Source organism: Corallococcus exiguus, from assembly GCF_009909105.1.
GTDB classification, from domain to species: domain Bacteria; phylum Myxococcota; class Myxococcia; order Myxococcales; family Myxococcaceae; genus Corallococcus; species Corallococcus exiguus.
Window position 1 is genome coordinate 1,031,031 of sequence record NZ_JAAAPK010000002.1, and the last position, 113,390, is coordinate 1,144,420.

Below are 113,390 nucleotides of genomic sequence, written 5' to 3' on the forward strand. Positions count from 1 at the left end.
CAGAAGGAGCTGATCATCTCCGGTCAGGCCGGCATCGGGATTCGAGGCCAGGAGGAGACGCTCGCCATCGCCCGGCGCCAGGCGGCCACCACGCTGCGCCGCGCGCTGCCGCCCAGCTACCGCATCGCGCTGGACCTGGTGGAACCCCACGAGGCCTGGCGCTTCCCCGTGGACGGGCGGGGTGAGTCGCTGGGCTCGCTGCTGCGGCGCCTACGCCTTCCGGCCGGCAAGCGGACGGAATCGCGCGTGCTGGAGACCTTCGCGGACCTCTTCGACCTGCAAGCCCGGCTCGCGCCCGACGTGGCGCGCTGCTACCGCGAAGCCCTCCGCAATGACGACGCGGAGGCCCGCGAAACCGAAGCGCGCCCGGACGAGCCGCTCCTCCACCACGTGGGGCGACTCGCGCTCACGCTGCCCGCGCGCACCCTTCAGGACCTGTGGCACGCCGTCCGGCGCGAGGTCATGTGCTCCGCCGCGCCCACCACCGGGGCCGCGCCGGAGCAGGGTGAGTCCGTGGTCCGCATCGCCTCGGAGATGCTCCGCAACGCCATCGACGAGAGCGACCTGCCGGCCTGGGCCAGCGAGCAGCTGCACCACCACATCCTCCGTCAGGACGACCAGGGCCGCGTCTGCCTGGACCTGACGGGCAAGCCCATCCGCCGCTCCAAGCGCACCAGCCTCCACGGCGTCCTGCAGGCGCCGCCGCGCGACCCCGGTGGAAACGGGACGGGCGCGCACGCCCGGGTGCTGGGCACGGAGGTGCACCTGCGCCGCTTCCATGAGGTGGTGCTGATGCTGGAGGACCTGGAGGAACCCGGCCGGGAGGCGTCGCTGCCCGCGAACGTCGCCGGCTGGTTCATGGTCCTGCATGACGTGCTGATGCTCTTCGAGCGGCCCCGCGTGCTGAGCGCGGACGTGACGGCGCTCGAGATGAGCCCGGAGATGGTCGCCACCGTGCACGAGTTCTGGTCGGGCCGCGCGCGCGGCGAGCCGTTCGTCCAGGCCGCGTTCTGGTGGACGCCGCCCTCGTGGAACACCTTCATCGAGTTCGCCATCCTCACCGCGCAGTGGCGCGCGTTCCTCGTGCGACTCTCCCGGGGGTTCCTCACCGCCGGGGACGGCGAGGACGCCACCCTGCGCGCCCGCTACATCCAGGCCGCGTGGGTGGAGAACATCTGCTCCATTTCCGGAATGGCGATGGGCCAGTGGAACTGGGGGGATGAACGCCAGGGCGCCATGTCCGTGCTGAAGGCCTCGCGGCTGACCCTCTCGCTGGAACGCTATGAACAGTGGGTGCGCGACGCGGTGGCGGAGCTCGTCACGCGGATCCGTGAGCACAGCGCCGGGTATGATCGGCTCTGGACGGCGCAGGTCTGGCTTCGCGACATGCTGCCGCTCCAGGTGCTGCCGGAGTTCGCGCTCGCCTTCGATGCGCGGAGCCTGCTGCGCCAACCGTCCGGTGTCTCCAGTCCGAATGAAGGCTGGGACCTCCTGGTGAAGGACTGGCGCACCCAGGCGCCCCGGCTGGCGGCCTTCCGGCACCAGCGGGTGCGCGACGCCGTGAATCGCTCCAGCGCGGCGGAGTCGCTCCGTCAGGCGCTCGGCGCGGGCGGCGGGCGCGCGTCGGAGACGTACTACGGCTGGCTCGACACCCTGGTGGACGCCTGGTTCGCGGTGGTGGACCACGACGGGGATCCGCTGGCGGGGGTGGTGCTGGGCCTGACGCCCCACCTGAACCCGCCGTCCCCGGATGAGCATCCGTGAGCAGCGAGGGCGCACGCCCACCGCCGGGAAACCTGGCACCTCGCCGCGTCCCGGAGGCCTTCGTCCGAGCGGAGGTCGCCAGCTTCCCGCTGACGAGCCTCGGGGCCTTCCGATCCGCGGTGACGGAGCTGGTGCCGTCGCTGGATGCGGAGGCCGGCGGCCCCACGCGAGCGCTCTGGCGCGAGTGCGAGAAGAGCCTGTCGGAGCACGCCAGCGGCTGGTCGTTGGACCGGATCATCGCCGTGCGCGACGCGTTCTGGTTTCCCTCGCGAGGCCACGTCAGCCACCGGCAGGCTCCGCGCAAGGGCGTGTCGATGTTCCACTACCTGCGGCACCTGGCGGACACGCACCTGGAGCGCAGGCCCGGCGTCACCGTCATCTTCCAGGGCACGGGCGCGGAGGCGGTGGAGGCGCTGACGCACTACCGCTGGCTCACCTTCGCGATGCCGGAGGACCTGCTGCTGGCGGCCGTGCCGGTGGAGCCGCCTCCCACGCGCGTGGACATCGAACCGCCGCTGCTGGTGCGCCACCTGTTGGATCGTGGCGTGGCGGAGGTGCACCACCACGTCGGCGCGGGCATGGACTTCCCGCTCCTGTGGGCGTCGCTGCTGTCCTCCGTGGGAGACGCGGGCCTGGATCCGCGCACCCTGGCGGGTCCGGGCCTGCCCTTCGACGAAAGCGAGGTGATGCTGCGCTGGCTGCTGGCGACCGCGGTGACCCGCTGTGTCCTCGCGGAGGTCCTGCTGCGCCGCGAGACGCCTTCGCTCCTGGACTTCGTCCGTGGCCTCTCGGAATCCCAGGCATGGCTGCCGCAGCGGCGACGCGTGCTCTCACGCACGCTGGAGGCGCTCTCGCGGGGCCGGCGGGAGATCCTCCCGGAGCTGGATGAACTGCGCGGCCTCTACGAGGACCTCCACCCGCTGGCGGCCCGCAATGTGACCGACCCGCCCGCCACGCTCGATGAAGTATGGCGGCGGTGTGATCCGGTGGCCTTGCGGCTGCGCCTGAGCAGCCCTAACGGAGGGGAGCGCTGGCTGGTGCGCGCGGGCCTGAATCACCTGGGGCGCATGGAGCGCGCGGGTGAGCATGACGTGCACTTCGACCGGCTCTTCTGGCAGGTCCAGCGCGTGCGGTGCCTCAGCTACCGCGCCTATGTGCAGCGGCCGCTGACCGCGGGCCTCCAGTGGTTCATCCGTTTCTATGGCCGGCCAGCCGCGATGAAGCGCCCCCTGCGCGCAGTACGCGCGGAGGTGTCCTACGCGGTAGCGGGCGGTGACCAACCCATCGCCGCGCTGGAGGTCCGCACGAGCCTCGCGAACGACCCCATCCGCATCGCGGAGGAGCTGGCCTCCCTCACGCAGTCATGGCGGGGCGTGCTGGGCCGCACGGGAGAGCGCGCCGTCGGAGGGCGCCCGCCGGAGTTCGGCGTGGTGATGCACCTCATCAAGGCCCGGGACCCCGGCCGGAACTGGACGCAGGGGCAGCCGCCCGCGCACGGCATGGGCACGTACGCGGAGCCGGTGCCCGAGGGCCGCGTGCGGCTGGGCGGACGGTTCTCCGACTACTTCGCCTCGCAGTCGGTGCAGGTGGAGGCGCTGGTGGATCTGCTGAAGGCGGTGCCGCTGTCGCTCTGGCTGGTGCGAGGCCTGGACGTGGCGTCGGATGAGCTGAGTGTGCCCACGTGGGTGCTGGCGCCGCTGTACCGCTACGTGCGGTGGGGCGCCGCGCGCGCCGCGACGAAGCGAGAGGCCCGGGGCGCTCCACCGCTCCGGCTGACGTCGCACGTGGGCGAGGACTACCGGCACCTCATGGAGGGCCTGCGCCGCATCTATGAGAGCCTTCACTACCTGCTGGACCGCACGGGAGGACGGTTGGGCCACGCCACCGCGCTGGGCGTCGAGCCCGGGATGTGGGCGGAGTCCGTGGGCGCGGTGATGATGCCGGCCGAGGACCGGCTGTGGGACCTGGTCTTCGAGTGGCGCCTCTACGGCGACTACCGGCTGCCACCGGCGCTGGCCGCGGAGGCACCTCCCGGACGCCCGCAGCGCGTGGAGAACATGCTGCGCGAGCTGTCCGAGTCCGTCTTCGGAGACTGTATCGCGTCGCATGTGCTGGCCGAGGCGCACCACGTACTGCACACCCTTTGGTGCCCACCGCTGGCGCGGGAGGAGGGCGGCGTGGGCCTGGATGCCTTCAGCCGCGCCTTCCGCCGGCTGGACTGGAGCCGGGTGCTCAACGCGGAGCAGGTCCGAAGCCTCCTCATCGCCTACCGGGAGGACGAGCGCGTGTTCCAGCGCGGGCAGCAGTTGGTGGACATCCCGTTGGACGCGTCGGAGGTGGACGCGCTCCGGACGGTGCAGGACGCGATGCGCCGGCACGTGGGCGCGCGGGGGACCGTCGTGGAGGTGAACCCGTCCAGCAACCTGCTCATCGGCAACCTGATGGACTTGCGCAACCACCCCATCCTGCGGCTCAACCCCCCGCGCGCGGATGACAGCGCACCCCCGCCGGTGCCCATCGCGTTGGGCGCGGACGACCCCGTCACGTTCTCCACCTTCCTGCTGCGCGAATACTCCCTGCTGCACGAGGCGGCGCGCAGCGCGGGCTATTCCGAGCGGGTGGTGCACGAGTGGCTGTCCACCATCCGCCAGACGAGCATGGACGCGCGCTTCACCGCGCCCTGGCGCCCCAATGCCCTGCACATGGCGGACGAGCTGCTGGCCGCGCTGGCCCGCTTCGCCCGGAGGGCCGTGCCACGCCACGAAGCCCCCGCGCCCGTTTGAGCCTCACCGCGCCGCTGGCGCCGGCGTGCGAGGCGGCGGCGTGCTGGCGAGGTTGGACGGAGGCAGCACCTTCTCCGACTGGCCGAGGAGCCGGCCCAGCACCTTGTCCATGATGGAGCTCAGGAGCTTGTCCGCGGACCAACCCGCGACGACCGCCAGCGCCATCAGCGTGAAGAACACGGCCTGGTTGTCGCTCACCACGATGTGGAAGAGGGCAGGGCTGGGGTCCACCCCGGTGCTTCCCGTCCGCGTGTCCACGGACAGCAGCATGCGGGACTGCTCCAGGAAGAGGAGCATCAGCGCCGCGAACGCGCCGATGACGGGCTTCACCATCAGGTGGTAGGCGAAGAAGCGTCCCGTCGCCCCCGTGGCGACGACGAAGCGCTCCTTCGACAGCATGTTGGAGATGATGGCCCCGGAGGCTCCCGCGAAGCCCACCAGGAGCAGGCCCCGGGGAATCAGCTCCCCCGGCCAGGTCTGGATCAACTCCCGCGTCAGCAGCACGAAGGAGATGACGAAGACCGCCAGCAGCAGGAGCGTGCTGAAGACCTGCAACGAGACGTTGATGGAGAGCTGCCAGAACGTCTTGTCCACCTGCTGGTTGACGGAGTCGAGCGCTCCTCGAAGCACGCTGCGGCAATAGCGGGACTCCTCCGCGTCGAGGGGTGGGGGCGCAACGTTTCCGGGCCCGTCCACGCGGGTGAGCTGGCGCACGCTCCGGGGCAGGGGACCGCTCGTCCTGTCCGCGCCGAGCCAGAGGTGGGCCCGCGAGTCCGTCACCCGGCGCTCGAACTGCTGTTGGATCTCCAGCGCCCGGGGCACCAGCATGGACGCGGGCATCACCAGCAGGAGCAGCCCGTCCACTTCGTGGATGAGCTCCCAGTAGGAGAACGACCAGCGCCCCGTGGGCTTGTCCAGGCACCACCGCGCGGCATCCAGCTTCTCCTGACATTGCCGCAGGATGGCCGTTTCCTCGGCGGTGAGATCCTGGCGGATCCGGCACAGCTCGAGGAGCGAGGCGTTGCTCTCCACCCTGTTCCAGAGCAGCTGGGTGGCCGAGCCGAACCCCCACCGACGCCGCCGGAAGCCCACGCGCTTCAGCAGCTCCGGTAGCGCAGAGTCGGGGCGCGTGTCGGTGGCCTCCATGACGCACACATGGCCACGTCTCGGGCATGTGACAACCCTCCCGCGTGGCGCGCCGCGTCAATGCAAGGCTTCACCGCGCTTAGGCCGCAAGCATTGATTAGCTGGAACCGGGGCTGATACTCCCAGTGTGCCCCACCCCCCAGAAAGGTGCATGCATGTCGCGTCGCTCCCGAATTGTCTCAAGGTATTTGTTCTCACCGCTGCTCGCGGCCACGTCGCTCGCGCTGGCTTGCGGGCCCGTCACGGACGAGCCGGCCGCCCCCGTGGAGGCGCCCGTGGAGGCGGCCCAGCCGCTCGCGGTGACCGGCTTCGCGGAGATGCACCACCACATGTTCGCCGAGGAGGCGTTCGGCGGTGGGTGGTTCCACGGAAGTCACACCGGCACGCTGGCGAGCTGTGACGGCGGCATGCCGGAGAGCGACCACGCGCGTGTCCGCATGGACCTGAGCAACATGCTCAACCTCTGTCCCAACTCGGGCAACGTGAACCTGAGCGGCATCCCCGTCCTGTCCGACGTCTTCGGCGTGGGCGGCGCGGTGGCGTCGGAGATCATCGGCCAGGTCGAAGGCACCCAGGGCGACACCGGTCTTCACCTGGGCCGCATGGACACGCCCACCCAGTGGCCGCGCTGGGACACCATCGCGCATCAGCAGGCGTGGGAGGGCTGGCTGAACAAGGCCCGCCAGGGCGGCATGTCCCTGGTCATGGTGTCGCTCGTCAGCAACGAGTTCCTCTGCAAGGCGCTGCCGTACCAGAACCTCAAGCGCCCTTGTGACGAGATGATGGACGTGGATGTCCAGCTCCAGATGGCCCGCGACTTCGACGCGCGCACGGACTGGGCGGAGATCGCCCTTTCGCCCGCGCATGCCCGGCAGATCATCGCGCAGGGCAAGCTCGCCATGGTGCTCTCCATCGAGTCCAGCAAGCTCTTCGGCACCAAGGACTGGCGCGCGGAGTTGAACCGCGTCTATTCGCTGGGCGTGCGCTCGCTGCAGCCCGTGCACCAGCTGGACAACCGCTTTGGCGGCGCGGCCCCGCACAACGCCATCTTCCAGGTGGCCCAGTTCCTGGAGAACTGTCACATCGACACGGACTGCGGCCTCACGGGCAACGGCTTCACGCTCGGCTTCGACGTGGACGCCAACTGCAAGAACACCAAGGGCCTCACCGCGGACGGCAAGCTGCTGGTCCAGGAGATGATGAACAAGGGAATGCTCATCGACATGGCCCACATGTCCGAGAAGAGCGTCCAGGACGCCTATGCCCTGTCCCAGGGCCAGACGTACTACCCGCTGTTCATCTCCCACGGCCACTTCCGCGAGGTGATGAACCCGGACCTGGCCTCCAACGAGAAGACGACGCCGTCGTGGGTGGTCCGCTACGTGCGTCAGACGGGCGGCATGTTCGGCCTGCGCACCGCGCACGACGAGACGCGCAACTACAACCGCACGCCGGTGGCCAACAACTGCCAGGGCTCCACGCGCTCGCTCGCGCAGGCGTACGAGTTCGGCCGCCAGGGCCTCAAGGTCAACATGGGCTTCGGCGCGGACCTGAACGGCTTCATCCAGCAGACGCGCCCGCGCTTCGGTGACTTCGGCGCGTGCTCCGCGGGCTTCCACGCGGAGGCGGACGCGCAGGAGGAGCAGCAGCGTGTCTCTGGCCCGCCGCCGCTGGGCACCGACTTCGACGTGTACGGCCTGGCCCACGTGGGCCTCCTGCCGGACGTGGTGAAGGACCTGAAGCAGTTGGGCGTCAACACCACGGGCCTGGAGGGCTCCTCGGAGAACTTCATCCGGATGTGGGAGCGCGCCAACGGCACCCGCACCGGCATGGCGGACGCGGCCAACGACATCGACACCGGTGGCGTCGACCCCTACGTCGCCAAGGCCACCCGTGAGGCGGCGTTCCCGAAGATCTGCGGCAAGGCCTACGCCCCCAGCACCAAGCTGGTGTCGGAGACGTGCCGCTTCGACCAGGAGTGCAAGTCCAGCCTGTGCAGCGCCCTGGACAACTGCGGCGACATCCCGGGTGTCTGCACCTGCTCCGCCGACTCGCACTGCGCCTCGAACCAGTTCTGCGGCTGGGGCACGAACGACGGCAAGTGTGTGAACAAGCGCGCCAAGGGTTCGCTGTGTTCCGCGGGCCGCGAGTGTCAGTCCGGCAAGTGCTCGTGGCTGATGTGCACCTGAGTTCCCCGCAATGAAACGGCCCCCGGGATTCGAAAATCCCGGGGGCCGGATGTTTCAGGAACGACTAGCGCAGCTGCAGGAAGGAGAACGACAGGCCCTGGTGCGTCGCCACCAAGTTGCCGGTCAGGTCCGACAGCTCGCGGTAGTTCGTGGTGCCGCTGTTGTTGGTGAACTCGCTGAACACCGTGCGGCCGTTCATCTCGTACAGGAACGAGCTGCCCGTGCTGGCCGGCAGCGTGTCCACGAGCGTCGCGTTGGTGCCGGCGGCCGGGTCGATCTTCCACCACTTCCAGGCCACGGCGCTCGCGAGGACGCGCGCGTTCGTGTCCACCGCGACCGGGTAGACGGTCTCATCCAGCACGCGCAGGTAGCCCGTGCCGTTGGGGCCCGCGAGCAGCGAACCGGTGGCGCCGCCGTTCGTCAGCGTGCCCAGGTCCTTGAAGTAGGTCGCGTCGTAGGTGTTCGTCGCCGGGTCGAACTTCAGCATGCAGGGGGTGGGCACGCTGGAGTTGGTGCCGGACACGCGCTTCTCCGCGGCGCCGTACGCCTCCGTCGCCAGGTAGACCTTGTTGTCCGTGCCCACGATGCCGTCGCGCACGTAGCCGCAGCGATCATCCTTCACCAGCACCGCGCTGTCGTTCGCCGTGTCCACCACGATGATGCCCGCCTGCTTGGTGACGGCGGCGCCCGCGCGCCAGCCCACCGGCATCAGCACCTTGGTGCCCACGCGGATCGGGTTGGAGGCGAAGGTCGTCGAGCTACCGGCGATGGTCAGCTCTGGCAGGGAGATGCTGTTCGTCAGCGTCATGTCCTTCGGGTTCCAGATGATGACCTGCGAGTTGCGGCCGTCGAAGTAGTAGGCCTTGGTCTCGGAGGCGAACTGGAACTGGTTCTGGTACTCGCCGATGGTGGTGACGCCCTTGCCCGCGAAGGTGACCTCACCGGCCTTCTCCAGCGTGTTGCTGGCCGTCAGGTTGTAGCGGGTGACGGTGGCGCCGGCGCTGCTGGAGACGAAGATGGCGCCCGACTTCGTGATGCCGGAGCCCAGCGCGCGGCCGTTGATCTGCGTGGCATTGGCGGTGGACAGCGGCGTGGCCGGATCCAACGTCTCCGTCAGGATGACGTAGCTCTGGGGGTTGCCCTCGACGCTGACCTGCGCGACGAACGCGTACATCGGCGGAGTCGTCGTGCCCGCATCGGTGCCCGCGTCGGTGCCGGCGTCGGTGTTGGTGCCCGAGTCCGGCGTGTTGTCGTCGTCGTCGTTGCAGGCGGCCGCCGTGAAGGCGAGGGAGAGCGCCAGCAGCAGGCGCGCGGAGGTGCGGAGGAAGGGTGAAGGCGTCAAAGGACTTCCCTTTCAAGTGGGGTGGAGGTGCGGCGAAAAACAGGAACGCGATGGTTCAGCGCTCCAGCGTGAACTTGGCGGCGATGAGCCGCCCGGGGCGCTGGACCCCGTAGAAGTCGTAGGTCTGGGCGTTGGTGATGTTCTGGAAGTCCAACGTCCAGCTCAGCCGGGTCGACATGTCGCGGATGACGTAGGTGAGCGCCAGCCCGTGCGTGAGCTGTGAATCGATGCCCAGCTTGTCGGCGTTGCCCAGCGCCTCCCAGGAGAGGAGGAAGTCGTCCACGTAGCGCGTGCGCCACGTGACGAGCAGCTCGTCCTGGAACTTGAGCAGGCCGGACACGCGGACCTGCGCGCTGCCGTTGGCCGTCAGGTAGGGACGGTTGGGGATGCGCTGGTCCTTGAACTCGGCGTAGTTGCCCTCGCCGGAGGTGTTGCGCAGATCCTGGTACGTGGCGTTGCCGTCCAGGCTCAGGTAGCGGCCCGGAGACGTCCACCCCAGGGAGCCCATCGCGCCCAGCGCTCGGGAACCGTAGACGTTCTGGTAGGTGAAGTAGCTGCCCTGGCCAATCAGGATGATGAGCTGATCCGTCAGCCGGGCAAAGCCGTTCACGTTGGCGCGGAAGCTGCCGGCGCGGCCTTCCTGGGACGCGTAGCCCAGACCCAGGTTGAAGTTGTGACTGGTCTCCGGCCGGAGCTCCAGGTTGTCGACGATGAGGTTCCCGTCGCCGAAGATTTCATCCGGGCGCGGCAGCCGCGTGGCCCACTCGTAGGAGGCCTTGGCGCCAAGCTCGGGGGTGATGCGGAAGCGCAGGCTGTCACCCAGGCCGAACTCGTGCGCGGTGCGGCCCAGGTCCATGAACTCCGCGCTGGCCAGCAGCTTCTGCGCGCGCACGTCCTGGAGGTAGTCCTTCACGAAGGCGATGTTCTGCAGCCGCCCGTCAATGGCATCGAGCTGGTACTCCAGGCCCGACACCAGGGACGTGGCGCCGCGGGGCGCTGTGAGTGGATCCGGCTGGTTGTTCGCCTGGAGCCGGCGGTCCTCGCCGGAGCGCGCCACGAAGGTAGGCGACACCGCGAGCCGCAGCGTGTGCGCGCCACCGGGCACGGGTGTCCAGGCGGCGTTGAGCCGCGCGAACGCGGTGTGCTGGTTGACGTAGCGCTCCGTGCCGCCTTCGCTGATCTCCCCCGGCTGGGGCAGGGTGAGGAAGCAGCGGCCATACCAGTCGTAGGCGCACGAGCCGATGTCCAGGAACCGGTTGCGGCGGAACGTGTACCCGCCCACCGCGTCCACGCTCACGCCCGGGTCGTGGTTCTGCGCGTAGCGCAGCGTGGCGCCCGCGGAGCCGTCCGCGGTGGTCACCTCGCCGTAGGCGGCCTCCATGTTGACGTCGTTCTGGATGTCGCGGCCGGCGGCGTTGATGAAGCCGCGCATGAGCAGGCGCCGCGCCCAGGGCTTGTCCACGAAGCCCGCCTCGACGCTGGCCCCGCCCGCGCGGTAGCCGTCGTGGAAGCGCCGCACCTCCACGGGCACGGGCTTGCCCAGGTCGTTGGGCACCTCCACGCTGACGGGGTAGTCGTTGCGCGCGTCGTCGTAGAAGCCGTGCGCGCGCACCAGCAGGCCGGTGGACTCCTGGTAGTGACGGCCGCTCGCGGTGAAGCGGTGGATGTTGAAGGAGGCCAGCTCGTAGGAACCCGCCACGGCGGAGCCGCGCACGTCCTGGTCGGTGACGAGCTCCACGGCGCCGCCCAGCACGTCCGCGCCGAAGCGGATGGGCACCACGCCCGTGTAGACCTCCATCTGCTGCACCAGGTTCACCGGCACGTTCGCCAGGCCCGGGCCGTAGCCCGCGAACTCCAGCGGGACGCCGTCGATGAAGAAGCGCACCTGATCATCCGACAGGCCCGCGATGGAGATGCGCGCGGTGCTGCCCAGGCCGCCGGTGCGGCGCACGTCCACGCCCTCCGTGCGCGCCAGCGCGGTGCCCAGGTCGGCGGACTCCATGCTGGCCTGCTCCAACTCGATGACCTGCACGGCCTCCGCGGACTTGCGGCGGCGCTCGGCGCGCGTCTCGCCCACGGCGGTGACCTCGACGTCCTCCTCGTACTCTGCCGGGGCTTCGTCCTGGGACGCCGCGGTCTTCGGGGCGCTGGACAGGGCGGGCGGGGGCGTGGCGGCCACGGCCTTGGAGCGGCCGGGCAGCTGGAAGACGTAGGTGTACGTGACGCGCGCGGGGGCAGGGACGCCGTTGCGCTTCGCGGGCGTGAAGCGGAACTGGAGCGCGGCGGTGCGCGCGGCTTCATCGAAGCCGTGGCCCACGGGCTCCATCACCTCCGCCTGCGTCACCACGCCCTGCGTGTCCACGCGCAGCCGCAGGCGGACGTTCGCTTCCAGCTGCGCGCGCTCCGCCTCCGCAGGGTAGGGCGCCTCCACGGTGTGGAGCAGCTTCGGCAGCTCGATGACCTGCTCCGCTGGAGCGGCCGCGGGAGCTGCTTCGGATGCCGTGGGCGCGGCCGCCGGATCCTCCGCCTGCGTCGTGCCCGCGTGAGCCAGGCCACCGAAACAAATAGAAGACAGCAGTGCCGCGCCCAACTGGGACCGCCACCTGCGCTTCGCCTCGATCGCGATTATGAAAATGGTTATCATTTTCAATGGCGCGACGTTTAGCCGCACGAAGTCTGAGCTGTCAAGGCTGCATGGCAATTCACGCAGCGCGGTCTTGAGGGGTGAGCACCGTGGTGTGAAGGCCGTCCGCGACGCGGAACGCGAGCTGGAGCGACTGGTCCGCGTTGAGCCGCGGATCGCAGTGCGTGTGGTAGCGGTCGGAGAGGTCGTCCTCGGACACGTCCAGCGGGCCGCCCAGGCACTCGGTGACGTCCTGGCCGGTCATCTCCAGGTGGATGCCTCCGGGGTGCACGCCCTCGGCGGCGGCGACCTGGAGGAAGCCCATCACCTCCGCGAGGATCCGCTCCAGCGAGCGCGTCTTGTAGCCGTTGCTGGCCTTGTGCGTGTTGCCGTGCATCGGGTCGATGGACCAGACCACGGGGCTGCCATGGCGGCGGGTGGCGGCCATCAGCCGGGGCAGGCGCGCGGCGACCTGATCCGAGCCGAAGCGGCCAATGAGCGTGAGCTTGCCCGGGATGCCCTGGGGGTTGAGCGTGTCGATGATGCGGACCAGGTCGTCCGGCTCAAGCGTGGGGCCGCACTTGATCCCGATGGGGTTCTGGATGCCGCGCATGAACTCCACGTGGCCGCCGTCCAGCTGGCGGGTGCGCTCGCCAATCCAGAGCATGTGCGCGGACGTGTCGTACCAGCCGCCCGTGGCCTCATCGACGCGCGTCATGGCCTGCTCGACGTTGAGGAGCAGGGCCTCGTGGCTGGTGAAGAAGTCCACCGGGCGCACGGCGCCTTCGGACTCCGGCCGGTGACCCAGAAGGCGGGTCAGGTCCGTGTAGCCTTCGCGCGCGAAGGCCCGCACCAACTGCATCGTCTCCGCGGACTGGTGGTACGCGCGCAGCAGGCGCTGGGGATCCGGCGTCCGCTCGCGGGCGTCGAAGTCCATGCCGTTGATGATGTCGCCGCGGTAGCTGGGCAGCGTGACGCCGTTGAGGGTCTCCGTGGCGCTGGAGCGCGGCTTGGCGAACTGGCCCGCGATGCGGCCCACCTTCACCACCGGGCAGCCGCCCGCGAAGGTGAGCACGCCCGCCATCTGGAGCAGGAGCTGGAAGGTGCTGCGCACGTTCTCCGCGGAGAACTCCTTGAAGCTCTCCGCGCAGTCGCCGCCCTGAAGCAGGAAGGCCTTGCCCTCGGCCACCTGGCCCAGGGCTTCGCACAGGCGGCGGGTCTCTTCGGCGTGCACCAGCGGCGGCAGGCGCGCCAGCTCCGCCTCCACGCGCGCGAGCATGGAGAGGTCGGGGTAGTCGTCGGGGATGTAGCGGACCGGCTTCGCCCGCCAGGAGGAGGGGGACCAGGAGGTATTCGTCACGGGAGCGCCGTCACTTTCGGGGGCAGGATTCCCTGCGCGACGCAGGAGTCGAGGTAGCGATAGAGGAGGTCGCGGTCGGTGGGAGGGCAGCGGACGTCGGTTCCCTCCAGCGCGGCCAGCAGCCGTTCACAGCGGATGGGGCCCAGGCCAAAGGCCGGGGTGGAGTCCCCGCTGCGCAAATCAAAGAATGCGAGTGTGGCGTCGTGGCCGCCGGAGCCCTTCGCGACGCGGTCGCGCCACTCCGGCACGTGACACAAGTCCAGCGGGTAGCCGTAGTCGCGCACCCAGCCGAAGAGCTCGGACAGGCGCACCTCCTCGGCGGGCGTGACGTTGAACACCGCGCCCGGATGCGACGCACGCGAGAGTTGGACGATGGCGCTGGCCACGAAGTCCACCGGCGTCCAGACCTCGCCCACGTCCAACAGCGGCAGGGCGCGGACGGGCAGGCCGGCGAGCACGATGCGCCACACCAGGTCCTGCGTGTTGACGAGCGCGGTGTCCGGAGCGCCCACCACGCGGCCCAGGCGGTACACCGTCGCGGGCAGGCCGCGCTCGGACGCCTGTTGCACCAGCCGCTCCGCGATCCACTTGCTTTGCTGGTAGCCGTCGCGAAGCCCGGGGTGCGATGGGACGAAGGCCTCCGGCACGTCCGGGGACAGGTTCGCCTGGGGCGCCACCGCCAGCGTGGACACGTAGTGGAAGGGCTTGGGGCGGACGGCGGCGGCCAGCTTGAGCAGCTCGCGCGTGCCGCGCACGTTGACGCCCTGGAGGCTGCCGTACTCGCGCACCACGCTGACGACGGCGGCGTTGTGGATGACGGCGTCGCACTCGGCGGCGAGTCCGTGGAAGCGCGTGGCGTCCAGGCCCATCAGCGGCAGCGAGAGGTCCGCCGGCAGCGCGAGCACCCGCGTCTCCAGTCCAGCAACAGGCAGCTTCTGGCCGGTCAGCGCCGAGCGCAGCCGGTCCATGGCCTGCGCCTCGTCCTTGGCGCGCACGGGGCAGATGATCCGCGCGTCCGTCCGGGCCAGGAGTTGGTGGAGCAGGTGCGCGCCGACGAAGCCGGTGGCGCCCGTGAGGAGGACCTGACGGAAGCCCTGGCCCCGGCGCGGCAGCTCGCGCGCCCAGGCCTCTCCCGTCGAGGAAGGGACGACGTCCTCTCCCAGCTCCGCGTCCGCGAGCATCGCGGGCGTGAGACCGCCAGCTTCGGCACCGCCCGTGCTTCCGCCCTGGAGCGCTTGCGCGAGGCCGGACACGGTAGGGTGCTTGAAGACGGTGGCCACGGGCACGTCGCGGCCCACCGCGATGCCCAGGCGGTTGGCCACCTGGATGCTCTGGAGGGACTGGCCGCCCAGTTCGAAGAAGTCATCCTGGAGCGACGTGGCGGCGCGGCCCAGCACCTGCTCCCAGACCTCCAGCACCGTGCGCTCCATGGGCGTCGCGGAGGCGAGCAGCGCGGCGCTCTCATCCGCGGGCATCGCGTTCTGGAGTGCCTTGCGGTCGATCTTCCCGGTGCTGGTTCGGGGCAGCCGCTCCGCGAAGGCGAAGGCGCCGGGCACCATGGGGGCGGGCAGCGCCGTGAGCAGGTGCTTGCGCAGCTCCGCGGGCGAGGGCTCCGGCGAGGCCACTAGGTGCGCGCACAGCCGGCGGGACCCGCCCGGCAGCATCTGTCCGACGACGGCGGCCTCCCGGATGCCGGGGTACTTCAGCAACACGGTTTCGACTTCGCCCGGGTCGATGCGGTGGCCGCTGATCTTGAACTCGTCGTCCACGCGGCCCACGAACACCAGCTGGCCGTCCTCGCGCACACGCACCTTGTCGCCGGTGCGGTAGGCACGGGGCGTTCCCTCCACCGCGTCCAGGCGGGTGAAGCGGGCGGCGTCCAGCTCCGGGCGGCCCAGGTAGCCGCGAGCGAGCGCGCCGCCCATCAGGCACAGCTCGCCCTCCTTGCCGGGGGCGGCCAGACGTCCCTGTGGGGTGACGACCGCCGCGACGACGCCGGGCAGCGGGCGGCCGATGGGGACCTCGTCACCGGAAGGCAGTGCGTCCGGCCCCGCGAGTTCGGCGACGGTGGCGACGACGGTGGCCTCGGTGGGGCCGTAGGTGTTGAGCAGGTGAACGCGGTCGCCCGCGACGTCCTTCCAGCGGGCGATGCGCTCCGGCAGCGCCGCCTCACCGCCGATGATGACGGTGCGAAGCGCGTCGGGCAGCCGGGCGGCGCCAGTAGACAGGCTGTAGGCCAGCTCGTGCCAGAAGGCGGTGGGCAGGTCGAGCAGGGTGATGCCGGCTTCGGCGCAGGCCTCCATGAGGCGCGGCACCGACTGGAGCATCTCGTCCGTGCGCAGCACCAGCCGTCCGCCCGCGCACAGCGTGACGAAGATCTCCTCCACGCTGGCGTCGAAGTGGAGCGGGGCGAACTGGAGGACGCGGTCCTCGGGGCCGACGCTGTAGCGCTGCGTCGCGCCCGCGACGAAGTGGGCCAGGGCCCCGTGCGTGATCTGCACGCCGTTGGGCTGGCCCGTGGAGCCGGACGTGTAGATGACGTAAGCGAGCTGCGCCTCAGCGCTCGACGCGGGCTCCGCATCGCGTGCGTCCGGCTGCTGGGCAGCGGGCACTCCTCGCGGGATGGCGTGCGCCGTCGAATCCAGCGCCGAGGTGTCGGCCTGCTCCAGCCGCTTCACGACGAGCACACCCGGCGCGGTCGGATCCGTGTCGGGCGAGGGGCGCTCGGACACCACCATCACGGCGGGTCGCGCGTCCTGGAGGATGGCCGCGTTGCGAGTGGCCGGGCCGGTCGGATCAATGGGCAGGTAGCCCGCGCCCGCGAACAAGATGCCCAGGCTGGAGACGATGGCGTCGATGCCCCGGGGCACCTTTACCGCCACCGCCGTGTCGGGCCGCACGCCCGCTTCGGTCAGGCGCGAGGCCAGGGCCTGCGACGCCGTCACCAGCTCGCGGTAGGTCATCCGCCAGCGGCCGTGCTCCAGCGCGACCGCGTCCGGACGGACATCAGCTTGGGCCTTCAGCAGCTCCAGCACCGGGCGCACCGGAGGCACCGGGCCGCCATCCAGCACGGAGCCGACCCCGCCCGACGCGGAACGCCGCACCGGCTGCTCAGGCTGCGCGAGCAACGACTCCAGCAGCAGGAGGAACCCGCGCTGGTGCTCCTCGAGCGAGGCCTCCGTGTAGCAGGCGGGGTTCGCGTCCAGGTCCACACGCAGGGCCGTTCCACCCGACCGCGCATGGAAGCCGAAGGACAGGTCCTCCACCGGACCCGCGGAGATGTTGTGCGCCGTCCCCGGCACGCCGGCGAAGTCCAGGGCGTAGTCGAACGGCATGATGTTGACGACGGGACCGAACAGCTTGCGCTGGCCACCCACGAGGCGCAGGTCGCGCCGCAGTTGTTCGTAGCGGTAGCGCAGGTGCGGACGCGAAGCCTTCATCTCCGCGGCCACGTCGCGGGCCAGCGCGTACAGCCCCGCGTCCGGCCGCACGGCGATGCGCAGCGGGACGATGTTCATGGCCATGCACGGCACGCGCAGAGACGCCGAACCCAGGCGGCCCATCACCGGCAGGCCCAGCACGGCCTCCGGCGCGCCCGTGCGCTGGTGCAGGTAGATGGCCGTCACGGCCAACACCACGTCGGACCAGCTCACGCCCGCCTGCTTCGCGCCCGCCTGCAGCGCCGTCATCAGCTCCGGCCGCAGGAATTCCGAGCGCCGCAGGAAGCGCGACGACATGGGCGCCGCCTCCGCGAGCAACGGGGGCACCGGCGCGTCCTCGAAGCGCTTCACCCAGAAGTCGCGGTCCTTCTGGAGCTGGGCGCCGCTCCGGTACGCGACGTCCTCATCCAGCACGGGGCCCAGCCGGCTGAACCCCGCCGGCACGGCCTTGCCCGTCACTTCCGCCGTGTAGAGCTCCGCCACCCGCCGGGCGAGCAGCGAAAAGCCATAGCCATCCATGGCGATGTGGTGGATGCGCTGGAACCAGAAGGAGCGCTCCGGCCCCACGGTGAGCAGCGCCTGCGCGAACAGCGGACCCGTGCCCAGGTCCACCGTGCGGCCCAGGTCCTTCCACATCCACTCCTGCGCGGCGGCCCAGGGATCGGCCTCGCCGCTCAGGTCCACGTGCTGGAGCGTCCAGTCCGTCCCCGCGTCGATGCGCTGGGCCGGGCCTTCCGCACCCGCGACGAAGCGCGAGTGCAGCGCGTCCGCGTCCGCCACCGCCTTGCGCAGGGCGGACTCGAAGCGCACGGGATCCACTGCGCCACGGAATTCAATGCACTCCCCCGCGTTGTAGACGGGGCTCTTCAGGTCGAGCTGTTGCCCCACCCAGATGCCGTGCTGGGCCGCGGTCAGCGGGCGGTTGTCCTGGGATGGGGGAAGCATGACGGGGAACTCCGAGGGGGAAGGGTGCCGCCCCGAGGGCGGGTTATGAGGCGCGAGCGCCGGAGGCCATCGCGACAGGCTGCTTCGCGGCGAGCAGCGCGTACCAGTCGGTGAGCGTGGGCTTCTCCGCGAGCTCCACGAAGGACACCTCCGTGCCGCCCTGCCGCCAGCGCTCCACCAGGCTCATCAGGCGGATGGAATCCATGCCGCGCTCGAGCAGGTTTTCGTCCTCGCCAATCGCGGACGCGGACTCCATCAGCAGCTCCGCCACGTCCGCGCGAAGCTGCTCGCGGTCCACCGCCGCGCCAGCGGCCTGCACCGGCATCGCGTCCATGAGCTGCTGCGTGGTGGTGACGAACGCCACCAGCTTCGAGGCGTACTCCAGCGCCATCTGGTGCTTCTCCAGCGAGAAGTCCGCCACCGCGTCCGCGACGAGGAAGGGACGGATTTCGCTCATGGAGCCGTCGCTGGCCGTCTGCAGGCAGCCGATGTGCGCGTAGATGCCGCAGATGATGAGCTGATCGCGCCCCTGCTCGCGCATCAGGTCCATCAGGCGCGTGTTGCGGAACGCGCTGTAGCGCCACTTGGTGAGGACGGTGTCGTCCTGCGCCGGGGTGAGCTCGTCGATGATCTGCTGCTTCGGGCCGGCGCGGACGCCGGGGCCCCAGAACTCCAGCTGGAGGCCGCGCTGCTCCGCCGTCTGGTCTCCCGGCTGCGCGGAGTAGACGATGGGGATGCCCAGCTTCACCGCGTGCTCACGCAGGCGCTGGATGTTGGCCACCAGCTCCGTCACCGGGGACTGCCCCTGCGTGAAGGCGTCCACGAAGTAGCGCTGCATGTCGTGGATGAGCAGGACGCAGCGCTTGGGCTCGGGCGTCCAGGCAAGCTTGTTCTGGGGCAGCTCCGTCGCGCCGGGCATGGAATAGGGGGCAATGGCAGGCAGTGCCATGAAGGGCTCCTGTTTCAGGGAGAAGGAGTGGAGAGGGACTGGCGCAGGCTGTCGCGAAGCGCCTTCTTGCTGACCTTGCCGACGCCCGTCTGCGGGAAGGCCGCGACGAACTCGATGCGGTCGGGGATCTTGAACGACGCCAGGCCACGCTGGCGCAGGAAGGCGTTGAGCGCGGAGGGGGCGGGGGCCTCGCCGCGGGGGATGACGACGGCGCAGGTGCGCTCGCCCAGGAACTTGTCCGGGATGGCCACCACCGCCACGTCGCTGACGGAAGGGTGCGCGAGCAGGTGGTTCTCCACCTCCTCCGCCGCGACCTTGTCGCCGCCCCGATTGATCTGATCCTTCGCGCGGCCCTCCACCACCAGGTAACCCTCCGGCGTCAGGCGCACCAGGTCGCCCGTGCGGTAGAAGCCGTCCGTGGTGAAGGCCTTGGTGTTGTGCGCTTCCGCCTTGTAGTAGCCGCGGATGGTGTACGGCCCGCGCGTGAGCAGGTGCCCCGTCTCACCGGGCGCCACCGGCACGTCGTCGTCGTCCACCACGCGCAGCTCGTCCGCTTCCGACATGGGGCGGCCCTGCGTGGTGACGATGAGCGTCTCCGGGTCGTCCAGCCGCGTGTAGTTCACCAGTCCCTCGGCCATGCCGAAGACCTGCTGGAGCCCGCAGCCCAGCGTGGGGCGCACGCGCGCGGCGGCCTCGTCGCTCAGCCGGGCGCCGCCCACCTGGAGGACCTTCAGGCTGGACAGGTCGTGCTTCTTCGCCAGCGTCGAGTCCAGCCACACCATGGTCAGCGGAGGCACCAGCGCGGTGACGGTGACGCGCTCACGCTCGATGAGCGGGAAGGCCACGTCCGGGCTGGGGTTGAGCGCCATCACCGCCGTGCCGCCCACCTGGAACGTGCCCAGCACGCCGGGCGAGGACATGGGGAAGTTGTGCGCCGCGGGCAGCGCGCACAGGTACACCGTCTCAGAGGTGAACTGGCACACGTCCACGCTGGCGCGCAGGCTGTAGATGTAGTCGTCGTGCGTGCGCGGGATGAGCTTGGGCACGCCGGTGCTGCCGCCGGACAGCTGGAAGAACGCCACGTCGGACGGCGACGGGCCCTCCATCGTCACGGGCTCCGAGGGCACGGAGCCGAGCGCCGTATGCGCACCCGCGTCACCCAGCACCAGCACGTGCTTCAACGTGGGCGTGGCGGCCTTCACCTGCTCCGCGAGCCCCCGGTAGTCGAAGCCACCGAAGCGCTCCGGGATGACGTACGCGACAGCTTCCGTGAAGGCGCAGAAGTAGCCGATCTCCGAAGCGCGGTGCGCCGGCAGCGCGAACACCGGCAGCGCGCCCATGCGGAACAGCGCGAAGATGACCTCGTAGAACTCCGGCACGTTCGGCAGCTGCACCACCACGCGGTCGCGCGCACGGATGCCCAGGGCGTGGAAGCCCGAGGCCATGCGGTCCACGCGCCCGTCCAGCTCCGCGTACGTCCAGCGGTGCGTGCCGCCCACCAGCGCCACGCGCGACCCGAAGTCCCGGGCGCGGTCGCGCAGGAGCTGACCGAAGGTCTCCCCACGCCAGTAACCGGCCTCGCGGTAGCGCTGGGCGAAGTCCTCCGGCCACGTGGGGCAGCCGGGCAGGTGTTCCCGCGCGGTGCTCACGGCTGCACCTCGAGGCCCAGGCCCATGGCCTGGAGCATGGTGCGGAACTTGGCCTCGGTCTCCGCGAGCTCCGCCTCCGGCGTGGAGCCCACGACGATGCCCGCGCCCGCGAACAGCCGCAGGGTGCGCTCGTCGGCCTCCGCGCAGCGGATGGTGACGGCCCACTGACCGTCGCCGTTCGCGTCGCACCAGCCGACGGTGCCCGTGAAGTAGCCGCGGTGGAACGGTTCGATGTTGCCAATGGCTTCGTGCGCCAGCGCCGTCGGGTGGCCGCACACCGCCGGGGTGGGGTGCATGGCCAGCGCCAGCGTCAGCGAGGTGATGGACGGATCCTTCAGCTCACCGGTGATGCGGCTGGACAGGTGCCACATCGTCTGGGTGCTCACGAGTGACGGGCCCTTGGGCACGTCCAGCGTCTTGCAGAAGGGCCGCAGCGCCTCCGCCACCGCGTCGATGACGACCGCGTGCTCGTGGAGGTCCTTGGGCGACGCCATCAGCCGTGTGGCCCGCGCCGTGTCCTCCACCGGATCCGGGCTGCGCGCGGCGGAGCCCGCCAGCGGATTGGCCAGGACCTGGAGGCCGGAGCGCGCCACCAGCAGCTCCGGGCTCGCGCCGATGAGCGTGCGCCGTCCCGCGCCAGGGGCCGCGTCCGCGTGCTGCGGCAGGTCCACCGCGAAGGTGTACCCATGCGGGTTGCGCCGGGCCAGGTTGTGCAAGAGCTGCCGCAGGTCCACCGGCGCCGCCGTGTCCACGTGCAGGGAGCGCGACAGCACCACCTTGCGCAGCGGGCCCTCCTGCATGAGCTTCAGCGCCGCCGCCACGCCGTCCTTGTACGCGGAGGGCTCCGGCACGGGCCGCAGCGTGTACTGACCGGCCAGGGGAGACCGGGCCGCAGCGGCCGCGTCGAACACCATGGGCCCCGCGCGCTGGAGGGTCATGGGCACCACCAGGTGCGCGGCCACCTTGCCGTCGAAGGGCACCGCGCCCACCGCCACCGGGATGTCATGCGCCGCGTCCCGCGAGGCGTTGAGCACCGAGGCCACGCGCTCCGGCAGGCCGTCCAGCGAGTTCGCCCCGCCCGCGTCCGGCACCGTGGCGAACACGCCGCGCGCCAGCATGGTGCGCTTGGGGGACGCGAAGAAGAACCCGCCCGCGTCGTAGTCGCGCAGCAGCCGAGCCGCCAGCGCCTCCTGCTCCGGCTCCCGCGCCACGGCCGGCGCGCCCACCACGCCGTCCACCGTCCGCGCGTCCGTCTGCCGTTCAACGATTTTGGTATCAGGAATCATTCTCAACTCGGGGCGATTTGGGGGGACGGACCTGCGTCCATCCCGGGAGGAAAAGTCAGGGGGGAGGAGGCGAACGTCGCGGGCGCGCTACACGCCCAGCGTGGCGCCGCCGTCGATACACAAATCGTGCATCGTGATGTGTCGGGCCTGGTCGGACGCGAGGAACACCACGGCGTCCGCGATGTCGTCCGGCGTGGCGATGCGGCGCAGCGGGATGCCCGTGCGGTAGGTGTCCAGCGAGCCCTGGATGACGCGCGCGGGGCCGGACTCGTCCGTCCACATGCCCCGCTGCATGGCGGTGTCAGTGGAGCCGGGGGAGACGACGTTGCAGCGGATGCCGTGCTCAGCCAGCTCCAACCCCAGGCACTTGGTGAACATGGTGGAGGCGGCCTTGGACGCCGCGTAGGCCGCCATCTGCATGCGCGGCACGCCCGCGGCGTTGGAGCCCACCGTCACGATGGCGCCGGAGCGGCGGGGCACCATGTGCCGGGCCACCGCGCGCGAGACATGGAACACGCCGTGGGTGTTGACGGCGAAGGTGGTCATCCAGTCCGCGTCGCTCTGCGTGAGCACGGACCCCATGCGCAGGATGCCCGCCACGTTGGCCAGCACCTGGATGGGGCCCAGCTTGGAGTCGATGGACGCGATGGCATCCTCGATGCCGTCCTTGTCGCGCACGTCCACCGGGAACGCGGTGGCCTTCAGTCCCTGCTGGCGCAGCTCGGCCACCAGCAGCTCCAATCCCGCGGCGTTCTGGTCGAACACCGCGACGGGCATCGTGCGCGCCAGCTTGCGCGCCACCGCCGCGCCAATGCCTTGCGCCGCGCCCGTCACCACCGCGTGTCCCGTCGTCGAAGCCATCCGCCGCTCGCCTGGATTTTTTGAATGAAAATAAGAACCATTCTCATCTTCAGGGCCGGGAAGTGCCATGGCCACGAATTCCTGTCAAGGTGGCTGAGGCAGGGAACCGCCCGACGTCTGGCTTCACGGGCGGTGGTTGAGCGATTGTTTCAGTCTCAGGCGGCGCTGGCCCTGGCGGCGGCCGTCTCGCGGAGCACCTCTCCGGCGGCGGCGATGGTGTGTTCAATCTGCTCCGCGGTATGCACGGCGCTGATGAAGTTCAGGTCGCGGCGGAGGATGACGCCCCGGCGAGCCATGCCGGCCTGGAAGGGGATCATCTTCTCGATGTGCTCGGGGATGACCTTGCTGAAGCGGAAGAATGGCACGGCGTAGTAGCCGATGACTTCCAGACTGGAGCCCGTCTCACGCGCGTGGGCGTTGACGCCGTCACGCAGGCGGCGGCCCAGGTTGGCGATGTGCTCCACGTAGTTCGTGGTGCGGTATTCCTTGATGACCGCCTCACACACGGCCAGTGAGAGCATCTCACCGCCGAAGGTGGTGGACACCTGGAGCTCACTCAGGCGCGACAGATACTTCTCCGGGCCCGCGATGGCGGACAGGGGCATGCCCGCGGCGATGCCCTTGGACAGCGTGACGAAGTCCGCCTGGATGTTGAAATACTGCTGCGCGCCGCCCAAAGCCAGACGGAAGCCGGTGACGACCTCGTCCAGGACGAACAGCACGCCGTGCTTCGCGCAGGTCTCCTTCACCTGGAGGAGGAACTCGCGGGTGACGGTGCGGTTGTACGGGATGGCCAGCAGCACGCAGGCCAGCTGGGCGCCGTGCTTCTCGATGTGCTCGATGAGCGCGGGCTCGTCCGGGGGCGTGAAGAGGGGCAGGCGGGTGGTGAGCTTCGCGACCGTCGGGGGCACGCCCGGGGTGTCATACATGAAGTGGTCGTGCCAGCCGTTGTAGCCCACGGTGACGATGTGCTCGCGGCCGGTGAGGTGGCGCGACAGGCGCACGGCGGCGGAGGTGGCGTCCGCGCCCGTCTTGAAGAAGCGGGCCATCTCCGCGCCGGGAATCACTTCCACCAGCGCCTTCACGGAGGAGACCTCCACCGGCGTGGGCAGCGAGTGGATGATGCCTTCCGCCAGGTGCTTGCGGATCGTCTCCGCGACGGCCGGGTGGTTGTGGCCCAGCATGTTGGCGCCCAGCGCCTGGATGAAGTCGATGTACTCCTGGCCGTCCGCGTCCTCCACCAGGGCGCCGTTGCCCTTGGCGAGGAACACGGGGAAGGCGCCGGGGGCGAAGTGATCCGGCTTCTTCATCATCGTCTGCGTGACGCCGGGGACCCACTTGCGGGCCTCGGCGAGCAGCTGGTTGGAGCGCTCCAGCTTGAGCTCACCCACGATGGGGCGAGGCAGGGATGGGTGACGGGGTGCTGTCTGGGACATGGAAGGGTCCTGGTGAGGGGTGAAGAGGGATTCAGGGCGCGGGCGTCGCGTCCAGCCGCACGGCGCGGCCCACGAAGGTCCACAGCAGCCCGAGCGCGAGCGCGGAGATGGCCACGGCCAGCCAGCCCAGCTGCGCGAAGCCGATGAGCGTGCCGTCCGGCGAGGTGGTGAGCAGCAGTCCGCCCATCCACGCGGCGAGCCCGGAGGCCCCGTCGCTGGCGGCGATGTTGACCGCGAGGTAGCGGCCCCGGATGGACGGCGGCACCTGCGACGCGACCAGCGCCATGGTGGGGATGGCGCGGCCGGAGGTGAGCGTCATGAAGAGCACGAACACGACGGCCACCACCGGCAGCGGAGACGGAGGCAGGTGGGTGAAGAGCAGGTGCGGCGCCATGGTGGCGACCAGCAGCAACCCCAGCGCGCGAGCAGGGCCCATGCGGTCCGCCAACCGGCCAATCCAGCGCGAGCTCACGAAGGTGGCCGCTCCGCCCGCCAGGTACACCCAGGGCAGGTCCGTGAGGGACAGGCCCACGTTGCCCACCATGAAGGCGCCCAGATAGGGGATCAGCAGGAAGCTGGCGAACACCACGGTGAAGGTGAGGCCCCAGCCCATGGCCAGCCGGGGCGTGAAGCCCGCGGTGGCGGAGGCGCCGGACGCCTGGGACAGGTGTCCGTCCACGCGAGGCAGGAAGCGAAGGAGCAGCAGCCACACGAAGCCCGCGACCGCCGCGAGGACGATGAACGGCGCGCGCCAACCCCCGAGGTTCGCGAGGCCCAGGCCCAGCGGCACGCCCGCGACGGCGGACAGCGCGTAGGCCGTCATCACGGTGCCAATGGCCTGGCCCCGGCGCTCCGCGGGCACGGTGTCGCTGACGATGGCGATGACGACGGCGCCCATCAGCCCCGCGCAGCCTCCGGCGACGGTGCGAGCGATGAGCAGGCCCGTGGCCCCGGTGGCCGCGCCGCACAGGAGCGTGGCGATGATGAAGCCCGCGTAGAGCATCAGCAGCGTGCGCTTGCGCTCCTGGCGATCCAGCCAGAACACGCCGAGCACGCCCATGGCCGCGGACGCGAGTGTGTACGCGGACACCAGCGCTCCGAACCGCGTCGCCGACAGCGAGAGCCGCTGCATCAGCAACGGGCCCAGCGGCATCAGCATCATGAAGTCGACGACGTGGGTGAACTGCACCGCCGCGAGCAGCCACAGCAGCGTGCGCTCACGCGGGGCGGGGGATGGAGCACTCAAGACAATCACCTGAATCCAGACACACGTCGGCCATGGCCCGTCCCGGCAATGCCAGGCGAAGCTCGGCCGGGTCCGGGCGCGCTTCTCGCCGGACCGCCGTGTTTTTGTTACAGCTCAGCGAATGATAATGAGAATCATCCTCAGAAATCTTCCGGAGTCAATGGGAAAGCGGGTTCTGTGACGCAAACGTCTCTCCACGGCCTTGCGGTGTACGTCCGGCTTGACGGGCTGCAATGGGGGCGGAAGGGTCGGTATTGGAGCGCAGTCCATCCCCGTTCGTTCCGACCCAGGAGTCGATGGTGAAGAAGCTCGTCAATGCGCCGCGCGCGGTGGTCCAGGAGATGTTGGAGGGGTTCGTGGCGCTGGCGCCGGGCCAGGCGTTGCTGGAGGGGGAGACGGTGGTGGTGCGCGCGGACGTGCCGGCGGCGCTGGGGGCGAGGAAGGTGGCGGTGTTGTCGGGTGGGGGCAGCGGCCACGAGCCGGCGCACGCGGGCTACGTGGGGACGGGGATGCTGCACGCGGCGGTGGCGGGAGATGTGTTCACGTCGCCCAGCACGGACGCGGTACTGGCGGCGATCCGAGCAGTGGCGGGGACGGCGGGGGCGCTGCTCATCGTGAAGAACTACACGGGGGATCGGCTCAACTTCGGGCTCGCGGCGGAGCTGGCGCGAGCGGAGGGGATTCCGACGGAAGTGGTGGTGGTGGCGGACGACGTGGCGCTGCGGGACACGGTGGAGCCCGAGCGGCGCCGGGGCATTGCTGGCGTGGTGCTGGTGCACAAGGTGGCGGGGGCCGCGGCGGCGGCGGGAGCGTCGCTGGCGGAGGTGGCGCGCGAGGCCTCCGAAGCGGCTGCGGCGCTGGGCAGCATGGGCGTGGCGCTGGGGCCGTGCACGGTGCCAGCGGCGGGCCGGCCGGGCTTCACGTTGGGGGAGGGCGAGGTGGAGTTGGGGCTGGGCATCCACGGCGAGCAGGGCGTGCGTCGCGTGGCGTTGCAGCCCGCGGACGTGCTGGCGGACACGTTGTTGTCGACCATCGTGGAGGACCGGAAGGTGGCCCGGGGCGACCGGGTGGCGTTGATGGTGAATGGGCTGGGAGGGACGCCGCCCATGGAGCTGGCCATCGTGACGCGCCGGGCGCTGGCGTTCCTGGCGGAGCGAGGCGTGACGGTGGAGCGCGCGTGGCAGGGCACGTTCCTGTCGGCGTTGGAGATGCCGGGGTGTTCGCTGACGTTGCTGAAGGTGGATGACTCGCGGCTCGCGCGGTTGGACGCGCCGACGGAGGCGCCAGCGTGGCCGGGTCGGGGGCAGGTGGTGACGCGGCGCCAGGTGGTGCCCACGCGCGCCGCGCTGCCAACGGTGAAGGGGCATCCGAAGCCGCAGCCAGAGATGCCACAGGTGCGGGCGGCGGCGTTGGCGGTGGCGGACGCCTGGGACGCGGCCGAGGCTCGGCTGACGGAGCTGGACAGCAAGGCGGGGGATGGGGACCTGGGCTTGAGCCTGGCGCGTGGCGCGGCGGCGATCCGCGCGTTGCCGGAGGGGGCGTGGGCCACGCCGTCGGGTGCGTTGACGGAGCTGGGACAGGCGTTGCGCCGGGCCATTGGTGGCAGCTCCGGGCCGTTCTACGCGACGGCGCTGCTGCGTGCGGCGCGCTTCCTGGCGAGCAAGCCGTCGGACGCAGCGGCCTGGGCGAAGGCGTTCGAAGTGGGTGTGGAAGCGGTATCGGAGCTGGGCGGGGCGAAGCCGGGAGACCGGACGATGGTGGATGCGCTGCACCCGGCGGCGGTGTCGCTCGTGCGCGCGGTCCGGGAGGGGAAGATGCTGGGGGAGGCGTGGGCGGAGGCGACGCACGCGGCGGAGCAGGGCGCGGAGGCGACCGCGAGCATGTCGCCGCGACTGGGCCGGGCCAGCTACCTGGGTGAGCGCGCGAAGGGGGTTCCGGACGCGGGGGCGGTGGCGGTCGTGATCTGGATGAAGGCGCTGGGTGTGCGCGCGGGGTGACGCGGATCAGGCTTCGTGGTCGGGCAGGAGCGTGAGGAGGAGTGCGTCGTCGGGGTCGAGTGGGCGCCAGCCGGGTGGCGGCGGGTGCGCGCGTAGCGCCGCCATGAGCTGATCCGCACGCTGCTGGTGGGACTCTGGCGTGTAACCGCTCCAACGGCCGAGCGCCTTGGCGACCGCGAACCGTGACGCATCATCCGTCACGGCTGGCCAGCCTTGGGGAAGGCTTTGCGAAAGCATGCGCACGAGTATGCCGCGTACAAACCGAGTGACATGGTTGCGCTGCTCTGCCTCGGCGAACAGCCCGCTCAGGATCTGGGCACCTGCGATGTCGCCCTTTCCCAAATCCTCTGCCAGTTCCACCAGCGAAGCAGTGGGGCGCGCATCGGCGAAGGCAGTGAGCGAATCGTAACCGCGCTCGCGAACCTGCTCGCAGAGACGTGCCTTCCAGTCGCCACGCCAGGAGCGTCCGTCGGTCATCGTTGCCCTCCGACAAGAAGCGAAGCTGGAGTTGCTCCGCGAAGATCACGCCTCATCGTCTGGAAGAATCATGAGGAGCAATTCGTCATCTGGACCGAGCGGGTGCCAGCCGGGCGGAGGAGGTGACGCGAGAAGTGAGTCACCTGCCCGGGTGACGCGCGCCTCGTGGGTCTCTGGCGTGAAGGCGCCCAAGCGGGCAATCAGCTTGATCACCTGGAACCGGGTCGCCTCATCCGTGATGACGGGCCAGCCCTCGGGAAAATCCCCTGCCAACTCGCGCGCGAAGACATCGCGCAGAAGGCGAGTCACCTGCCGACGGTGCGCCGCCTCGGAGAGCAGACCGTGGAAGACCTGAATCACGGCAACATCGTCCTTGCCGAGTTCCGATGCGAGCTTCTGCAAGGGAACGGTGGGACGCGAGTTGGCGAAGTCCGAGAGCGAGGTGTGACCGCGTTCGCGGACTCGCTCATAGAGTCGAACCTTCCAGTTTCCCTGCCACGAGCGTCCGTCGGTCATCGCCGTCTCGAGGGAACGAAGCGCACCGGAATGTCGTAGATGTTCATGTACTGCGCCACGATGTCCAGGACCTCGTTTCGCGTCAACGTCTGGCCAAAACGGGTTTCCGCTTTGCGGAGTTCACTCATGATCAATTGGTTCCACTCCCTGGGCCACAGGCGTCCCAGCCTCCAGTCGCCGCCGCCGTGAATCGCTTCGTGGTGTGACTGCTCCAGCCGGACGCAGAACTGGTCGATGCTCATCTCGCCCGTGAACCCGCGCTTCTCGAACCACTCGCGATGCTCCTGCGGCAGGACGTGGTGCTTCGGTGCGCTGGACATCCCGGCTCCGGCCCTGCCGGTCTCGTGCATGGCGCGGACTTCTGGACTGTCTCCCAGCGCCTCGCGCACTCCCTTGGGCAGGTCCTGCTTTGCCTGCGCCATCAGCACCTGACCCGCGTGGATCCGGACCGCCGCGCCGACGACGGGCGCGGAGATGACGCCCGCCTGCACCAGCCTGCGCATCCGCTCGACCCACTCGGCGGTGACGACGATGCGCGAACCGAGCATCACGCCTCCCGAGCCCATCACGAACCCCACACCGAGCGTGACGGGCGCAGCGGGGGGCGGCCTGGGCAGCGTCGCCTTCAGGGCTGATACCAGCGTGACCATTTCGAGGAACTGGGCCGCCGCGACGACCCGCCCGCCGCGCTCCATTGCTACGCGTGCGTCTTCCTGGATGGTCTGAAACTCTCGGCTGAGTTGCCCCATCAGTTCGGGCATCGCGGTCGCCGTAGCCTGCACCTTGTCGGAGTCCATCGACGCGAGCGACGTCATGGCGGGCTCGATCCGTTTCCGCACACGGTCCAGGTCCACGAACAGCCGCTCGACTCCGTAAAAGGGGCACTCCTGCTGAATGACCTCCGCGAGCCGCAGGAAGTCGAGCCACGTGGCCAGAAGCATCGCTCCTGACATGACAGCCTCGATGCGCGGACCTGTCAGGCGGAGGATTCCTGCTCGCATGTCCTCGTCCTCGATCGTCTCCGATGCGTCCGCGAGCGAGGTGACTCTCGCCGTCGCGCCCCGCAGCCATGGCACCTGGATGGAGCCGTAGTCGGTGTAACGGGTGAAGATACCGTCGGAACCTCCCAGGCCCTTCGTGTTCGCAGCGAGCCTGGGGAGCGTCCGGGCGACGCCATCCACGGTGTCCTTCACCTCCCCAAGGACTTCGATGACGGCCTGATGGGTGAGGGGCGCGGACGGTTGACCGCCTCTCCGGAGCCGCGTGTCAGGGGCGCGCCGACGCTCCGGCGAGTCCGTTGGTGCGAAGGCCGCCCTCTGGCGAAGCACATGCGAACCACTATGGCGCTCGGGCGCCTCCACGCTCGCGCATCCTGAAACAATCAAGACCGCGCACAGCGCCAAGACCCCTTCGCGCATGAGTTCCTCTCCAGGGGGCGCAAACCCTTGCGACGCATTGGCAGACCCACCACGTTAGCGGAGGACGCCAGGTCTGGAGGCCGGATGAAAGACTCACGCAAGGATGGGATGAAGAACCCGACACCCCGCTCTCCACAACAAGGGGGAATGGGGAGGGCCGACACCCAGGCAATGGGCGGCAAGGCTGCCACCAGTCAGGGGAGCTCGATGCCAGGCGCCATGGGTGGAAGCTCGGCAGGTGCCATGGGCGGTGGCATGGCCACGGGAGCCGCGCCAGGAATGCGGGCGATGAGCCCCTCCACCGGCAATGGCGCTGGCAAGGGTGGGCATGGCGGTATGGGTCCCCGGGACGGCCCGCCGAGGCCCCTGCGCAAGTGCGGCACCATGGATGTTCATCGCCGCCTCCTCAGCACCCTTCCCGATTACGTCAAGGCACGAGACCGCATCGAGAACCTGGTGCTGGCCTTTCAGCGCGGACAACGAAAACAGGAGCGCCAGGGCGTCGTCCAGATTCCTGTCGTGGTCCATGTCGTCTGGAATACCGCGCAGCAGAATATCTCTGACGCGCAGATCCAGAGCCAGATGGACGTGCTCAACCTGGACTTCCGGGAGAAAAACCCAGACATCTCACAGGTCCCCGCGGCATTTCAGGGCCTGATCGCTGACGCGAGGGTGGAGTTCTTCCTGGCCTCGCGCGCACCGGATGGTGGTCCCACCCAGGGAATCACGCGGACCCAGACGAACACCGCGTCCTTCCAGAGTGACGACCGGGTCAAGTCACAGGCAACGGGCGGAGCCGACCCATGGCCTGCCGACAGGTACCTCAACCTCTGGGTCTGCAATCTCGCGGGCGGACTCCTGGGATATGCCCAGTTTCCTGGAGGGCCAGCCGCCACCGACGGCGTTGTCATCACCTACACCGCCTTCGGTACGACAGGGACGGCGGCGGCTCCCTTCAATCTCGGGCGCACGACGACGCATGAGATTGGCCACTGGTTCAATATGTATCATATCTGGGGAGATGACGGGACCGGCTGCAAAGGGTCGGATGAGGTCCTCGACACTCCGAACCAGGCGGGGCCGAACACGGGCGTCCCGAACTTCCCGTGCATCAGCTGCAACAATGGACCGAATGGCGACATGTTCATGAACTACATGGACTATGTCGACGACCTCAGCATGGTGATGTTCTCGCTGGGGCAGGTTGAACGGTTGGATGCCTGCCTTGATGGACCCCGACAGTCGTTCGTCACCGCGTCGGTTCCGCGGATCACTCCCGCCGGGCCCATCGTGTCGTGGGGCACCGACCGGCTCGACATCTTCGTGCAGGGAATGGATTCGGCGCTGTACCACAAGGCCTGGGACGGCACGGCCTGGAGCCCTTCCTTGACGGATTACGAGTCCCTGGGCGGCAGATGCAAGAGCCTCGCGGAGGTCGCATCGTGGGGCCCGGACCGGCTCGACGTCTTCGTGCTGGGAATGGACTCGGCGCTGTATCACAAGGCCTGGGACGGCACGGCCTGGTGGCCGACGCCCACCGACTGGGAGGGATTGGGCGGCCTGTGCGGGAGTCCTCCAAGGGCCTGCTCCTGGGGACCGGACCGGCTGGATGTCTTCGTGCTGGGAGCGGACTCGGCGCTGTACCACAAGGCCTGGGATGGGACTGCCTGGAGGCCATCGCCCACCGACTGGGAGGGATTGGGCGGCGTGTGCGGGAGTCCTCCGGCGGCGGTTTGCTGGGGCCCGGACCGGATCGACATCTTCGTGCTGGGAATGGACTCGGCGCTGTACCACAAGGCCTGGGACGGGACTGCCTGGAGGCCGTCGCTCACCGACTGGGAGGGGCTGGGCGGCCTGTGCGCGAGTCCTCCGACAGCGGTCTCCTGGGGCCCGGACCGGCTGGACGTCTTCGTGCTGGGAACGGACTCGGTGCTGTACCACAAGGCCTGGGACGGGACTGCCTGGTTGCCGTCACCCACCGACTGGGAGTCGTTGGGCGGCCTGTGCGCGAGCGCCCCGTCGGTGGTCTCCTGGGGCTCGGGCCGGCTCGATGTCTTCATGCTGGGAACGGACTCGGCCGTGTATCACAAGGCCTGGGATGGCAATGCCTGGTGGCCGTCACCCACTGACTGGGAGTCGCTGGGCGGTCTGTGCGCGAGTCCTCCCAAGGCGGTTTCCTGGGGGCCGGACCGGCTGGACATCTTCGTGTTGGGAACGGACTCGGCGCTGTACCACAAGGCCTGGGATGGCAATGCCTGGTGGCCGTCACTCACCGGCTGGGAGTCGCTGGGCGGCACCCTCACGACCTTGCGTGAAGGCGTCATGGCGGCACCCCTGCCGTTGCCGCAGGCGGCGCGTGACATCCGTCCCACGAGCGCGGGCATTCACGGGCGCGCATGAGCTCGCTGCCAACATCTCTCTTCCGCCGCTGGGGGCACTCCTTCGAGGAGGATGCCCCCGGGGCGGCGGTGTACAGGCCGACGGACTACGCGTTTCCGCGGGCACGTGGCCGCGGCGGCATCGAGTTCAGGCCCGATGGATCATTCATCGAGTGGGCCATCGGCCGGGGGGACGCCGCGCAGCCCATCCGGGGCAGCTGGACAGAAGAGGGGAATGGTCGCCTTCGGATCCACTTCGACGGAGACGTCCAGCCAGCCCAGACGTTGGACGTCCTGGAGGTCAATGACTCCATCCTGCGGTTGAAGCAACGGGGGGCGTAGGCCTATCCGGGAAGCCGTGCAGGCGAAATGCGACGCGCGGGACGCCGGGCAGGAAGCACGTCGATGAGCGACTGGGCCTCTTGCCAGCCCACGCTGGGCAGGACGACGTGGGAGCCCGCCACGTCGATGCGCACGTGTCCAATACCGTAGCCTCGCTCCAGTGGCCCCTGTATCGCGCGGGCAGACTGGATGCGGGAGCGCTGCACCACTGTCGTGCGCCTGCGCCAGAAGCCCTGTCGCACCACCACCAGGGCTTCCGTGATGAGCCATCCCTGGAAGCGCCAGTCGAACCAGGCGCCCAGCAACTGCGCGGGCAGCAGCAGCCATGCCACCGCGCCCCATGCTCCCCAGAACCAGGTCGCTGGCGCCGCCACCAACACGCTCAGGCCCACCGCGCGGACGCGTGCCCGCAGGAGTGCCTTGGGATGCGCTCGCTGGAATGGCATCGCATCAGGCAGCTCAGGCACGAACTCCCGCAGCAACTCCGGCATGCGCGCCGTGGGCACCACCGGCACCAACAGCTCCGCGCGGTCCGAGGCCTCCTTGCCCGTGCGGACGCCCGCCGTCTCCACCTCCACCGAACCGAAGCCCAGCGTGCGGCGCAGGAGCGGTTCATCCAGCACCACCTGCTGGATGCGCGCCCGCCGCACCGTCACCTGCCGGCGGGTGATCAGCCCTCCCACCGCTCGCAGGTGCGTGCCCGTGTCCACCAGACGGAAGCCGTGGAACTGCAACACGGCTCGCGCGCCACTCACCAGCCACAGGCCGAACAACCCCGCGAGCGCCGCCACCGTCGCGGCCAGCCAGCCCATGCCCGGCGCCGCCACTGCGTCCCAGTGCGCCTCCATCCACGGCAGCAGCAGCTTGTGGAAGGTCTCGGTGATTTCATGCAACGCGCCCATCACCACCGCGATGACGCCCAACCCCAGCGCGGTCGCGCCGTAGAGCAGCAGGCCTCCCAGGTGGGCTTCGGAGAGCACGCGTTCCTCCTGCCCGGCTTCGCCGGGCAGGAGCACCGTCGCCGTGCCTCCGCCTCGCACGGTCTGGAGTGCGTGGATCAACGCCTGTGCCTCCTCCGGCGTCAGTCCTCGCAGATGGCCGTCCGCCTTGCCTCCGGAGGCTGTCTCCACCTTCACCTCCACCAGCCCGAGCAGCTTCGACACGAAGGGCTGCAAGACCTCCGTGTTCTGCACCCGCGCGGCTTCGATGAAACGTGAGGTGCGCGTGAAGACGCCGGACCGGATCTCCAGCTGGGCATCCACCACGCGGTAGCTCGTCGTGGCCACTTCATAGAGCATGGCCGCGAGCAGCAGCACGGCCATGCTCAGCACGATCACCCAGAGGACCACCGGCAAGCCGCGCTCACCCGCGAAGTACGTGGGCAACAGCGCGCCGAGGAGCATGCGGCCAATCGTCCCCGACAGGGGCACCAACGCCGCGAGCGGCGCCTTCGCGCTCAGCCGCTTCCAGGACACCTCCTCCGGTGCGGCTAGCGCCACCGGCTCAAACGACATCGTCGGCCTCGCGGCGCACCAATCGCTCACGCAGGGCGTCCGCGGTCTCCCGCGTCAATCCGGGAATCTCACCGTCCGCGCCACTGCCCGCGGCCGTGTAGATCTGCAGGCGCGCGAGCCCCAGTGACCGCTCGATGGGGCCTTGGTGCACGTCCACGTGCTGGATGCGCCCGGCGGGGATGGACACCACTTCGTGCAGGAGCACGCCGTGGGAGATGACCAGGTCGTGCTCGCGCAGCGCCCAGCCCCAGCGCTCATGCGCGCGTTGCGGATACCACGACGTCAACACGCTCAATCCCAGCACCACCGCGCACGGCAACAGGAACGGCCAGTGCTCGTTGCCAGCGAAGCTCAACCCCAGCGCCACGGCGAACGCGATTCCACCGTAGATGCCCATGCGCAGGAGCGCCCGGATGCGGAACAACGTGAGCGCTCCACGAGGAAGGCGTTCCAGCGTCGGCAGAGGGGCGGTCATGGGGAGCCTCCGAGGGGACCGCGAATGTACTCCATCAAGCCTGTAAAGCTGAACAGGGCTTCAAGTTCTTCCGGGTTGATGTGTCAGCGCACTCGCTACGGCGCCTGACGCAGGCCGAACGCGGCGCGGTGCGGATCCTCACACGGGGCGACGCGTGTTCCATCGGGCATGACGTGCGTGCCGTTGGCCACGAGCCCTCCACCTTCGACGACCGCCGCGAGCGCCCGGTCCAGGTCGTCGACAGCGAAGTAGAAGAGCCAGTGCGGATGGATGTGCGGGAGGCGCGCGGTGCTGCAGGCCGCCCCCACGCTGCGCCCGTCGTCCCGCCACGTGAACTGCTGATACGTCCCGACCTCAGGAGACAATTGGAGTGCTTCCGTGGGACGCCAGCCGAACAGGTCGCGGTAATGGGCGAAGGCGCGGGCCTGGTCGGCCGTGTGCAACTCGTGCCACGCCAGCTCCGCGTGTGTGTCTCGTCCGGTCCGTGAGGTCAGGGCGACGACCGCGCCCAGTGGATCCCGCAGCACGGTGGAAGCGACACCCTCCGCGGACCTCCGGGGCGGCCCGAGCCGCTCCGCGCCGAGCGCGACGAAGCGCTCCACGGAGGACTCCAGGTCGGGAACGTGGATGTGTCCCAGCCAGTGACCTGGTGCACCACGGGCGGCGGCGGCTTCGGGCAGCAAGGAGACTTCCCACGCGACGTCCGTCCCCAACACGGTCGAGTAGAAGCGCCGCGCCTCGTCGGGCCTGGGGGAGCGCAACTCGTACCAGCAGAAGCCGTTCTTCATCGGGCTTCTCGTAGTGGACGGGCCCGGAGGAGTAAAGCCGTGCTCAGCTGGGGGCGCTGGCGGTGTCCTGGGAGAGCACCTCACGGAGTTCATCGATGCTGACGGAGAGGAGCACGGTGTCACTCACCGAATGCACCAGTCGCGTCGGCACGTAGATGCGCCCCGCGTGGAAGTAGTTCCAGTAGACGCCGAACTGCTCGGAAGCTTCCGAAGTCAACTTCACCTGGATGGAGTCGATCTTCCAGGTCTCGCTGTCGATGGACAGGGTCTCCACGTTCCCGAGCACCTGTCCTCCGGCCGCGACGACCACGCGGCCCTGGACGACGCTTTCCGCGAATTGCATGAGGGCTGTTCCTCCGTTCACTCACAAAGATGGGGATGCCGCGAGCGAAGTGCCGTCATCCATCCGCAAGGGTGACGGACAGGGCTCCGTATGCCTGCCCAGCGAAGCAGGCGTGAGCCGGATGAGCTTCATCCGGGCGAGCAGCCGCATCACCTGCCACGTGGGATCCAGCTCGAAGCGCCTGGCGGCGAAGTCCGGGCTCGCTGGCCGGGTGTGGTGATGGTTCTGGAACAGCTCGCTCATGCTGGAAGAGGCTCTGGAAGAGGACGCTCAGGGACCAATGGGATGCGAAGAAGAAGGGGACCATGGAGGGGGAACCTCCTTCATGTCGGCCTCCTGTCAGGGGTGGCCCGAATCCCGTCCGGCGCGCTCCGACCCGTTCGGGTCCGCCTGGAACGGGCGGGCGTCCCAAGGCAGCATCAGGCGGAAGGTCGTTCCGGTGTCGGCGTCGCTCGTCAGCTCGACCCTTCCACCGTGCGCCTGGGCGCACCCCCACACCAGCGCCAGTCCCAGTCCCCAGCCCTTCGACGGCCCCGTCTTCGCGGAGCGGGTCCGGATGAAGGGCTTGAAGATGGCCGCCTGGTCGGCACGCGCGATCGTCGGCCCCTGGTTGTGCACGGAGGCTTGCGCTTGCTCGCCGGTCGCCGTGACAGTGAAGGTGATGCGGCTGTCGGCCGCTCCGTACTTGAGGGCGTTGGTGCCCAGGTTCCACAAGGCGCGGCGCAGCTCCTCGGCGCTCCAGATGCCCCGGACGTGCTCCTCCGCCTCGAGCACGAAGCGCTCTCCGTGGAGCATCGTCAGCTCCTCGACGACATCGTGGGCGATTCTTCCCAGGTCACACGTGTCTAGCCGGAGCGGCAGCCGTTGGCCCGCATGGATGCGATTGGCGTCGAGCAGGTCCCGTACCATCTGGTCCGCCCGTTCGATGTTCTGGTCGATCCGCAGCGCCAGGTCGCGTCGCGCCTCCAGCTTCTCCGGAGCCCGGAGGAGCGCGTGCGCCGCCATCTTCGCCGTCGACAAGGGGCCACGGAGATCATGGGCCAGGATGGTGACGAACTGCTCGCGGAGGCCGCGCTCGGTCTCGAGCGCTTCGACCTTCTCCTGGAGGTTCGTGTACAGCCGGGCGTTCTCCAGGTGGACGCTCAGGTGCTGGCCCAGCGTCTGGAGCCGCTGCTTCTCCCGGCCGGTGAACTCACGGGTGTCGGTCAGCCCGACGTAGAGCACGCCCGTCAGGGCCCGGTAGGCGGGCAGCCGGACCCCGAGCAGGGAGTGGAGCCCTCCCTGGCGGAGCGACTCGCTCACCTCGATCTTCGTGGTCGTGGCGTCCCGGAGGGAGCAGGTCTCCTCGCCCGCCTCCACGATGCTCCCGGGAAAGGACTTGGGGTCCAGGGAGGTCGCGTAGTGTTCCAGTTGCTCGTTGCCGGCTCCCGCGGAGGCCGCGGTGACCAGGCGCTCGTCCTCTGGCGCGTACAGCAACAAGGCGCAGCTCTGGGCGCCCATGGCCTCCAGGATGATTTCGAGCAGCTCCTTCAATTGGTTCCGGCTGCCCGGTTCGTCCAGCCTGAGGGCCTCGCCGGCCACTTTCTGGAGGAGCCGCAGGTAGCGCTTCTCCGTCTGTTCTTCTTCCAGCAGGTGCTTGCCGAAGAGGTCCGCGACGGACTCCATTGCGACGTTCAGCTCGGTGTAGAGCCGCTCGACGTCGTGTCCGTCGGGCCGCTCGCCGGGAGGCGTCGTGGCCCAGGTCTGGGTGATGCACCGTCCCAGGATGGCGAACTCCTCGACGACCTCCGCCACATGGAAGCCCTGGCGAAGCCGTGCGGACACATGACTTTCGACGTGCTGCCGCTGCTGGTTGTCGCCATCACCGCCCGATGCCCGCGCTTCCACGAGGGAAGCGAGATAGATGGGGATGACGTTCCTGAACTCGGGCTGGTCCAGGCCGCGGGCTGATGCGGCCCGGGTCGCCTCGTCCATCCAACACTGGATGATCTCCGAGTGATGGCTCCGGATGGCCTCCGCGATGCTCGCCATGGTCCTTCCCCTGTCATCAGAATCCCTTGGGGCCACACAATCCCTGGCGGATTCCAGACACGAGCAGCGCGGACGCCAGCGGGCATTGCCAGGCAGTTGATATCAAGGTGGCCGCCGCGGGCCCCTGATGCAACAGAAGGACCGATTGAGGATGTGCCTCAACCCCCGGGCGGCAGTCAGGCGTGAGGGCGGTCTGGCTGCCTAGACGTCGATGCCGTCCCGGCGCAGCTCGTCCGCCTGGGCGAGCTGCGCCAGCGTCCCCGGCGGCGGCGTGTACCAGCCGGGATCGCCATCTCCCTCCAGCCGGTCGCGCACCTTGAGGATCGTGAACATGCCTCCCATGGTGATCTCGTCGTAGGGGCCCTTGCCTCCGACCATGGCGATGGAGTTCGCGGGCATGGGCATGTGGTGCATGCCCGCCATGTCCCCCATGCCCGTCTGTCCCATGGTCATGTAGCCGGGCAGCAGTGGGCGCACCTTCGCGTCCAGGCCTCCGGGCTTCACTCCGATCATGTTCGGCAGTTCGTGACCCATCTGGTTCATCACGTGATGGGTCATGTGACAGTGCATGGCCCAGTCACCGGTTTCGTCCGCCACGAACTCGATGGTGCGCGTGCTCCCCGTGGGCACCAGCACCGTCGTCTCCGGCCACTGCGCGCTCTCCGGGATGCGGCCTCCGTCCGTGTCCGTGATGCGGAACTGGTAGCCGTGCAGGTGGATGGGGTGGTGGTCCATCGCGCTCAGGTTGCCGAAGCGGATCCGCACCCGCTCGCCCTTGCGCACCACCAGCGGATCCGTGCCCGGGAACGCCTTCGCGTTCATCGTCAGGATGTTGAAGTCCGTCATCTCGTTGGGATCCGGACGCCGCGTGCCCGGGTCGATGCGCCACTCGTGCAGCATGATGGCGAAGTCTCGGTCCACTCTTGGCCCCACCGGCTTGCGTGGGTGGATGATGAACAGGCCCACCATGCCCAGCGCCATCTGCGTCATCTCGTCGTGGTGCGAGTGATACATGCACGTCCCCGACTGACGCACCGTGAACTCGTACCGGTACGTCTCTCCCGGCGCGATGGCCTTCTGGTTCAGCCCACCCACGCCATCCATGCCGCTGGGGGTGAGGACGCCGTGCCAGTGTACCGTGGTGGACGCGGGCAGCCGGTTCGTGACGTAGAAGCGCACGCGGTCGCCCTCCACCACCTCGATGGTGGGCCCGTGCACGTGGCCGTTGTAGCCCCAGCACGTGGCCTTGAGGCCGGGCGCGAACTCGTGCTCCACCTCCTGGGCCACCAGGTGGAACACCTTCACGCCTCCAACGTACTTCCACGGCAGCTTCGCGCCGTTGGGCACGACGACGGGGCGGTAGCCACGGCTCGCATTGCCGCCCGTGTCCGCCGGGGCCTTCGCCACGGGCACACTCGATTGCGCCTGGGCGGCGCGGCCGTGCATCAGCAGGGCGCCCGTCGCCAACGTCGCGCCGGTGCGCGCGAGCAGCCCTCGGCGGGTGAGCGAGGGAGATTCGGACCGCGTGTCCTCGGCGGGGCCCTGGGGTTCGTCAGTGGGCTTCATGGTTCTCATGGGTGGGCTCGGGAGAAGAAGTGGGAGCAGGGACGGGCGCGGCGGTGGACGGCAGGCGTCCTCCCACGAGGCGCTCCAGGTCGGCTCGCGCCATCCAGTAGTCGCGGACCGTCTCCAGGTACGCCCTCCAGGCCTCCACCTGATCGCGTCTCGCGAGGAGGAGGGCGGGAAGGCCGATCTGCATGGCGTTGTACTGGCGTTGTGACTCCTCGACGATGGTGGTGCGCAGCGGGAGCACGACCTTCTGGTAGCGCTCCGCCATGTTCCGCAGCGTCACCAGCTTCGCCCTCGCCGCGCGCACCTCCGAGCGGGCGTTGACCGCCAGCTCCGTCAGCCGGTTCTCTCCCTGGCGGTGCTGCGCCTCCAGCTTCGCGATGAGCGCCTGACGTTGATCGAAGATGGGCAGCTCCAGCGACAGCGTGGGGCCCAGCAGGCGCGGTCCGTTCGCGTCGCGGTGCGTGTGCACGCCCACCTCCACGCGGCCGAAGAAGCGCGTGCTGCGCGCCAGCTCCAGCGCGTTCCACAACAGCGACGTCTGCTTGCGGGCCGCGTCGATGTCCAGCCGCTGCTCGATGGCCAGCGTCTCCAGGCGCTCCAGCGAGGACTCGGCGGCGGGGACCTCCGGCAGCTTCTGCGCCAGCGTCCACTGGACCCTCGCGCCGTACAGCCCCATCAGGCGGGTGAGGTGTTCGCGCGCTTCGACCAGCGCCAGCTCATCCTGGGCCAGCTCCAACCGCGCCTGCTCCAGCGAGGCCTGTTCGGTGGCCAGGGCCAGCACCGTGATGTTGCCCGCGGCGCGCTGCCGGTTGGACAGGTCCGCCGCCGCGTCAGCTGCCTGGAACACCTCTCTGCGCAGCGCGACCAGCTGCTGCCGGGCCTGCACCTCCGTGAACGCCTGTCGGACCTCCGCCGTGGTGGCCAGCGCCTCGTGCGCGACGCGCAGCGTGTCCGCCTGGAACTGCTCCTTCGCCACGCGCTTGCGCAAGGGCAGCGTGAAGAGGTCCACGAAGCTCTGGACGATGGAGAACTCGGTCTCGGTGATGCCGTCCGAGGACAGCGGGAAGCCGATGCTCCCGTCGAAGGACGGGTTGGTGAGCAGCCCGGCCTGCACCATGTCCGCCTGGGACACGCCCAGGTCCTCGTACGTCGCCTGGAGCGCGGGGTTGTTGAGCAGCGCCACCTCCACCGCACGGTCCGACGTGAGGTCGCCGGCCAGCAGGGCATCCAGGTGTTGCTGCACCTGCGCGTCCTCCGGCGTCCCTTGATTCCAGCGCGTCTTCAAGCCCGTTCGCTCCTCCACGAGTGTCGCCACTTCCATGTGGCCGCGCTCCTTCTGGATGGAAGCGCAGCCACCGAGCAGCAGAACCACGAAGAGCCAGGGGGATTTCCAATGCACACGAGACCTCGAAAAAGGATGTGCCCTGTTGAGCAAGGGTCGGGCCATCGCGTCAGGTAGCGCAACCCCACGGAATGACGGCGTCCGAAGGAACACGCTCGCATGGGCACTTCGTGCGAGGTGTGACCGCCAACGTCACACTGTGATGCGCGGCGCGGCGTCCAGGCCGGGGGCTTCGAGCCGCCCCACACCGGGGATGAAGCGGCCCACGCGCGCCGCGTAGCGCTGATAGGTGTCGCCGTGCAGGCGCAGCAGGTGCTCCTCCTCCAGCCGCACCTGGAGCGACACCAGCAGCACGTAGTCGAGCCAGCCCATCACGGTCCACGCGCTCGGGGTCGCGAGCGCCATGCCCGTCACCACGACGAGCATCCCGCTGAAGATGGGGTTGCGCACGACGCCGAAGAGGCCTCCCGTCACCAGCTCCGTCCGGTCCGAGTCGATGCCGATGCGCCACGACGCGCCCATCTCCACCTGGGCCCGCACGGTGAAGATGAACCCCACGGCCACCAGGGCCCAGCCAGTCCACCGGAGCGCGCCAGGGACCTGCCAAACGCCCAACGCCTGCTCACCGATGGCCAGGTGCGCCGCGCTCCAGAGCACGATGGCCCCCATGAACAGCGCCATGCCCACGCCGATGACCCGCTGGAGCGGCGGGCCGGAGCGGTGTAGCACCAGCGCCGGGCGGCCCGTGCGGCGGCGCAGGCGCACAGACGGCAACACCATGGCGAAGAGGAGGAAGGCGAGGGTGGCGGCGGGCAGGGCCGGCCGGGTGAAGGTGGCGACGTCCATGGGAGACCTCCAGCTGCGTTCCCCCAGGCTGACGCCCGGCCCCGCGCGCTCTTACACCTGATTTTTCACGCGGGCGCGCAGTCGCAGTCCACGCAGCCCTGCGCGCAGCAATGGCCGCACAGCTCCACCAACTGCTCGCCCAGGGCCTTCCGGGCGCGGTGCAGGCGCACGGCGGCGTTGTTGGCGGAGATGCCCGCCTCCTGCGCGTACGTGGCCACGGTGAGGCCCTCCAGGTCCACCCGGCGCACGGCCTCCGCGTACTCGGGCTTGAGCGTCCCCGCGAGCCCCGCCACGCAGCCGCACACCGTCGCCTCCAGGCCGTTGGCGTCCTCGGTGGACAGCGGCTGCTCGTGGGCCAGGGACTCCAGCGTGGTGACCTCCCGCTGGCCCCGGCGGTGGCGGTCCACCAGCGCGTTGCGCAGGAGCCGGTAGAACCAGGCCACCGCGCTCTGCTCCTCGCGCAGCGAGCCTCCCTGTTCCATGCCCTTCACGAACGCGGCCTGCAACACCTCGCGCGCCGCCTCCTGGCTCCCCACGCGCGGCGTGAGGAACGCGAGGAACGCGTGGTGATGGCGCAGCAGCGCGTCCATCGCTTCCGGTGACAGGCTCATGCCGGAAGCTTTCTAGCGGCCCTGCGCGCCTTGAACCGCTCCTGGAACCCGTGCACCAGCGCGTAGAACGTGGGCAGGGCCAGCAGCGTGAAGAGGGTGGACGTGACGAGCCCGCCGACCATCACCACCGCCAGCGGACGTTCAATCTCCGTCCCGTGCAGCGGCAGCACCAGCAGCGGCAGCAACCCGAGGATGGCCGTGCCCGCGGTCATCAGCTTGGGCCTCACGCGGCCGATGCTCGCCTCGCGCACGGCCTCCGCGAAGGGCTTGCCCCGGCCCATCAGGTCCTTCGTCTGCGCCACGAGCACCAGGCCGTTCTGCACCGCGATGCCGAACAGGCCGATGAGGCCCACCAGGCTGGACACGTTCCACGTCTCGCCCGCGATGAGCAGCGCGAGGATGCCGCCCACGAACGCGTCCGGCAGCGTGGCCAGGATGACCAGCGCCTCCGCTACCGAGTCCAGCGCGAGGTAGAGCAGGACGAACACCGCCATCAGCGCCAGGGCGATGGCCACCGTCAGCGCCTGCGCCGCGCGCTCCTGGCTCTCCACCTTGCCGCCCACGTCCACGAAGTAGCCCGTGGGCAGCTTCAGCTGCGTGGCCAGCACCTCCCGCACCTCCGCCGCCGTGCTGCCCAGGTCTCGGCCGGACACGCCCGCCTCCACCGCGATGCGCCGGCTGCCGGCTTCGCGGCGCACGCTCCCCGCGCCGGAGGTCTCCTCGATGGTGGCCAGCTGACTCAGCGGGATGCGCGTGCCGTCGTGCCCGTCCACCAGCAGGTTGCGGATGGCGTTCACGTCGCCCCGGCGGTGATCCGCCAGCCGGAGCACCAGGTCGTAGCGCCGCTGGCCTCGCCAGATCTGCGCGGACTCCTCACCCACGAGCCCCACGCGGACGGCCCGGATGACGTCGCCGGGCGTCAGTCCCACGCGCGCCACCGCCGCGCGGTTCACCGCGATGCGCAGCTGCGGCAGGCCGCTCAGCCGCTCCACCCGCAGATCCTCCACGCCGTCTACTTTCGACATCAACGCGCGCGTGCGCTCCGCGAGCTCCGAAAGCGTGTCCAGGTCCGGCCCGAAGACGCGCACGGAGAGGTCCGCGGGGCTGCCTCCCAGCCCCTCGTCGATGCGCATCCCCAGCGGCGTGGTGAAGAGCACCGACACGCCGGGCACCTTCCCCACCGCCTCGCGCATCCGCGACTCCAGCGTCTCGCGGCCTCCGAGGGTGTCCTTCTTGAGGACCACCAGCACGTCGGACAGGGTGTGGGGCATCGGGTCCTCGGTGCGCTCGGCGCGGCCGGTGCGGCGCACCACGTCCTCCACCTCCGGGAACTCGCGCAGCACGTCCTCCACGCGGTGGTTGAGGCGATCCACCTCGTCCAGTGACGCCTCCGCCGGCAGCACCGTCTGGAGCAGGAACGCGCCCTCGTCCAGCCGGGGCATGAAGTCGCTGCCCACCATGAAGGCCAGGCCCAGCGCAGGCACGGTGATGGCCAGCGCCACCACGCGCACCAGGCCTGCGTGGCGCATGCACTTGTCCAGGATCGGCGCGTACGCGGCCTTCACCTTGCGGATGATCCACACATCCTCCGGCGAGTCCTCGCGCGGCGCGCGCAAGAGGAGTCCCGACACCACCGGCACCAGCGTGAGCGCCAGCGCGAGCGACGCGGCCAGGCACGCCACCACTGCCGCCGCGAGCGGCTGGTACATGCGGCCCTCGATGCCCGACATCGCGAAGAGCGGGATGAACACCGAGACGACGATGAGCGTGGCGTAGGCGATGGGGCGGCCCACTTCCATCGCCGCCGCCAGCGCCTCGTCGCGCACCGAGCGGCGGCCCTTGCCCTCGCGCAGGTCGTGGATGACGTTCTCCACGACGATGATGGCCGCGTCCACCAACAGGCCCACCGCGATGGCGAGGCCTCCCAGCGTCATCGTGTTCAACCCGATGCCCGCCGCCTTGAGCAGCAGTCCCGCAAGCGCCAGCGACAGGGGTAGGGTGAGCGTAACGATGAGCGCCGCGCGCCAGTCCCCGAGCAGCAGGAAGAGCACGCCCACCACCAGGAACGCGCCCAGCAGGATGGCCCGGCCCACGCCTCCCAGCGCGGATCCCACCAGCTCCGATTGGTCATAGACGACGCGCAGATGCACGCCCGGTGGCAGCGAGCGTCGCAGCTCGTCGATGGCCGCGCGCACGCCCTCGGCGACGAGCACGGTGTCGGCGCCGAACTGCTTGCTCACGCGGCAGCTCACCACCTCGCCGTCCAGCCGGTGCGCCATGCCCCGGCGCGGCGCGGGGGCTTCGCGCACGTCCGCCACGTCTCCCAGCAGCACGGGCGTCCCATCCCGCAGCGCGACCACGGTGTTGTTCAGGTCCTCCACCGTCTCCGCCCGGCCTACCGCGCGCACGGCCCACTCCATGGGGCCCTGCGTGATGAAGCCTCCGGAGGCGTTGACGCTGGCGCCCTCCAGGCCGTGCTGCACCTCGTCCAGCGTGATGCCTCGCGCCACCAGTTGATCCGGATCCAGCAGCACCTGGAACTGGCGCAGGTAGCCGCCCAGCCGCTCCACGCCCGCGACGCCGGGCACCGCGAGCAGCCGGTTCTTGATGTCGAACTCCGCCAGGTCGCGCAGCGCCATCAGGTCCGCGCTGCCGGGCTCCGCCTCCAGCGTGAACTCGAAGACCTCATTGAGCCGGCCGGTGAGGCTGGACACGAGCGGCGTGTCGGTGCCGGGTGGCAGCTCGCTCGCGGCCTGCGCCACGCGCTCCGCGACGTACTGGCGGCTGCGGAAGTAGTCCGCGTCCGGTTCGAACTCGACCGTCACCTGCGTGACGCCCAGCTGCGAGGTGGAGCGGATGCGGCGCACCTCCGGCAGGCCCGCCAGCGCCACCTCCATGGGGATGGCCACCGCCGTCTCCAGCTCCTCGGCGCCCATGGCCGCGTTCTGCACGATGACGTTGAAGATGGGCGCGGACAGATCCGGGAACACGTCCTGGCGCAGGTTGCGGAGCGCCATCGCGCCAAAGGCCGCCAGCGCCAGGACGACGAGCACCGTCAGCCCGGGCCGAGAAAAGGACGCGCGGAGGATGCGCCCCGGCAGCGTCGTGCGCGGATCAGTGTCCATGCTCATCGCCTCCGCCCTGGGACTTCTCCACCTCGGCCTTGAGCAGGAACGCGCCCTCCACCACCACCTCGTCGCCCACGGCGAGCCCCTTCAGGACCTCCACCTGCGTGCCCAGGCTGCGGCCCCGGCCCACCTCGCGCTGCTCGAAGACGCCTGCCTCCGGCGTGGGCAGGAACGCCACCCAGCCATTCTCCAGCCGCTGGAGCGCCGCCGCGGGCACGGCCGTGAGCGTGGCGCCCGGCTCTCCCAGCGGGATGGACGCGGACGCGGACATGCCCGGCCGCAGGAACCCCTTGCCGTTGTCCAACTCCAGGCGCACGGGGATGGTGCGGCTGTGGGGATCCACGCGCTGCCCCACGTGGCCCACCTTCGCGGTGAACTCCTGGCCCGGGAACGCGGCGAAGGTGACGCGCGCGTCCGCGCCGGGCTTCAGGCGCACGGCGTCCCGTTCGAACGCGTGGACGATGAGCCACAGCGACGACAGGTCGCCCACGCGGAAGAGCGGTTGAGACGGGTCGGCCATCTGCCCCAGCCGTGCGGTGCGCTCCACGACGGTGCCGTCGATGGGCGCCTTGAGGACGAAGCCGGACGTGCCCTCACCGCTGGCGCTGCCCGCGCCCAACGCCGTGAGCGCGGCCTTCGCGGCGGCGACCTCCGCCTCCGCGGCTGCCGCGTCCGCTTCAGCGGCCTGCGCGTCCTTGCGCGCGACGATGCGTTCCTCGGCCAGCGTGCGCTTTCGGTCCGCGGCCTGCCGTGCGGCGGTGGCGCGGGCCTGGGTGGCCTGGAGGTCCGCGCGGGCTCGGCCCAGCTCCGGACTCTGGAGCTCCGCCAGCCGCTGGCCCTGCTTCACGGCCTGGCCCGTCGTCACGGCGACGGAGGCCACGCGCGCGGAGACCGGCGAGGACACCTCCGCGTAGGCGTCCTCACTGAAGGTCAATTCGCCCAGCGCGGTGACACTCTCTCCGCCCGGACGGGCCTCCACCTTCGCGGTGGTGACGCGCAGGTCCCGGAGCATCTCCTGGGGGACGTGCACGTGGATGACGTCACCGGACTCGACGTGGAGCTTCTCCTTGGCTTCCTCGTCGTGGCCGTGTTCGTGCGCGTCGTCGTGTTCCGCCTTGGAGGACTTGCAGGCGGTGAGGCCCACGAGGACGGACAGCAGCAGCAGCGTGGGCTTCATGGCAGGACTCCCGTTTCCACTTCCAACTGCACACGAGCAAGGGCCAATCGCAGCAGGCCGTCGAGCCACGCGGCCCGCGCCTCCAGCGTGTCGCGACGGACGAGGAGGAAGGCCGCGAGGTCCATCTCCCCGGCGTCATAGGAGCGCTGCGCCAGCGCCTCGTTGTCATCCAGGAGCGGCAGCACCTGCTCCAGGGTCCCGAGGGCGCCGAGGCTCGCGCGGTAGCGATACTTCGCGGCCTGGACCTGGGCGGGCACGACGGTGCGCGCGGCGGTCAGCTCCTGCTCGGCGCGGCTTGCATCCGCTTCCCCCACGAGGCGCGCTTCCTGGCCGCGAGCGAAGACGGGCAGGGGGACGCTGAGCGTTCCCAGGAACACCGTCTCGTCCGCCTCCTTCTGGTAGCGCGCGCCCACCGTCACGTCCGGCAGCACCTGGCGCCGGCCCAGCGTCGCGGCGGCCTTCGCCTGGACCTGCTCCTGTTCCAGGGCCACCAGGTCCGCGCGCGCTCCAGCGCCGTCCGTCACCTCGCGGACGGGCGCCCGCGCGAGTGAGCGCAGATCATCGTCGTAGGTCACCATGGGCCTCGCGCGGTAGCCCACGCGGACCTCCAGCTCTTCTCGCAGCGCGAAGATCTCGCCATCCGCGACCTGGAGCTCCGCGCGCGCCCGGGCGTGCGCCACCTTCGCCACGTTCACGTCCACGGCCGGAACGTCACCGGCCGCGTAGCGCTGCTCCGTGGCCTTGACGGTGCGCACCGCCGCTTCCGCCGCGGCCTCCACCAGCTTCTTCCGCTCCCCGGCTTGCAGGAGACGCAGGTAGGCGGCGGCCACGTCTCCCAGGAGGAGCCGCTCCGCGTCGCGCAGCCGGGCCTCCTCCATGGACAGGCCCGCGCGCGCCGCATCACGCCGCAGGCCCTGCTTGCCGCCCAGCTCGAAGGGCTGCGACAGGCCCAACGCGAGGTCCAGGCCGTAGACGCCATTGGGGAGCCGGCGCGGGCCTACCTGAACGTCGAGCTGGGGGTTCTCGCGCAGGAGCGGCGCGGCGCTCGCCAGGGGTCCCTGGGCTGCGCGGACGCGGGCCCGGGCCTCGACCAGCGCCGGGGCGTGCTCGCGCGCCAGGGCGAAGACGTCCTGGAGGGTGATGCGGGATGGATCCGCGCCACCAGGGCGCGGCCAGAGCAGGACGGCGGCCAGCCCGAGGGCGGCCGTCGCGGAACGGATGGGCACGGAAGAGGACCTCTGCGGAAGGCGGGCCGCGCGCACCCATGCACCCGGGCAGGAGGCCGGGCACACCGGTGGCGGGGCGCGTGCGAACGACGATGGACGCGGGCCTTAAGCGAGAGGAACTATGGGGACGTGCAGGATGTCATCCGCGTCGGCGGAGGACGGCTCCGAGGCTTCGGGAGTGATGGGAGCCTCCCGGAACAGGGAGCCTGCGAGGCCCGGCAGCGGCACTGCGACGGCCAGGGGCTTCGCGTGCGTGCAGCAGGCGCAGTCCACGCAGGTGGGAGCGCACTGGCCCTGCGCGTCGTCATCCGCGCAGCCCGTGAGGCACGTCTCCGCCTGCTGCGCCGGCCCGAAGGCATGCGCGAGCCCGCCCCCGATGGGAGCGAGCAGCATCAGGCAGATGAAGAGCCAGAGTCGGAGCACTGGAGCGGTCTTCTAGCACGCTCCGGTGGAAGTGCGCACGTCGTGAGGGCAGGGCGGGCGGCGCGAGGAGCGCTGCTCAGCCGCCAATGCCCTTGCGCAGCCGGGACCAGTCGAAGTTGGCCGCCGGATCGTCCTTGCGGCCCTTGGGCACGGCCACGTCCTTGTGCCCGACGATGTTCTTCGCCGGCACGTCGTACTCCTGCTTCAGGTAGCCCACGAGCTTCGTCAGCGACTTGTACTGCGCCTCCGTGAAGGCCGTCTTGCCGCTGCCGTCGTTGACGATCTCGATGCCGATGGAGCGCGCGTTCACGTCCGTGGGCACGCCGTGCAGCTCCCCCTTGCCCGCGTGCCACGCGCGCTTGGTGTCGCCGACCAGCTGGTAGATCTTCCCGTCGCGGTCCAGCATGTAGTGCGCGGACACCTTGCTGTCCGGGTTGCGCATCCACGACAGGTCCCCGGAGCCGTTGTTGGTGCCGGTGTGGTGCAGCACGATGGTGTCGATGTCCGCGCCGTTGCGCGAGTCGCTGTTGGGCGAGGGCGCGCTGATGACCGCGGGCTTGGTGAACTTCCCGGGCTCGGTGGGCGGAGGTGTCGTCGTCTTGAGCGCCTTCGTCAGCGCCGCCGCCGTCTGCGCCCCGTAGTAGCCGGTGGCGGAGATCTTGTTGGCCGTCTGGAACTTCTTCACCGCCGCCTCGGTCTGCGGCCCGAAGGAGCCGGCGCCCGAGTTCATCTGCGCCTGCGTCATGTAGCCCAGCTTCACCAGCCCCTGCTGAAGCTGCTTCACCTTCGCCCCGGAGTCGCCCTTGCCCAGGCCGGCCGGCGGCGCCGTGAGGGCCGTGGACGCGGCCGCGGCGCGCGCGGGAGCGGCGGTGCGGGGGGCCGTGGCGGCGGTGCTCGCGGGCGCGTTGGCGGTGGCGCGGGGGGTCGGGGCGCGGACGGTCATGGTGTACGATTCCAGGAATAGTGGATAGCTGTTGCTTTCGCGATTATCGGCGGCGTGTGCAGGAAGTTGTGTGCCGGGAGTGAAACGAAGCCGCCCCGACATCCGGCGTGGGGGCCGGGCATCGGGGCAGCGTCTTCGTCCGGGGCTACTCGAAGAAGGCGGGTGTCCCCCGCTGGAATGGCTGTCGTCCGGGCGGGCGGGTCGCCCTCTGGAGAACGTCAGCTGCCGGTGGCGCGGCGCGGCGACTCGGCGCGTCCGGCCACGTCACCCCGCACCAGCGAGTACGGGTCCAACGGGTCTCCACCCAGCGCCTCCAACGACACCAGGGTGCCCAAGTCCATGCGCCGCGCGTGCTCCAGCAGCAGGCGCGTCACCACGTGGTCCTCCAGCGCGTGGCCGGTGGAGTCGAACACGGTGTTGCGCTCGCGCCAGCCCTCGAACTCCTCCGGCTGCTGCACCACGGTGGCCAGGTCCGGGCCAATCTGGTCCGGGTGGAGCTGCTGACACTCGCCCTCCTGGCGCGCCTGGGCGGGAAAGTCCGGCACGACGAGGCTGCGGCGCAAGAGCGCCAGGGGCAGCTCCGCCTTGCCCGGCTGGTCCGAGCCCACCGCGTTGACGTGCGCGTGCGGCTGGAGCGCGTGGCCGGAGATGACGGCCCCCGCGCCCGGGGCAACGGTGGTCGCGGTGCAGAGGATGTCCGAGCGCATCTCCAGGTCCGGCAGCAGCGTGGGCCGCACATCCAGCCCCAGGAACGCCACGCGCCGCACGAAGGAGCGCGCCGCGTCTGGATCGATGTCGTGCACCAGCACCTGCTCCAACCGGAACACGCGGCTGAGCGCATGCAACTGAGACACGGCCTGCGCACCGCAGCCCACCAGCCCCAGCACCCGGCTGTCCGGAGACGCCAGGTAGCGGCTGGCCACCGCCGACGCCGCGCCGGTGCGCAGCGCCGTGGCGAACACCCCGTCCATCACCGCCGCCAGGTGGCCCGTCTTCACGTCATAGACGCTGTGGGATGCGACGAGCGTCGGCATTCCTGAGTCACCCCGGTTGCCGGGGAGGGAGGCGGACACCCTCACGGTCAAGCTGTCCCCGCGCCGCAGGGCGGGCATCCAGCCCATCGTCCCGGAAGGCCGCGAGTCGCTCACCACCTGGAAGCCCTCCCGCTTGGGGACCTGCAGGACGGACTCGTCGAACTCCCTCAATGCCACGGTGAGTGCGTGGATGAGCTCGTCCATCAGGACGTCCAGGCCCACGCCTTCCACGAGCGCGCGTAAGTCAGTGGGGCCGAGCAGCAGGGTGCGAGGAGCCGGGAGCGTCATGTACGCGGAGTCTACGCCCCTGACAGGAATTGCAACGGGTCAGTTTTGATTGCGAATTCCTGTCTTGCTGTGGCTTTTGAATACAGGTGCAGGGAACAAGGCGGAGAAGGGGCTGTGTTGGAAGCGGGCGCCCGACATCCGGCGGACACCTACGGGGCCCCGGCCTCGTGTCCGCCCGCTGAGCCGCTCCACCCCCAACGCCCGAGTGAACGCCTCCTTGAAGCCCCCTGTTCCCAGGACGCCCGTACTCACCCCCGTCACCGACCTGTCTCACCGCCGCGCCGATGAGGCGCCCGGTGCGCCACTCGCGCGCATCCTCCTGGTGGACGACACGCCGGCGAACCTGCTCGCCCTGGAGGCCATCCTGGAGCCGCTCGGTCAGCAGGTGGTGTCGGTGCGCTCCGGCGACGAGGCGCTGAAGGCGCTGCTGTTGGACGAGTACGCGTGCGTGCTGATGGACGTGCAGATGCCGGGGCTGGACGGCCTGGAGACGGCGCGTCTGGTGCGCACCCGCGAGCGCACGAAGCACCTGCCCATCCTCTTCATCACCGCGCTCAGCCGCGAGGCGGCCTACGTCACCCGGGGCTACGAGTACGGCGCGGTGGACTACCTGCTCAAGCCGGTGGATCCGAACATCCTGCGCGCCAAGGTGTCCGTGTTCGTGGAGCTGTACCTGCGCGGTGAGAAGCTGCGGCAGCAGGCGCTGGAGCTGGCGGAGCGCCGGCGCGTGGAGGAGGAGCTGCAACGCGCGACGGAGCTCGAGCAGCAGCTGGTGGGAATCGTGGGGCACGACATCCGCACACCGCTCGCGGCCATCCTCACCACGGCCAACGTCCAGCTGTCCCGTGAGGTGCTGCCGGACGCCCAGCGCAAGGCCTTCGAGCGGGTGGCTCGGGGCGGCGAGCGCATCCAGGGCATCGTGGATCAGCTGTTGGACTTCACCCGTGCGCGCGTGGGCGGCGGCATCCCGGTGGTGCCGGGCGCGGGCGACCTCAACGAGCTATGCCGCAAGCTCGTGGACGAGCTGCGCGCGGCGAAACCGGAGCGCTCCATCCTGTGCGACTTCGCCCGCGACAGCCTCCCGGGCGTGTGGGACCTGGACCGGCTGGCGCAGGTGGTGGCCAACCTGCTGGACAACGCGCTCAAGTACAGCCCGCGAGACACGCCCGTGCGCCTGCGCACCTTCGAGCAGGGCGTGGACACCGTCTATCTGGAGGTCCAGAACGCCGGGGCCCCCATCCCCGCGCACCTCCTGCCCACGCTCTTCCAGCCCTTCCGCCGCGGCGACGGCCCGGGCCAGCGCGAGAGCCTGGGCCTGGGGCTCTACATCGCGCGCAGCATCGTGGAGGCCCACCGCGGCACCCTCCGGGTGGAATCGACCCCGGACGTTGGTACGATCTTCTCCCTGTGTCTTCCGCGTCAGGCTTTGGTTGAGACACGCGCGCACTCCGCGTGCGCGGGCGTCTCCACGCCGATGACGGCGTGAGACACAAGGCCGTTCGCGTCACCGACAGTGCATTGCAGTGGTGGCTGATTACTCCACATAAAAGGCATACAACAATCCATCCACATCAAAACCTCTCATAAGATGAGGCAAGCATGTGGAGGGTTTGCTACAATGCCAGACGCCCGGGAGGCAGTCCGTCCGGGCGTGAAATGTGTCCGCTTTGGGGAGGGTGCGCGACAAATGAACGACAACTCGACGTGGATTCCCGTGGAAGGAAGCGACCCGATTCGTGCGTGGGTGCGACGCCCCGCCTCTGGAACGGGTCCGGCCCTGCTGCTGCTGATGGTGGAGGCGTTCGAGGGAAACGCCCACCTGAAGCTGATGGCCGAGCGCTTCAGTGAAGAGGGCTACGTGGTGGTGGTGCCCGACCTCGCCTCACGAGGAGAACCGGAAGAGGTGGACCTGAAGCCGGTGGTGGCCTGGGCGCGCTCGCTACCGGAGGTGGTGGGACTGCGGGGCAAGAAGCAGGTCGGCGCGCTGGGCTACGGGCTGGGTGGGACGCTGGCCGCGCAGCTGGCGGCGCACGCGCACGTGGACTGCGCGGTGGCCTACTGCGCGCCCGGCATGGAGGACGTGCTCGCGCAGGGCGGTGAGAACGCGGCCCCCATGGTGGTCCACTACGCGGAGTGGGACGGCTTCGTGCCCCCGGCCGCGGTGGCGCGGGTGAAGCAGCACGTCAGCGTCGACGTGGAGCTGTACGTGTACCAGGGCGTGCGCCACGGCTTCTTCCGCGAGGGCTCGCCGGCCTGGAACCGGCCCTCGATGATGACGGCGCACACGCGCACCCTCGCGCTGCTCAAGCGCGTGATGGGGCCGCGCTACGACCTGGCCGCGCTGTGGGACAAACACACGGAGCTGGAGTTCGCCGCCCGCGACGCGGACGCGACCATGAAGACCATGGTGTCGCACCCGTACGTCAACAGCGTGCCGGTGATGACGGGTGGCGTGGGCGCGGAGTACCTGCACCGCTTCTACGAAAACCACTTCGTGCACGCCAACCCCAAGGACACGAAGATGACCCTGCTGTCGCGCACCGTGGGCGCCGACCGTGTGGTGGACGAGTTCATCTTCAGCTTCACCCACGACATCGAGATGGACTGGATGCTCCCCGGCATCCCGCCCACCGGGAAGTACGTGGAGGCGGCCTTCGTGGCGGTGGTGAACTTCCGCGGCGACAAGCTCTACCACGAGCACATCTACTGGGATCAGGCCGCCGTCCTGGTGCAGCTGGGCCTGATTGACCGCAAGGGCCTGCCCGTCACCGGCGCCGAGGCCGCGCGCAAGCTGCTGGATGAGACCCTCCCGTCCAACACCCTGATGGAGAAGTGGGACGAGAGCGCGCCGTCCAACAACCGCAAGGCCGGCTGACTCAAGCCGGGATGACGCCCGCGCCCCGGGTTCGTCGCTACCCAGGGCGCGGTGTCTGACTTTCACGGGCTGGGATGCGCGGAGCCATTGCGCCGGCTCCTCTGGGATGTCCACAATGCAGCACCTCACTGGATGGTCCAGAGGGGCTACGTTTCCCAGACTTCCTCTGGATTTGGCGCCGCTCCCGGATGCGACTCTCCCTTTCGCAGAAGCTCACGCTGGCGCCGCTGTTGGTGGCGCTGTTCTTCACTGTCCTCTTCTTCGGCTACCTCATCCCGCGTGTCAGCTCCGCCTTCGAGGCGCAGGGCCGGGACGTGGGAGGCGCGTTGCCCGCGGCGCTGGCGGCCACGCTGCCCGCGGCGATGCCCGGGGGCCAGACGGAGGCGCTCCAGGCGGTGCTGGATCAGGCGGTCCGCCACCACCAGGTGGCCTACGTGGCCGTCTTCGACGGGACCGGGCAGCTGCGCGCGGTGGCGGGCGAGTACGCCACCGCGATGCGGGAGCTGCGCGACCGGCTGGCCCGCGCGCAGGGTGAGGCGACGTTCTACGTGCGGGACGCGGAGCTGTTGGACGTGAGCTCGCGCTTCGCGAACGGCGCGGGCACCGTGCACGTGGGCTTCAACCGCACGTCGGCGCGCGCGCAGGTGCGGGCCATCACCACCGGGGTGAGCGTGGTGATGGTGCTGGCGCTCGCGCTCTTCGTCGTCGTGGGCATCGTGCTGGCGCGCCGGGTGGCGGCGCCGCTGGTGCAGCTGACGGCGGCCGCCCAGCGCATCGCGGAGCACGGCGACCTGCGCGAGACGGTGCGCGTGGAGGGCTCGGACGAGGTGGCCCAGCTGTCCAAGGCCTTCTCCCTGATGGTGTCCAAGGTGAAGGACCTCTTGCAGCAGTTGCAGGGCTCGTCGGACCTGCTGCGCGGCTCGGTGGACCACCTGAACGACTCCGCGGGCCGGCAGAACGAGATGGTGTCCCGCCACGCCGCCGCGCTGCAGGAGACGCAGGTGACGGCGCAGGAGATCCGCCAGACGTCGGTGGTGGCGTCGCGTGCGGCGGAGACGGTCATCGACGTGGCGGAGCGCGCGGAGGTGCTGGGCAAGACGGGCGAGATCGCCATCACCGAGAGCATCGAGGGGATGGTGGCGCTGCGCGCGCAGGTGGAGCAGATCGCCGAGCGCATCATGGCCCTGGGCGAGCGCACCGAGCAGATCTCCGGCATCACGGAGACGGTGAAGGACCTGGCGGACCAGTCCCACCTGCTCGCGGTGAACGCGGCCATCGAGGCGGCGCGCTCCGGGGAGCACGGCAAGGGCTTCGCGGTGGTGGCCCGGGAGATTCGCGGCCTGGCGGACCAGTCCATCCGCGCGACGAACCAGGTGCGCGGCATCCTGGCGGACATCAGCACCGCCATCTTCGCCACGGTGGAGATCACGGCCGCGGGTACGCAGCGCATGGAGACGGGCCTGGCCCAGGTGCGCACGTCCGGGGACACGCTGCGCCAGCTGTCCTCCATCGTGCGGGACAGCGTGGTGTCCGCCCGTCAGATTTCGCAGACGGTGAACCAGCAGGCCACCGGCATCGAGCAGATCTTCACCGCCGTCAACGAGCTCAACACGGTGATGGGCGACACGGTGAAGCGCATCGCCACCACCAGCGAGTCCGCCGTGTCGCTCAAGCTCCTGTCGGAGCGCGTGGCGGCGATGGTGCGCGACTACCGGCTGTAACCGGGCGGAGGCGGGGCGCGAACCGCTCCACCACCTGGGCCAGGGTGCGCGTAGTGGCGGCGCCGGGTTCGTTCACCCGGGCCGCGAGGAAGGCGGCCCCCAGCCGGGCCACCGACGACACGACGAAGAGCACGTGCAGGTTCACCCAGAGGTGGCCGCCCAGCATGAACTGCTGGGGCACGCGCGCCGCCAGCGCCCCGCCCAGGGCCGCCGCCGCCGCGTAGGCCAGCCCGCCCGCGGTGGCGAACGCCGCCAGGTAGAAGGGCCGGCCGCGGCGCGGCGCCACCGTCAGGGGCAGCGCGAAGATGGCCAGGCCGTGGCCGCTCCACAGCGCGCCCGCCAGGAGCACGTCGAACAGCAGCGGCCAGAGCGTCCCCGCGGAGGGCAGCAGCCACAGCATGGGGATGGCGCTGATGCCCAGCGAGCAGAGCATCAGCACCGGCTGTGCGCCCAGCTTGTCGATGGCGCGGCCCCAGAGGGGCGCCGTCAGCACGCGCACGCCCGCCACCGCCGCCGCGTGCAGGGCCATGATGACGAAGGTCATCTTGAGGTTCTGCAGGCTGTGCAGCGCGAAGAAGGGCGCGGACACGCCCACCGCCGCGTTCCACGCCACCTGGTACAGCAGCACCCGCCGGGCCCCGTCGTCCTTCCAGGGCAGGAGCGCCGCCTTGAGCTCCAGCTTCGGCGAGCTGCCCGGGGGCGCCGGATCATGCTGCGCGGCCATCATCAGCGTGGTGACGACGCCCATGACGCACGCGGCGAGCGCCAGCAGCGGCAGCGCCATGCCCACCCCATCCAGCCCCTTCAACCGGTCCATCAGCAGGCCCGCGGTGAGCGACGCGCCCGTGCCCATCAGCGTGGTGAGCGCGGTGCGCTTGCCGAAGAAGCGGCCCCGCACGGCGCCCGGGACGAGCTCCCCCATCCACGCCACCCATGCGTTGTTGCCCACCACCGCCAGCAGCGCGGACGCCCCGGCCACGGCGAGCAGCAGGTGCTGCTGCCCCTCCAGGGACAGGCCCAGCCACGGCAACAGCGCCATGGGCAAGAGGGCCAGCCGGGACAGGCACACCGCCGTCAGCGCCACCCGCCGGTGGCCGAAGCAGAGGGTGAGCCACGCGGCGGGGAACTGCACGAACTGCGCGAAGAACGGCAGCGCCGTCATCACGCCCACCAGGAAGGGGCCCAGCTTCAGCGCGATGGCCCACGCGGTGAGCACGGTAGGACCCGCGCACGCGGTGAACACCTCCGCGAACATCCCCTCCACGATGGAGACCTTCAGCGACGCACGGAGGCGCCGGTGCAGGGGCGGGCCGCGGTGGCCGTCCAGGGGCGGAGGGGCCCCCAGGAGGGGCGCGGACGCGCCGGGCAGCGAGGCGCCAGGGCGGAAGAGCGGGACGCCGGTGGCGAGGGAAGCGAAGCTCTGGACGAGGCGGCGACGGAAGGCGGCGGACACTGCGATTCGTTTCCCACGGCCTCGCATTCCCTCTCAATCGGACCTCCAAGGACTCCCCCGCGCCCGGCCGGACACCAACCGGGCTTATTCGTCGCTTTCCGCTGACTGTCCGCTCGCTTGGAGGGCAGAAGGGATTTCGGTGCAGTTCACGCGGTCTTGAACTATATGAACGGCCCGGAAGGAGACCGCGCACATGGATGTCGCTCACGAGCTGACGGAGTTTCTGGGGCAGGTGGAGCAGCGTCTGACCGAATTGCTCGCGGATGGCGACGTCGGTCCGGACGTGAAGGGTGACACGCTGATGGATGCGGCGCGCCACCTGTGCCTGGGGGCCGGGGGCAAGCGGGCCCGCCCCATGCTCGTCCGCCTGTTCGGTGGCGTGGTGGGTGTGCCGGCCGCACGGCTGGTGGATGTGGGTGTGGCGGCGGAGATGATCCACTCGGCCAGCCTGCTGCATGACGACGTGGTGGACGCGGGCATGTTCCGCCGGGGCCGCCCGACGGTGAACGCGCGCTGGGGCAACATCGTCGCGGTGATGAGCGGCGACCTCATCCTGTCCACTGCGCTGTCGCGGCTGTCCCTGCTGGACGCGCGCTTGGTGCAGAGCGGCCTGGCCATCGTCACGGAGATGACCCGCGCGGCCATCGCGGAGGTGGAGGCGCGCGGCGACATGAACCTGCCGCTCACCCGGCTGCGCTACATCGCCGAGGGCAAGACGGGATCGCTGTTCGGCTGGTGCGGCAAGGCCGCGGCGACGCTGGCGGACAAGCCGGATGCGCAGGCGCGCTTCGACGCGTTCGGCCGGCACCTGGGCGTGGCGTTCCAGATCGCCGACGACATCCGCGACATCCTGGGCACGGACGTGGGCAAGCCCCGGTACGCGGACGTGCACTCGCGCACGCCGTCGCTGCCCATCCTGCTGGCGGTGTCGCGGGACGAGTCCCTGCGCCGCAAGCTCAAGGACGCGTGGGCGTTCTCCGTCATCACCCCGGAGCGCACCCGGGAGATTGGCGCCGCCATCGAGGCCGCCGGCGCGGTGGAGGCGTCCATGGAGATGATGAACGTCGAAATCGAAGCGGCGCTCGACAAGCTGGGGCCCTTCGCGAACGACGCCGCTGGCGCGGAGCTGATGAGCTGGGCGCACCGGCTGTCGGAGGGCATCGCGGAGCAGGTGAAGGGACGCGCTGCATGAAGGGCTACCTGTGGACGGGGGGGGATCCCGGGAGCCAGAAGACCGTCGCGCCGCCGGAGAACGGACGGCTGGCGCCATGGGAGGCCATCGCCGTGGAGGCGGTGGGCAACGTCATCGAGTTCTGGGGCTTCAAGCGCAACCAGGGCCGCGTGTGGGGCCTGCTCTACCTGCGCGGCGAGCCGCTGACAGCCGGTGAGATTGAACGCGAGCTCGACCTGTCCAAGGGCGGCGTGTCCATGCTGCTGCGCGACCTGGAGCAGTGGGGCGTCATCCAGCGGGTGCGCGTGCCGCGGGACACGGTGTGGCGCTACGCGGCGGAGACGGACCTGGTGCGGATGGTGACGCACGTGGTGGAGGAGCGCGAGGCGGCCTTCGTCACCCGCATCCGCGCGGACCTGTCCGAAGCGCGCCGGCTGGCGGAGGGTGCTGGCGGCTTGCAGGCGGAGAAGCTGCGGCGGCTGGAGCGCATGGCCGTGCTGGCCGACCACGTGGAGCGCGCGCTGCGGCTGTTCATCAAGACGTCCCGCCTGGACGTGGGCGGGGTGCTGGGCGCGTTCCGCGACGGCGCCCTGTCGCGCGGCAAAGGCGAGCGGTAGAGGCGGGAGGACACACAATGGATTCGCACTACGACCAGGTGATGAAGGCGCGCGAGCAGGCGGACGCGAACGCGCCCCGGCGCTACTTCGCGTACTCGACCATCCTGGACCGGGCCGCCTTCGAGGAGTGGAGGCAGCAGCACAGCTACGGCTTCTTCGACCTGCCGGAGGGCCAGCTCGCCGAGGCGCTGGACGTGGACCTTGTCTACGACTTCCCGTCGCGCTGGTGGGGCGGCCGGGTGGCGGGCCTGACGGACGCGCCGGGCGCGCGCGTGTACGGGCGGCTCTTCGAGATCCCCGGCAAGGACTGGCCCATCGTCCAGCACAAGGAGGGCTTCGTCACCAGCATGTGCGTGGAGCGCACGGTGCGCGTGCGCGTGGATGGCCAGGAGGTGGAGGCCACCGCGTTCGTGACCAACCCGCGCCGTGCGTCGTCGGACGGGCCGGTGAGCCCGCGCTTCGTGGAGGCGCTGGTGCGCGGCGCGAAGAGCGCCGGGCTGCCCGCGGACTACGTGGAGAAGCTGGCGCGCGGCGAGTCGCGCTGAGTCGCTCGCCGCCGGGCTACGGCCGGGCGGTGGGGGCGATGCGATAGAGAGCACCGGCGGCGTCGTCGCTGACGATGAAGCCGCCGCCCGGGGCCAGGGCCACGTCCACCGGCCGGCCCCACACGCTCAGGTCCGGGTTCTTGAAGCCCGTGACGAGGTCCACCTCCTGCATGGGCTGGTGTGTGGCCAGGTCCCACGGGAAGACGGTGACCTTGTAGCCGGTCCGCTCCGTGCGGTTCCACGAGCCGTGGTAGGCGACCAGCGCGCCGCGCTTCCACTCCGGATTGAGCTCCCCATGGTCGAAGAACGTCAGGCCCAGGGGCGCCGAGTGCGCCTGGATGCCCTGGTCCGTCTTGTCCAACGCGGCGCAGTCCGCCTTGGCGCCGTCCCGGTTGAGGTTGTAGTCGCGGTCCAGGGGCATGTGCTTCAGGCCGCTGGGGGAGTCCGGGTTGGAGTTGCAGAAGGGCCAGCCGTAGTGGCCGCCCTGCCGCACGGAGGTGAGTGCCTCTGGCGGGTGGTTGTCCACGTACTCCGGAATGACCTTGCCGTACTGCCCGGTGCCGTCGTCGAACGGGTAGGGCGTGTTGTCGCGGTTGTTGACCGCCACCCACAGCGTGTCGGTGCCCGGCTCCCACGCAAGGCCCTCCGCGTTGCGCAGGCCCCGGGCGAACAGCTCGCGTGAGCCGCCGCTCCAGTCCCACCGGTAGATGGCGCCGCGCAGCGGGTCGCTGGTGGTGTCGCCCAGGCACACGTTGCAGGTGGACGCGATGGCCACGTACACGCGGTGCTGTGAGTCCACCGCCAGGTTCTTGAGCTCGTGGCCGTAGGCGCCGTGCAGCTCCGGGAGGGATGCGTCCGGCAGTCCCGTGACGACCGTCTCCACCGTGCCGCGCGCCGTCTCACCGGGCGTCCAGCGCGAGCGCGTGACGCGGTCCTTCTCCGACAGGAAGACCCACACCTGCCCGTCGCGCTCGTGGAAGACGAGGTCGTGGGGCCGGCCCAGGCCGCCTGCCCACTGTGTCACCTCCGGCGCCTGGCCCTCGCGGGGGCGCACCTGCATCACCTTGTTCTGGCCGGGAACGGAGACGAGCAGCGTGCCCTCCGGCGAGAATGCGATGAAACGCGCGCCCGGCACCCGCGCCCAGACCGCTACGGACATGCCTGATGGGATGTTCAGGGAGTGCGGCACATCGAACGGAGCGCCCCTCATGCCCTCCGGAACCTGGATCTGGGCCGCCTGGAGGTTCCAGGAGACAGGTTGCTGACCCGCGTCCACCACGCCTGAGTCCCGGAGCGAAAGGGAGGGCTCCGGGGCGTTCGTCGAGTTGGACTTGCAGCCGGCCTGGAGGCACGCCAGGCCCAGGAAGGTCGTCAGCACGAGGGGTCGCCGCATGGTCGTCTTTTCCTAACCGCGTTCTCCGACTGAACGCGACCTGAACAAACCTTCAGCCACTTTTTTTCGTCGTCCCGAGCACCCCTGAACGGGCCTGAACAAACCTTCAGGGAGTTTCGCCGCGTCGGAAAGGGTCGTGCCTACATGAACAAAAAGGCAGCCAGCGGCACTGGTGTGAGACATGAAACAAATAAATGCAGACATATGTAATTGACCGCGATGTTTGTATTTGTCTGGTGTTTTAATGTCTGTCTTTGGGGTGTTGACCACCGGTCTCCGGAACAGAACGGGGTGGACCGGGCTTGACGGCGGAAGGGCGTTGTGGCTTCATGATTTTGATTTCGATAATCAAAATCATCTGGAGAACGCGATGCTCGGTCAGGGATGCTGCAGGGCGGTGCTGGCGCGAGGCCCGTGCGCTGAAGTGACGCGGTGCAGCTGTGGGCACATCCACCTGGCGGTGGGTCCGGTGACGCTGCGCCTGGAGGAGGACGTCCTGCGCGCGCTGGGCCACACCCTGGTGGAGGCCATCCACCAGTTGGAGATGCCGCACGCGCCCGCGCACGAGGCGAAAGCGCAGGAGCCGGCTCCCGCCGCCGCCCACGGGGCGCCCACCGGCGGGTGGAAGCAGTGAGCACCGTCCGGGGGACGATCCGCTGGGGCGGCTTCGAGCGCTCCGCGAGGGACAAGCGCCTGTCCTCCGCGTCCACGGCCCTCGGGGGCCTCCCGTCCACGCAGCGGCTGTCGCTGCGGCTGGAGGAGGGGACGGGGATCGCCCGGCGCCAGGCGGAGCAGTCCACCTTCCTGGAAGCGCTCTTCAACGGCGCGTGGAACGGCGGCGTCTATGGCCAGTTCGTGCGGGCGCGCCATTACGCGAACCACCTGCGCCAGCTGCACGTCGTCTACGAAGCGCTGGAGTCCGTGCTGCCGGCGCTGAAGGACGGCCCGCTCACGCGCGTGCTGCGGCTGCCGGAGCTGCGGCGGGCCTCCGCGTTGCTGGCGGACCTGGACTGGTTCTGCGGCGACACGCGCACGAAGCCCTTCGCCTGCACGGAGACGCGGCTGCACGCCGAGCGGATCCGCGAAGTGGCGGCCGAGGCCCCGCACCTGCTCATCGCCCATGCCTGGGCCCGCTGCGTCCAGGACCTCTACACCGCCCCCCAGCGCTCGGAGCTCATCGCGCAGGCGTTCGAGCTGGAGAACGGCCGGGGCACGGCCTTCTACAACGCGGTGTCCGCCGCGGAGCTGCTCGCCTTCCAGAGCCGGCTGGTGGCCCGGCTGGACGAGGTTCCGCTGACGGAGGGCGAGGCCCAGGAGCTGGTCCAGGAGGCGCGGCTGGCCTTCCGCATCCAATCGCTCATCTGCGACGAGCTGGCTCGGGACGCACCGGAGCTGGAGGGGCTGGGCGGTACTCCTGGGTAGGGTTGCCACGAACCCACGGAGGAGGTGGTCCGACCCACCGGCACGCCTTCTCGCCTGGGAGGGCGATGTGCCGTTTCGTGACAGGCACGTTAGGATGGCGGAACGTGACACTCCAGATGACCTCTCACATCGATCGCCGCGCCTTCCCCCGCATCCACGCGCCCCTCTATTCGCGCCCCGCGCGCATGAAGGTGGGCGAAAAGAAGCAGGTGCTCGACGTCAGCCTCGGGGGCGCGCGCATCTACTCGGATGATCCGCAGGACGTGGGCTCGCGGCTGGATCTGGAGCTGTTCCTTCCGGACGGCAGCTCGCTGGAATGTACGGCGCGCATCGTCTGGGCCATCAAGTTACCCAAGGACGCCGTGGCCCGCTTCGAGGTGGGCCTGTCCTTCACCGAAGTGCCAGAGCCCGTCCTGGCACGTCTGAAGACCGTCCTCGTCACGGACGAGGGCTAGACGGCGCTACTTCGAAGACGCGCTGTCCAGCTCGCGCAGGTCGTCCGCTTCCAGCTTCAGGGAGAAGGCCCCGAGCAGCTCCTTCACCTGCGGCACGGACGTGGCGCTGGCGATGGGCGCCACCACGGTAGGCCGCGTCTCGAGCCACGCGAGCGCCACCTGTGACGGCGTGGCACCCCGGCGCTCCGCCACCTTCTTCAGCGCGGCGACGACGCCCCAGCCCTGCGCGTTACCGTACTTCTTGAGCACGTTGCCCGCGCGCGGTGACGCCGGAGCCGGCTGCCCCTCCTGGTACTTGCCGGTGAGGAAGCCCGCGGCGAGCCCGAAGTAGGGCGCCACGGCCAGGCCTTCCTTCTCACTCACCTGCTGGAGCGCGCCCTCGAACTTCGGACGCTCGACCAGGTTGTACTCCGGTTGGATGACCTGGTAGCGCGCGAGCCCCAGCCTCTTCTGTGTGTCCAGGGCCTCCTGCGCGCGCTCCGCGGTGTGGTTGCTCAGGCCCAGCGCCTTCACCTTGCCCGCCTTCACCAGCGCGTCGAAGGCGCGGAGCGTCTCCTCGAAGGGCGTGTTCGGGTCGTCGTAGTGCGCGTAGTACAGGTCGATGCGCTCCACGCCCAGGCGGCGCAGGGACGCGTCCACGCTCTTCTCGATGTGCTCGCGCGTGAGGCCCTTGCCCAGCGCCGTCTCCGCGCCGACCTTCGTGGCCACCACCAGGCGGTCCTTCGCCTTGCGCGAGGCGATCCACTTGCCCAGCACTGCCTCCGACTCGCCGCCCACGTGGCCGGGGATCCACCGCGAGTACACGTCCGCGGTGTCCACGAAGTTGCCGCCGCCCTCCACGAACGCGTCGAGCACGGCGAACGAGGTCGCCTCGTCCGCCGTCCAGCCGAAGACGTTCCCGCCCAGACACAGCGGGAACACCTCCAGGCCCGACGTTCCCAGCTTCCGCTTCGCCGCTGCTCCTGCCGCCATGCCCCAAATCCTTCCGGTGAGGCCGGGGCGTGCTACCCCGGCGTGAACCACACCACCGACAGCGGGGGCAGGGTGAGCGTCGCGGACGCGGGCTGGCCGTCCCAACCCGTGGGCTCCGTGTGCACCTGGCCCCGGTTGCCCATGCCGCTGCCGCCGTACTCCCCGGCGTCGGTGTTGACCAGTTCCACATAACGGCCGTGGAGCGGGAAGCCCACGCGATAATCCTCGCGAGGCACCGGCGACATGTTGGCCACGCACACCACGTGACGGCCGGGCGTGCGCGAGCGGCGCACGAAGGCCAGCACGTTCGCCGCGGACGCGTCCGGCTGAAGCCACTGGAAGCCAATGGGCTCGCTGTCCGAGTCGTACAGCGCGGGCAGGTCGCGGTAGATGCGATTCAGGTCGCCCACCAGGTTCTGGATGCCCTTGTGGCCCGGGTCATTGAGCAGGTGCCAGTCCAGGCTCTTGTCGTGGTTCCACTCCGCCGGCTGGCCGAACTCGCCGCCCATGAAGAGCAGCTTCTTGCCCGGGTGGGCCCACATCCACGCGAACAGCGCGCGCAGGTTCGCGCGCTTCTGCCACGCGTCGCCCGGCATGCGCCCGTAGAGGCTGCCCTTGCCGTGGACCACCTCGTCGTGGCTCAGCGGCAGCATGAAGTGCTCGCTGAACGCGTACAGCAGGCCGAAGGTGAGCTGGTTGTGGTGGAACTGCCGGTAGACGGCGTCCTTGGAGAAGTACGACAGCGTGTCGTGCATCCAGCCCATGTTCCACTTGAAGTGGAAGCCCAGGCCGCCCTCGCTGACGGGCTGGGACACCTTGGGCCACGCGGTGGACTCCTCCGCGATGACGACCACGCCCGGGTGCTTGCGGCGGATGGTGTCGTTGAGTTCGCGCAGGAACTGGATGGCTTCTTCGTTCTCGCGGCCGCCCCAGCGGTTGGGGACCCACTCGCCGTGCTTCCGGCTGTAGTCCAGGTAGAGCATGGAGGCCACCGCGTCCACGCGCAGCCCGTCGATGTGGTACTCCTCCAGCCAGAACAGCGCGTTGGCGATGAGGAAGTTGCGCACCTCGTTGCGGCCGAAGTTGAAGACGAGCGTGCCCCAGTCCGGCTGCGAACCCTGGCGTGGATCCGAGTGCTCGTAGAGGGACGTGCCGTCGAACTGGCCCAGCGCATGACTGTCGCGCGGGAAGTGGCCCGGCACCCAGTCCACGATGACGCCGATGCCCTCCTGGTGCAGGTAGTCCACCAGGTAGCGGAAGTCGTCCGGGTGGCCGAAGCGCGAGGTGGGCGCGTAGTAGCCACCGACCTGGTAGCCCCAGGAGCCGCCGTAGGGGTGCTCGGACACGGGCAGCAGCTCCACGTGCGTGAAGCCCAGCTCCTTCGCGTAGCGAGACAGCTCCGGCGCCAGCTCGCGGTACGTCATGGGCCGGTCGCCGTCCTCCACCACGCGGCGCCAGCTGCCCAGGTGGACCTCGTACACGCTCCACGGGTGCTTGGCCGCGTCCACGTGCTTCTCGCGCGTCTCCAGCCACGCGCTGTCGCCCCAGGCGTAGCGCTGCAGGTCGTGCACCACGGACGCGGTGGCGGGCGGAGTTTCCGTGCGGAAGGCGAAGGGGTCCGCCTTGAGCAGCGGGCCGCCGCCGTGGCCGGGCCGGATTTCGAACTTGTAGCGGGTGCCCTCGCCGACCTCCGGGACGAACAGCTCCCAGATGCCGGAGGACCCCATGCGCCGCATGGCGTGCAGGCGGCCGTCCCAGCCGTTGAAGTCACCCACCACGGACACGCCCCGGGCGGTGGGGGCCCAGACGGCGAACGACGTGCCCTTCACGCCGTTGTGGTGGATGAGGTGCGCGCCCATGCGCTCCCAGAGCCGCTCGTGGCGGCCCTCGCCGGCGAAGTACAGGTCCATCTCCCCGATGGTGGGCAGGAAGCTGTAGGGGTCGCGCAGCGTGAAGACCTTCTTGCCCGGGTACTCCACCTCCAGCAGGTACCCGAAGGGCTCCGTGCGGCCGTTGATGCGCGCCTCGAAGACGCCGCCGGTGCGGTGCTGCATGGGCACCTTGCCCCCGAACTCCGGCAGGACGTGGACGGCCACGGCCTCCGGGCGGTAGGCGCGCACCACGACCGCGTCGCCGTCCGGGTGGACGCCCAACATGGAGTGGGGCTCCGGGTGGCGCAGCTCCACCACGCGTTGCAGCTCCGCGTCCACCTGTGCTCTGTCCGCAGGCTTCCTCACTGGGCATCCTCCATCCGCAACAGGGCCTCGACGGGGATGCGCACCCAGTCCGGCCGGTTGGCGAGTTCGTAGCGCACTTCGTACAACAGCTTCTCCAGTTCGAAGGCGCGCAACATCACGTTGAAGGCTTCATCGTTGTCGGGCAGGAAGGTGGCGCCGCGCGTCGCCTGGCGGTAGCCCTCCAGGAACGCGTCGCGGGTGGGGCCCACGCGCCCGCGCGGCTGGCCGCCCTCCAGCGACACGGTGGCCTCCGCGTAGTCGAACGAGCGGAGCATCCCCGCCACGTCGCGCAGCGCGCTGTACTTCTCACGGCGCGCGGTGAAGGAGCGGGACGGCTCACCCTCGAAGTCGAAGAACAGCCACTGGCCATCCGAGCGCAGCACCTGGCCCAGGTGCAGGTCGCCGTGGATGCGGATCTTCTGGCCAGAGGGCGCCACCTGCGCCAGCCGCTTCGCGTACGCGATGAGGCCCTCGCGCCGGCCCTCCAGGTCCGCGTGCAGCCGCCCGGCGTCCGCCAGCGTCACGCCCAGCTCGCCCACGATGGACGCGCTCCAGCGCTGCAGGTCCTCCTGGAGCAGCGGCTCCGGGGAGAACGACAGGTCGTCCGGCCCCGCGGAGGCGAAGGCCTTGTGCAGCTCTCCCAACCGCGCGCCCAGGTCGCGCATGTCCCCGAGGAAGCCGTCGCCCAGCGCCTTCTCCTGGCGCAGCCGCTCCAGCGTGTACTTCCAGCCGTCCACGGCGTCCGGCACGAAGCGGTGCGCCAGCGCGAGCGTCGCGCCCGCGGGGCCCTCCAGGTTCAGCGCGCCCACCAGCTGCGGCGTCGCGCGGAAGGACGTCTTCGTCGCGAGGAAGCGGCCCACCTCGTATTCGGGGTTCACGCCGGCCTCCAGCTTGCGGATGACCTTGACGATGACCCGCTCGCCCAGCACCAGCGACGTGTTGCTCTGCTCCACGTTGAGCCGGCGCACGGTGAGCGGATCCGGCAGCGCCACGCCGCTGTCCGTGGAGGCGATCCATTCACCCACCACGCGGCCGGAGCCGGACACCACCTGCCGGCCCTCGCGCGCGAGGCTGAAGAGGGCGCGCACGCATTCGTCGTCCTCCAGCGCGCTCACCAGTCCGTCGGCCGTGTGCCGGACCTGGAGCTGGTAGCGCTCCGGATTTCCCAACTCGTAGACGACTTCGATGATGGCCAGGGTGAAGGAGCACGTGCCCAGGTCCATGTTCACGTGGTCCGCCACGCTGACACTTTTGATGGGCCACGCCTTGCCGGCGAACCAACGTTGGGCCTTGAGGAAGTCTGGCAGCTTGGTCAGGTCCAGGGGGGTCACGCGGGGTTACTCCTTCGCCTGCAGCGGCTTGTCCAACCGGAACCACAGGAACATGTAAGGCCCCATCGACAGCTGATAGGGCAGGTCGCTGATGCGGGGGAACGGCGTCTCTCCAATCAACTCCACGGGGATGCTGCCTTCGAACTCGCGCAGGTCCAGCACGCCCGGCTGCGCGAAGCGCGACAGGTTGCACACGACGAGCACCGTCTGGCCCTCCCACTCCCGCACGAAGGCCAGCACCTTGCGGTTCTCCGTGGTGAGGAAGCGCAAGGTGCCCATGGCGAACACGGGGTAGCGCTGGCGGATGCCAATCATCCGCTTCACCCACTGGAGCAGGCTGGACTTCTGCCGCTCCTGGGCCTCCACGTTGATGGACTGGTAGCCGTAGACGGGATCCGCGATGACGGGCGCGAAGAGGCGCGCGTAGTCCGCGCGGCTGAAGCCCGCGTTGCGGTCGCCGGTCCACTGCATGGGCGTGCGCACGCCGTTGCGGTCGCCCAGGTAGATGTTGTCGCCCATGCCGATCTCGTCCCCGTAGTAGAGGACCGGCGTGCCGGGCAGGGTGAAGAGCAGGCTGTGCATCAGTTCGATGCGGCGCCGGCCGTTGTCCATCAGCGGCGCCAACCGGCGGCGGATGCCCAGGTTGATGCGCATGCGCGGGTCGGTGGCGTACTCCCGGTACATGTAGTCCCGGTCCTCGTCCGTCACCATCTCCAGCGTCAGCTCGTCGTGGTTGCGCAGGAAGATGGCCCACTGGCAGGTGTCCGGGATGTCCGGCGTCTGCTGCATGATTTCGACGATGGGCGTGCGGTCCTCGCGGCGCACCGCCATGAAGAGGCGGGGCATCACCGGGAAGTGGAAGCCCATGTGGAACTCGTCGCCCTCGCCGAAGTACACGCGCACGTCGGCGGGCCACTGGTTCGCCTCCGCGAGCAGCACCTTGCCCTGGTACTCGGAGTCGATCGTCTTTCGCAGGCGCTTCAGGAACGCGTGCGTCTCCGGGAGGTTCTCGCAGTTGGTGCCCTCGCGTTCGAAGAGGTAGGGCACGGCGTCGCAGCGGAACCCGTCCACGCCCATGTTGAGCCAGAAGCGCATGACGTCCAGCATGGCCTCCTGCACTTCGGGGTTGTCGTAGTTCAGGTCCGGCTGGTGGCTGAAGAAGCGGTGCCAGAAGTACTGCTTGGCCACCGGATCCCACGTCCAGTTGGAGCGCTCCGTGTCGGTGAAGATGATGCGCGCGCCCTTGTAGGCTTCGTCCGTGTCGCTCCAGACATACCAGTTGCGCTTGGGGCTCTGGGGGTCCCTGCGCGCCTCCTGGAACCAGGGGTGCTGGTCGCTGGTGTGGTTCACCACCAGCTCGATGATGATGCGCAGTCCGCGCTTGTGGGCCTCTTCCACCAGCCGCTGGAAGTCCGCCAGCGTGCCGTAGTCCGGGTGGATGCCGTAGTAGTCCGCGATGTCGTAGCCGTCGTCGCGCAGCGGAGACGGGTAGTGCGGCAGGAGCCACAGGCAGTCCACGCCCAGGTCCTGGAGGTACGGCAGCTTTTCAATCAGGCCCGGGATGTCCCCGTGGCCGTCCCCATTCGAGTCATGGAATGCGCGGATGTGCAGCTCGTAGATGAGCGCTTTTTTGTACCAAAGCGGATCCAGGTCCATACGCCTCTCGGAGGGAGTCACTCGAAGTAGTCGAACGCGTGTTCGGTGCGGCGGTAGCGGTACACGGCCCAGATGGCCGCGGGTTGTTCGGGCGTCAGGCGCACCTGCACGTCCGGGCCCTGCCAGAGCGAGCGCTGATCAGCCATCAGCTCCTGCACCTGATAGGTCTCCTCCGCGGTGACGCCCAGCCATTCCATGGGCACGCGGAGCAGGGCTTCTTGTGGCGCGTACGGATCCAGGCTCACCGCCACCAGCACCGTGCTGAGGCCGTCCGGTGAGCGCTTGCCGTAGAAGAGGACGCGGTCGTTGTCGGACTCGAAGAAGCGCAGCGCCTGGTAGTGCTGGAGCGCGGGGTGCGCCTTGCGGATGGCGTTGAGCCTGGAAATCCATCCAGAGATGTTGCCCGGCCGGTCCCAGTCCCAGGCGACGAGCTGGTACTTCTCCGAGTCCAGGTACTCCTCCTTGCCCGGCACGGGGCGGCCCTCGCACAGCTCGTAGCCCGAGTACATGCCCCACACGGACGACAGCGTGGAGGCCAGCGCCACGCGCACGCGGAAGGCGCCGGGCCCCGCGTTCTGGAGGTTCTCCGGGAGGATGTCTGGCGTGTTGGGCCAGAGGTTGCCGCGGAAGTAGTCCGCCACGGGCGGCTGGGTGATCTCCTCCAGGTACGTGCGCAGCTCGTCCTTGAAGAGGCGCCAGGTGAAGTACGTGTACGACTGGGTGAAGCCCACCTTGCCCAGGGCCTTCATCACCTTGGGGCGGGTGAAGGCCTCGGACAGGAAGAGCACGTCCGGGTGCAGGTCCTGCACCTCCCGGATGAGCCAGTGCCAGAACTGCATGGGCTTGGTGTGCGGGTTGTCCACGCGGAAGGTCCGCACGCCGTTGTCCACCCAGTGCAGCACGACGGACTTGAGCTCCTTCCAGAGGGCGTCCCGAGCGGGGCCCATCCAGTCGAAGTTGACGATGTCCTCGTAGCGCTTGGGCGGGTTCTCCGCCGTCTTGATGGTGCCGTCCGGGCGGTGCTGGAACCACTCCGGATGCTCCTTCACGTACGGGTGGTCCGGCGAGCACTGGAAGGCCAGGTCCAGCGCCACTTCGATGCCGTGCGCCTTCGCCGCGTCCACGAACGCGCGGAAGTCCTGCAGCGTGCCCAGCTCCGGGTGCACGGCCTTGTGGCCGCCCTCCGTGGCGCCAATGGCCCACGGGCTGCCCACGTCGCCGGGCTCCGCGCGCAGGCTGTTGTTCTTGCCCTTGCGAGCGGTGCGCCCGATGGGGTGGATGGGCGGCAGGTAGACGGTGTCGAACCCGAGCTTCTGGATGTACGGCAGCCAGGTCTGCGCGTCCTTGAAGGTGCCGTGCGTCTTGCCGTCGCGCTTCGCGGAGCGGGGGAAGAATTCGTACCAGGCGGCGTTGCGCGCCTTCTCCCGGTCCACGAACACCTCCAGCACCTTGTCGTACTTGCTGGCGAGCGTGCGGTCCGGATGCCGTGACGCGGCGTCCGCCAGCTCGGAGGACAGCGCGGCGAGGAGGTGGTCCGGCGTGGGCGTCGTGCGCAGGCGGGCCCCTGCCTCGGCGAGCAGCCGGTGGTCCTCCGCGGACTTGCCCTTGGCGCGAGCGGCGGCGCCTTCCAGCAGGGCAGCGCCCTCCAGCAGCTCGCTCTTCACGTCACGGCCGGCGTCCACCTTGCGCTTCAGCTCGTGCGCCCACGTGCGGAAGAGATCCGGCCAGGCTTCAATCGTGAATTCGTAACGGCCGTTCTTCGCGAGCGGGATGGAGCCTTCCCAGGCGTCGTTGTTCTTGAAGGCGAGAGGGACCTCCGCCCAGTCCGTCTTCTGGGCAGCGGGGGTGACCTGTCGCCAGCGGGCGACGGCCACGAGGACGTCGTGGCCTTCCTTGAAGATGTCCGCCCGGACGGTGAGGCTCTCCCCGGCGACGCGCTTGATGGCGTAGCGCCCCGCGTCCAGCTCCGGCTGGACGTTCTCGATGAACACGCTTCCGAGTCGTTCGGTCATATCGGCTGGCGGCCCCTTATAGGACTCTGAGTCAGTGGCTCCAGGCGGCATTGCGCGGGTGTTGATGATTGAAGATGGCCGCCGCCTGGTCGCGTTGGCCTGTCAACGTTAGGAACGGAGGGAGCGGTCGCCCAGCCCGAGGAACCGGGTAGACGGGCCCTGATAGTTGAAGCTGGGATCCGCCCCTCCGGTTGCGGTATCCGGGACGAACATGGCGCCCAACGACTCCGCTGCTCAGCAAGCGAGTGACCAGTCGGCCGACCGCGACCTGTTGAAGCAGGTGGCACTCGGCAGCGCCGCGGCCATGCGAGATGTCTACGCGAGGTGTTCCGCGCGGGCGTTCGCCATCGGGGTGCGGCTGTTGCCCACGCGGGCGGACGCGGAAGAGGTGCTGCAGGAGACCTTCCTGGAGGTCTGGCGGCGCGCGCGAGAGTTCGACCCGGCGCGCGGCGGACTGGAGACGTGGGTCACGACCATCGCGCGCACGCGGTCCATTGATCGACTGCGTTCATTGGGCACGGTGTCGCGGATGGTGGATGGGGTGGCGCAGCAGCCGCCCCCGGTGAGCGCGACGCCGCCGTCACCGGATGACTCCGCCGCCGCGGCGCAGGACCAGGCGCGGGTGCGGGCGGCGATGGCGCAGTTGCCGCCGGAGCAGTGCGAGGTGGTGCTGCTCGGGTATTTCGACGGGCTGTCCCAGAGTGAGATCGCGAAGAAGACGGGCCAACCGCTGGGGACGGTGAAGACGCGTGCGCGGCTGGCGCTGGAGAAGCTGGCGGTGCTGCTGGACGCGCCTCCGGTGAGCGCGTCCGGCTGAGTGCAGGACAGCAGCCCTGTTCCGCGGGGACGGGCGGTGGGGCAGGCCCCGGCCACGTCCTCCTTGCCGCTGTCGGGTGGGGCCCCAAACGTTGCGACTGTTTGGCGAACCCGAGGGAGGGGGCGGACATGCGCAAGATGCGGGAGACGGGGACGGCGTTGATGAACGCGCGGGAGATGCGGCTGGTGCTGGCCAGCGCGCCGCGCAACTTGATGGAGCTGTCCCGGCGCGAGCTGATGGGGATGGTGCGGCGCGCGCGCGGCATGGTGGACCAGTACGAGAAGCTGGCGCGCCGGCTGCGCCGTGAGGCCATGCGCGTCCCCATGGGGAGCCGTGTGATCGGCGGGCGCATGGACACGCGGCGCAAGGCGGCCTTGTTCCGCAAGGCGCTGACGCGCTTCGAGTCGCAGCTGCGGCGGATGGAGATGGTGCCAGCGCGCAAGGCGAGGCCGACGATGCGCAAGCGGCCGGCGGTGAAGAAAACGCTGCGGCCCGCGGCCCGCGCCACGGCGCAGCGCAAGAAGGCGGTGGTGGCGAAGAAGGCGATGCGGCCCGCGGGCTATGCGCGCCGGGGCCCGGTGAAGGCACGGGCGCACAAGGCGCGGCGCATGCCGGCGATGAAGGCGCAGGCGCACCGGACCGTGAAGGGGCGGACGCCAGCGCGCCGGGCCGCGACGCGGTAGCGGATTTCGGGGGAGGGAAGCCGGGTCGCGTCCAGCTCGTGGCCTGGCGAGGGGGAGGGGAGCTGGACTGTGTCCGCCCCGCATTGGGGCGGACACAGTGGGCGTGAGCGGAGCCCATCGCCAGAAGGTCGCCGACAAAGCCGGCGCGAAAGTCCGGAGCGAGCGGCGGAGTCCAGGTCCCACCGGCACCCGCGTTCCAACTCAAGGGCCAGCGTACGGAGCTTCATGGGCGAGAGGGGACGCGAAGGGCCTTCGCCGCACACGACGCAGAATCGTCCTGCACGGTGGCTGACACGGAGGCGCCGGCACCACGCTCTTCGACGCGGAGGTGCAGTTCCGACGCTTCGTCATGTGCAACGGCTGATGCGAAATCGGCGGCGCTATGTTTTTCGTCGCGGTGGTGCAGCTCCGTCGCTTCGCCCTGCGCGATAGTTGATGCGGAAGTCCAGGCGCCACGCTCCTCAAGATAGGGGCGTACCCCCAGAGCGTCGTCTTGCGCGGTGGTTGACCTGGAGGTGTCGGCGCCATGCTCCTCGACACAGGGGAGTGCCTCCTGCGCGACCGCCTGCGCAGTGGTTTGCGCGGAGTCGGCAGCGGCACGTTCCTCAACGCCAGGGCGTGCCTTCGCCTCATCCGCCAGGCCGCTGGCCTGTGCGGGCGCACCAATGGGTCCCTCTTGGGCGGATGGGGCCTCGGGGGATGCAGGTGACTGGGGCGCAGGGGCGAAGGCGTTCAGCACGCGATCATCGCGAGCCTTCAGCAGTGCCGGCAGCTCATGCTGAAGTGCCTGCACGTCGCGCTCGTTCAGAATTGCCATCACGCGGAAGGCCCACTCGCGCAGCGCCGCTCCGCCCATGAGCGGCAGCAGTTGGGCGGCGCCTCCCAGGAAGGCCCGCTGCAGGGACTGAACGAGGAGCACGTGCCCCGGACGCGCCGCCACCCGCGCCGCATGCCGCAGCAACTCGAATTCCGCCTGCGCGCAGGTTTCCCCCGACTCCCAGCGCGCCGCGTCCTGGAGCTGGTAGCACGTGCTCCCCAGCCGGTCCAGGTCGAGGTCCGAAGCCCTCGCGCAGCAGTCGGCCAGAAGCTCCACCAGCACCTGCCGCTTGAGGCTGAAGTAGCCCTCCAGAAGCCACCGGGCATCCGGGTTGCTCGCGTCATGCAGCGCCAGCCCCAGGTTCTCCAGCGTCAGCGACTCATCCAACGCCACCGCGCGCGTCTTGCGTCCGGGGCGCTGCACCACCAGGCCCCGTGCGGCCAGCCGCCGCAGCGCCTCGCGGATGGTGCCCCGGCACACCTCATAGCGGCGCGCCAGCTTCGCTTCGGAGCCGAATTGTCCGCTCGGATGCAGCCGCCCCAGCGCGATGTCGCGCTCGATTTGCGCCTCCACATAGGCCACGAGTCCTCGCCGTTCCATCCCCATCCCCTTCCTCGTCACAGCATCGCCATCCAACCACAGGGGTCTGACATGGACGTGCGGGCCCACCCGCCGCGTCGCTTGCCGGGCCAGCGCGCCCCCGGGCCGCATGGGGCGAAAACCTGTCCGACTGTCGGACAGGTTTTGAGGCAACCGGGCCCGGGCGGGCGACCCTGTGCGTGCACCACATTGGTATCCGTGCGCGCATGACGTTGTGCCCACTGACGGGCCAGGCGGCCTGGGGACCATGCTGCGGAAACTTGTCCGACAGTCGGACAGGTTTTGAGGCAACAGGGCCCGGGCGGGCGCGTCTGTCCGTGGCTCACCTTCGTGTTCGCGCATGCACGACGTCGCGGGCCCACGGCCGCAGTCCGTGAGTCAGGCTCCGGGTGGAATGCTTCGGGGCGCGGGATCTGCTGACGACTTGCTGACGACTTGCGTAGATGACGGCCCATGCGGAAATCCTGGCCGTACGCAGTGGTGATGCTGCTGGTGCTCGTTGGCGTGCCCAGATTGCTGCGCCACTTCATTCCCGACCGGCGGCTGGCGCTGACGATGTTCCCCGTCGTCATGTTCGCCCTGCTTGTGCCGATAGCCCTCTACTTTCTTCCTCGCTACCGCCGGAGCCAGAAGCTCACGGACGAGGGGCTCCAGTTGTTGTCGGAGGGGAGGGTGGCCGCCTCGCTCGAGCGGTTCGAGGCGTCGCGACCACTCGCGAAGGTCCAGGTCATTCCCACGTACAACATCGGCGTCGCCCGGCTCCAGCTCTGGCAACTGCCGATGGCGGGGCGCGAGCTTTCGAGTCTGGAGTCCCGGAAGGATCTGACGCCGCAGTTCCGCGCGGTGTTGTCCGCGGCGCTCGCGCTGGTGGACGCGCTCGAAGGTCGGTTGGCGCGAGTGGGTTCCCGGCTGGCCGAGGCGAGGTCGCGGGTGGACTTTCCCTTGTGGTTCGCATCGCTCGCTTCAGCGGTGGTGGCGTGCCGTGAGGGGCGCTGGGCCGAGGCTCGCGAGCTGCTGGCCGATGCGGCGCTGGAGAATCTCAACGGACCACTGCTCGGAATGCGGAATGTGCTGGAGGTATGGTGCGTCGAGCAGCTCACCGGGGAGGCGCGGCCGGTGGACGCCATCGCTCTTTTCGGGGAAGCGTCACAGGACTCGCTCGAGGCCGCATGGCCGGAGCTCGTGAACTACGTGGTGAAAAGGTCATCTTGATGGGCACTTGGGAACGCGGGCTTCCATCATTGAAGCAGGTTTCGACTCCCAGCCTGGCTCCCCTGCGCGAGGTCGGGAGCGCGACGTTCTCGCTGTCGGACCTGGACCAACTGGGGACTCCGAACTTCGAAGGGAAGGACGTGGAGGCTTCCATCAAAACGTGGTGGCTCGAGGCGCAGTGCGGTCTGGAGTTCGTCCTGTCGCAGGACTTCCTCACCGGGAACGCCAGGGTCATCGCGGAAGAAACAGCGGAGTTCGAGCATGTCCTCGCGCACCTTTCCTTTTCCGCGGAAGAGCCCTTCCAAATGGGGCCCTCCTCCGAGGAGCGGACGCGGCGCGATGGGCATGGCGGCTGGCGCGTCCTTCGGATCGACACGCATGGTGGCACGTTCGAGGTGGCAAGCTTCTCGCGTGAACGGTCCGCTCGTTGCTTCGCGGACCTCCTGGATCATCGCGGACACAAGCAGGGCTATTTCGTAGAGAACCAGGACCCGCTGCCTCCTCTTCCGTCCCGAGGCCCAGGCCCCATGCATTGGGTCCTGCTGCGCCAGGACGAGAACGGCGTGCGATATGAGATCGCGCGCTCGCCCTGGCGTTCGCAGTTGGAGTGGCTGGCGGAGCAGTACAACAAGGAGCCTCGCCACAAGCAGCTCTGGTTCGTTGAGAGCCTGCCTCCTGTCACCCCGGCGGCGACATCAGCGGACCGGTGAAGGCGACCTCCAGACCTCCGTATTCCGAGGGAGCCAGGGTCATCTTCCATCCGTGCAGCTCCACCACGTTGTGCACGATGTTCAGGCCCAGGCCCTGGCCTTGCGGCTCTCGTGTTCGTGCCGAGTTGCCTCGGAAGCGGCGCTCCAGGATCCTGGAACGCTCCTCCTCGGAGATGCCCGGTCCGTCGTCGATGACCCGCAGGTGGAAGGTCTGCTGGCGCGTCGTCTCCAGCACCACCGCCACGTGGCCGTCCTCGCGTCCGTAACGGATGCCGTTGAGCACCACGTTGCTGACCGCCTGCTCCAGCAAGGTTTCGTCGCCCATCACCCAGGTTTGCGTCGCCGGGACTCCGCTCTCCAGGGCGATGCGCTGCGGCCTCGCGATGGGCTGGTGCCGGCCCAGCACCCGTGACACCAATGCGTTCAGGTCCACCGGCGCGTGCTGTACCTGCGGTGCTCCCGCTTCCAGCCTCGCCGCCGCTCCCAGGTTGTGCACCAGCGAGGCCATGTAGTGCGCCTCGCTCATCGCGGACAGCATCAGTCCCGATTCCAATGGCTCACCCGCGCGCATCCGCTGCTGCATCGCTGCCAGGTGCCCCTGCAACACCGTGAGCGGCGTCATCACGTCGTGCGTCGTGTTCGCCAGGAAGTCTCGCAGCGTCTGCTCGCGCGCTTGCTGGTGCGCCATCTGCGCCTGGATCTCCGCTCGGGCCTGCTGGAAGGCTCGGGCCAGTTCCGCGATCTCGTCGGTGCCGTTCACCGTCACGGGCTGCTCGTAGCGGCTGCCCGATGAGGCTCGCACCTCGTCCGTCAGTCGGCGCAGGCGCTGCACCACCGGCCCCAGCGCCACCACCATCGCGGACAGGAGGATGAGTGTGGGCACTCCCCAGACGTACAGCGGCGGCAGCCCCACCTCTGGCGACTCCGCGGGCTCCACCCGACGCGCGAGCACGTACTCGCAGGGGCCTCCATCCCAGGACATGCGCAACAGCAGGTCCTGCACCAGCGCGCCGTCCGCCTTCGAGTAGCGGCGCACGCCCACGCCGTCGTCCTGCACGCCCTTGCGCAGTTCGTCGTCCAGCGCCGGTGCCTGCGGGTTTCGCGAAACGAACTGGCCGTCGAACGGGTAGAGGCTCACCGGCGGCAGGCGCCGCCCCAGCGGCCCCCGGGCCCCCGGGCGCGGCGGACCTTCGTCTCCGGGCCTGGGGCCTCCCGATGCGGGACCATTGCCTGATGGCTCGTTCGGCGCGACCGTGCCAGAGGGCGGGCCTCCGTTGCCGTCGGGCGGGCCTTCGCGCTCCCACGGCGGACGCTGGGGTGAACGGGAGCGGACCATCCAGGTCTCGGGCGCGGACTCGCAGCGTTCTCGGCCCCCGGACTGCATCTGCGACAGCGTGGACGCGATGATGACTTCGTCCGTCGTGCGGCGGCGCACCGAGTGCTCCACCTGAACCAGCGCGAACACCGCGGGCACCGTCACCGCCACCGCCGTGAGGGCCAGCCGCAACCGCAGCTTCACGCATCCTCCCCGGGCACCAGCCGGTAGCCCACGCCCCAGACTGTCTCCACGCACTTCACCGGACCCAGCTTGCGCCGCAGCCGCGACACGTGGACGTCCAGCGTGCGCTCCGTGCCCTCACGCTCCGGATCCAACACGTGCTCCACCAGCCACTGCCGCGTCACCGCCTCCTGCGGCCTGCGCGCCAGCGCCGCGAGCAACTCGAACTCCACCCGCGTGAGTTCCACCGGCCGCCCCTGCACCTGCACCGTGTGCCCCTGCAGGTCGATGCGCAGCGGGCCCACCTCCACCACCGCCTGCTCCTTTTGCAATGTGGGCCGGCGCAGGCGCGCTCGCACGCGCTCCACCAGTTCCTCCGGCCAGAAGGGCTTCGTCATGTAGTCGTCCGCGCCCAGCCTCAGCGCCCGGACCTTGTCCAGCGTGTCGTTGCGCGCGCTCAGGATGAGCACCGGGACCTCCGAGAAGGTCCTCAGCGCCTTGAGCATGTCCAGGCCGTAGGTGCCCGGCAGCATCAGGTCCAACACCACGAGGCTCACGTCCGGCAGGTCTCCGGACACCAGCAGGCGGCCCTCGCGCCACCACACGGGATCGAAGCCCGCGCCGCGCAGGTGCCCGACAATCTGGGACCCGAGCTGGTCGTCATCCTCCACCAGCAGGATGCGGTCGCCCATGCGCCATGCCTCCCTTCGGACACACCACCCCGGAGGACTCCCCGGGGTGGCCCGGCTCACCCTATTTCAGGGCATGCCACCGTCGAAGCCAGGCGGGGGACCCATGCCACCGTCGCCGCCTGGAGGAGGACCGCCGGGCCCACCACCGCCGCCGCTGCCGCCCGGCATGGCGCAGGACGCGGTATTCAGCGAGGAGCGGACGACCAGCGTCTTGGACGCCAGCATCGCGCCGTCCGACATGCGCTGCGTGGCGAAGAGGTAGTCGCCCACCGCGTCTCCTGAGACCACCGTGTCGTTCTGGTTGGTCGTGTCGCGCTCGCCACGCGTGTTGTAGAGCGGCTGGCTGTTGACGATGTCGTCGCTCGTCGAGTCGTCGAAGAACAGCTGCGACGTGACGAACTCCTGGCCGTTCACCCGCACCGTGAAGTGGATGTGGATGGTGCGGCTGCTGTACCAACCGGGGAAGCACGTGTCGAAGTCCACGCGCCCGTTGGCGTCCGTGGTCCGCACCCCGCGGAACCACCGCGCCGCGCGGGCCGTCGCGTCTCCGGACGTGCAGAAGTCGCTTGCGTCCTCGCCGGAGTAGAGGCCTTCCGGGCCCGCGTGCCAGATGTCCACCGTGGCACCCGGGATGGGTTTGCAGGACTCATCCACGACGAGGAAGGCCAGGCGCACCGGCAGGCCTTCATGGCCCTCGCTGATGTCCTTGCGGTCCACCCTGGTCGCGTAGCAGGGCCCCAGCGTGGCTTCGCAAGCGAGGTTGCACACCGTGCCCAGGCCGGACGCGAACGGATCCGGATACGCGGCGGCGGCCGTCATCGCCGCGGTGCCGCCCGTGGCCCAGAAGCCCGGGTCCACCACTCCCGCGTCGGTGCCCGTGCCCGCGTCGGCTCCGGTGTTCGTGTCGCCGCCCGTCGTGTCGTCGCCTCCGCAGGCGACGAGTAGCTTCGCCACGGGAACCGCGGCCAGCGACAGGCCAATGCCTCGCAAGATGCTCCGGCGCGTGATGACCTTGGGGGAAAGGTCCTGAGGGGATTCGCTCTTCATCCGGGGTTCCTCCGGGAGCTCGGGAGCCAGGGGCGGCGAGAGTTCCGCCCTCGGGGCCGCCCGGGGCTGACCGGACGGCGAACCGGGTTATCTCGGGAGAACCTTAAGCAATCCTTGCGCGGAAGGTCCGCGACTCAGGAAAAGCGCACGCGGAAGGCGGCGAGCAGTGGACCCGCTGCCCGTCCGTCCGCCGTGGAGCGGGGACCGCCTTCGGGGAGCGTCGTGCCCAGTTCCTCCAGCGCGGGCTTCATGGAGTCGAAGGCGTGGAGCGCCTCCGCCGCGTTGTCGAAGAAGCGCGGATGCAACAACCAACCGGAGATGCCGCAGGTGACGACATGGAAGGACCGCGAGTCATCCGACTCGTAGGTCAGGCGCAGGAGGCCGCGGAAGCCCTCGTCCCGCACGATGGTGCCGCCCTGGCTGCCCATGCCGCCGAGCGTCGCGCCGCCCTCGTAGTCGCTCCAGCCTGAGTCCGCGTTCATGCCCCACGCATAGCACCCCAAGGGCTGACACGGGCGGCGTGACAGGGAGGCGCCGCGCCGTTGCCCGTGGTCCCGGTCTGGCGCAGCGAGCGGCGCCCCGGGTGGGGTTGCACGCCGGTTGTCGGCCTCCGCGCACCGCCCAACGTTTGCGGAGTGGGGGGATGCCGTCATGTCCGCGGAAACAATCCATGAGCCGCGCTACACCGAGGAGATCGTTCCCTTCCTCGCGGGTGACGGCCGCGCGCTGCACCTGGTTCACCTGCGCGGTGTCGAGAAGGCGGACAAGGGGCCGGTGGTGCTGGTGCACGGAGCCGGCGTGCGCGGGAACATCTTCCGCGCGCCGGTGCGCCAGACATTGGTCGATGCGCTGATCGAAGACGGCTACGACGTGTGGCTGGAGAACTGGCGCGCCAGCATGGACGTGGAGCCGGGCGAGTGGACGTTGGACCAGGCCGCCGTCCTGGACCACCCGCCCGCCATCCGCACCGTGCGGGAGAAGACGGGCGCGGACAAGATCAAGGCCGTCATCCACTGCCAGGGCTCCACCAGCTTCACCATGGCGGCGGTGGCGGGGCTCCTTCCGGAGGTGGACCTCATCATCACCAACGCGGTGTCGCTGCACCCGGTGGTGCCCGCGACCGCGAAGGTGAAGCTGCACTACGCCGTGCCGTTGGTCGCGCGGTTGACGCCCTTCCTGGATCCGCAGTGGGCCTACGGCGGCCCCACGCGCACGGCCCGGATGCTGACGCGCGTGGTGCAGGCCACGCATCACGAGTGCGAGAACCTCGTCTGCCGCTGGACGAGCTTCACCTACGGCACGGGCTTCCCGGTGCTGTGGCGCCACGAGAACCTCAACGCCCAGACGCACGACTGGCTCCAGCACGAGTTCGGCCCGGTGCCCTTCAGCTTCTTCAAGCAGATGTACCAGTGCGTGCGCGCCGGCCACCTGGTGCCGGTGGAGGGCTTCCGCGCGCTGCCGGAGGACCTGGGCGTGCGCGAGCCCCAGACGGACGCGCGCTTCGTCTTCTTCGCGGGCGAGGAGAACCGCTGCTTCCTCGCGGAGAGCCAGCGCCGCAGCTTCGAACATCTGGAGCACTTCCACCCGGGCCGGCACGCGCTGCACCTCCTGCCGGGCTACGGCCACCTGGACGTCTTCATGGGCAAGCGCGCGTCCCAGGACGTCTTCCCCCTCATCCTCTCCGAGCTGGATCGCTCCGCGCTCCACTGACGAAAGGCAAAGCCATGTTCCTGCCTCGACGCATCCAGACCCAGTACGGCCGCTATTCGCGGGTGGACGACATCCCATACGCGCTGCCGGTGGACTCGAAGGGGGCACCGGCGATGGTGGCCGCCTTCACCGTGGACGCTCGCCGCGCGGCGGCCCTGCTGCCCGGCAATGAATTGCACCCGCTGCGCCTGTCGCGCGACCGCGGCGTGCTGCTCGTCTCCGTCATCGACTACAAGCAGACGGACATCGGCGCGTACATCGAGTTCAGCATCGCGCTCGCGTGCACGCACGGACGCAGGCCCGCGCCGCCGCTCCTTCCCTTGCTGTTCCAGAAGCGCTTCGGCCTGGGGCAGTACGTGGTGGACCTGCCGGTGAACACGGAGGTCTCCGTGAAGGGCGGCAAGGGCATCTGGGGCATGCCCAAGCACCTGGCCCGGTTGGACTTCCGGGTGGAAAACGGCTCCGTGAGCAGCCGCTACGAGGAGGGCGGCCAGCAGGCGGTGCGCGTGCGCATCGAGCGCCCGAAGCTCGCGTGGCTACCGCTGCGGATGGCGGCGGTGAACTACTGCGCCTTCCGGGGGATGCTGATGAAGTCCACCATCTACTTCCGGGGCCGCTTCGGCTTCCGGTTGGGGAAGAGCGCATGGGGGACGCTGGAGGTGGGGGACCATCCGCGCGTGCAGGTGCTGCGGGATTTGAGCATCTCCCCGCGCCCGTTCCTCACCGGGTTCTTCCCATCGTCCAGCGGTGTGCTGGATGACCACTTCGAGGCGTGGTTCCTCACCCAGCCCACGCTGCCTCCGGACACGTATCCGGAGGGGCTCGAGAGCGTGGTGGACCTGGGCCAGGACCAGACGCCCATGCCGGACCCGGAGTCGGACGGAGCGCCGCCGAGGGTGCTTCAGGCCGTGGCGCCCCTGCCGGAGGAAGCGCGGCCATGAAGCGCGGCGGCAGCCTGGATCTGGCGAATGCGTGCCTGCTGTTCCTGTGCACGTCCATGTACCTGGGCACGGGCTGGTCGCTGGTCCTCTTCACGTTCCCCATCGCGCCCCAGCTCACGGTGGACAACTACTACCTGCAGTTCGTGCCGCAGGTGCAGGCGGCCACGCGGTTCTTCACCTGGATGACGGCGGTGATGCTGCTGTCCGCCGGAGTGCTGGCGTGGCGCGAGCGCAAGACGGCCCTTCGCTGGTACCCGCTGGGCGTGCTCGTCGCGGTGGTGGTGGCCACGCTGCTCACGCGCATCTACATCTTCCCGTACAACGACGAGATGGCCGCCGGCATCACGTCGCCTGAACGGCTGACGGAGGTGCTGGGCGCGTGGATGCGGATGAACCGCATCCGCGTGGGGCTGTGGACGGTGCAGTGGCTGCTCACGCTGGGCTACTTCGTGCACCGGGTGCTGCGCGCGGAGCAGCCGGTGGGAGAGCGCTGGCGCCTGGGGTTGTCCGTGCCTTCGCGCCGGGAGGCCCACGCATGAGCCCGACCGCGTCGCGATGGCTGGAGCGCCAGGCCCGCGTCCGCGGGCGCCCGTGGCGCTGGGCGCTCGCGGCCATCGGGTGGATCACCGTCGCGACCGGCGCGGCGCAGATGTTCCTGCCGGGGCTGGAGCTACGGCTGTTGCACGCGGATGCGTCCGCCGCGCCCGCGCACTTCTTCCGCATCGTGGGCATGTTCATGGTGCTGTTCGGCGGCCTGCTCCTGCACGGCCTGCACGAGCCTCGCGCGAACCCCGCCGCCTTCCTGTGGACCGGCCTCCAGAAGGTGGGAGCCTGCGGGATGGTGGCAGCGGGCGTGGCGCGCGACCTGCTGTCACCCCTGGCGCTGGGGGTGGCGGCGTTCGACACGTTGTCCGCGGTGCTGGTGCTGGGGTTCTACGCGTCGCTGCGCCAGCGCGAGCAGATCATCACCGTGCTCAGGCCGCAGACAGAAGTAGCGGCTCCGGAGGCCACCAGCCCCTCCGTCAGCGCGCTGCGTGTCGCGGATGCGACCCGGAATGGCGTGCCTTCGCGGCGGATCCAGCGCACGTTCGACGAGGGCATAGCCATCCAGGTGTCCCCGGCGGAGGCTCCCCGGCGTTCGTTGGTGCTCGCGGGAGGCGGCATGCGCGTCGCGTGGCAGGCGGGCGTGCTGCGCGCGCTGACGGACGCGCGGCTGTCCTTCACCCACGCGGACGGCACGTCCGGCGGCATCATCACCCTGGCGATGTGGCTGTCCGGCCAGTCCCCCGCGGAGATGTGTGAGCGGTGGCGGACGCTGGACGTGAAGGACTTCGTGTCGCTGATGCCGCTGGACGAATACGCGCGGCCCTGGAAGCTCACCGCGCTGGGGGACGCGGACGGCATCGTCCAGCGCGTCTTCCCGCACCTGGGCGTGGATGTGGACGCCATCCGCGCGAACCGCGAGCGTTCCGGCACCTTCAACGTGTGTGACTTCGCCCGGAAGACGAACGAGGCCATCCCGCACACGGACGTGGACCTCGACCTGCTGGTGGCCGGCATCTCGCTGCCGCTCTTCATGCCCCCGGTGGTGAAGGACAGCCACCTGTACCTGGACTCGGTGTGGATCCAGGACGCCAACGTGATGGAGGCCGTGCACCGGGGCGCGGACGAGGTGTGGATTGTCTGGTGCATCGGCAACACGTCCACCTACGCCGACGGCTTCTTCCGCCAGTACGTCCACATGATTGAACTGAGCGCGAACGGCGCGCTCTTCGCCCAGCTGGAGCAGGTGCGCGAGCTCAACGCGCGCATCCTCGCGGGCGAGCACGTGCCGGGACACGTGCGGCCCATCACCGTGCACCTCATCAGGCCCGAGCACCCGCTGCCCCTGGACCCGGACTTCTACGCGGGCCACGTCACGGCCTCGACCCTCATCGACCAGGGCTACTCGGACGCCTGTCGCTACCTGGCGGTGGCGGACGGCCAGGGCCTGCCCCTCACCCCGGAGATCACGCAGATGACCGAACCCGCCTATGACTTGACCTTCCGCGAGACCATGGCCGGTCCGCTCGCGATGGGCACCACCGACCCCGAGGCGGGCGCCCACGACGGGCGCTCCACGCCCTTCACCATGCACTGCACCATCACCATCGACGACATGGAGGCGTTCATCCGCGACCCGGACCACGCCGCCCGGCTGGTGGCGCACGTGCAATACAAGCCGCTGGGCATGGACCTGCCCGTGCGCGAGGGGAGCTTCAACCTCTTCCGCAGCACGGATGATCCGCGCACGAAGATCATGACCTACGGCCTGCGCTTCCAGGCGAACGGCCAGGACTACTACCTGGATGGCACGAAGACGCTGCGCGACGACCCGGGCCCGGACCTCTGGCGAGACACCACGCGGCTCTACAGCTACCTGCACGCGGGCATGGACGCGCGCGGCCCGGTGGTGGGCGCGGGCGTCCTGGTGCTGGGCATGCGCGAGCTGCTCCACCTGGTGGCCAGCATGCGCTCGTCGCGCGGGGGCGTGGAGGGCGCGGGCATGATGGCCCGCTTCGGCCACCTGTTCCTGGGCGCGCTCTGGGACCTCTACGCCCCGGAGGCACCGGTGCGCGAGCGCGCAGAGGAGGCCACGCATGGCCACGAGGGCTGAGCACTTCGACGTCGTCATCGTGGGCTCGGGCTTCGGCGGTTCGGTGATGGCGTGGCGGCTGGCGGAAGCAGGCCTGCGGGTGTGCGTGCTGGAGCGGGGCAAGGCGTATCCGCCGGGCTCCTTCGCGCGCAGTCCGCACGACATGCGCCGCAACTTCTGGGACCCTCGCAAGGGCATGCTCGGCCTGTTCAACCTCTGGTCCTTCCAGGGGCTGGGCGGCGTGGTGTCCGCGGGGTTGGGAGGCGGGTCGCTCATCTACGCGAACGTGCTGCTGCGCAAGGACGAGAAGACCTTCATCCACGAGGACCTCCAGGACGGGGCCTACGAGGACTGGCCCGTCACCCGCGCGGATCTGGAGACGCACTACGATGAAGTGGAGCGGATGATGCACGTGCAGCGCTATCCGCTGGAGCATCCGCCGTACGCCTCCACCGCGAAGACGCTGGCCATGAAGCTCGCGGCCGAGCGACTGGGCCGCGCGGACGATTGGCAGCTGCCGCCGCTGGCCGTGACGTTCGGCAACCCCGGCGAGGTGCCCGTTCCGGGCGAGCCCATCCGCGAGGAGCATCCCAACCTCCACGGCCGCACGCGCACCACCTGTCACCTCTGCGGCGAGTGCGACATCGGCTGCAACACGGGCAGCAAGAACACGCTCGATTACACGTACCTGTCCGCGGCGAAGAACGCGGGTGCGGAGCTGCGCACGCGCGCGGAGGTGACGGAGCTGTGGCCCTCGGAGGGGGGCGGCTACGTGGTGCGGTACCTGGACCACACGGACACGCCGGAGGACGTGCCTCGCGAAGGCCCGCAGTCCATGCTGCCGCGCAGCACCGTGACGGCGGACCGGCTGGTGCTGGCGGCGGGCACGTTCGGCACCCCGTTCCTGCTCCTGAAGAACCAGCGGAACTTCCCCGGGCTGAGCGGACGGTTGGGCACGCGCTTCTGCGGCAACGGAGACCTGCTGGGCTTCATGCGCCAGTGCCACGATTCGAGCACCGGCAAGCAGCTGCCTCGCATCCTGGAGGGAGGGCACGGGCCGGTTATCACCAGCGCGTTGCACTTCCGGAGCCAGGAGGAGGGCGGCACGGGCCGGGGCTATTACATCGAGGACGCGGGCTACCCGGAGTTCGTCAACTGGCTCTACGAGGGCGCGTATCAGGCGCCGTTGTTGGAGCGAGGCCTCAAGCTGGCGTGGCGCCTGATTCGTGGGTGGACGGGACGCACGCACGACTCCGACGTGAGCGAGGAGATCGCCGAGCTGCTGGGGGATTGCCTGGGCTCCGCGACGTCGTTGCCGCTGCTGGGCATGGGGCGCGACCTTCCCACCGGCCACATGCGGCTGACGGACGACGGGATGCTGGCCATCGACTGGCGGATGAGCGGTTCGCGCGAGTACTTCCAGCAGGTGCGCCAGTCGATGGCGGACATCGCTCGGACGCTGGAGGGGAGGCTGCTGCAAAACCCACTCAGCTACTTGAGCCGGGTCATCACCGTGCACCCGCTGGGCGGCTGTCCCATGGGACGCGGGCCTGAGGAGGGCGTGGTGGATGCGACGGGCGAGGCCTTTGGCCACCCGGGGCTGTATGTGGCCGACGGCTCGATGATGCCGGGCCCCGTCGGGCCCAACCCGAGCCTCACCATCGCCGCGCTCGCGGACCGGTTCGCGGATGCGCTCATTGATTCGCACCGCAGGGGCACTCGGGGACGTGCGTGGCGGGCGACGGAGGAGGGGCCATGGCCGTCCGCGCCTCCGATGTGAGCCGCCTTCCGGGCCAGCGCGTCGAGCCCACGCCCGAGCCACAGACACCTCCGGGCCGGAAGATGGTGTCGTGGTTCGACCCGACCGTGCTCGCGAAGTCAGGGATGAAGGCGCTGCTGTCAGGAACGTTCGGACGACAGGCGGACCGGCGTTTGCTGGATGCCGTATCCCGGCCGCAGCCACTCTGTTTCGACTACTCGGTGGACGACACCGGTCATCCGCGCGACGAGCTGTGGCTGGACTACGTGTCGGACCTGGGCGACGGCTGGGATTCCACCTACGCGGTGGCGTCCGCAGTGATGGCGCCGGAGCTGGAGCTCACGGACGAGTCGGGCAGGACGCACGTCACGCGGGGCGGCGACGTGCTCGTGTTCGGAGGGGACGAGGTGTATCCGACCGCGAGCGTGGACGAGTACCAGGCGCGCACGGTGGTGCCGTACGAGGACGCGCTGAACAAGCGGCGACACCGGCCGCACCTGTTCGCGGTGCCCGGCAACCATGATTGGTACGATGGACTGGTGTCCTTCACGCGCCTGTTCTGCCAGGGCCGGCGCTCCAATGGCTGGCGCACGCAGCAGCAGCGCAGCTACTTCGCGCTGAGGCTGCCGCACGGTTGGTGGCTGCTGGGCACGGACATGCAACTGGAGTCCGACCTGGACGCGCCGCAGGTGGAGTTCTTCCAGAAGGTGGCCGCACAGATGCGCGGCACGGACCGGATCATCCTCTGCAACGCGGAACCGGCGTGGGTGAAGCAGCAGGTGATGCCTCGCGCGGGGCGAGGCTTCCTGGATCACAACATCGACTTCCTGGAGCAGAAGGTGCTGGGCAAGAAGGTGAGCGTCTTCCTGGCGGGAGACCTGCACCACTACCGCCGGCACGAGAACGCGGACGGGCGGCAGAAGATCATCGCGGGTGGGGGAGGGGCGTTCCTGCATCCCACGCACCTGCCCAAGGTGGATCAGAGTCCAGGCGGCTTCGTGCAGAAGGCGAGCTACCCGCCGCAGCGGGCGTCCCAGTGGCTCGCCTGGCGCAACCTGCTGTTCACCGCGCTCAACCCGTGGTTCGGCGTGTTCATGGGCGTCGTCTACACGCTGCTGGGCTGGGGCATTGCCGCGAACCTCAATGAGGGCGCCGTGGGGGCGCCTTCGTTCCGGGAGGTCATCAACGCGGGGGTGCAGAGCACGGGCTCGCTGGTGCTGGGGGCAGGCGTGGTGCTGGGCACGTTCGCGTTCGCGGATGGCCGCCGGGGGCCGCTCTGGAAGAAGACCGCCGGCATCGTGCATGGACTGGTGCACCTGGCGGTGGCGCTGCTGCTCACCTGGGGCGTATCCGCCGTCGCCGCGCCGCTGGCGGCGGAGCTTCAATGGAGCCTGCGGAGGGACTTCCTCAGCGGGCTGCTGCTGTTTGGCGGCGGCGCGCTGATAGGGCCATTGGTGGTGGGCGTGTACCTGCTGCTGTCGCTCAACGTGTTCTCCTGTCACCCCAACGAGGCGTTCTCGTCGCTGTCGATTCCGGACTGGAAGAACTTCCTCCGGCTCCACTTCGACGAAGACGGCCAGCTCACGGTGTACCCGGTGGGTTTCCGGCGGGTGCCGCGACGGTGGAAGCGGGGACGTTCTCCCGAGGATCCGGTGTGGATTCCGGACCCGACGGACACGCGGGCGACACCGCCCCGGCTCATCGAGCCGCCCATCGTCATTCACCGGACGAAGGCCCTTCCGATGCTGGAGGAGACCGGTCCGCCCGGACCCACGGACATGATGGTGGACAAACACCCACCCGGCGGAGCGGTTTGAGCGGCGCGGGCCAAAGTCCTACGCTGCGTCCCATATGAAGGCGATGCTCCTGTCCCTGCTCTTCCTCGGCGCCGCGCCGTCCGGCCCCGCGCCGTCGTCCCTGCCTCCCGAAGCGCTGGGGGCGCCCCCGCTCGTGGATGCGTCTCCGACCGCGTGGTCGTGCACCATCGACACGCTGCGTGCGGGGAAGGAGTGCGTGTTCGAGGCGGATGCGCCGCCTTCCAAGAACGCGAACTCGGACGTGGAGTCCGCCAACATCAAGCTGCTGAAGGACGCATCTCGCGCCCTCTGCTCGGAGGCCGTGAGCAACGCGCGGGACGGCTCGCCCGACCCCAAGCTCGTCGCTGTCTGCGAGCGCAAGTACTCGGACGTCGTGGGCCGCTGCGGCATCGAAGGCAATACGCCGGTGGTGGACTCCAAGGGCCGCTTCGCGCCCGCGGCTCGCGCCTGCTACCGCGCGCTGTCCGCCGTGCTCCAGGACGTGCAGTTGATGGCCTCCGTGGCCTCCACCTGCTGTGAGTGCGCCGCGCGCAGCCAGTGCCCCGGCAACGGCGAGAGCTGCTACGCGGCCGTGTCGCGGCAGCAGGCCGGGCCCACCACGCTCGCGTGCATGGACGAGCGCTGCCACGACGCCTGCTCCATGATGCTGCCCCCGTCCGCGTCCATTCCGCGCCAGTCGCCGTCGCGCGCGAACTCGCAGCACACCGACTCCGCCTCGCTGTAGCGCGTCCACCGTGCTGTCGCACTTCAAGGAGCCTCGCGCCATGCCCCGTCTTCCATTGCTGACCCTCCTGGGTGCGCTCGCCACCGGCTGCGGTGCCTCGCACTCCCACGTCGCGCTGGAGGACCGCGCCCTCACGGACTCGCCTCCGCCGCAGACGCCGCCCCCCGCGCCCAAGCGCTCCGTCGTCGCGGAGCAACCGCCCACGTCGCCGCATGACGCCCGCGCGTTCCTGGCCCGCTACTCCACGCCCGCCTCGTGCGAGACCGCCGCCCGCAAGCTCCAGGCGACTTCACGCGACGACGCGTGGCTGGCCCTGAAGCTGTGCTCGGAGGCCCCCGGCTTCACCCAGCTGGGCGCCGTGCTGGGCAGTGCGTGGGCGGAAGACCTGCGCGTGCGTCCAGATGCCGCCAACCTCATCGCCCGCGTGGTGGCCCAGCGCGGCGGCAGCGTGGACGGTGAGCTGCGCCTGCTCCACGCGCGCAAGGTGCCCATCTTCTCGCTCGCGTCCGCCGTCGCCCAGCCGGACACCTACCGCGGCCGCTACGTGCTCCTGCGCGCGCAGGTGGCTGACCAGCGCTCGGAAGGGGAGCGCCCCACGCTGTGGCTGGTGGAGCAGGGCCTCCAGTCCGTGGCCTCCCGCCGCGAGGTCGGCATCGCCTACCACACCGACACCGTGACGCAGGCCTCCGGCGACCTGGGCGGACGGACGGCGATCACCGGCGAGGGCCGCGTGGGCGGCTCCATCTTCACCCGTGAGAGCACCACCCAGTCCGCCTCCGAGCGCACCTACGACAACCTCTCCGAGGAGACCGGCCGCGAAGCCCTGGGTCGACTCGCCGCGCCGGATCCCTTCCTGGAGACCCGCCGCGACTACGTCATCCTCGCGCGCTTCGACGGCCTGCGCGTCACCTCCGGCATGACCACCGACGACGAGGACGAGGGCCCGAAGATCCCCGTGCTCACCATCGTCAGCTACCACCTGCCGCAGGCGCTCGCCGTCTACTGATGCAAGCGCCCGCCCGTCAGCGCTTCACGGGTGCCGCCGCCGTCGCCGTCATGTCTCGCGACGGCGTGCCGGAGTAGATCTCCACGTCCGTGGCCACCCACGACCCCAGCCGCTCGCCGTAGGTCGTGTGCACCAGCACGCCCGGGGACAGCTGGGCGCGGGCCACGCGCTTTCCGTCGCGCAGGATTCGCGTGGTCGGCGCCACCACGAACGGCCGCTCCACGCCGTCGTCGTCGCGCACCGTGAAGCCCCGCGCGCCCGAAATCGTCACCGTGCCGTAGAAGTCCGGCACGTCCTCGGCCACCACCGAGCCCAAGCTTCCGCTTCCGCTCCCGCCGGTGCCTTCCTCCGTGGGGACCGCCGCCCCGGCCTGGAACACCGCGAGCCGCGGCACCACGCCACTCTCCGAGACAGCCCCGTCCCGCGACTGGCACGCGCTGACGCCCAGCACGAGCCCCCCGACGAACAGCCACCTCCCCCATCCCTGGCGCATGGCACCCACCTCTCGTGCGTTGGTGCTCCCAAGATGGGGCGGAAACCCGCTCCGACAACCACCCCCGGCAGGGAGGCCCGCCCCAGTGTCACCCGGCCCACGGGGACCGTGACTCCGGGTGGGGGCAGGGGACCGCCGTCAGTCCGGCCCGGACACCAGCCCGTGCTTGCGCAGGAGCTTCCGCAGGTAGACGCGGTCGATGCCCGCCTCGCGCGACGCCTTGGAGACGTTGCCGCCGCACCGCTCGACCAGCGTGCGCAGGTAGTCGCGCTCGAAGCCTTCGATGAGGCGCTCCTTCGCTTCCTTGAAGGGCAGCTCCAGCGCCAGCGACAGCGTGTCCTCCGGGTCCAGGTCTGGCGACAGGGCGGGGCGCGCGACCGGCGTGTCCGGCAGCTCCGGCAGCGCGGACTCGCCCAGGCTCACCACCCGGTCCACCACGTTGCGCAGCTCCCGCACGTTGCCCGGCCACGGGTACTGGGCCAGCAGGGCGCGCGTCTGGTCCGACAGGGCACTGGGCGGCTTGCCCATCCGCTCCAGCACGGTGTCGATGAGCAGCGGGATGTCCTCCGGCCGCTCGCGCAGGGGCGGCAGCGTCGCGCGCAGCACCGCGAGCCGGTGGAACAGGTCTCCGCGGAAGCGGCCCGTCTTCACCGCGCCCTCCAGATCCTGGTGCGTGGCCGCCACCACCCGCACGTTCACCGAGCGGTAGTCGTTGGCGCCCACCCGCTTCACCTGCCGGCGCTCCAGCGCGCGCAACAGCCGGGGCTGCACCTCCAGCGGGAGCTCCCCGACTTCATCCAGGAAGAGGGTGCCGCCGTGCGCGCGCTCGAAGGCGCCCGCCCGGTCCGCCTGCGCGCCGGTGAAGGCGCCCTTCACGTGGCCGAACAGCTCCGACTCCAGCAGCTGCGGCGCCACGCCCGCCAGGTCCACGATGACGAAGGGCCCCTTGGAGCGCCCGCCATGCAGGTGCAGTCCTTCCGCGCACAGCTCCTTGCCGGTGCCCGTCTCGCCCTGGATGAGCACGTCGGACTCGCCCTGGGCCACGCGCTCCAGCAGGGTGAATACTTCGCGCATCCGGCGGCTCTGGCCCACCAGGTTGCCGAAGCGCTCACGGTTGGAGAGGGGCAGGGTGTGCGCCTTCTCTCCCTCCGGGACGAGCTTCAGCTCCGTGGTGCCCAGCGTGAGCACCGCGCCGGGGCGCACCTCCAGGGTGGTGAAGCGCATGCCCTCGCAGAAGGAGCCGTTGCGCGAGCCCACGTCCACCGCCTGGATGCTGTCCTCGCGCACGTCCAGCAGCAGGTGGCTGCGAGACACCGCCCGGTCCGCGATGATCACATCCGAGCTGGCGTCTGCGCCCACCCGGTATCGCCCGGGCGCCAGCGGGTAGCTCTGGCCCGCGTCCGGGCCGGACAGCACCAACAGCCGCACCCGCACCCGCGCCGAGCGCATCGCCGGCAGGGCGTCCGTGCGTAGCTGCCGGTCCTCCTCCCCGCTGTCGTCCCCGAAGCGCGCCACGGCGCGGACCATAACATACGGAAACGGAAAGGCCCGGCCTCCCCGTACGCACCGACAAAGGTGAGTGCCTGGAAGAGGACGGGCCCGGGAGGAGAGTCCAGGGGAAGCGCGGCGGTCAGGCCGGCGGCTTCGCGTGCTTGTAGAAGAGCACCAGCGTGTAGCAGTGGAACTCGTTGTCAGAGGACTGGCACACGACCCGGTCCACGATCTCCAGGTCCGCGTTGCTCTTGATCCAGCGGGTGACGTTCTCACCCAACTCTTCCCGCTCCTTGGCCTTCGTCGCGGAGAAGACCTTCACGCCCGTGAACATCGCCTGCCACTCCTTGTGGGTGGTGAGAAAAGGCTTGACCGGGGGTTATCGCACACGCCGTTTTGGGGTGTCAAAAATGCTGCGGTCCAAAAGTCGTGATCCGCGGGGGAGCGGGGGAGCGGGGCGGGGTGGGGGTTTGCAGGTGGACCGGCATGCATAGGTTCACCCGGTCGCACCCGGTTCGTGAATTGGGGCGGGGCTCGGGGCCATTTCCGGCTCCAGGGCATGGGCGGAAAAAGGGGGCAGGACCGTGGACATGAAGACGAAGAAGGACCTGGCGGTCGATTTCATCAACACCATCCGCACCATGGAGCCGAGCGCGCTCAACGCCCTCATCGTGAAGGAAGCGGGCGAGGAGCTGGCGCAGTTCTTCCTGAACTACAGCGCGAACCTCATCTCCAAGGATCCGTCCCGGGTGTTGGAGAACACGTCCTCGCTGATGCTGATGGGCTACCTCATCCGCACGTATGAGGAGAAGAACAGCCAGGCCAAGCAGGGCAACTTCCAGTCCTACGCGTACGCCTGAGGGCCTGCGCGCGCGGGCTCGACAGGCCCGGGGAGGCCTGTTAGGCACGCGTCGCCCATGCTCATCGACCTACACGCCCATTCCCACCTGTCCAAGGGGTGCGACCTGGAGCCGCGCGCCGTGCTGGAGCGGGCGGCCATGTTCGGCCTGGACGCGGTGGCGTTCACCGAGACGAACACCCAGGACGGCTGCGACGAACTCTTCGAGATCGGCGCCAAATCCAAGGTGAAGGTCTTCGTGGGCCTGGAGCTCGTCACGGACCGGGGCCAATACCTGTGCTTCTTCCCGAAGCCGGAGCTGGCGCCGGAGCCCGTGCAGATGTGGGGCAGCAACCGGGAGAAGCCCTGGAGCGCCGCCGAGTGCCTGCCCAAGGTGAAGGCGATGGGCGCGGCCATCATCGCGGCCCGCCCCTTCGACCGCGACGTGCCCAACCCCGCCATGGAGTACGTGCGCTCACTGTCCGGCGTGCTGTGCGCCGTAGAGGGCTACAACGCCAAGGTGAAGCAGACGGCCAACGACCTGGCCGTGGAGGCCGCGGACGTCCTCAAGGTGCCCTGCGTGGGCGGCAGCGACGCGCGCGGCTCCCTGGACGAGATGGGCCGCGGCGCCACCTTCTTCAAGCGCGACGTGCTCACCCAGGCGCAGCTGGTGGAGGAGCTGTTCAAGGGCGACTACTGGCCGGTGATGGCCGGTGAGCTGCCCCGCCTCACCCGGCCGGGCGAGGCGCAGGCCCAGCGCAAGGGCGGCGGCGGCAAGAAGCAGCACCGCCGCGGCGGCCGACGCTAGACGGGCGCCAGGCGGTTCAGGGCAGGACGGATTTGCCTGCCTCTTCCGCGCGCACCAGCTTCCCGTCGCTGAGGAACGCCTTGCGGCGCTCGCCGGTGTAGCGCCACTCCTCGTTCTTCGCGGTGCCCTCCAGCGTGCGGCGCACGGACTCCGGTGGGCCCCAGGCCATGCGCACCGCGTCCGCGGGCATGTCCGGCACCAGCGTCTTGGTGCGCACGGCCTCCTTCACCGCCGCGCTGAAGCCGTTGAGCTGCTGCGTCAGCGGGTGGGGCGACAGCGTGTTCCCCAGCTCCGCGCGGAACGCGTCCTGCCGGTCCAGGTTGGGCGGCAGCACCATCACCACCTGCTCGCCCGCGGGGGCGCCCTCCACCGTCACGTACACCCACGGCCAGGTGCGCGGGGAGTAGAGGACGCGCTCGGTGACGACCCACGCGGTGGGGAACTCCACCTTGGTGATCCGCACGCGCGAGCCGGCGGGGAGGGTGGCCTGGACGGGGCCGGGGTTGATGGGCTTGCCCTGGGTGTCATCCACCAGCCGCACGTCCTCTGGAGGGTAGGGCGTGAGCAGCCGCTTGGACGCGTCCCCGAAGAAGGGCGTCAGGTAGGCGGAGACGCGCAGGTACTGCTCCGCGTCCGGGCCGCTGAGGCCGCGGTCCAACGCGGCGCGGTCCTCGGGGGACATGCGGGTGGCGGACGCGCAGCCGAAAGACACGGCGGCCACGAGCGGCACCAGGAACAGCGACGACAGCGAGCGGAAGGAACGCGGCATGGCACCTGGAGGCGCGCGGGATGGGACGGCGCGCACCTTCGGGTGTCTGCTTAGCCTAGCGGCTGGCCTGCGTCAGCGCCGGCGTGTCCGTCGCCGCGAGCTTGCCGTTGCGGCAGCCGCGCTGCGTGGGACACACGGGACCGCGGCCATGCGGGTCCGCGACCAGGAGGAACCGCCCCTGCCCCCGAGCATCCGTCAGCTCCGGATGGCCGCACAGCGCGCAGTGGCGGGGGGGACGCTTCGAGGGAGGGAAGGGCACGCGCCAAGTCTGCGGCCTCCCCGCGCCCCCAGCGAATTTTCAGCCGGGGGCGGTGGGACGGTGGAGCCTGGGGCGCTACGACTTGTCGCCGGACGCGGCCGGCGTGCTCGGCGCGGCCGCGGGAGCGCTGGGCGCCGTGCTGGTGCTCGACGACGACGTGGTCGAAGAAGACGCGGGCGACGACGACGCCGAGGAGGACGACGACGAACCGCCGCCGTCCTTCTTCGTGGAGCCGTACAGGTCCGAGTACCAGCCGCCACCCTTGAGGTGGAAGCTGGAGCGGCTGAGCTGCTTGCTCAGCGTGCCCTCGGCGCCGCACGCGGTGCAGGCAGCGGGCGTCGGGTCGGACATCTTCTGCAGGACGTCGATGGTCTTTCCACAGGCCGAGCAGCCGTACTCGTAGATGGGCATGGGGTGGGTACCTCGTCTCGATGAGTCAGTTCGAAGGGGATTGGGCCTGGGCGGAGAGCTGCTTGCGCAGGCCTTCCGTCAGATTCAGGCGCTCGAAGGCGCGGGTGACCAGCTCCGCGGGCGCGCCGTGCTTGCGACCCACGACGTTGGCCAGCGAGTGGAGATCCGTGGCGTCCGGCAGGGCGTCCTTCGCCAGCCGCTCCAGCTCCTTGCGGAGCGCGTCGGCGAAGCGCTTCTGGATGCCCAGGTCCACCAGGTACTTGTCCCGGCCGAGCAGATCCAGCCGGTGGGTGAGGTGGCTCGTGGCCAGCACCTCGTTGCGGAAGCGCTCGCGCAGCGCCTCCACGACTTCTTCCAGCCTGAGCGCGTGGTTGAGCCGCTGCAGCTCGCTGGGGGACAGGCCGAGCGCCCAGGCCACCCGGCCGGTGGCGCCGCGCTGGGACGCGTAGGCGGTCTCGATGTTGTGGCGCTCGCGAGCCTCCAGCGTCTCCATGATGCCGTGCTGGCGCAGCACGTTCTCCATGTCGACCTGGGTCATCTCACCGCGCGGGCCGTTGTAGCGGTGCTCCAGCGTGCGCAGAAGTGAGTAGCGGTGCTCCGTGGCCTCGATGGCGGCCTCCAGCGTCTCCTTGCCCTCCGCGCGCGTCAGTTCAAGGAACGACAGTCGCTGGGCCTCCACGCGGGTGAAGCGGCCGCGGGGGCGGGGCAGCTCGCGCTTGAGGAAGCGCGGGGCCTCCTCTTCTTCCTGGGGCGCCAGGGGAGCCGGGGCGGGCGCGCCGGTGTCTGCGTCCTCCGCGTCGGTGGTTCGCTTCTTGGGCGCGATGCGCTCCTGGACGGCGGCGGCCTCCGCCTTGGCGCTCTTGCGGCGGCCGGTCTTCGCGTCCGTCTCCTCGGAGGCCGGGGAGGGGAGCGCGAACACGGGCGTCGTGGAGGCGGGCGCGGGGGGCGGCGTCTTCTCCTCGCGCACCTGGGCCAGCTCCTGCGCCACGTCGTAGTAGCCGCACTCCTGGCGCTGGGCCGCGAGCGCCGGCGTCACCCCGCGCAGGATGTCCACCACCGCGAAGGGCCCCAGGGGGGACGTCTCCGGTTCACCATCCGTGAGGGCGCGGACCCGGAAGTCCTCATCCTCGGTGAGGAGCGCGAGCGCCTCGCGGACCTGCTGTGCGGGGGCCGGAGCCTTCGCGCGTCGGCAGAAGTCCGACACCGCCACCGCCACCGGGGTGGGTACGTCATCGGGCTGCCGTCTTCTCTGCCAGGGACTGATCATGGAAAGGTTCGGAAAATTGCTCGTTTACGAGGGCGGATGCCTCTATCTTCGCGGCCAGACAGGTGTCAATGAGCCAGTCCGGCCTCAATGTAAACAGCTCACGCGCGGCGCAAGCCGAAGTCACCGAACTCCGTGGTAGTCACCGGGGAAGCGGGCGCTTGCCAGGCCCGTCCGGCCAGATTGTCTTGCGGGAGCAGGCATCCCCACCCCAACACATGGGGTGCTCCAGAGATTGCAGATGACGACCCATCACCACAGCCACTCCCACTCCCACGGCCCCTCGGACAAGGACAAGGACGAGGTCCTGGCGCGCTACATGGCCCAGCACGGGCTGAAGAGCACGCGCCAGCGCAGCCTCATCATCGACACCTTCTTCGAGGTGGGCGGCCACCTGTCCGTCGAAGAGCTGTGGAACAAGGTGCGCGAACAGGACACCAAGGTGTCCGTGGCCACCGTGTACCGGACGATGAAGCTGCTCAACGAGTGCGGCCTGGCCCACGCGCGCAACTTCGGTGACGGGCAGACGCGCTACGAGGCGGCGGCGGGGCGCGAGCACCACGATCACCTCATCTGCACGAGCTGCGGCACCATCGTGGAGTTCGAGAACGACCGCATCGAGACGCTCCAGGATGCGGTGGCGCGCAAGCACGGCTTCACGGTGACGTCGCACAAGATGGAGCTGTACGGCTTGTGTCGCGAGTGTCAGCTCCGGGGTGGCCCTCCGGAGACAGAGGCCTGAGCGCGTGAGCCCGGTGCGACGACGCGCGCTCCTGTGCGCGGTGGCGCTGGGCGCACTGACGCTGACGGGCTCGGTGTCCGGCTGTCGCCACGGCGGGCCGGTGGACGCCGGGCCCGCGTTCTACCGGGCGCTGTGGCTGCCGTCGGTGGGGCCTGCGCGCTACGACCCCCGCCAGCTCACGGGCAAGGTGGTGCTGGTGTCCTTCATGGCCACCTGGTGCTTCCCGTGCCTGGCGGACCAGCCCTCGCTCAAGCATCTCCAGGAGACCTACGGCCCCCAGGGCTTCCAGGTCGTCGCGGTGGGGATGGACATCGACGAGGGCCGGGTGCTGGGCCCGTTCGCGAACCACTACGCCTTTCCGTACCCGGTGCTCCTGTCCGACGAGCGGATGCGCGCCGGTGAGAGCGCCTTCGGCCGCATCCGCGCGCTGCCCAGCACGGTGCTGCTGGACAGGCACGGCCGCGCGGTGGCCGCGTGGCAGGGGATTGAAGGCCAGGCGGACGTGGCGAAGGCCATTGAAAAGCTGCTGAAGGCGGACTGATTTCCGCCTCCGCCCGGGGTGCTACAGGGCTGGAGCGGAATAGTTGCGGGCAAGGGGGCCGCTGGTACCTTCGCCGGCGCTCATGACGTCCCGGCGAAAGCTCCTGATGGTGGCGGCGGTGGTGGCGGTGGCCTTGAGCCTCGCTTCGGTGGCGGACGCCAAGGGCTTCCGGCGCTACCTGCGCCTGCGGCAGGACGTGGAGGCGCTCGATGAGCGCAACCGCTCGCTGGCCGCGCAGAACGACGCGCTCCGCAAGGAGATCGCGGCGCTGCGCAAGGATCCGGCGACGTTGGAGCAGTCGGTCCGTGAGGAGCTCGGCTACGTGAAGCCGGGCGAAATCGTCTTCCACCTGGAGTCGCCATGACCTCGCTGTCCGTGGTGCCCTCTCCCGCGAAGCTCGTGCGCGCCTTCTTCCGAGCCATCCCCGCGGCGGTGGCGCTGGCGACGTTCGTCCACCTGGCGCGCGGCGGCTTCCGGGGCCTGAACACGCTGGGGTGGACGGAAGCGGCGCTGGTGATGGGGCTGCTCATCGGCATCGGCATGGCGGCGTGGCGCCGGGCCATGCGCTCCTCGGTGGGCGCGGTCATCGACCTGCGCGACGACCTGGAGCTGGGCGGCGGGCTCATCTCCGCGGCCTTCATCGTGGTGGCCATTGGCGGCGGGGAGCTGTTCCCCATCGTCTACCTGTTGATGGCGTTCCTGGTGGCGTTCCTGCCTCGCAACGCGGGCATGACGTTGCTGGGTGTGACGCTGGTGTACGACGGCCTGGTGACGCTGGGCGGGACAGTGGTGAACGTCACCGGGTTCCTGACGCACACGTTGTTCCTGGCGCTGTTCGCGGGGCTGTACCACCTGGTGCTGTCCGCGCGGATGGCGGTGGCGAAGCGGGCGGAGTCGGACGCGGTGCAGAAGCGCATCCGCGAGGTGGAGGAGCGCGCGCGCACCTTCCGGCTGGTGTCCTCCGGGACGCAGGACAGCTTCAGCGGGATGAACTCCGACGAGAAGTGGCTGGTCGCGTCGGTGAAGGAGATTGAGGGCGCGGTGCACGCGGCGCTGGAGATCGCGGAGACGGGCCTGCGCACGGACACCTGCGCGGCGTTCCTGCTCACGTCGGACGACCGGAGCCTGAAGCTGTACGACTGCCGCTCCGGTTCGGAGCGGGTGCAGCGCGAGAAGTTCAACGCGGGCGAGGGCATCATCGGCGGCGTGCTGAAGCGCCGCGCGCCGGTGCGGATGAACTCGCCGCAGGGGCTGAAGGGCGTCACGTACTACGAGGGCGGCGGTCCCACGGTGCAGGCGCTGCTGGCGGTGCCCATCCTGGAGGGCAGCGGCCTGGTGCGCGGCGTGCTGGTGGCGGACAAGCTCAAGAACGAGCCGTTCACGGACCAGGACGAGAAGATGCTCACCACCATCGCGGGAGAGGTGCTGCGCTCCATCGAGGTGGAGCGGGTGATGAGCTACATCCGCAAGACGCGCGACGAGAAGGACCGGTTCTTCCGGGCCATCGAGGAGCTCAACCGCGCGGGCAGCCCGGACCAGGTGTTCGTGGCGGTGCTGGAGGCGACGCGGCAGCTGGCGGGGCTGGACTTCTGCGCGGTGACGCTGGTGTCGGAGCAGGACGGCAAGCGGATGCACCGCGTGGCGCGGATGACGGGCGTCACGGCGCAGGGCAAGGCGCTGGAGGGCCAGACGTTCCAGGACAACAACGGCCTGGTGGCGAACGTGGTGCGTTATGGCGCGCCGCTGCCGGGGCGGGACATCAAGGCGATGGACCGTCAGGTCATCTTCGATGAGGAGACGCAGGTGCGCGGCCTGGGCGCGCTGAAGATCTTCCCGCTGGTGGCGGGGGACCGGATTCTTGGCACGCTGGTGGCGGGGTCGCGCAAGAAGGCGGCGTTCGAGCAGGACGTGCTGCGGATGATCGAAGTCATCGCCATCCAGGCGGCGCAGGCGGTGTTGCGCGCGCAGCTCTACGAGCAGATGGAGCGGATGGCGACGACGGACGGCCTCACGGGGCTGCTGAACCACCGCACGTTCCAGTCGCGCGCGGACGACATCCTGGCGCAGGCGCGGCGGTACAACCGCAAGTGCTCCATCATGTTGACGGACGTGGACCACTTCAAGAACGTGAACGACACCTACGGTCACCCGACGGGCGACCAGGTGCTCAAGGGCGTGGCGCGCATCATCAAGACGCTGGCGCGGGACACGGACGTCGTCGCTCGCTACGGCGGCGAGGAGTTCGTGATGGTGATGCCGGAGACGGACGTGCAGGGCGCGAAGATCATCGCGGAGCGCATCCGCGAGGCGGTGATGGCGGAGGTGTTCCAGACGGAGATGGGCCCGCTGCGCATCACGATGTCGCTGGGCATCGCGACGTTCCCGGACAACGCCATGGAGAAGCAGCAGATGATCGACCTGGCGGACCAGTGCCTGTACCACTCGAAGCGCAACGGCCGGAACCAGTCCGTGACGGTGGCGCAGATGCAGGGTGGCCGGAAGCTTCAGGCGGTCGCGGAGTAGGGCGGCGGTATCGATGCCGCCCATTCCCCTCGCGGTCACCACCAGCACGAAGACGGACGCGGCCACGGTGCGCGAGGCGCGGACCGTGGCGCAGCGGTGGGACCTGCCGTTCCTTTCGCGCCGCTCCAGTGAGGGCATCGCGCCCTGGCTGGGCACCAAGGTGGAGGTGCTGCTCGTCGTGGGCGGCGATGGCGTGACGCTGTGGGAGCCGCAGGGTTCGTTCGGCTTCCACGCGGGCATGGCGCACCTGCGGCGCATGCGGCTGCGGCAGGGCCAACGCGATGACGCGTTCCTCAAGGTCGCGGAGATCGTCCCCGGGGATGCCGTGCTCGACTGCACCTTGGGGCTCGCTCAGGACGCGTTGGTGGCGTCACTCGCCGTGGGTCCCACGGGCCGTGTCGTCGGCCTGGAGAAGAGCCTGCCCCTGTGCATCGTCGCCGCGGAGGGGCTCCAGCGCTACGACCGGGGCGCGGACTCGTGCGCCATCGAAGTGCTTCACGCGGATGCACACGCGTACCTGAAGACGCTGCCCTCGAAGTCCTTCGACGTCGTCTTCTTCGACCCGATGTTCGCCAAGCCCAAGAAGGCCCAGCCCGCCTTCGACGTCCTGCGCCGCTTCGCGGAGCACGCGCCCCTCACTCCTGAAGCCGTGGAGGAGGGGAGACGCGTCGCCCGCCGGTGGGTCGTCGTGAAGGGCGCTCGTCACACCGACGATTTGAAGAAGGTGGGCATCGAGCCTGCGCCCACCTCGCGCTTCAGCGAAGTCATCTGGGGGCGGCTCCCCGCTCTCCCCTGAGCTACTCTTTCTCCGACCCCTTCGGCGGACCCTCACTGCCCATCGGAGACAGCTTGCTCGACAGCGCGCCGGCCTGCTCGTGCGCCATCAGGTCGCGCGGCGAGCGGTAGTACTGCATGGGCGAGTGGTGCAGGAAGTTCGACACGCGGCTCGTGTAGAGACACGCGTACTGCTCCACCTGGTAGCCGAAGCGGCTGTTCTCGTTGCCCTCCTTGAACAGCAAGCCCCAGTACGGATTGAAGCCCTCCTCGACGTCGCGCTCCAGCGTGTCCGCGATGCCGTTGGTCTCCTTCAGCGACCGGCGCAGCTTCTCCAGCTCCGCCTTCACCTTCTTGCGCAGTTCTTCCACTTCCTGGCGCTCGGGATCCGCCAACTCCTCGCGCTCCAGCCTGCGCTCCAGGGTGTTCAACACCGTCTTGCGGTGGTTCACCTCGTCGTCCAGCCGAGCTCGCGTCAGCTCCACCTCCGACAGCGTGACGATCTCCTCGCGCCGCGCGTCCGTGTACGTGATCTCGTCCTCGATCTCCTGGACGATCATGCACGTGCGCCACAGCGACGACTTCTTCGACTTCAGGATGTCGCCGTAGATGTGGTCGCCCACGTAGAGGATGTGCTCGCCCCGGTAGCCGGTGAACTCCTCGAACTGGGCCAGGTTGCCGCCCGAGTACACCGTGCCGCGCTCCAGCGACTTCGCCTCGCCCACGACCTTGCCGGCTTCCGTGGACGAGTCCAGCTCCAGGAACGGCCGGGCCTCCGTGAAGAAGGCCGGCTTGCCCGCCGCCGTCACCACGAAGTCGAAGTAGTTGCGCCAGCTGGGGTACTCCGGCAGCTGCCCTTCCAACAGGTAGCGCATCACCGCGTTCGTGTAGTCCCACGCGGAGTTCGTCAGCAGGAACAACTTCTTCCCGCCCGAGCGCAGCTTGTGCAACGCCGGACCCAGCTCCGGATCCAGGAACACGTAGCGCGCCAGGTCCTTGCGGATCTCCCGCTTGAGCGAGTTGTCCCGGTGCACCGTGTCGATGGCTTCCCGGATGTCGTCGTAGAGCTTGCCGTAGTTCACGGTGTGCCCCAGCGACTCCATCAGCTCGATGATGCCCGAATACAGGCACGTCTCCGGCAACGCGAAGAGTGTGTCGTTCCACGCGAACTGAGGGTTGCGCAGCCGCACGCGCTTGTTGCGGTACAGCTCCTTCCACGCGTCGCGCTTCAGCGGACGCAGGCCGTGGTACGCGCGCCCCACGTGACCGAAGCGGTCCATCTTCAGGACGTTGCCGTTGACGCGGTCCACCGCCAACCCGCGCATCACGAAGTGGTGGTCGTAGAGCAGGCCGCCCACGAACGGCGGATAGCCGTACTCGCTGATCAGCTTCGCGAGCGTCATGTCGAACGACAACTGCTCAAGCCGGCGCATGTGGTAGATGGCCAGCGTGTAGTCCATATCGAACCCGATGAGTTCGATGTGGTCCATGCGCAGGTTGCGGTTGACGAACACGTCCCGCGAATGCGGCACCTGGTCCGTGGCCTCACGTGGCGTGGTGAGCAGCCGGCCGAGCACGTCGTCGGTGAGCAAGTCCCTCGCCCGGCGGGCCGCGTCGTCGGCGCGCTCGCGACTGATGGAGGAACGGAAACTCCCGTGCAGCGGATCCACGGAGGGTCCGCCCGGGATGGGCCTGGCAGGGGAGAGTATGGGCGACACGGGACCTCAAGACATAACACGCGCCGCATGCCCTTCGCCCGCGTCCTTGCGGGCTTCGCACGGGGCTGGCACGCTCTGTCCAACGATGCGCACCCCACGTCCATCCCCGGCCTCCGCCGAGGACCTCCACGCGCGCCTGGCCGCTCGCATCACCGCGTTGGAGGACCGGGTGCGCCGTCTGGAGGCCCGACTCGCCCTGGAGGCCCGCAAGCCGCCCCTCGTCCGCACCCGGGCCAGCGCCTCCGCCGCCACCGTCCGCACCGCCCGGCCCCGGCCCCGCTGCCCTGGCTGCACCCTGGAGCTGCCCCGTGGACGGCGCGGTGAGTCGTGCGTGTGGTGTGGCTTCATGTTCGCCGCCGTGACCCGCCGCCGCGCCAGTGGGCCCAAGTCGCCCCGGAAGACCCGATGAGCGGGACGTACCGGCTCATTGGCCGCACGGAGGCAGGGGACCTCGCGGAGCTGTACGAATCCCTGCTGCTGCCCTCCATCCCCGTCGCGGTGAAGCTCTTCCTGCCGCGGACCTCCGACCCCGCCTATGCCCGTTCGCTGGCGGAGACGGTGCGGCTGCTCCAGCCCGTGCGCCACCCGGGCCTCCTCCACGTCGTGGACGTGGGCTTCGTGCGCCAGCGGCTCGCCGTGGTGCGCGAGGACGTGGACGGCTTCACGCTGGGCGTCGCGCTCCAGCGCCTCAATACGAAAGAGGTGCTGCTGCCGCCCACGGTGGCGCTGTCCATCGTCATCCAGCTGTTGGAGACCGTGCAGCTCGCGCACGACGCGGGCGTCGTCCACGGCGCCATCACCCCTGGCAACGTGCTCCTGGCCCGCGACGGCTTCCCGGCCATCTGCGACTTTGGCGCGCTCCAGGCGCTCCTGTCCGTGCCCCAGCTCAAGCGCACGTTCGCGCACCGGGGCCGCAGCGCGTACCGGGCGCCGGAAGTCACCCGCGGGGAGACGCCCACGGAGGCGTCCGACGTGTACTCGCTGGGCGCCATCGCGTACGAGCTGCTCACCCTGCGCGAGGCCGTGGTGCCGGGCAGCGGCGTGAGCACCCGCCGCGAGGCGCTGCCTCCTCCCAGCCGGTTGGATCGGCGGATCAACTCGCGGTTGGATCCGTCGATCATGCGCGCGTTGGATCCGGCGCCCCAGCGGCGCTTCCGCTCGTGCGGCGAGTTCGCCCAGGCCCTGCGTAACTTCCTCTCCGCGGGCGGTGGTCTGCCCGGCGCGGAGGAGGTGGCGCGCTTCGTGTCGGAGCTGTTCCCCAACGAGGTGAGCATCGCGGCCCCCGGGCCCGTCCCGTTCGCCGAGCCATTTCAACTGGAGGCCGTCTCCGGCGCGGAGATGGAGGACCTGCACGCGGAGGAGTACGAGGCCTCCATCGTCCAGCGCGCGCCGTACAGCCGCGCGCCCACGGAGAAGGAGGCGTCCGCCGAGACGCAGGAGGCCGCGCCCGGCTTCGAGGAGTTCCGTCCTGAGGACTACGCGTCGGATGACGACGCCCCCCTGGACGACGAGCCCGAGCCGGCAGGTGAAGTGCGGAGCACCGAACTTTCGCCCGCGGGGCCGTTGGAGCAGGGCTGGGACGCACCGCCCGGTGTGCTCGCGCAGAAGTCCCGCCGCCCGGACAGCCCGGCGTCAGCGCGCGCGGGACGCAATCCTCGCGTGAAGGTCATCGAGGACTTCTCCGGACCGCCGCTCGGGGACGACGAACCGCCCGTGCCCACCGGCCGCCGCGCCGCCATGCGCCCCGGGCCGGCCCTCGGGGACGACGAACCGCCTGTGCCTACCGGCCGTCGCGCCGCCATGCGTCCCGCCCAGTCCCCGGGAGCGGAAGAAGAACCGCCGAAGCGCCCGGCCCTGCGCCCCGCGAAGGGGGCCGGGGGCAGGGCTCCCGGCCAGGAGACGGCGATCCTTCCTGCTGGCGGTGGCGCACCTTCGGCACCTGCTGCCGCTGACGTGACCGTGCTCCGCCAGCAGAGCCGGGGCCGCGCAGAAGCCACTGAAGCCCTTCCCGCCGAACCCCGCTCGGAGCGCCGCATGGCTCCTCCAAAGGCGGAAGGCCGCGTGCGCTCCGACATGGCGGAGCCCGCGCCGTCAGACCGGCACCTGCCGGTGCACCAGCGCTTCGACACGGTGGAGACGCCGCGCGTGGACGCGGTGGCCGCCGGCACCCGCCGCAAGCGACTGCTCTTCATCGCGGGCGGTATCGCCCTGGTGGGCCTGTTCATGTTCGCCGTCGCCGCGTGGCGGCTGGGCCTGGAGCAGGTGCAGGAACCGGAGCTGCCCCGCTACGACCCGAACGCCCCCGCGGCGAACGGCACGCAGACGCCGCCCGCGAACCCGTCCGCGCTCAAGCCCATCGCGCCTCCACCGCCCGCGCCGCCGGCCAACCCGGGCGCGCGGGACATCGAGGACGAGGACGTGGACGAGGACACCGCCGAGCCCGGCGTTCCTCCCAAGAACCAGCGCGCGTTCCTCACGCTGCGCACGAACCTGCCGGCGAACGTCTTCATCGACGGGGCGAAGGTGCGCCGCGCGACGCCGCTGCTGAACTACCCGGTCCGCGCGGGCACTCGCGACATCCGCGTGGTGGCCATCTCCACCGGTGAGCAGAAGGACTTCCAGCTCCGCTTCTCGCGGGGCCAGCACCAGAAGCTGGACGAACAGTTCCAGCCTCCCCCCACCAGGCGGTGAGTTTCGTGGAGCGCACGCGCATCTTCGTCGTCGAGGACCAGCCCCAGCTCCTGAAGAACCTGGTCAAGGTGCTGGGCACCTTTCCGGAACTGGAGGTCGTGGGCACCTCCCAGGATGGCGAGCAGGCGGTGGACGACATCGTCCGCGAACGCCCGCAGCTCGTCCTGCTGGACCTGGAGCTCCCCAGCCTCAACGGCATCCAGGTGACCCAGAAGGTCAAGCGCCGCGCCCCGGAGGTGGAGATCCTCATCCTCACGTCCTTCGAGGACGAGCAGAAGGTCTACGAGGCCATCCAGGCGGGCGCGTCCGGCTACCTGGTGAAGCGGGTGGGGCCGGAGAAGATCCGCTCCGGCATCCAGGAGGTCATGGACGGGGGCACCGTGCTGGAGCCCATCATCGCCCGGCGCTTCTGGAACTACTTCCAGTCCATCCAAGCCAGGCCCGCCCAGAAGCCCGCCGAGCTGCCCTGGGGTCTGACGGACGTGGAGCTGGACGTCCTTCGCTACGTGGCCAAGGGCCTGTCCAACGCGGAGGTGGGGCGGGTGATGACGCTGGAGCGGCGCACGGTGCGCACGCACCTGTCGCATATCTACCGGAAGATGGGCGTCAACTCCCATGTGGACGCGGTGGTGATGGCCCTGCGTCAAGGTGTCGTGGATCTCTAGCCGCGCCGTGGTTACGGTGTGGCACCTATGTCCAAGGCATCCCCGCGGTCCACCGCGGTGCGCGCGGTGGACCCCACGCTCGCCGCACTCTTCGACGTTCACGAGGCAACCCTGCCCAACGGCCTCAAGGTCCGCCTGCTGGCGAACCATCAGGCCCCGGTGGTCAGCCTCTACACCTTCTTCCAGGTGGGCAGCCGCAACGAGCGGCCCGGCATCACCGGCATCAGCCACCTGTTCGAACACATGATGTTCAACGGGGCGAAGAAGTACGGCCCCAAGATGTTCGATAAGACGCTGGAGTCCAACGGCGGCCGCTCCAACGCGTACACGTCCAATGACATGACCGTGTACTACGACGACTTCAGCGCGGACGCGCTGGAGACGGTGCTCGACCTGGAGTCGGACCGGATGCGCTCGCTGCGCATCTCCGACCAGACGCTGGCCAGCGAGCGCCAGGTCGTGATGGAGGAGCGCCGCGTCCGCGTGGACAACGAAATCCCCGGCATGATGGACGAGGAGCTGGGCACGCTCGTCTACAAGGCGCACGCGTACCGTTGGCCCGTCATCGGGTGGATGGCGGACATCGAGAACATCACGCGTGACGACTGCCAGGAGTACTTCCGCACGTACTACGCGCCCAACAACGCGGTGCTCTACATCGTCGGGGACATCGACCCGAAGAAGACGCTCGCGCTGGTGAAGCGCTACTACGGCAACATCCCGCGCGGCCCCTCGCCCGCGTCGGTGCTCAACGCGGAGCCGGAGCAGAAGGGCGAGCGCCGCGCCGTGGTGCGCCACCCCGCGCAGTCGCCGTCCGTGATGATCGGCTACCGCGGACCCGCCGCCAGCAACGAGGACACGCTGGTGCTGGACGTGGTCCAGTACATCCTCACCAAGGGCGAGGGCAGCCGGCTGGTGAAGTCCCTCGTGTACGACCAGAAGGCCGCCGTGTCGGTGATGCTCGACTGGAGCTGGCGCATCGACCCGGGGACCATCCTGTTCTACCTGGAGCTCAAGCCGGACTCCGAAGCCGCGAAGGTGGAGGCCCTGCTGTACGCGGAGCTGGAGAAGCTGGCGCGCGAGGGCGTCACCGAGAAGGAGCTGCAGAAGGCGAAGAACAACCTGCGCGCGGACCACCTGCGGGAGCTGTCCACCAACAGCGGCCGGGGCCACGCCCTGGGCCACTACGAGGCCCTGCTGGGCGACTGGCGCGAGGGCCTGTCCCTGCCGACCTTCTACGCGTCCGTCACGGCGGAGCAGGTGAAGGCCGTGGCCGCGAAGTACTTCGCCCCCGAGCGCCGCTCGGTGGTCACCCTCCATCCCGAAGCCGGCGCTGAAGAGGCCGGTGACGAAGCGGCGGAGGCGTAAACCATGGCCTCCCGAAAGATCGCCAAAGTGAAGAACACCGTCCGCAAGGCCGCCAAGGCCGTGCGCAAGCAGGCCACCGCCGCGCGCAAGAAGGTCGCGCAGGTGAAGAAGGCCGTGCCGGCCCGAGCCAAGAAGCTGGTGAAGGCCGCGACGGCGCCGAAGTCCGCCGCCACCGGCGAGCTGAAGCTGCCCGCGCTGCATGAGAGCACCACGTCCACGGGCCTGAGGGTCATCGCCGCCGAGCGCGGGCCGCTGCCGCTGGTCTCCGTGCGGCTGGTGATGCGCGCGGGCGGCGTGTGGGATCCGCAGGGCAAGGACGGCCTGGCGGACTTCACCGCGCGCCTGCTGCGCCGGGGCACGAAGCGCATGGACGCGGATGGCATCAGTGAAGCCATCGAGTTCGTGGGCGCCAGCCTCTACGCGGGCGTCAACGAGGACGTGCTGTCCGTCTACCTCACCACGCCGGCGGAGCACTTCTCCGCGATGCTGGACGTGCTGGGGCAGGTGATGCGCGAGCCCACGTTCCCGGAGAAGGAGGTCGTCGACGCCCGGGAGCGCGCGCTGGCGCAGTTCGCCAACGACCTGGATGATCCGTCCTCCATCGCGGACCGCGCCTTCACGCGCGCCATCTGGGGTGACCATCCGTACGGGCGCGACCTGGGCGGCAACAAGCGCACCGTGTCCACCTTCACCCGCGACGACCTGGTCCGCTTCCACGCCGAGTGCATGGGGCCCCGGATCTCCCTGCTCACGGTGGTGGGCGCCATCGACCCGGCGACCGTGGCCGCGGAGGCCGAGCGCGCCTTCGCCGGCTGGACGGGCGGCCCCGACGCGGACCCGATGCTGCCCCGCAAGCAGGAGCCGCTGGCGAAGGCCGGGACGGTGCTGCTGGTGGACAAGCCGGACCAGACGCAGTCCCAGGTGCGCCTGGGCGGCCCCGGCTTCTGGCTGGGCCACGAGGACTACTTCCCGGCCACGGCGATGAACATCGCGCTGGGCGGAGGCTTCACGTCGCGGCTGATGAACGAGATCCGCGTCAACCGGGGCCTCACCTACGGCGTCAGCTCCTACTTCGACACGATGAGCGCGGGCGGCATCTTCGCGCTGTCCACGTTCACGAAGACGGCGTCCACGCGGGTGATCATCGACGTGGCGCTGAAGGAGATCCACGGCGTGCGCGACGGCGGCCTCAAGCCCCGCGAGCTGAAGGACGCCCAGAGCTACCTGGCCGGCCTGTATCCGCTGCGCACGGAGACCAACGAGTCCGTGGCCTCCGTCATCGCGGACATGCGCATGCACGGTCTGGGCGATGACTGGGTGGAGAAGTTCCGCGACCGGCTGCGCGCGGTGACGCCCAAGGACGTGGCCGCGGCGTCGAAGAAGTACGCGTTCGCGGACCGGCCCGTTATCGTCGTGCTGGGCAAGGCGTCGGAGGTCAAGCCGCTGCTGGAAGGGCTGGGTCCCATCACCGTCGTGCCGGCGTCGGACTACGAATGAGCGGTGACGTTCCCCGCGTCCTCTTCGAGGGCGCGGGCGTGATGGTGGTGGACAAGCCGGCCGGGGTGCTCGTCATCCCCGGCCGCGAGGGCGGCGCGTCCCTGCGCGACACGCTGGAAGCCCACCTGGGCCGCAAGGTCTACGTGGTGCACCGGTTGGATCGCGACACGTCCGGCGCGCTGGTGTTCGCGCTGGACGCGGACGTGCACCGCGCGCTGTCCCAGGCCTTCGAGGCGGGCAAGGTGCGCAAGCGCTACCGCGCCCTGGTGGAGGGCCGGCTGGAGGCGCCCCAGATGGTGGACGCGCCGCTCGTCGCCGGCCGCAAGGGGCGCATGCGCGTGGCGAAGCCGGAGGAGCCGGACGCGAAGCCATCACGCACGAGGGTGCGCCCGGTGGAGACCTTCGCGAGCGCGTCGCTGGTGGAGGCGGAGCCGCTGACGGGCCGCACGCATCAGATCCGCGTGCACCTGCTGTCCCTGGGGCATCCGCTGCTCGTGGACCACCAGTACGGCAGGGAGGCTCCACTCACGGAAGGCGACCTGGGAGGGCAGGGGGCCCAGGAGGTGCTGACCCGGACGCCGCTGCATGCGGCTCGCGTGGAGTGGCCCGCGTTGCCCGGGCTGCCAGCGCGCGGAGTGGATGCGCCGCTGCCCGCGGACATGCAGCGCACGTTGGAGTTGCTGCGCGCGGCGGGGTGAGGCGCGGCGCTAGGGGGACGGCTCCAGCCGGAACGTGTTGGAGTCGCCAGTCACTCCGAAGCTGTCCATCGCGGTGATGTGCACGTTGCCCGCGGGCGCGGTCAGGACGACGTTCGCGTTGCACACGCCGACGTCGCAGGGGCCGATCTTGGTGGGCGACACCGTGCCGCGCGACGCGCTCAGCTCCACCGAGCCCTGGAAGTGCCCGGCCCTCGGGCCCTGGGCGCGCACCGTGATGGCGAAGGACGTCCGGCTCACGCGCGTGCCTTCGATTTCGTCGAAGCTGAAGCCCGTGATGTCGCCCTCGCGCATCGGCACATCCGGCCCGGGGCCCGCGTCCACCTGCTGGCCGCCGTCCGTGGTGTCGACCCCGCCGTCGAAGTCGCTGTAGATGGGCCCCGCGTCGGTGAGGATGAGGATGCCCCCGTCCTCGGTGAGGGGCGGTTCGGTGACTTCCTGTCCCGGAGGACGCAGGGTGAGGGCGCCTTCGGCCACCGCCTCGCGCCCGTCATCCAATTGCAGCCGCACCGCGTGCGCGCCCGCGCCCAGCCCCCGGGGCACCGTCACGATGGCGACGCCCGCCGGGTCGAAGCGCGACACCGTCGCTTCCTTCTCATCCATCCAGATGCGGCCTGAACCCATGCGCGCATCCACCTTCTCCGCGCCGTAGTCCACGGCCACGCTGTAGCGCGCGTCGAACCGCACGGTGACGTCTTCGTCCTTCGCGTTCACCGGCAGCGTCGAGGGCTCCACGCCGACGATGGTGGGCGGAGGCAACGGCTCCGGGGCGCCCGTGCAGGCCCACGCCAGCGCCGCCATCCCCACCGCGGCCAGGCCCGCGCGCATCACGGAACGAACCTCAGCCCCGCGGACACGGACACGCCGCCCATCTCGGCGCGCAGCGATGGTGTCTCCACCGGAGCCAGGGCCGCGCGCACCTCCGTGAGGATGCTCCAACGGCCCAATCGATAGGCGCCCTGCGCGGCCAGGAATCCCATGGCGCGCACTGTGCGCTCATCCACGGCGTCAGGAAAGACGTCCCCGGTCCCAATGCCTTGCGTCGACAGGTGATGGCTCAAAGCCAGCACTCCGCCGCCTGCACGGCCGTCCAGCTGAAAGGAACCCAGTTGGAAAAGGGTGACCCGCGCGGACAAAAGCAGGGGAATCGCCCACACGCGCGAGCGCACCTCCGTGTCTCCCTGCTGTCCGTCCAGGCTCGCGTGACGCAGGCCCACCTCCGCCTCCGCCGCCACGCGCCAGTGCCACACCGGCAGCGGCACGGAGACGCCCAGCCCCAGCAGTGGCCCACCATTGGCGCCGCTCGCGAACGCGGCGCCGCCCAGGAGGAACAGCGACTTGAGTCGCGATATCGGGACCTGGACCCCGTGCGCCGGGAAGAGTTTGGTGTTGTCGATGATCACCCCCTCCGCGGGCCGTGCGGCGGCGGGCTTCACCGCGCCCTGGAGCATCACCGCGTCCTTGGTGGGCGCATCACTCCAGCGCACGGTGACGGATACGTCCGTCGCGTCCGCGCGCGGCTGTACCGTGTAGCGAGCGCGTTCCGGGTCCACCGACTTCACGGTGGCGCCCTCCGCTTCCACGGTCAGCTCCGAGGCGGAGAGCCGCTCCTCGTCACCCGCGATGATCAGCCAGCCACCGCCCTCCGCGGGCAGCGGATCCGGCGTGAGCGCGGCGACGAGCGGACGCGCGGCGGGCACCTCCAGCGACGCGCGGCGATCCGTGGTGAGCGTGCCCCGGGTCGCGAGCACGCGCGCCTCCGTCGCATCCGGCGGCACCTCCACGGGCACCTGTGCATTGCCGTGCCCGTCCGCCTTCACCGGGCCGAAGCGCGCGTCGCCCACCACGACCACCACCTCCGCGCCCGGCGCCGTGGACACGTCCAGCGTGGTGCGTCCCAACAGGGGCAGCCGCACGGTGGTGACCTCCGGCGCGTGGCCGTCCTCCACCCAGAACGCGAGCACCGCCCACAGCGGGTAGCGCACCGGCGGAGGCTTCCAGTGGAAGACGCGCTCGGCGCCGCCCTCCACCCGCATCTGCTCCCAGGTGCCGGAGGAGGCCGCCGCGCGCACGGGGCCGGCGCCCTTCGGCACCCGCACCCGCACCTCCACGGTGACGTCCTCCCCGAGCACCAGGCGCCCGGGAGTCGCCTCCACCTCCGGCGGTTCCGCCCGTGCGACGGCGGCCCCCAGCATCAGCAGGCAGACAGCGAGATGGAGCGGCGGACGCATACGGGAAACCCAGCCTCCCAGTTGACCGCCGCTCCGGCCTCCGGGTCAATCCCCGGAAGGCAGGGAAATCTCAGCAGCGGCCTCCGAATCAGGGGGCAGCTCGGCCTGGGGCTTGTCCGCCGGTCCGGTGTGCTTGTTCGTCGGCGGACTGAAGACAGGCCTGTCCGCCGGAACGCCGCCCCGGCCGTGCACCAGCGTCTTGGTGTCCGTGCGGAAGGTGAGGTCCACCTTGTCGCCGCGCACCGCCGTCACCAGGCCCACGCCGAACGTCGGGTGGTGGAGCACCTGATCGACCTTGTAGGTGTCCTTGGGGCTGTACTTGGGCGCGCTCGCGAGGTCCTTGCCCGCCAGCTGCTCGTCAAAGGAGATGACCACCTTCTCCGCGCGGGTCGAGCCGCCGGAGGATGCGGCGCGAGGGGCGCGGGTGGACGCCTTGGTGGGGCGGTCCGTGACGCCCGCGGTGCCCCGGAACGCGTGGTCCCCGCCGCAGGTGTTGCAGCGGACGCGCACGATCTTTGGACCGACCATCGCGAGGATGGTGTGCGCCAGGTTCATCTTGCAGCGGGTGCACTGGGCATCCACCTCGCCGCCGACCTTCTGAGTAGCCATGCTGTCGTGTCGCTCTGGCCCGGCAACTCCCCTGAAGGGCGCGCCGGGCGTGGAAGTAAAGAGGGCCGCGCAACATAACGGCCGACCCCAGGCGGAGGAAGCCCCATCGCATCCCACCTGCGCGTCGCGTGGGAGCCCCCCGGGCAACCAGCCGATGGAGGTGGGGGTGGGATGGGCCCGCGCTCAGTTCCCTTGTGCCGCCGTCCGGAGCACGTAGAGTCGCCCGCCTGAACGCATGACCACCGAGACCCCCAGCAAACCCAACCGGTTCACCGGCGCCTTCACCCAGTCGGTGGAGGGCCTCGGCAAGGGCATCATCGACGTCATCAGCAGCATTGGCGGCGTGGTCGCGCTGGGCCTGGACGTCTTCCGCTGGAGCGTGCGCCGCCCGTTCCGGCTGAATAACCTCTTCACCCAGCTGGACTTCGTGGGCGTGGGCTCCATCTTCATCGTGGGGCTCACCGGCACCTTCACCGGCATGGTGTTCGCCCTCCAGACGTCCACCGCGTTCGCCCTGTTCGACGCGGAGAGCCTCGTGGGCCCCACCGTGGCCCTCACGCTCACGCGTGAACTGGCCTCCGTGTTCGCCGCGCTGATGGTCACCATGCGCGCCGGCTCCGCCATGTGCACGGAGCTGGGCACCATGCGCGTCACCGAGCAGGTGGACGCGCTGGAGACCATGGCCGTCAACCCGGTGCAGTACCTGCTGGTGCCCCGGGTGCTCGCGGGCCTGTTCATGGTCCCCGCGCTCACCATGCTCTTCAACACCACGGGCATGTCGGGCGCCTACGTGGTCGCCGTCTTCGGCCTGGGCATCTCCCCCGGCACGTTCCTGTCACGCACCCAGCAGTGGATGGCGCCAGCGGACATCTACGAGGGCCTGCTCAAGGGCGCCATCTTCGGCCTCTCCGTGGCCCTCATCTGTTGTTACAAGGGCTTCAACGCGTCCGGCGGCGCCAAGGGCGTGGGCCAGGCCACCACGGAGGCCATGGTGTCGAGCGCGCTGGCCATCTTCATCCTCGACTTCATCGTCGGCATGTTGATGCACTGATGGGCCCCCAGACTCCGCCCGGATCCGCGCGGGCCATGATCGACATCGTGGACCTGCACAAGACGTTCGCGGGCAACAAGGTCCTCACCGGCATCAACCTCACCGTGCCCGCGGGCAGCACCTGCGTCATCCTGGGCGGCTCCGGCTCCGGCAAGACGGTGTTGATGAAGCACATGATCGGCCTGCTCAAGCCGGACAGCGGCCAGGTCATCATCGACGGGCAGGACATCGTCCCCATGAGCGTGGAGGGGCTGCAGCAGGTGCGCCGCAGCTTCGGCATGGTGTTCCAGGCCGCCGCGCTCTTCGACTCCATGACGGTGTTCGAGAACGTCGCCTTCCCCCTGCGTCAGCACACGTCGCTGCCGGAAGACGCCATCCGCGAGCAGGTGCGCAAGCGCCTGGACCTCATGGGCCTCAAGCGCGAGGTGGAGGGCCGCTTCCCCGCGGACCTGTCCGGCGGCATGCGCAAGCGCGTGGGCCTGGCGCGCGCCGTGGTGCTGGACCCCAAGGTCGTCCTCTACGACGAGCCCACCACCGGCCTGGATCCCATCACCACGGACTCCGTGGACGACATGATCCTCACCGCGCAGAAGGAGTTGGGCGTCACCAGCGTGGTCATCAGCCACGACATCGCGTCCGCCTTCAACGTGGCCAACCAGATCGCCTTCCTGTCCAAGGGCGTCATCGTGGAGCACGGTTCGCCGGAGCAGCTGCGGGCGTCCCAGCACCCGGCCGTCCAGGTCTTCCTCCAGACCTGGTTCGGCAAGAACTAGGACATGGGGGTAGGGAAACCGGTCCCCCAAGGATTCCAGCCCTTCATGAAAAGCTGGCACCCGGCATGCAAATCGTTAGAGTCGCGCGCGGCCGGTGGTAGCGCTCGGAGTCACATCAGGTGAAGAAGCTCGTCACGCCCTTCCGTGTTGGCCTGCTGGTCCTCGCCGCCGGTGGTTTCCTCATCACGTTCGTGTTGTTCGCCACGAAGGGCGGACTGAGCGACAGAGACTCCACCAAGGTGTGGGCCTACTTCCGGGATGCGTCCGGCCTGGCGGTCCGCGGCCGCGTGCAGATCGCCGGCATTCCCGTGGGCGAGATCAGCGAGATCAGCCTGGAAGGCACCCGCGCGAAGGTCTGGCTGAAGATCCGCAAGGGCGTGGACCTGCGCCAGGACGCCGCGGTCACCAAGCGCTCGGAGTCGCTGCTGGGTGACTACCTGCTGGACCTGAACCCCGGCACGGAGCAGTCGCCCGAGCTGGAGAACGGCGGGCAGATCCGCCGCGTCATCGACACCCAGGGCGTGGAGGCCGTCTTCGAGTCCCTGTCGCAGATCACCTCCGACATCCAGCAGGTGACGGGCGCGCTGCGCGAGGTGCTGGGCGGCGAGAAGGGCGCGGGCAGCCTGGAGCGCATCGTGGAGAACCTGGTCCGCCTGTCGGACTCGGTGGACGCGACGGTGCGCCGCAACACGGACCGCCTGGACACCATCATGGCGAACGTGGAGGGCGTGTCCTCCGACGT

The 113,390-nt window shown here is 69.8% G+C and carries 96 protein-coding genes (2 of these 96 cut by a window edge); 43 read left to right on the plus strand and 53 right to left on the minus strand.

Annotation, left to right across the window (positions count from 1 at the left end):
* Positions 1–1,764, plus strand: partial view of a P-loop NTPase family protein gene (locus GTZ93_RS10580; protein ID WP_139915682.1) — the 3' portion only. The gene continues 876 nt to the left of window position 1, outside the view; only the last 1,764 of its 2,640 coding nucleotides appear in the window; the start codon falls outside the window, past its left edge; the stop codon is at positions 1,762–1,764.
* Positions 1,761–4,547: an amidohydrolase family protein gene (locus tag GTZ93_RS10585; protein ID WP_161662761.1), complete on the plus strand. Its 2,787-nt coding sequence runs from the start codon at positions 1,761–1,763 to the stop codon at positions 4,545–4,547. Before GTZ93_RS10580 ends, GTZ93_RS10585 begins: the two co-directional genes overlap by 4 nt.
* 3 nt (positions 4,548–4,550) lie before the next feature.
* Here the strand turns inward: GTZ93_RS10585 and GTZ93_RS10590 are convergent, their stop codons facing one another.
* A complete protein-coding gene (locus GTZ93_RS10590; RefSeq protein WP_139915681.1) occupies positions 4,551–5,693 on the minus strand; it encodes a hypothetical protein in 1,143 nt (380 codons plus the stop codon).
* Positions 5,694–5,848: 155 nt separating this feature from the next.
* On the opposite strand from GTZ93_RS10590, the gene GTZ93_RS10595 reads away from it, so the two are divergent.
* Positions 5,849–7,882: a membrane dipeptidase gene (locus GTZ93_RS10595; RefSeq protein WP_139915680.1), complete on the plus strand. Its 2,034-nt coding sequence runs from the start codon at positions 5,849–5,851 to the stop codon at positions 7,880–7,882.
* A 64-nt stretch (positions 7,883–7,946) separates the two neighbouring features.
* On the opposite strand, the gene GTZ93_RS10600 is transcribed toward GTZ93_RS10595, so the two are convergent.
* The 10 genes from GTZ93_RS10600 to mxcK all read right to left on the minus strand — a co-directional run bounded on the left by GTZ93_RS10600 (position 7,947) and on the right by mxcK (position 25,028).
* Positions 7,947–9,224, minus strand: coding sequence for a hypothetical protein (locus GTZ93_RS10600; protein WP_139915679.1), 1,278 nt, complete (start codon positions 9,222–9,224; stop codon positions 7,947–7,949).
* Between the two features lie 55 nt (positions 9,225–9,279).
* Positions 9,280–11,814, minus strand: coding sequence for a TonB-dependent siderophore myxochelin receptor MxcH (gene mxcH, locus GTZ93_RS10605; protein WP_261778198.1), 2,535 nt, complete (start codon positions 11,812–11,814; stop codon positions 9,280–9,282).
* A gap of 112 nt (positions 11,815–11,926) precedes the next feature.
* The gene (locus GTZ93_RS10610; RefSeq protein WP_139920845.1) at positions 11,927–13,207 is read right to left on the minus strand and encodes a 3-deoxy-7-phosphoheptulonate synthase class II; all 1,281 of its coding nucleotides are present in this window, start codon (positions 13,205–13,207) and stop codon (positions 11,927–11,929) included.
* Positions 13,204–17,592 (minus strand): myxochelin non-ribosomal peptide synthetase MxcG, encoded by a 4,389-nt coding sequence (mxcG, locus tag GTZ93_RS10615; RefSeq protein WP_139920846.1) that lies wholly within the window; start codon positions 17,590–17,592, stop codon positions 13,204–13,206. The genes GTZ93_RS10610 and mxcG overlap by 4 nt, the downstream gene beginning before the upstream one ends.
* A 43-nt stretch (positions 17,593–17,635) precedes the next feature.
* Entirely contained in the window at positions 17,636–18,541 is a 906-nt protein-coding gene (locus GTZ93_RS10620; protein WP_139920848.1) for an isochorismatase family protein, read from the minus strand.
* 14 nt (positions 18,542–18,555) lie between these two features.
* Positions 18,556–20,190 (minus strand): (2,3-dihydroxybenzoyl)adenylate synthase, encoded by a 1,635-nt coding sequence (locus GTZ93_RS10625; protein ID WP_139920850.1) that lies wholly within the window; start codon positions 20,188–20,190, stop codon positions 18,556–18,558.
* Complete coding sequence (gene dhbC, locus GTZ93_RS10630) at positions 20,187–21,476, minus strand: isochorismate synthase DhbC (protein WP_139920852.1); 1,290 nt, start codon at positions 21,474–21,476, stop codon at positions 20,187–20,189. Before dhbC ends, GTZ93_RS10625 begins: the two co-directional genes overlap by 4 nt.
* An 87-nt stretch (positions 21,477–21,563) precedes the next feature.
* Complete coding sequence (locus GTZ93_RS10635) at positions 21,564–22,337, minus strand: 2,3-dihydro-2,3-dihydroxybenzoate dehydrogenase (RefSeq protein ID WP_139920854.1); 774 nt, start codon at positions 22,335–22,337, stop codon at positions 21,564–21,566.
* A gap of 155 nt (positions 22,338–22,492) precedes the next feature.
* Positions 22,493–23,773, minus strand: a complete 1,281-nt coding sequence (mxcL, locus tag GTZ93_RS10640; RefSeq protein ID WP_139920856.1) for a myxochelin B biosynthesis transaminase MxcL — start codon at positions 23,771–23,773, stop codon at positions 22,493–22,495.
* A 31-nt stretch (positions 23,774–23,804) separates the two neighbouring features.
* Positions 23,805–25,028 carry a myxochelin export MFS transporter MxcK gene (gene mxcK / locus GTZ93_RS10645; protein ID WP_139920858.1) on the minus strand — a complete coding sequence of 408 codons (1,224 nt, stop codon included), beginning with the start codon at positions 25,026–25,028 and terminating at the stop codon, positions 23,805–23,807.
* A gap of 290 nt (positions 25,029–25,318) precedes the next feature.
* Here mxcK and GTZ93_RS10650 point away from each other — a divergent pair, with 290 nt between their 5' ends.
* The gene (locus GTZ93_RS10650) at positions 25,319–27,016 is read left to right on the plus strand and encodes a dihydroxyacetone kinase family protein (protein WP_161662776.1); all 1,698 of its coding nucleotides are present in this window, start codon (positions 25,319–25,321) and stop codon (positions 27,014–27,016) included.
* A gap of 6 nt (positions 27,017–27,022) precedes the next feature.
* Here GTZ93_RS10650 and GTZ93_RS10655 read toward each other — a convergent pair whose 3' ends face one another.
* Genes GTZ93_RS10655 through GTZ93_RS10665 form a run of 3 tightly spaced genes read right to left on the minus strand, consistent with a single transcriptional unit; the run spans position 27,023 to position 29,427 of the window.
* The gene (locus GTZ93_RS10655) at positions 27,023–27,493 is read right to left on the minus strand and encodes an NUDIX hydrolase (protein WP_139915506.1); all 471 of its coding nucleotides are present in this window, start codon (positions 27,491–27,493) and stop codon (positions 27,023–27,025) included.
* Between the two features lie 45 nt (positions 27,494–27,538).
* The gene (locus GTZ93_RS10660) at positions 27,539–28,009 is read right to left on the minus strand and encodes an NUDIX hydrolase (RefSeq protein ID WP_139915507.1); all 471 of its coding nucleotides are present in this window, start codon (positions 28,007–28,009) and stop codon (positions 27,539–27,541) included.
* Positions 28,006–29,427, minus strand: coding sequence for a DUF2380 domain-containing protein (locus tag GTZ93_RS10665; RefSeq protein WP_139915508.1), 1,422 nt, complete (start codon positions 29,425–29,427; stop codon positions 28,006–28,008). Before GTZ93_RS10665 ends, GTZ93_RS10660 begins: the two co-directional genes overlap by 4 nt.
* A gap of 288 nt (positions 29,428–29,715) precedes the next feature.
* Here GTZ93_RS10665 and GTZ93_RS10670 point away from each other — a divergent pair, with 288 nt between their 5' ends.
* Together GTZ93_RS10670 and GTZ93_RS10675 are read left to right on the plus strand one after the other, a co-directional pair.
* Positions 29,716–31,827 carry a zinc metalloprotease gene (locus tag GTZ93_RS10670; RefSeq protein WP_257978951.1) on the plus strand — a complete coding sequence of 704 codons (2,112 nt, stop codon included), beginning with the start codon at positions 29,716–29,718 and terminating at the stop codon, positions 31,825–31,827.
* Complete coding sequence (locus tag GTZ93_RS10675) at positions 31,824–32,147, plus strand: hypothetical protein (RefSeq protein WP_161662763.1); 324 nt, start codon at positions 31,824–31,826, stop codon at positions 32,145–32,147. Before GTZ93_RS10670 ends, GTZ93_RS10675 begins: the two co-directional genes overlap by 4 nt.
* Before the next feature lie 2 nt (positions 32,148–32,149).
* Here GTZ93_RS10675 and GTZ93_RS10680 read toward each other — a convergent pair whose 3' ends face one another.
* The 16 genes from GTZ93_RS10680 to GTZ93_RS10755 form a co-directional block, all read right to left on the minus strand.
* Complete coding sequence (locus GTZ93_RS10680; protein ID WP_139915509.1) at positions 32,150–33,661, minus strand: PH domain-containing protein; 1,512 nt, start codon at positions 33,659–33,661, stop codon at positions 32,150–32,152.
* Positions 33,651–34,136 (minus strand): PH domain-containing protein, encoded by a 486-nt coding sequence (locus GTZ93_RS10685; RefSeq protein ID WP_120579581.1) that lies wholly within the window; start codon positions 34,134–34,136, stop codon positions 33,651–33,653. Before GTZ93_RS10685 ends, GTZ93_RS10680 begins: the two co-directional genes overlap by 11 nt.
* Before the next feature lie 95 nt (positions 34,137–34,231).
* Positions 34,232–34,924, minus strand: coding sequence for a VOC family protein (locus GTZ93_RS10690; RefSeq protein WP_139915510.1), 693 nt, complete (start codon positions 34,922–34,924; stop codon positions 34,232–34,234).
* Positions 34,925–34,967: 43 nt separating this feature from the next.
* The gene (locus GTZ93_RS10695; RefSeq protein ID WP_180945996.1) at positions 34,968–35,267 is read right to left on the minus strand and encodes a PRC-barrel domain containing protein; all 300 of its coding nucleotides are present in this window, start codon (positions 35,265–35,267) and stop codon (positions 34,968–34,970) included.
* Between the two features lie 21 nt (positions 35,268–35,288).
* A complete protein-coding gene (locus GTZ93_RS10700; RefSeq protein WP_390624860.1) occupies positions 35,289–35,510 on the minus strand; it encodes a hypothetical protein in 222 nt (73 codons plus the stop codon).
* Between the two features lie 96 nt (positions 35,511–35,606).
* On the minus strand, positions 35,607–37,298 hold the full coding sequence (locus GTZ93_RS10705) for an ATP-binding protein (protein ID WP_139915511.1): 1,692 nt from the start codon (positions 37,296–37,298) through the stop codon (positions 35,607–35,609).
* A 201-nt stretch (positions 37,299–37,499) separates the two neighbouring features.
* Positions 37,500–38,864 carry a multicopper oxidase family protein gene (locus GTZ93_RS10710; protein WP_257978952.1) on the minus strand — a complete coding sequence of 455 codons (1,365 nt, stop codon included), beginning with the start codon at positions 38,862–38,864 and terminating at the stop codon, positions 37,500–37,502.
* Positions 38,851–40,191: a TolC family protein gene (locus tag GTZ93_RS10715; protein WP_139915513.1), complete on the minus strand. Its 1,341-nt coding sequence runs from the start codon at positions 40,189–40,191 to the stop codon at positions 38,851–38,853. The genes GTZ93_RS10710 and GTZ93_RS10715 overlap by 14 nt, the downstream gene beginning before the upstream one ends.
* Before the next feature lie 213 nt (positions 40,192–40,404).
* On the minus strand, positions 40,405–41,058 hold the full coding sequence (locus GTZ93_RS10720; protein ID WP_120579577.1) for a methyltransferase family protein: 654 nt from the start codon (positions 41,056–41,058) through the stop codon (positions 40,405–40,407).
* Positions 41,059–41,123: 65 nt separating this feature from the next.
* The gene (locus GTZ93_RS10725; RefSeq protein WP_121780416.1) at positions 41,124–41,669 is read right to left on the minus strand and encodes an RNA polymerase sigma factor; all 546 of its coding nucleotides are present in this window, start codon (positions 41,667–41,669) and stop codon (positions 41,124–41,126) included.
* Positions 41,666–44,800 (minus strand): efflux RND transporter permease subunit, encoded by a 3,135-nt coding sequence (locus GTZ93_RS10730; RefSeq protein WP_257978953.1) that lies wholly within the window; start codon positions 44,798–44,800, stop codon positions 41,666–41,668. Before GTZ93_RS10730 ends, GTZ93_RS10725 begins: the two co-directional genes overlap by 4 nt.
* Positions 44,784–45,974, minus strand: a complete 1,191-nt coding sequence (locus tag GTZ93_RS10735) for an efflux RND transporter periplasmic adaptor subunit (RefSeq protein ID WP_139915514.1) — start codon at positions 45,972–45,974, stop codon at positions 44,784–44,786. Before GTZ93_RS10735 ends, GTZ93_RS10730 begins: the two co-directional genes overlap by 17 nt.
* Complete coding sequence (locus GTZ93_RS10740; RefSeq protein ID WP_139915515.1) at positions 45,971–47,200, minus strand: TolC family protein; 1,230 nt, start codon at positions 47,198–47,200, stop codon at positions 45,971–45,973. The genes GTZ93_RS10735 and GTZ93_RS10740 overlap by 4 nt, the downstream gene beginning before the upstream one ends.
* 105 nt (positions 47,201–47,305) lie before the next feature.
* Positions 47,306–47,623 (minus strand): hypothetical protein, encoded by a 318-nt coding sequence (locus GTZ93_RS10745; protein ID WP_139915516.1) that lies wholly within the window; start codon positions 47,621–47,623, stop codon positions 47,306–47,308.
* Positions 47,624–47,699: 76 nt separating this feature from the next.
* Positions 47,700–48,566, minus strand: a complete 867-nt coding sequence (locus GTZ93_RS10750) for a peptidoglycan recognition protein family protein (RefSeq protein WP_139915517.1) — start codon at positions 48,564–48,566, stop codon at positions 47,700–47,702.
* 218 nt (positions 48,567–48,784) lie between these two features.
* A complete protein-coding gene (locus GTZ93_RS10755; protein ID WP_139915518.1) occupies positions 48,785–49,888 on the minus strand; it encodes an ornithine cyclodeaminase family protein in 1,104 nt (367 codons plus the stop codon).
* Between the two features lie 217 nt (positions 49,889–50,105).
* On the opposite strand from GTZ93_RS10755, the gene GTZ93_RS10760 reads away from it, so the two are divergent.
* From GTZ93_RS10760 to GTZ93_RS10770, 3 genes are all read left to right on the plus strand, one after another.
* On the plus strand, positions 50,106–51,374 hold the full coding sequence (locus GTZ93_RS10760) for a hybrid sensor histidine kinase/response regulator (protein WP_257978954.1): 1,269 nt from the start codon (positions 50,106–50,108) through the stop codon (positions 51,372–51,374).
* Positions 51,375–51,575: 201 nt separating this feature from the next.
* Positions 51,576–52,763 carry an alpha/beta fold hydrolase gene (locus tag GTZ93_RS10765; RefSeq protein WP_167547961.1) on the plus strand — a complete coding sequence of 396 codons (1,188 nt, stop codon included), beginning with the start codon at positions 51,576–51,578 and terminating at the stop codon, positions 52,761–52,763.
* A gap of 188 nt (positions 52,764–52,951) precedes the next feature.
* A complete protein-coding gene (locus tag GTZ93_RS10770; RefSeq protein ID WP_120576241.1) occupies positions 52,952–54,484 on the plus strand; it encodes a methyl-accepting chemotaxis protein in 1,533 nt (510 codons plus the stop codon).
* On the opposite strand, the gene GTZ93_RS10775 is transcribed toward GTZ93_RS10770, so the two are convergent.
* Positions 54,432–55,964 (minus strand): MFS transporter, encoded by a 1,533-nt coding sequence (locus tag GTZ93_RS10775; protein ID WP_139915519.1) that lies wholly within the window; start codon positions 55,962–55,964, stop codon positions 54,432–54,434. The two genes, GTZ93_RS10770 and GTZ93_RS10775, sit on opposite strands and share 53 nt — an antisense overlap.
* Positions 55,965–56,130: 166 nt before the next feature.
* Between GTZ93_RS10775 and GTZ93_RS10780 the strand changes: the two genes are divergently transcribed.
* Genes GTZ93_RS10780 through GTZ93_RS10790 form a run of 3 tightly spaced genes read left to right on the plus strand, consistent with a single transcriptional unit; the run spans position 56,131 to position 58,270 of the window.
* Complete coding sequence (locus GTZ93_RS10780) at positions 56,131–57,129, plus strand: polyprenyl synthetase family protein (RefSeq protein ID WP_139915520.1); 999 nt, start codon at positions 56,131–56,133, stop codon at positions 57,127–57,129.
* Entirely contained in the window at positions 57,126–57,725 is a 600-nt protein-coding gene (locus GTZ93_RS10785; RefSeq protein WP_139915521.1) for a GbsR/MarR family transcriptional regulator, read from the plus strand. The genes GTZ93_RS10780 and GTZ93_RS10785 overlap by 4 nt, the downstream gene beginning before the upstream one ends.
* Before the next feature lie 17 nt (positions 57,726–57,742).
* Entirely contained in the window at positions 57,743–58,270 is a 528-nt protein-coding gene (locus tag GTZ93_RS10790) for a gamma-glutamylcyclotransferase (protein WP_120576237.1), read from the plus strand.
* Positions 58,271–58,286: 16 nt separating this feature from the next.
* On the opposite strand, the gene GTZ93_RS10795 is transcribed toward GTZ93_RS10790, so the two are convergent.
* Complete coding sequence (locus tag GTZ93_RS10795) at positions 58,287–59,663, minus strand: PQQ-dependent sugar dehydrogenase (RefSeq protein ID WP_139915522.1); 1,377 nt, start codon at positions 59,661–59,663, stop codon at positions 58,287–58,289.
* A 370-nt stretch (positions 59,664–60,033) separates the two neighbouring features.
* On the opposite strand from GTZ93_RS10795, the gene GTZ93_RS10800 reads away from it, so the two are divergent.
* From GTZ93_RS10800 to GTZ93_RS10810, 3 genes are all read left to right on the plus strand, one after another.
* On the plus strand, positions 60,034–60,297 hold the full coding sequence (locus GTZ93_RS10800) for a hypothetical protein (RefSeq protein WP_139915523.1): 264 nt from the start codon (positions 60,034–60,036) through the stop codon (positions 60,295–60,297).
* On the plus strand, positions 60,294–61,085 hold the full coding sequence (locus GTZ93_RS10805; protein WP_139915524.1) for a biliverdin-producing heme oxygenase: 792 nt from the start codon (positions 60,294–60,296) through the stop codon (positions 61,083–61,085). Before GTZ93_RS10800 ends, GTZ93_RS10805 begins: the two co-directional genes overlap by 4 nt.
* A gap of 104 nt (positions 61,086–61,189) precedes the next feature.
* On the plus strand, positions 61,190–61,540 hold the full coding sequence (locus tag GTZ93_RS10810) for a PilZ domain-containing protein (RefSeq protein ID WP_257978955.1): 351 nt from the start codon (positions 61,190–61,192) through the stop codon (positions 61,538–61,540).
* 6 nt (positions 61,541–61,546) lie between these two features.
* Here the strand turns inward: GTZ93_RS10810 and GTZ93_RS10815 are convergent, their stop codons facing one another.
* Genes GTZ93_RS10815 through GTZ93_RS10835 form a run of 5 tightly spaced genes read right to left on the minus strand, consistent with a single transcriptional unit; the run spans position 61,547 to position 69,748 of the window.
* Positions 61,547–62,512, minus strand: a complete 966-nt coding sequence (locus GTZ93_RS10815) for an aldo/keto reductase (RefSeq protein ID WP_139915526.1) — start codon at positions 62,510–62,512, stop codon at positions 61,547–61,549.
* Between the two features lie 32 nt (positions 62,513–62,544).
* Positions 62,545–64,749: a 1,4-alpha-glucan branching protein GlgB gene (glgB, locus tag GTZ93_RS10820; protein ID WP_139915527.1), complete on the minus strand. Its 2,205-nt coding sequence runs from the start codon at positions 64,747–64,749 to the stop codon at positions 62,545–62,547.
* The gene (locus tag GTZ93_RS10825) at positions 64,746–66,080 is read right to left on the minus strand and encodes a phosphotransferase (protein ID WP_139915528.1); all 1,335 of its coding nucleotides are present in this window, start codon (positions 66,078–66,080) and stop codon (positions 64,746–64,748) included. Before GTZ93_RS10825 ends, glgB begins: the two co-directional genes overlap by 4 nt.
* Before the next feature lie 6 nt (positions 66,081–66,086).
* On the minus strand, positions 66,087–67,736 hold the full coding sequence (gene treS / locus GTZ93_RS10830) for a maltose alpha-D-glucosyltransferase (RefSeq protein ID WP_139915529.1): 1,650 nt from the start codon (positions 67,734–67,736) through the stop codon (positions 66,087–66,089).
* Between the two features lie 17 nt (positions 67,737–67,753).
* The gene (locus tag GTZ93_RS10835; protein WP_139915530.1) at positions 67,754–69,748 is read right to left on the minus strand and encodes an alpha-1,4-glucan--maltose-1-phosphate maltosyltransferase; all 1,995 of its coding nucleotides are present in this window, start codon (positions 69,746–69,748) and stop codon (positions 67,754–67,756) included.
* A gap of 211 nt (positions 69,749–69,959) precedes the next feature.
* Here GTZ93_RS10835 and GTZ93_RS10840 point away from each other — a divergent pair, with 211 nt between their 5' ends.
* Positions 69,960–70,565: a sigma-70 family RNA polymerase sigma factor gene (locus GTZ93_RS10840; protein ID WP_139915531.1), complete on the plus strand. Its 606-nt coding sequence runs from the start codon at positions 69,960–69,962 to the stop codon at positions 70,563–70,565.
* Between the two features lie 128 nt (positions 70,566–70,693).
* Entirely contained in the window at positions 70,694–71,248 is a 555-nt protein-coding gene (locus GTZ93_RS10845; RefSeq protein WP_139915532.1) for a hypothetical protein, read from the plus strand.
* 223 nt (positions 71,249–71,471) lie between these two features.
* Here the strand turns inward: GTZ93_RS10845 and GTZ93_RS42715 are convergent, their stop codons facing one another.
* Positions 71,472–72,671, minus strand: a complete 1,200-nt coding sequence (locus tag GTZ93_RS42715; protein ID WP_257978956.1) for a FadR/GntR family transcriptional regulator — start codon at positions 72,669–72,671, stop codon at positions 71,472–71,474.
* Positions 72,672–73,148: 477 nt separating this feature from the next.
* Between GTZ93_RS42715 and GTZ93_RS10855 the strand changes: the two genes are divergently transcribed.
* On the plus strand, positions 73,149–73,877 hold the full coding sequence (locus GTZ93_RS10855) for a hypothetical protein (RefSeq protein WP_139915533.1): 729 nt from the start codon (positions 73,149–73,151) through the stop codon (positions 73,875–73,877).
* Complete coding sequence (locus GTZ93_RS42720; RefSeq protein ID WP_257978957.1) at positions 73,877–74,587, plus strand: hypothetical protein; 711 nt, start codon at positions 73,877–73,879, stop codon at positions 74,585–74,587. Before GTZ93_RS10855 ends, GTZ93_RS42720 begins: the two co-directional genes overlap by 1 nt.
* On the opposite strand, the gene GTZ93_RS10865 is transcribed toward GTZ93_RS42720, so the two are convergent.
* The 4 genes from GTZ93_RS10865 to GTZ93_RS10880 form a co-directional block, all read right to left on the minus strand.
* Positions 74,556–76,106 carry a sensor histidine kinase gene (locus tag GTZ93_RS10865; protein WP_139915534.1) on the minus strand — a complete coding sequence of 517 codons (1,551 nt, stop codon included), beginning with the start codon at positions 76,104–76,106 and terminating at the stop codon, positions 74,556–74,558. The two genes, GTZ93_RS42720 and GTZ93_RS10865, sit on opposite strands and share 32 nt — an antisense overlap.
* Positions 76,103–76,777 carry a response regulator transcription factor gene (locus tag GTZ93_RS10870; RefSeq protein WP_139915535.1) on the minus strand — a complete coding sequence of 225 codons (675 nt, stop codon included), beginning with the start codon at positions 76,775–76,777 and terminating at the stop codon, positions 76,103–76,105. The genes GTZ93_RS10865 and GTZ93_RS10870 overlap by 4 nt, the downstream gene beginning before the upstream one ends.
* A 66-nt stretch (positions 76,778–76,843) precedes the next feature.
* A complete protein-coding gene (locus GTZ93_RS10875; RefSeq protein ID WP_139915536.1) occupies positions 76,844–77,824 on the minus strand; it encodes a dioxygenase family protein in 981 nt (326 codons plus the stop codon).
* A gap of 134 nt (positions 77,825–77,958) precedes the next feature.
* Positions 77,959–78,306 carry a hypothetical protein gene (locus tag GTZ93_RS10880; RefSeq protein ID WP_120576222.1) on the minus strand — a complete coding sequence of 116 codons (348 nt, stop codon included), beginning with the start codon at positions 78,304–78,306 and terminating at the stop codon, positions 77,959–77,961.
* Positions 78,307–78,475: 169 nt separating this feature from the next.
* Here GTZ93_RS10880 and GTZ93_RS10885 point away from each other — a divergent pair, with 169 nt between their 5' ends.
* Genes GTZ93_RS10885 through GTZ93_RS10920 form a run of 8 tightly spaced genes read left to right on the plus strand, consistent with a single transcriptional unit; the run spans position 78,476 to position 88,416 of the window.
* Positions 78,476–79,534: an alpha/beta fold hydrolase gene (locus tag GTZ93_RS10885; RefSeq protein WP_139915537.1), complete on the plus strand. Its 1,059-nt coding sequence runs from the start codon at positions 78,476–78,478 to the stop codon at positions 79,532–79,534.
* Positions 79,535–79,548: 14 nt separating this feature from the next.
* Entirely contained in the window at positions 79,549–80,475 is a 927-nt protein-coding gene (locus GTZ93_RS10890) for an acetoacetate decarboxylase family protein (protein WP_139915538.1), read from the plus strand.
* Positions 80,472–81,014, plus strand: coding sequence for a hypothetical protein (locus tag GTZ93_RS10895; protein WP_139915539.1), 543 nt, complete (start codon positions 80,472–80,474; stop codon positions 81,012–81,014). Before GTZ93_RS10890 ends, GTZ93_RS10895 begins: the two co-directional genes overlap by 4 nt.
* On the plus strand, positions 81,011–83,131 hold the full coding sequence (locus tag GTZ93_RS10900) for a patatin-like phospholipase family protein (RefSeq protein ID WP_139915540.1): 2,121 nt from the start codon (positions 81,011–81,013) through the stop codon (positions 83,129–83,131). Before GTZ93_RS10895 ends, GTZ93_RS10900 begins: the two co-directional genes overlap by 4 nt.
* Complete coding sequence (locus GTZ93_RS10905; RefSeq protein WP_161662764.1) at positions 83,115–84,890, plus strand: GMC oxidoreductase; 1,776 nt, start codon at positions 83,115–83,117, stop codon at positions 84,888–84,890. Before GTZ93_RS10900 ends, GTZ93_RS10905 begins: the two co-directional genes overlap by 17 nt.
* On the plus strand, positions 84,866–86,686 hold the full coding sequence (locus tag GTZ93_RS10910; protein WP_139923069.1) for a metallophosphoesterase: 1,821 nt from the start codon (positions 84,866–84,868) through the stop codon (positions 86,684–86,686). Before GTZ93_RS10905 ends, GTZ93_RS10910 begins: the two co-directional genes overlap by 25 nt.
* A 34-nt stretch (positions 86,687–86,720) precedes the next feature.
* Positions 86,721–87,410, plus strand: a complete 690-nt coding sequence (locus GTZ93_RS10915; RefSeq protein ID WP_139923067.1) for a hypothetical protein — start codon at positions 86,721–86,723, stop codon at positions 87,408–87,410.
* 40 nt (positions 87,411–87,450) lie between these two features.
* Positions 87,451–88,416 carry a hypothetical protein gene (locus GTZ93_RS10920; RefSeq protein WP_120600066.1) on the plus strand — a complete coding sequence of 322 codons (966 nt, stop codon included), beginning with the start codon at positions 87,451–87,453 and terminating at the stop codon, positions 88,414–88,416.
* 16 nt (positions 88,417–88,432) lie between these two features.
* On the opposite strand, the gene GTZ93_RS10925 is transcribed toward GTZ93_RS10920, so the two are convergent.
* The 3 genes from GTZ93_RS10925 to GTZ93_RS10935 all read right to left on the minus strand — a co-directional run bounded on the left by GTZ93_RS10925 (position 88,433) and on the right by GTZ93_RS10935 (position 90,734).
* Entirely contained in the window at positions 88,433–88,909 is a 477-nt protein-coding gene (locus GTZ93_RS10925) for a hypothetical protein (protein WP_139923065.1), read from the minus strand.
* Between the two features lie 138 nt (positions 88,910–89,047).
* Entirely contained in the window at positions 89,048–90,436 is a 1,389-nt protein-coding gene (locus GTZ93_RS10930) for a sigma 54-interacting transcriptional regulator (protein WP_121754417.1), read from the minus strand.
* A 103-nt stretch (positions 90,437–90,539) separates the two neighbouring features.
* Positions 90,540–90,734: a hypothetical protein gene (locus GTZ93_RS10935; RefSeq protein WP_014397120.1), complete on the minus strand. Its 195-nt coding sequence runs from the start codon at positions 90,732–90,734 to the stop codon at positions 90,540–90,542.
* Positions 90,735–90,984: 250 nt separating this feature from the next.
* Here GTZ93_RS10935 and GTZ93_RS10940 point away from each other — a divergent pair, with 250 nt between their 5' ends.
* The gene (locus GTZ93_RS10940; RefSeq protein WP_043321624.1) at positions 90,985–91,260 is read left to right on the plus strand and encodes a hypothetical protein; all 276 of its coding nucleotides are present in this window, start codon (positions 90,985–90,987) and stop codon (positions 91,258–91,260) included.
* A 57-nt stretch (positions 91,261–91,317) separates the two neighbouring features.
* Positions 91,318–92,046 (plus strand): PHP domain-containing protein, encoded by a 729-nt coding sequence (locus tag GTZ93_RS10945; protein WP_121754045.1) that lies wholly within the window; start codon positions 91,318–91,320, stop codon positions 92,044–92,046.
* A 16-nt stretch (positions 92,047–92,062) separates the two neighbouring features.
* Here GTZ93_RS10945 and GTZ93_RS10950 read toward each other — a convergent pair whose 3' ends face one another.
* The 4 genes from GTZ93_RS10950 to GTZ93_RS10965 all read right to left on the minus strand — a co-directional run bounded on the left by GTZ93_RS10950 (position 92,063) and on the right by GTZ93_RS10965 (position 94,752).
* Complete coding sequence (locus tag GTZ93_RS10950) at positions 92,063–92,815, minus strand: hypothetical protein (RefSeq protein ID WP_161662765.1); 753 nt, start codon at positions 92,813–92,815, stop codon at positions 92,063–92,065.
* 55 nt (positions 92,816–92,870) lie between these two features.
* On the minus strand, positions 92,871–93,074 hold the full coding sequence (locus GTZ93_RS10955) for a hypothetical protein (RefSeq protein WP_120577451.1): 204 nt from the start codon (positions 93,072–93,074) through the stop codon (positions 92,871–92,873).
* Positions 93,075–93,149: 75 nt separating this feature from the next.
* Positions 93,150–93,485 carry an FmdB family zinc ribbon protein gene (locus GTZ93_RS10960; protein WP_120577452.1) on the minus strand — a complete coding sequence of 112 codons (336 nt, stop codon included), beginning with the start codon at positions 93,483–93,485 and terminating at the stop codon, positions 93,150–93,152.
* A 25-nt stretch (positions 93,486–93,510) separates the two neighbouring features.
* The gene (locus GTZ93_RS10965) at positions 93,511–94,752 is read right to left on the minus strand and encodes a hypothetical protein (RefSeq protein ID WP_139917373.1); all 1,242 of its coding nucleotides are present in this window, start codon (positions 94,750–94,752) and stop codon (positions 93,511–93,513) included.
* Between the two features lie 238 nt (positions 94,753–94,990).
* Between GTZ93_RS10965 and GTZ93_RS10970 the strand changes: the two genes are divergently transcribed.
* From GTZ93_RS10970 to GTZ93_RS10990, 5 genes are all read left to right on the plus strand, one after another.
* Complete coding sequence (locus GTZ93_RS10970; RefSeq protein WP_169820145.1) at positions 94,991–95,491, plus strand: Fur family transcriptional regulator; 501 nt, start codon at positions 94,991–94,993, stop codon at positions 95,489–95,491.
* 4 nt (positions 95,492–95,495) lie between these two features.
* Positions 95,496–96,032 carry a TlpA family protein disulfide reductase gene (locus GTZ93_RS10975; RefSeq protein ID WP_233597073.1) on the plus strand — a complete coding sequence of 179 codons (537 nt, stop codon included), beginning with the start codon at positions 95,496–95,498 and terminating at the stop codon, positions 96,030–96,032.
* 82 nt (positions 96,033–96,114) lie between these two features.
* On the plus strand, positions 96,115–96,396 hold the full coding sequence (locus GTZ93_RS10980) for an FtsB family cell division protein (protein ID WP_139917371.1): 282 nt from the start codon (positions 96,115–96,117) through the stop codon (positions 96,394–96,396).
* The gene (locus tag GTZ93_RS10985) at positions 96,393–98,555 is read left to right on the plus strand and encodes a sensor domain-containing diguanylate cyclase (protein WP_139917369.1); all 2,163 of its coding nucleotides are present in this window, start codon (positions 96,393–96,395) and stop codon (positions 98,553–98,555) included. Before GTZ93_RS10980 ends, GTZ93_RS10985 begins: the two co-directional genes overlap by 4 nt.
* A 13-nt stretch (positions 98,556–98,568) precedes the next feature.
* A complete protein-coding gene (locus GTZ93_RS10990) occupies positions 98,569–99,351 on the plus strand; it encodes a class I SAM-dependent methyltransferase (RefSeq protein WP_139917367.1) in 783 nt (260 codons plus the stop codon).
* A 1-nt stretch (position 99,352) separates the two neighbouring features.
* On the opposite strand, the gene GTZ93_RS10995 is transcribed toward GTZ93_RS10990, so the two are convergent.
* Positions 99,353–101,047 (minus strand): HAD-IG family 5'-nucleotidase, encoded by a 1,695-nt coding sequence (locus GTZ93_RS10995; protein ID WP_120577457.1) that lies wholly within the window; start codon positions 101,045–101,047, stop codon positions 99,353–99,355.
* An 85-nt stretch (positions 101,048–101,132) separates the two neighbouring features.
* Between GTZ93_RS10995 and GTZ93_RS11000 the strand changes: the two genes are divergently transcribed.
* The 6 genes from GTZ93_RS11000 to GTZ93_RS11025 are packed head-to-tail and all read left to right on the plus strand — an operon-like array spanning position 101,133 to position 107,966.
* Complete coding sequence (locus tag GTZ93_RS11000) at positions 101,133–101,456, plus strand: hypothetical protein (protein ID WP_121780585.1); 324 nt, start codon at positions 101,133–101,135, stop codon at positions 101,454–101,456.
* On the plus strand, positions 101,453–103,738 hold the full coding sequence (locus GTZ93_RS11005) for a serine/threonine protein kinase (protein ID WP_139917365.1): 2,286 nt from the start codon (positions 101,453–101,455) through the stop codon (positions 103,736–103,738). Before GTZ93_RS11000 ends, GTZ93_RS11005 begins: the two co-directional genes overlap by 4 nt.
* 5 nt (positions 103,739–103,743) lie before the next feature.
* Positions 103,744–104,403 carry a response regulator gene (locus GTZ93_RS11010; RefSeq protein ID WP_120577480.1) on the plus strand — a complete coding sequence of 220 codons (660 nt, stop codon included), beginning with the start codon at positions 103,744–103,746 and terminating at the stop codon, positions 104,401–104,403.
* A gap of 27 nt (positions 104,404–104,430) precedes the next feature.
* Entirely contained in the window at positions 104,431–105,771 is a 1,341-nt protein-coding gene (locus tag GTZ93_RS11015; RefSeq protein ID WP_139917364.1) for a M16 family metallopeptidase, read from the plus strand.
* Between the two features lie 3 nt (positions 105,772–105,774).
* Positions 105,775–107,268 (plus strand): M16 family metallopeptidase, encoded by a 1,494-nt coding sequence (locus GTZ93_RS11020; RefSeq protein ID WP_139917362.1) that lies wholly within the window; start codon positions 105,775–105,777, stop codon positions 107,266–107,268.
* Entirely contained in the window at positions 107,265–107,966 is a 702-nt protein-coding gene (locus GTZ93_RS11025; protein WP_139917360.1) for an RluA family pseudouridine synthase, read from the plus strand. Before GTZ93_RS11020 ends, GTZ93_RS11025 begins: the two co-directional genes overlap by 4 nt.
* Before the next feature lie 9 nt (positions 107,967–107,975).
* Here the strand turns inward: GTZ93_RS11025 and GTZ93_RS11030 are convergent, their stop codons facing one another.
* Genes GTZ93_RS11030 through GTZ93_RS11040 form a run of 3 tightly spaced genes read right to left on the minus strand, consistent with a single transcriptional unit; the run spans position 107,976 to position 110,824 of the window.
* Positions 107,976–108,815: a hypothetical protein gene (locus GTZ93_RS11030; protein WP_161662766.1), complete on the minus strand. Its 840-nt coding sequence runs from the start codon at positions 108,813–108,815 to the stop codon at positions 107,976–107,978.
* Positions 108,812–110,215, minus strand: a complete 1,404-nt coding sequence (locus GTZ93_RS11035) for a hypothetical protein (RefSeq protein ID WP_139917356.1) — start codon at positions 110,213–110,215, stop codon at positions 108,812–108,814. Before GTZ93_RS11035 ends, GTZ93_RS11030 begins: the two co-directional genes overlap by 4 nt.
* Before the next feature lie 45 nt (positions 110,216–110,260).
* On the minus strand, positions 110,261–110,824 hold the full coding sequence (locus GTZ93_RS11040; RefSeq protein WP_120577465.1) for a hypothetical protein: 564 nt from the start codon (positions 110,822–110,824) through the stop codon (positions 110,261–110,263).
* 235 nt (positions 110,825–111,059) lie between these two features.
* Between GTZ93_RS11040 and GTZ93_RS11045 the strand changes: the two genes are divergently transcribed.
* The 3 genes from GTZ93_RS11045 to GTZ93_RS11055 all read left to right on the plus strand — a co-directional run.
* Positions 111,060–111,875, plus strand: coding sequence for an MlaE family ABC transporter permease (locus tag GTZ93_RS11045; protein WP_139917354.1), 816 nt, complete (start codon positions 111,060–111,062; stop codon positions 111,873–111,875).
* Between the two features lie 35 nt (positions 111,876–111,910).
* Positions 111,911–112,648: an ABC transporter ATP-binding protein gene (locus GTZ93_RS11050; protein ID WP_120596393.1), complete on the plus strand. Its 738-nt coding sequence runs from the start codon at positions 111,911–111,913 to the stop codon at positions 112,646–112,648.
* Between the two features lie 119 nt (positions 112,649–112,767).
* Positions 112,768–113,390 carry the 5' end (the start) of an MlaD family protein gene (locus tag GTZ93_RS11055; RefSeq protein WP_139917351.1) on the plus strand. Its footprint extends 907 nt past the window's final position, so only the first 623 of its 1,530 coding nucleotides appear in the window; the start codon lies at positions 112,768–112,770; its stop codon lies off the right edge, out of view.

What these genes read in the sequence shown, in the direction of transcription:
- GTZ93_RS10590 (WP_139915681.1), bottom strand. Translation starts at nt 5,693, where the DNA reads ATGGAGGCCACCGACACGCGCCCCGACTCTGCGCTACCGGAGCTGCTG.
- GTZ93_RS10595 (WP_139915680.1), top strand. Translation starts at nt 5,849, where the DNA reads ATGTCGCGTCGCTCCCGAATTGTCTCAAGGTATTTGTTCTCACCGCTG.
- mxcG (WP_139920846.1), bottom strand. Translation starts at nt 17,592, where the DNA reads ATGCTTCCCCCATCCCAGGACAACCGCCCGCTGACCGCGGCCCAGCAC.
- GTZ93_RS10620 (WP_139920848.1), bottom strand. Translation starts at nt 18,541, where the DNA reads ATGGCACTGCCTGCCATTGCCCCCTATTCCATGCCCGGCGCGACGGAG.
- dhbC (WP_139920852.1), bottom strand. Translation starts at nt 21,476, where the DNA reads ATGATTCCTGATACCAAAATCGTTGAACGGCAGACGGACGCGCGGACG.
- GTZ93_RS10635 (WP_139920854.1), bottom strand. Translation starts at nt 22,337, where the DNA reads ATGGCTTCGACGACGGGACACGCGGTGGTGACGGGCGCGGCGCAAGGC.
- mxcL (WP_139920856.1), bottom strand. Translation starts at nt 23,773, where the DNA reads ATGTCCCAGACAGCACCCCGTCACCCATCCCTGCCTCGCCCCATCGTG.
- GTZ93_RS10655 (WP_139915506.1), bottom strand. Translation starts at nt 27,493, where the DNA reads ATGACCGACGGACGCTCCTGGCGTGGCGACTGGAAGGCACGTCTCTGC.
- GTZ93_RS10660 (WP_139915507.1), bottom strand. Translation starts at nt 28,009, where the DNA reads ATGACCGACGGACGCTCGTGGCAGGGAAACTGGAAGGTTCGACTCTAT.
- GTZ93_RS10665 (WP_139915508.1), bottom strand. Translation starts at nt 29,427, where the DNA reads ATGCGCGAAGGGGTCTTGGCGCTGTGCGCGGTCTTGATTGTTTCAGGA.
- GTZ93_RS10670 (WP_257978951.1), top strand. Translation starts at nt 29,716, where the DNA reads ATGAGCCCCTCCACCGGCAATGGCGCTGGCAAGGGTGGGCATGGCGGT.
- GTZ93_RS10675 (WP_161662763.1), top strand. Translation starts at nt 31,824, where the DNA reads ATGAGCTCGCTGCCAACATCTCTCTTCCGCCGCTGGGGGCACTCCTTC.
- GTZ93_RS10680 (WP_139915509.1), bottom strand. Translation starts at nt 33,661, where the DNA reads ATGTCGTTTGAGCCGGTGGCGCTAGCCGCACCGGAGGAGGTGTCCTGG.
- GTZ93_RS10685 (WP_120579581.1), bottom strand. Translation starts at nt 34,136, where the DNA reads ATGACCGCCCCTCTGCCGACGCTGGAACGCCTTCCTCGTGGAGCGCTC.
- GTZ93_RS10690 (WP_139915510.1), bottom strand. Translation starts at nt 34,924, where the DNA reads ATGAAGAACGGCTTCTGCTGGTACGAGTTGCGCTCCCCCAGGCCCGAC.
- GTZ93_RS10695 (WP_180945996.1), bottom strand. Translation starts at nt 35,267, where the DNA reads ATGCAATTCGCGGAAAGCGTCGTCCAGGGCCGCGTGGTCGTCGCGGCC.
- GTZ93_RS10700 (WP_390624860.1), bottom strand. Translation starts at nt 35,510, where the DNA reads ATGAGCGAGCTGTTCCAGAACCATCACCACACCCGGCCAGCGAGCCCG.
- GTZ93_RS10705 (WP_139915511.1), bottom strand. Translation starts at nt 37,298, where the DNA reads ATGGCGAGCATCGCGGAGGCCATCCGGAGCCATCACTCGGAGATCATC.
- GTZ93_RS10710 (WP_257978952.1), bottom strand. Translation starts at nt 38,864, where the DNA reads ATGAAGCCCACTGACGAACCCCAGGGCCCCGCCGAGGACACGCGGTCC.
- GTZ93_RS10715 (WP_139915513.1), bottom strand. Translation starts at nt 40,191, where the DNA reads ATGGAAGTGGCGACACTCGTGGAGGAGCGAACGGGCTTGAAGACGCGC.
- GTZ93_RS10720 (WP_120579577.1), bottom strand. Translation starts at nt 41,058, where the DNA reads ATGGACGTCGCCACCTTCACCCGGCCGGCCCTGCCCGCCGCCACCCTC.
- GTZ93_RS10725 (WP_121780416.1), bottom strand. Translation starts at nt 41,669, where the DNA reads ATGAGCCTGTCACCGGAAGCGATGGACGCGCTGCTGCGCCATCACCAC.
- GTZ93_RS10730 (WP_257978953.1), bottom strand. Translation starts at nt 44,800, where the DNA reads ATGAGCATGGACACTGATCCGCGCACGACGCTGCCGGGGCGCATCCTC.
- GTZ93_RS10735 (WP_139915514.1), bottom strand. Translation starts at nt 45,974, where the DNA reads ATGAAGCCCACGCTGCTGCTGCTGTCCGTCCTCGTGGGCCTCACCGCC.
- GTZ93_RS10750 (WP_139915517.1), bottom strand. Translation starts at nt 48,566, where the DNA reads ATGACCGTCCGCGCCCCGACCCCCCGCGCCACCGCCAACGCGCCCGCG.
- GTZ93_RS10755 (WP_139915518.1), bottom strand. Translation starts at nt 49,888, where the DNA reads ATGACGCTCCCGGCTCCTCGCACCCTGCTGCTCGGCCCCACTGACTTA.
- GTZ93_RS10765 (WP_167547961.1), top strand. Translation starts at nt 51,576, where the DNA reads ATGAACGACAACTCGACGTGGATTCCCGTGGAAGGAAGCGACCCGATT.
- GTZ93_RS10770 (WP_120576241.1), top strand. Translation starts at nt 52,952, where the DNA reads ATGCGACTCTCCCTTTCGCAGAAGCTCACGCTGGCGCCGCTGTTGGTG.
- GTZ93_RS10775 (WP_139915519.1), bottom strand. Translation starts at nt 55,964, where the DNA reads ATGCGAGGCCGTGGGAAACGAATCGCAGTGTCCGCCGCCTTCCGTCGC.
- GTZ93_RS10780 (WP_139915520.1), top strand. Translation starts at nt 56,131, where the DNA reads ATGGATGTCGCTCACGAGCTGACGGAGTTTCTGGGGCAGGTGGAGCAG.
- GTZ93_RS10785 (WP_139915521.1), top strand. Translation starts at nt 57,126, where the DNA reads ATGAAGGGCTACCTGTGGACGGGGGGGGATCCCGGGAGCCAGAAGACC.
- GTZ93_RS10790 (WP_120576237.1), top strand. Translation starts at nt 57,743, where the DNA reads ATGGATTCGCACTACGACCAGGTGATGAAGGCGCGCGAGCAGGCGGAC.
- GTZ93_RS10795 (WP_139915522.1), bottom strand. Translation starts at nt 59,663, where the DNA reads ATGCGGCGACCCCTCGTGCTGACGACCTTCCTGGGCCTGGCGTGCCTC.
- GTZ93_RS10800 (WP_139915523.1), top strand. Translation starts at nt 60,034, where the DNA reads ATGCTCGGTCAGGGATGCTGCAGGGCGGTGCTGGCGCGAGGCCCGTGC.
- GTZ93_RS10815 (WP_139915526.1), bottom strand. Translation starts at nt 62,512, where the DNA reads ATGGCGGCAGGAGCAGCGGCGAAGCGGAAGCTGGGAACGTCGGGCCTG.
- treS (WP_139915529.1), bottom strand. Translation starts at nt 67,736, where the DNA reads ATGGACCTGGATCCGCTTTGGTACAAAAAAGCGCTCATCTACGAGCTG.
- GTZ93_RS10835 (WP_139915530.1), bottom strand. Translation starts at nt 69,748, where the DNA reads ATGACCGAACGACTCGGAAGCGTGTTCATCGAGAACGTCCAGCCGGAG.
- GTZ93_RS10840 (WP_139915531.1), top strand. Translation starts at nt 69,960, where the DNA reads ATGGCGCCCAACGACTCCGCTGCTCAGCAAGCGAGTGACCAGTCGGCC.
- GTZ93_RS10845 (WP_139915532.1), top strand. Translation starts at nt 70,694, where the DNA reads ATGCGCAAGATGCGGGAGACGGGGACGGCGTTGATGAACGCGCGGGAG.
- GTZ93_RS42715 (WP_257978956.1), bottom strand. Translation starts at nt 72,671, where the DNA reads ATGGGGATGGAACGGCGAGGACTCGTGGCCTATGTGGAGGCGCAAATC.
- GTZ93_RS10855 (WP_139915533.1), top strand. Translation starts at nt 73,149, where the DNA reads ATGCTGCTGGTGCTCGTTGGCGTGCCCAGATTGCTGCGCCACTTCATT.
- GTZ93_RS42720 (WP_257978957.1), top strand. Translation starts at nt 73,877, where the DNA reads ATGGGCACTTGGGAACGCGGGCTTCCATCATTGAAGCAGGTTTCGACT.
- GTZ93_RS10870 (WP_139915535.1), bottom strand. Translation starts at nt 76,777, where the DNA reads ATGGGCGACCGCATCCTGCTGGTGGAGGATGACGACCAGCTCGGGTCC.
- GTZ93_RS10875 (WP_139915536.1), bottom strand. Translation starts at nt 77,824, where the DNA reads ATGAAGAGCGAATCCCCTCAGGACCTTTCCCCCAAGGTCATCACGCGC.
- GTZ93_RS10880 (WP_120576222.1), bottom strand. Translation starts at nt 78,306, where the DNA reads ATGAACGCGGACTCAGGCTGGAGCGACTACGAGGGCGGCGCGACGCTC.
- GTZ93_RS10885 (WP_139915537.1), top strand. Translation starts at nt 78,476, where the DNA reads ATGTCCGCGGAAACAATCCATGAGCCGCGCTACACCGAGGAGATCGTT.
- GTZ93_RS10890 (WP_139915538.1), top strand. Translation starts at nt 79,549, where the DNA reads ATGTTCCTGCCTCGACGCATCCAGACCCAGTACGGCCGCTATTCGCGG.
- GTZ93_RS10895 (WP_139915539.1), top strand. Translation starts at nt 80,472, where the DNA reads ATGAAGCGCGGCGGCAGCCTGGATCTGGCGAATGCGTGCCTGCTGTTC.
- GTZ93_RS10900 (WP_139915540.1), top strand. Translation starts at nt 81,011, where the DNA reads ATGAGCCCGACCGCGTCGCGATGGCTGGAGCGCCAGGCCCGCGTCCGC.
- GTZ93_RS10905 (WP_161662764.1), top strand. Translation starts at nt 83,115, where the DNA reads ATGGCCACGAGGGCTGAGCACTTCGACGTCGTCATCGTGGGCTCGGGC.
- GTZ93_RS10910 (WP_139923069.1), top strand. Translation starts at nt 84,866, where the DNA reads ATGGCCGTCCGCGCCTCCGATGTGAGCCGCCTTCCGGGCCAGCGCGTC.
- GTZ93_RS10915 (WP_139923067.1), top strand. Translation starts at nt 86,721, where the DNA reads ATGAAGGCGATGCTCCTGTCCCTGCTCTTCCTCGGCGCCGCGCCGTCC.
- GTZ93_RS10920 (WP_120600066.1), top strand. Translation starts at nt 87,451, where the DNA reads ATGCCCCGTCTTCCATTGCTGACCCTCCTGGGTGCGCTCGCCACCGGC.
- GTZ93_RS10925 (WP_139923065.1), bottom strand. Translation starts at nt 88,909, where the DNA reads ATGCGCCAGGGATGGGGGAGGTGGCTGTTCGTCGGGGGGCTCGTGCTG.
- GTZ93_RS10930 (WP_121754417.1), bottom strand. Translation starts at nt 90,436, where the DNA reads ATGGTCCGCGCCGTGGCGCGCTTCGGGGACGACAGCGGGGAGGAGGAC.
- GTZ93_RS10935 (WP_014397120.1), bottom strand. Translation starts at nt 90,734, where the DNA reads ATGTTCACGGGCGTGAAGGTCTTCTCCGCGACGAAGGCCAAGGAGCGG.
- GTZ93_RS10945 (WP_121754045.1), top strand. Translation starts at nt 91,318, where the DNA reads ATGCTCATCGACCTACACGCCCATTCCCACCTGTCCAAGGGGTGCGAC.
- GTZ93_RS10950 (WP_161662765.1), bottom strand. Translation starts at nt 92,815, where the DNA reads ATGCCGCGTTCCTTCCGCTCGCTGTCGTCGCTGTTCCTGGTGCCGCTC.
- GTZ93_RS10960 (WP_120577452.1), bottom strand. Translation starts at nt 93,485, where the DNA reads ATGCCCATCTACGAGTACGGCTGCTCGGCCTGTGGAAAGACCATCGAC.
- GTZ93_RS10965 (WP_139917373.1), bottom strand. Translation starts at nt 94,752, where the DNA reads ATGATCAGTCCCTGGCAGAGAAGACGGCAGCCCGATGACGTACCCACC.
- GTZ93_RS10970 (WP_169820145.1), top strand. Translation starts at nt 94,991, where the DNA reads ATGACGACCCATCACCACAGCCACTCCCACTCCCACGGCCCCTCGGAC.
- GTZ93_RS10980 (WP_139917371.1), top strand. Translation starts at nt 96,115, where the DNA reads ATGACGTCCCGGCGAAAGCTCCTGATGGTGGCGGCGGTGGTGGCGGTG.
- GTZ93_RS10985 (WP_139917369.1), top strand. Translation starts at nt 96,393, where the DNA reads ATGACCTCGCTGTCCGTGGTGCCCTCTCCCGCGAAGCTCGTGCGCGCC.
- GTZ93_RS10990 (WP_139917367.1), top strand. Translation starts at nt 98,569, where the DNA reads ATGCCGCCCATTCCCCTCGCGGTCACCACCAGCACGAAGACGGACGCG.
- GTZ93_RS11000 (WP_121780585.1), top strand. Translation starts at nt 101,133, where the DNA reads ATGCGCACCCCACGTCCATCCCCGGCCTCCGCCGAGGACCTCCACGCG.
- GTZ93_RS11005 (WP_139917365.1), top strand. Translation starts at nt 101,453, where the DNA reads ATGAGCGGGACGTACCGGCTCATTGGCCGCACGGAGGCAGGGGACCTC.
- GTZ93_RS11015 (WP_139917364.1), top strand. Translation starts at nt 104,431, where the DNA reads ATGTCCAAGGCATCCCCGCGGTCCACCGCGGTGCGCGCGGTGGACCCC.
- GTZ93_RS11020 (WP_139917362.1), top strand. Translation starts at nt 105,775, where the DNA reads ATGGCCTCCCGAAAGATCGCCAAAGTGAAGAACACCGTCCGCAAGGCC.
- GTZ93_RS11025 (WP_139917360.1), top strand. Translation starts at nt 107,265, where the DNA reads ATGAGCGGTGACGTTCCCCGCGTCCTCTTCGAGGGCGCGGGCGTGATG.
- GTZ93_RS11035 (WP_139917356.1), bottom strand. Translation starts at nt 110,215, where the DNA reads ATGCGTCCGCCGCTCCATCTCGCTGTCTGCCTGCTGATGCTGGGGGCC.
- GTZ93_RS11040 (WP_120577465.1), bottom strand. Translation starts at nt 110,824, where the DNA reads ATGGCTACTCAGAAGGTCGGCGGCGAGGTGGATGCCCAGTGCACCCGC.
- GTZ93_RS11045 (WP_139917354.1), top strand. Translation starts at nt 111,060, where the DNA reads ATGACCACCGAGACCCCCAGCAAACCCAACCGGTTCACCGGCGCCTTC.
- GTZ93_RS11050 (WP_120596393.1), top strand. Translation starts at nt 111,911, where the DNA reads ATGATCGACATCGTGGACCTGCACAAGACGTTCGCGGGCAACAAGGTC.